Origin of the sequence: Pseudomonas sp. IT-P4 (assembly GCF_949767755.1) — a bacterium.
Lineage (GTDB): Bacteria > Pseudomonadota > Gammaproteobacteria > Pseudomonadales > Pseudomonadaceae > Aquipseudomonas > Aquipseudomonas monachiensis.
This window is the reverse complement of sequence record NZ_CATKPX010000021.1, coordinates 1-114,399: the sequence shown is the minus strand read 5'-3', so window position 1 is coordinate 114,399 and position 114,399 is coordinate 1. Positions and strand designations below refer to the sequence as shown.

Sequence of the window (114,399 nt, the reverse complement as noted above, 5' to 3'; positions counted from 1 at the left end):
CGATGCGTTTCGCTTCATTCGTCTGGGGACCTTTATCGAACGGGCGGACAACACCTTGCGCCTGCTCGATGCCCGCTACGAAATGGCCGGCGACCAGGCCGAAGCGGTCAGCGATGGCACCGCTCACGCGTATTACCAATGGAGCGCGTTGTTGCGGGCGTTGTCGTCGTTTGAGGCCTACACGGAAATCTACCGCGACGCCCCCGGCGCCCGGCATGTTGCCGAATTGCTGTTGCTGCGGGCCGATGTACCGCGATCCCTGCGCGCCTGCACCGAAGAAATCGACCAGATCCTCGCGCAATTGCCGGGGGCCAACGGTCGTCCCGCACAACGCCTGGCGGCGGAAATGGACGCACGCCTGCGCTACACCGGCATCCATGAAATTCTCGAAGAAGGCCTGCACGCCTGGCTGACCGAGTTCATCCCGCTGGTGCGCCAGTTGGGTAACGCGATTCACAGTTCTTATCTGGAGGCCGCATGAGACTTTCCATTAGCCACGAGACCACCTATCACTACGAAGACAAGGTGCGGGCGAGCATCCAGTATCTGCGCCTGACTCCCCACGACAGCGAGCGCCAGCACGTGCTCAGCTGGCAGCTCGACCTGCCGCGTCCGGTGCGGGCGCAGCTCGATCCGTTCGGCAACATCCTGCATGTGCTGACCATGGACGAGCCCCACGAGGCGATCATCATCGGCGCCCGTGGCCAGGTCGATATCGACGAATGGCGTGAGGCCGAACACGAGAGCCAGTCGGCACTGCCGTTTCTGCGCTTTACCCGTTTGACCGAAGCCGACGCCGCCCTGCGGGCGTTTGCCGAGAAGGAATGCAAGCAACGCCGCGACCGCACGGCGCTGATCGATCTGATGCACGGCCTCAACCAGCATATGACCTACACGCCGGGCTCCACGGAAGTGGATACCAGCGCGGCCCAGGCCTTTGCCGGAGGCTCCGGCGTGTGTCAGGACCACACCCACGCGTTTCTCGCCTGCACCCGCAGCCTGGGCATTCCAGCGCGGTATGTGTCGGGCTACCTGTACAGCGAGAACAGCGAACATCTGGCCAGTCACGCCTGGGCGGAAGCCTGGCTGGATGACGCCTGGTACAGCTTCGATGTGACCAACGAACTGGCGCGACCGGAGCGGCACCTGAAACTGGCGGTGGGCCTGGATTACCTGGATGCCTGCCCGGTGCGCGGGATGCGCCGGGGCGGCGGGTGTGAGCAGATGCACGCCAAGGTGCTGGTTTCACCGACGCCGGTGCCGGTGATTTCTGTGCAGCAGCAATAATCTGATGGATCACCCTTGTAGGAGCTGCCGCAGGCTGCGATCTTTTGATTTTCATAATAAAGATCAAAAGATCGCAGCCTGCGGCAGCTCCTACGAGGACGTGTGTCAGGGCTTAACCTTGCGCCCAACCATATGCTGCAAATACCCCACCAGCATCCCCAGATCCCCATCCGGCAACACCTCGGCCGGGAACCCGGGCATCTTCGCCTGCGGCCACTGACGCAAACTTTGTGGATCGCGAATGTAGCGCTTGAGGAAGTCCGCGCCGAAGTACTCGGTCGGGTTGTACGGAATATTCAGGTCCGGCCCGAATTGCGCATCCCCGGCGCCATTGAGTCGATGGCAGGCCAGGCAGTTCTTCTGGAACAACGCAAAGCCCTTGTTCACCGGATCATCCGCCTTCAATGCCGGATCGGGCAGCAGGGCAGGGAAGCGCTCGGTGACGGGCGCCAGGCGTTTGATGCTTGCCACCTGGAACGGCCATTGTTCGGGGCTGATATTGCCTGCCTGCGGATTGCTCCAGACCAGATAGAACGGTCCGGCGCCCGGCTTGCCTTCCGATAGCGGTGGCCAGGGTTTGGCTGGGTCTTCAATCGCCAGCCACGCCTGTGCACCCTGGGTTTTGAGCAACGGCGCGGCTGTCATTTCGGCGGCAAAGCCATCCAGCGCCACGGCCTGCAGGTGGTCTTCAGGCTTGATGCCGTCCAGCAGTGCGGACAGCGGCACGGCGCGGTAACTCATGTCCCGCTTGTAGGAAACGTCGTTGCTGATGTTGATGGTTTGGACCTGAGGATGCTTGAGCAATTGCTCGGTCTGCCAGGTGCGACTGTTCGCGCCCAGCTCCAGGTTCAGTTGTGCGGCATACAGGGGCGAGCCGAACAGCGTGGCCCCAAGCAGAATGAGCATTTTCAAGTGATCGCCGTCCATGTCGTGCAGGTGCCGCAAAGATTGGCACAGCCACGCTGGCCCGGGTAGCGGGCCAGTCACATTTTGAGAGTGGCAATTCAAAAACTGTGACGCCGTATCTTTTAGACGCGACTAGCCGATGACCTTGGTCAGGTTCGGCAATATCAACAACAGCGTGGTGGCGAAAAGGATGAGCCCGGCTTGACGAACTTTCGATTGTTTGAACATGGCTTGACCGCCTTTTTTGTTATTTCCTGATGCCTGCCCGCATAGCTCCATGATGGCAGCGCGTTGCACTTCCTGTAGTGACGAGCGCCTCGGCAAAACCCGACGACAACTTCGTACAAGTTCACCTTAGAGCCCGCGTTAAGCTTGGCTTAGATCCATTTCGTATGGTGTTCTTGCGATTCGCTTTTAAAAAGGCATGAGGCATATTGCCAGCTTCTTTGGCGCCCGTTGGCTAGACAGCTTGGTGTCCTGAATGGTAGCTGACTACCGTTCGTCTGAGCGTGAGCGTCAACGTCTGTGAGCGCTGCGGTCATTGAATCAAACGCGGCTCGGGCCAAGAGTGGGCACTCGGTATTTACCCACCTGCACTGCGGTTCGAGGACGTCATGACCCAAGCATTGATTTTCGACGCGTTACGCACGCCCCGTGGCAAAGGCAAGGCTGATGGCGCCTTGCACAGCGTCAAACCGGTGAACCTGGTGGCCGGTTTGCTCACCGCACTGCAGCAGCGCACGGCACTGGACACCAGTCAGGTCGATGACGTGGTGCTCGGCTGCGTGACACCGGTTGGCGATCAAGGTTCCGACATCGCCAAGACCGCCGCTCAAGTGGCCGATTGGGATGTCAGCGTGGCGGGGGTACAGATCAACCGGTTCTGTGCTTCGGGGCTGGAGGCTGTGAACCTCGGCGCGATGAAAGTGCGTTCAGGCTTCGAAGACCTGGTGGTGGTCGGTGGTGTCGAGTCGATGTCCCGGGTGCCGATGGGCAGCGATGGCGGGGCCTGGGCGCTGGACCCGGCGACCAACCTGCACAGTCACTTCACGCCACAGGGCGTGGGTGCCGACCTGATCGCCACCCTTGAAGGCTTCAGCCGTCAGGATGTCGATGCCTATGCGCTGCATTCCCAGCAGAAGGCCGCGCGGGCGCGAGCCGACGGTTCGTTCAACAAATCGCTGGTGCCGGTGCAGGACCAGAACGGCATCATCCTGCTCGATCACGATGAGTTCATCCGCGCCGATTCGACCCTGGAAGGCCTGGGCAAGCTCAAGCCGAGTTTCGAGATGATGGGGCAGATGGGCTTCGATGCCACCGCGCTGCGGGTCTACAGCCATGTCGAGCGGATCAACCATGTTCACACCCCCGGCAACAGCTCCGGGATTGTCGATGGTGCGGCGCTGATGCTCATCGGCTCCGAAGCCAAGGGGCGGGCTCTGGGCTTGCAGCCCCGGGCGCGGATTGTCGCCACGGCAGTCACCAGCACCGATCCGACCATCATGCTTACCGGCCCCGCGCCAGCGACCCGCAAGGCGTTGGCCAAGGCCGGGCTGCGGGTCGAAGACATCGATCTGTTCGAGGTCAACGAGGCGTTCGCGTCGGTGGTGTTGAAATTCATCAAGGACATGGCCGTCGATCCGGACAAGGTCAATGTCAATGGCGGTTCAATCGCCATGGGCCACCCGCTGGGCGCCACCGGTTGCGCCATTCTCGGCACGCTGCTCGATGAACTGGAAGCCCGACGCCTGCGCTATGGCCTCGCGACCCTGTGTGTCGGCGGCGGCATGGGCATTGCCACCATCATTGAACGCCTCTGAGCCCGGACTTCAAGGAATCCAGTTATGAACGAAGCTATTCGTTACGAAAAAGGCCAGGACCAGATCGTCGTCCTGACCATCGACATGCCGGGCCAGAGCGCCAATACCATGAACGCGGTGTACCGCGAGGCCATGGCGGACTGCGTTGCGCGCCTGGTGGCCGACAAAGACAGCATCGCCGGTGTGATCATCACCTCGGCCAAGAAGACGTTTTTCGCTGGCGGCGACCTCAACGAACTGATCAAGGTCGGCAAACCCCAGGCCAAGGCCTTCTACGACATGGTGCTGAACCTCAAGGGCCAGTTGCGCGCCCTGGAAACCCTAGGCAAGCCCGTGGTCGCCGCGATCAATGGCGCTGCATTGGGCGGCGGCTGGGAAATCTGCCTGGCCTGTCATCACCGTGTGGCGCTGGACAACCCGTCGGTGCAACTCGGCCTGCCGGAAGTCACCCTCGGTCTGCTGCCGGGCGGCGGAGGCGTGGTGCGCATGGTGCGCATGCTCGGCCTGGAAAAAGCCCTGCCTTATCTGCTGGAAGGCAAGAAGGTGCGGCCACAACAGGCATTGCAGGCGGGGTTGATCGATGCGCTGGCAAGCGATCACGAAGACCTGTTGGCCAAGGCGCGGGAATGGATTCTGGCCAATCCGGCGGCAGTGCAGCGCTGGGACGTGAAGGGCTACCAGATTCCGGGCGGCACACCGTCAAACCCGAAAGTCGCCCAGATGCTGGCGATTGCACCCTCGATCCTGCGCAGCAAAACCCAGGGCACGATGCCCGCGCCAGAGAAAGTCCTCTGCGCGGCGGTCGAGGGCGCCCAGGTGGATTTCGATACGGCGCACCTGATCGAAACCCGCTACTTCACCGAACTGACCACCGGCCAGGTCTCGAAGAACCTGATCGGCACATTCTGGTTCCAGCTCAACGAAATCAATGCTGGCGGCTCGCGACCTCAAGGTTTTGCGCCTTATATCACCCGCAAGGTCGGCGTGCTCGGTTCCGGGATGATGGGCGCCGGTATCGCGTTTGTCAGTGCATCGGCGGGAATCGAGGTGGTACTCAAGGACATCAGCCTCGCGGCGGCTGAGAAGGGCAAGGCGCATTCGGCGGCGCTGCTGGACAAGAAGGTCGCTCGCGGACAAATGAGCATCGAGCAACGCGACACCGTTCTGTCACGCATTCAAACCAGCGAAAGCGATGCCGACCTGGCCGGTTGCGACCTGATCATCGAGGCCGTGTTCGAGGATCGAGATTTGAAAGCCAAGGTCTCGTTGGCCGCGCAGAAGGTCGTCGGCGCGGACGCGGTGATCGCCTCCAATACCTCGACCTTGCCGATCAGCGGCCTGGCGTGTGCCGTGCCCGACCAGAGCAAGTTTATCGGCCTGCATTTTTTCAGCCCCGTGGAAAAAATGCCGCTGGTGGAAATCATCAAGGGCGCCAATACCAGCGACGAAACCCTGGCACGCGGCTTCGATTACGTCCTGCAAATCAGGAAAACCCCGATTGTGGTCAACGACAGCCGCGGTTTCTTCACCTCAAGGGTGTTCGGCACCTTCACCAATGAAGGCATCGCCATGCTGGGCGAGGGCGTGAGCGCGGCGATGATCGAGACTGAAGCGCGCAAGGCCGGCATGCCGGTAGGGCCGCTGGCGATCTCTGACGAAGTGTCCCTCAGCCTGATGAACCATATCCGCCTGCAAACCGCCAAGGACCTGCAAGCAGAAGGCAAACCGCTGACAGAACACCCGGCATTTTCCGTGATTGACTTGCTGCTCAATGAATTCAAGCGTCCGGGCAAGGCTGGCGGCGGAGGTTTCTACGAGTATCCGGCGGGCGGCCAGAAACACCTGTGGCCTGAATTGAAAACCCGCTTCGAGAAAGCCGACGGGCAGATTTCGCCCAAGGACGTGCGTGATCGCCTGCTGTTCGTGCAAGCCATCGAAACCGTACGCTGTGTGGAGGAGGGGGTGTTGACCTCGACGGCGGATGCCAACGTTGGCTCGATCTTCGGCATCGGTTTCGCCGCCTGGACCGGCGGTGCGCTGCAGTTCATCAACCAGTACGGCGTGCAGGACTTTGTGGCCCGCGCCCAGTATCTGGCCACGCAGTATGGCGAGCGGTTCGCGCCACCCGCCTTGCTGCTGGAGAAGGCCGCCAAAGGGGAGGCGTTCTAAGGGGGAGATGATGCATTTCTGGGCTTGCCTTGTCACAGCGTTTCAAGGCAGGCTCTGGGGTGTGCATTATTCCCATCACGTGTCAGGTATTTTTTATGTCGTTACGCATCTGCATTCTGGAAACCGACCACCTGCGTCCGGAATTGGTTGACCAATATCAGGGCTACGGGCAGATGTTCAAACACCTGTTTTCGCAGCAACCGATTGCCGCCGAGTTCACCGTCTACAACGTGGTGCAGGGTGAATACCCAAGCGACGACCTGACGTTCGACGCCTACCTGGTGACGGGCAGCAAGGCCGACTCCTTCGGCACCGACCCGTGGATCGAAACCCTCAAGAAATATCTGCTGACCCGCTACGAGCGCGGCGACAAGTTGCTGGGCGTCTGCTTCGGTCACCAGTTGCTGGCGTTGCTGCTCGGCGGCAAGAGCGAGCGTGCGACCCAAGGCTGGGGCGTCGGCACTCACAACTACAAGTTGGCCGCCAAGGCGCCATGGATGAGCCCTGTGCGCGAAGAGCTGACGCTGCTGATCAGCCACCAGGACCAGGTCACGTCGTTGCCGGAGAACGCCACGGTCATCGCTTCCAGCGATTTCTGCCCGTTTGCCGCCTACCACATCAACGACCAGGTGCTGTGCTTCCAGGGGCATCCGGAGTTCATCCACGACTACTCCCGCGCCCTGCTTGAAATTCGCCAGCAGGCACTGGGTGAGCAGGTCTATTCCAAAGGTATCGCGAGTCTGGAACAGGAACACCATGGCACCACGGTTGCCGAGTGGATGATGCGGTTTGTCGCGCACAAGCCAGCAGCCAAAGCGTTATAAAAGCTAAAAGCTTCGCGAGCAAGCCCGCTCCCACAGTGGTTCTTTGGTGTTGCAGAGATCCAATGTGGGAGCGGGCTTGCTCGCGAATGGGTCCCCCCGGTTTTCAATGTAGACACACAGCCCTACAGCCACCCCGATTTCTTGAAACTCGCCCACAACCCCAGACAACCCACCGTAATAAACCCCAGCACCCCGAAATACCCGTAGTGCCAGGTCAACTCCGGCATGTTCTGGAAGTTCATCCCGTAGATCCCCGCCACCGCCGTCGGGAAGGCCAGGATCGCCGCCCAGGCCGCAAACTTGCGTTGCACCACGCTCTGGCGCGAGGCTTCCAGCAGCACCCCGATTTCAATCGTCTGGCTGGCAATATCCGCCAGCGTCGTCAGGTCTTCCATCTGCCGCGTTACATGAATCTGCACATCGCGAAAATACGGGCGCATGTTCTTGTCGATGAACGGGAAGCTCAGTCTCTGAAGTTCCTCTCCTATCTCGATCATCGGGGCCACATAACGACGCAAGCGCAACACATCGCGGCGCAGGCCATGCAGCCTCTGGATGTCGTAGTCATTCAGCGAGCCGCACAACACATTGCCTTCCAGCTCATCGATCTCCGCGTGAATGGCTTCGCCCATCGGCTGGTAGTTTTCGATCACGAAATCGAGGATGGCATAGAGTACGAAATCTTCCCCGTGCTCAAGCAATAGCGGACGCGCCTCACAGCGTTGACGGACATGGGCGTAGGATGCCGAGTGACCGTTGCGCGCAGTAATGATGTAGCCATTGCCGGCAAAGATATGCGTCTCGATGAACTTGAGTTTGCCTTCATCCCGGATGGGCGAATACGTCACGATGAACAGCGCATCGCCGAAGGTTTCCAGTTTCGGTCGGCTGTGTTTTTCCAGGGCGTCTTCAATCGCCAGTTCGTGCAGGTTGAACTGGCGTTGCAGGTTGTAGAGTTCCTCGGCGTTCGGCTCCTCAAGGCCGATCCAGACAAAATGCCCGGGCTTTGCCGCCCAGGCGGCGCCTTCGTCAAGGGTGATATTGGTAACTCTCTTACCGGCGCTATAAACCGCAGCAGCAACAACTCTACCCATGATGGTGGTTCACTTCTTATGGCAGCTTTCAATTGGCAGCAAATGCAATGGCAGTGTGGATCAGCTTAGCCTCGCAGTGTTTGAGAGTCAGTTAAATCTGCCGAGTTCTGGGCAAAGATGCGCAGGCAAAAGAAAACCCGCACCAGGCGGGTTTTGTTTTTCAGGCGGCTTGCAGTTGCCGGTCCATCGATTCGATGCATTCACGCATCTGCTCGCGGCACTGGGCGATCAGCAGGGGCATGTCGTCCAGGCTCAAACCGGCGGTGGGGATCGCCGGCAACGAGCGAATCAGGATTTTCCCGCTGCGCCAGCGGTTCAATTGCATGTGTTTGACGTAACTGCTGACACACACCGGGACAATCGGCACCCCGGCGGCAATGGCCATCTGAAAGGCGCCTTTCTTGAAGGGCAGCAAGTCCTCACCCAGGTTGCGCGTGCCTTCCGGGAAAACCCAGATCGAGGTGTCTTTGTTTTGCAGGGTGTGGGTGGTGGTCAGCATCGACTGGCGCGCCTTGTGCGCATTGCCACGGTCGATCAGTACATTGCCGGCCAGCCAGAACAACTGCCCGAACAACGGTACCCACTTCAGGCTCTTTTTGCCGATGCACACGGTACGGCGCGGCACCACGTTGCCGAACACAAACAGGTCATAGTTGGACTGGTGATTGGCGATGATCACGCAACTGTCGGGTTTATCCATCAACGGCCCGACTTCGGCCTTCACCCGCAAACGCAAAATACACATGGCCGGCCATGCGTACAGGCGTGCGCACAGGCGGCTGTTATCCGGATTGAATGGTCGACACAGGCCGAGAATCACTCCCAGCACGCCCGCCACGATAAAGTGCAGGCCCATCAATGACATACGGAACAAAAACAGCATCTACAGGCCCCACCGGGACAAAAGGTGGCGCAGTGTACGGATGTGCACTGTATTCGGCAATTGCTCCCAGGAAAGTGGGAGGTGGCCGATGTTTGAGCTGATGTTTCCGACTATTTGGTCAGATGCGGTCTAGAGCGTTTACAGACGTTTAACACGGACATGTATGAAAAAGCCCGACACGACGGTCGGGTTTTTCGTTGCAGCAGATCCGGGCTTAACCCAAATGTTCCTGGTCCTGGATGATCGCGTTGTCCAGGGCCTCCAGAAGCGCTTTGCGCACTTTCAGTTTGGTGTTCTTGTGCGCAGTCATGTTGATCTTCTTCAACTGACGAGCCGCCGCCAATGCCGCGCCTTGCAGTTCTTCAGGCGAAACCACGACATCAAGGAAACCGGCCGCCACGGCGCCTTGTGGATTGAACATCTCGCCGTTGACCACCGAGCGCTGCAACGCCACTTTGTTCAGGCGGTCACGGGCAATCTCGATGCCCGCGTGGTGCATGGTCATGCCAATCTGCACTTCGTTCAGGCCAATGCTGAACGCGCCTTCTACGCCGATGCGATAGTCGGCCGACAACAGCAGGAACGCGCCCTTGGCCACCGCATGCCCCGGGCACGCCACGATCACCGGGAAGGGGTGCGACAGCAGGCGGCGGGCCAGGGTCGAGCCGGCGGTCACCAGTGCCACGGCTTCCCTGGGGCCGGCCGTCATCACCTTCAGGTCATAGCCGCCAGAGAGAATGCCCGGCTGGCCGGTAATGATCACCACCGCACGATCGGTCACGGCCCGATCCAGCGCAGCGTTGAACTCGGCAATCACATCCGGGGAGATGGCATTGACCTTGCCATTGCTCAGGGTCAGGGTCGCGATACCGTCTTCGAGATGGTAGGAAATCAACTCACTCATGACGCTATTCCTTTCAATTAAGTTGGGCAGACGTTACCCACCGCCGCAGGCCAGGTAAAGCGCCGTGACTGACCCGCCAGTCACCCTTTGCCCGCCCGCCAGGCGTAGCCCGCCGTGCCTGCTGCGCATTCCCCTCTATATAGAAGAGGGCATGAAGCCGGAGATTGGCCGGTTTGCCATGGCCCGGAACGACCGGAAACGCTGAATCGCGTTAACCGCATGAAAATTCTGAAAAAAATGTTTGCCATCGGAAATGCTTTCGACTACATTAGCGCGCCTCGACAGACAGAACTTGTTTGAAGAGATACGGTGAAGTGTCCGAGTGGCTTAAGGAGCACGCCTGGAAAGTGTGTATACAGGAAACTGTATCGAGAGTTCGAATCTCTCCTTCACCGCCAAATTCTGTAAACACAAACCCCCGACTTTCCTGGAGAAAGTCGGGGGTTTGTGGTTTTTGGCGTCTGAAAAAGAGCGATAGGGAAATGCTGCCGGATCATGTTCCCGTTCGTATGCCCCATCTACTCCGCAATCCGGCCCCAAATACATCATCGCGCCGATATCCAAGCCAAAACGAAGCAAGCGTAAGGTCCTTCGCAACTCGCGGAGCTCTCCTACAGCCAGAGCGAGGGCGCCTCGATATGCTGCTTCCTATGCATGACACAGTTTTTGAATAGGGTTTTGCGCAAGAATGAGCATTGAAATAAAGAGCATGATCAAGGCTGCCGTGTTGATTTTTGCGGTGTGGCTTGCGCAGTTTCTCGAGCACGAGACTCTGACGGCTTTAATTTTTACGACTGTATTTTCATGTGGTGGGTATTTTGCTTTTTGCAACCGCAAGAATATCAGTGCTTTTGCAAAGAAATGGCCAAGCTCCCTAGCCTACACAGCAATCGTTTTTTACATTTGTAAAATCGTAGCGGAGAAAACCATCAACGCTACCACTGGAATTGAAGTCGAAAATATCAGGTACGCCTCGACAATCGGTGGTGTCATTTTATCTGTACCCATTTCACTGCTGTTGATCAGCATTTGCATGCTCGTCTGTTGGCAGATGAAGGCGTTGTTTGGTGTGCCGATTGGCGCGTCTGCCGAAGAACGCGTTCCAGGGTTGAAGATCTTCTTCATCGGGACCCTGATGGGAGCCGGCATGCTCGCTTCATCACAAGTTGATCCTTTAATCCGGTATGCGGTTCTCGCTGACGCGTCCAAGGTCACGACCTGCGGGCCAGTGGAAAATGACGTTGTCTACATCCGAAAAAACCCGGATACCTGTTCCAGGATCCACGTGAATCTTTTTAAGGGCATCTATGACTTCAGCGATGTACCGGCGAAATCCAACTGAAAGTTCAGAGGAGGGCGGGGTGTTCATGGCGCGTGGTGTCCATGGACAGCGCATCTACGTCGACCCGAAGGCCGAGAGGGGTCATCGTCCGCTACGCATCCCACCCGGTGGCCAGCAACTCGGCCAACGATCCCGTTACCTTGCCGGCGTTTGATGCGTTGGCTGAATATCTGAACAGGAAGGAGCATCAATGATCATCACCACGACCCACGCCATCGAAGGCCGGCAAATTACCGCCTACCTGGACATTGTCAGCGCCGAGTCGGTGCAAGGGATCAACGTTGTCCGTGACGTGTTTGCCGGGATGCGCGACTTTTTCGGCGGGCGCTCCCAGACACTGGAGCGAGCATTGAAAGAAGCACGCATTCAGGCCACCGACGAGATCAAGGAGCGGGCGCTGGCGATTCAGGCGGACGCGGTGGTCGGGCTTGATTATGAGATCAGCATGCCGGCCGGCAAGGGCGGGATGGTCGTGGTGTTTGTGACCGGGACGGCGGTCAAGTTGCGGTGAAAGGTCAGAAGCCATTCGTCGGTCACGGGAAAATCAGAACGGCAGGTCCGTTAGTGACCGGCTAGTCTGAAAAACCTTGGCGATTGATATTCTTTCAGGCAAACGGCTTGCCGGTGTCGATCGCGCGTTTTGAAAGGGGTGAAGAGATGGCTGATCCATATATCGAGGACGATGGCGCAGAATTTCCGATCAACAACTCCGTGCGGTGTGGTCAGACCCAGTATGTGGCCAGTTTCGGCGAGGACCAGACTGAGATCGACAAAATCAAGACCAGGGCGTGCCGGGTACTGAAGGGCAAATTTTTACCCAAGGTGACAGCACCGGTCCGGAAGTAATCGAGCGTGAGGCAGACCCCGTCAAAGAGCGGGGTTTTTCATGCCTGATAAGTTTTATGACATTTTTTTGAAGGGGGTGATTTTTCACAAACTTTTCACAGTGCCCTCCTTAATCTCGACTCATCCGTTAGAAAGCAACACCTGGCCCGTTTCCCCAGCGGGCTTTTTTTTGTCCGCGATAAAACCTTTTCGGTAAACGCTGTCCAACCGTCGCCAATCGCGAAGTTGGACCGGCGTGCTGGACTTTATCCGCGCAAAAGCATTCAATCTCGCCCCCCTTTTTGTATACCCCTATTTTTTGAGGTTTATGTCATGCGTTTAACACTGCCCGCTCTGGTTCTGGGGCTTCTGGTTGCTCAAGGTGCAATGGCTGGCGACGGCACTGCCGCGCTGGGCGGCGGCTTGGGCGGCGCATTGGGTAATGTGGTCGGCCAGAAGATGGGCGGCAGCACTGGCGCTGCGATTGGTGCGGGTGTCGCTGGTGCGGCGGGCAGCGCAGTTGCCGCCAAAAAAGGCCATCGCACCAGCGCTGCCATCGGTGGCGGTGTCGGCGCGGCCGGTGGTTCGGTGATCGGCAATAGCCTTGGCGGCAAGTCCGGTGCCACCATCGGTGCAGGCCTGGGCGGTGCATTGGGCGGCGGCGTAGGCAGCAACCTGGCCAATGGTCACAAGCGCCACTGATCCTGATACGGATTTGAAAAGAGCCCGGCTTGATGCCGGGCTTTTTCTTTTATGAACGTTTCTCGCAGCAGCAACTCAAATCTTCCATACCCTGGAAGAATGCGAGGCGTGCCATGAACCCGGAAACCAACGGCAAAAAAAACGGAAGCCTGAATGCTCGGCTATTGATGGTGCCTGCGATTGTTTTTGGATTGCTGGTCTCTCAGGTGGCGCTGGCGGGAGGTAATGGAGATGCCGCGGTAGGCGGTGGTCTTGGTGGGGTGTTGGGCAACGTTGTCGGTGGCCAGGTGGGCGGCAGTACGGGTGCAGCGATTGGTGCAGGTGTCGGCGGAGCGGCCGGCAGTGCGATTGCCGCGCCCAAACGCAGTCGCACCGAAGCGGCGGTAGGCGGTGGTTTGGGCGCGGCGGGTGGATCGGTGGTCGGCAACAGTCTTGGCGGCTCGACCGGATCGGCCATCGGCGCAGGCCTCGGTGGTGCAGCCGGTGGTGCGGTCGGCAATGATCTGGGGAGTGACAGCGGTCATTCCCATTCCGGTAACGGTTATAAACACTCGAACAAGCACCACAAAAAGCATCACTAGTTAAGCGAGGCATCCCATGACTGCGAAAAGCGAAGGCAAGGAAGAAAAGGGCCCGAGCGGACTGCCGTCTATCAACGATCCCGGCAATGAAGATCCGGGGTCGCTGATGGATGATGCGACGGTGCCGCTTAACGATGCTGATGATTTGGGCGATGTGGGAAATATCGAGTTTGACGATGAGGAAGAGGACGAAGATTGATCGAGCCGTGCTGGCTGATTAACCGGTTGTCCAGCTGAACGAACACGTCCGTCGCCCGTTCCTCGCCAAGTCGTGGCCTGCATTTCAGGTCACACGAGAGGTGAGCTATGAAGACTGATCGAAAAGTCCCCGACGTTGATGAAACACCGGAGTATCCGCTGCCGTCGCCTACCGACTCCTTGAGCCGCGACCAACGACCGCCGGACGATGATGATGCAGGTGTGGAGCAGGTTCCGAGCGACGATGATGACGATGATATAGAGGCCGACCCAGAAGAACGGGACGATGGCGCGGGTGAGCCAGCCATTACGAAGCGACAGTGAGCCAGCCCGGGGCCGATTGCTTCGTTAAGGCGTCGGTCCGAGGGATTCAAACCCGGTTGAAAACATTTCCCGGAGCTCCCGTGAGTCTCCGTGAAGCACGTATTTATTTGAACGTTCTGGAGAGGGCGCATCAGGCTCTCCCTCATCAACTTTTACCCCTCCTTCCTCATACGGCGCCGAGCATCCTGGCTTGTACGCCCGCGGACAATTCCCGCCCAGCCCCAGTGGGTCCAACCACCCCGTCGGGTTCCGGGTGTACCGATAGGGGTTCAACCCACCGGCCAGCTTGACCGGATCCTGCGTCAGATAGCGACCGATGTCGGGATGGTAGTAGCGATGGCGGTTGTAGTGAAGGCCGCTCTCTGCGTCGAAGTATTGCCCCTGGAACCGTAGCGGTTGTTCGAGTCGCTCGCCGTCGCTCACTTCGCGGAGTTTGCCGTGGGCGGTGTATTTCGTCGACCAGACGATGGCGCCATCGTAGCTGGTCAGTTCCTGCGGGGTGCCGAGATGGTCGAGTTGGTAGTAGAACGGGCGGACGTCTGCCTGGCCCTTGCCGTCGAGCAGCGCCAGCGGGCGGAAGCTGCCGGGTTCGTAAACGTAGCTGCGGTAGTGCCAGGGAGCGCTTTCGGCGATGAGCTGGTCGCCTTGCCAGAAGAGTTGCGTGGTCTGGCCGTCGACGGTTTTGCGGATGCGCCGACCGAAGGCGTCGTAGCGGTAGCTGACACTTTTACCGTCCGGGGTGTTGACGCCAATCAGGCGGTGCTGGCTGTCGTAGGTGTATTGGGTGACCTGGGGCGGCATACCGCGGCGTTCACGGATCAGGTTGCCGAAGGCGTCGTAGACGTAGTGGCTGTCGCAATGGCGGTGCAGGCGGTTGCCCTGGAGCACGAACGGGCCCGGACGGCCGTGGATCAGCAGGTTGTCGGCCGGGTCATGGGTGAAATTCTCGGCGAACTGGTCGCGGGCGTGGCGTACGCCGGTCAGGCGGTCGAGCGAATCGTATTGATAGTGGCGTTGGCCCTGACGGCTGTCGGCAATCTGCAGCAGATTACCCTTGGCGCTGTAGGCATACTCGCGGTGGTACAGCGGTCGTTGCTTTTGGCTGACCGTATGGACCTGCAAGCGGCCCTGCTCGTCGTAGGCGTAATCGCTGAGCAGCAGACCCTGTTGGCGTTGCTGTTCGCGCCCGCGGACAAAGCGGTGGCTGGTCAGGCGCGTGCCATTGAGATCGATGGCAGTGAGGACGCCCCCCTTGGCGTGGTGGTAAACAAGGACACAGTCGTCCGGCAGGCGCAGCCGCTTGAGCCGGCCGCAGGCATCGTAGCCGTAATGCAGGGTGCCCCAACCCTGATGCTCGGTGATCAGCCGGCCCTGGCGGTCGTACTCGAACGCCAGCGGATGGTCCTGACCGTCATCGACGCCAACCAGTCGCCCACAGTTGTCGTGGTGGTACTCGACCTTGATCCCGTCGGGCAGGGTCTTTAGCAATAAGCGCCCGGTGCTGTCACGTTGGTACTGTGTGACGAGTTGCGAACCGTCGTCGCCGAACTCGGTTTTTTCCAGCAACCGGCCATTACCGTCATACGCATACGCGGTACGACGGCCATCGAAGCCGGTTTCCTGTCGGATCAATCCGCCGGGCGTGTAGTCCAGCCGATAGGTGTCGCCGACCTCGTTTTCGATCTCGGTGAGCAACAGTTGCGCATGGTCGTAGCCGTACTTCAGTGCGCTGCCGTCGGGATTGATCCGACGGCTGACCAAGTGCAGGTCGTCGGCGTATTCGTAACGGGTTACCCGTCCCAGTTCGTCGGTTTCGGCGGTGACCTGGCCATAGGCGTTGTAGCGATAGGCTCGGCAGGCACCGGTGGGCAGCGTGGTCCTGATCAGTCGTCCCGCGGCGTCTGACTCATAGCCGGTGACGGTACCGTGTTCGTCCTGCCGGGTAATCCGCCGGCCCAGCACATCGTAGGAAAAGGATCGCAGGGCACCGTCCGGCAAGATCTCCTCCAACAGTTGCCCCAAGGCGTTCCAGACAAACCGGTGACCGCTCTGGTCGGGGAATCGAATTGTCAGCAAGCGCCCCTGCGGGTCGTAGATATAGCGAGTGATCTGCCCGTCGGGATCGGAGACGGCAGTGATGTCACCCCGGGCATTGCGCTGACAGGTCCACGTCGCCTGACCACGGGTGAGTGTGCGCAGGAAACCGTGGCGATAGTCACAGGACATGGGCGTCTCATCGGGCGCAAGCTGCGCGACCAACCGGCCGACTTCGTCATACTGGTATTCGGTGACGGCACCGAGGGCGTCCTGCTCGGCGATCAGGTGGCCCTGATCGTCGTAGGCCTTGTGCAGCTCTGCGCCGTCGGGCCCGACCTGGCGCACCAACCGTGCGCGATCGTCATGAACGTAAATCTCTTCGCTGCCGTCGGCGTTGTTCACCGTCACGCCGCCTTGATCGTCCCAGGCGTAACGCGCCTCCATCTGCATAAACGACGCCCAATGATGGATGCAGCGGACTGCTTTGCCGGAGCGTTCCCACGCCCAGAAGAAGCTCGCACCGCCGGCCAGTTGCCGTTGCAGGATGACGTGCCGTTCGTCGTAGTCATAGCGTTCGCTTTCACCTGCGGCGTTGGTTGCCTCGATCAAGCGCTGGCGGGCGTCGTAGCGGTAACTGACCAGGGTCTGTTCGGTGCGCCAGGTGTTCACCTCGGGGTCGCCGCGCTGAAGCACCTGGTAGTCGACGGCCACCAGGTGCTTGAGGTCGTAACGCAGCAATAAGGCGCGGTCGGCGCCGTTGTCCAGGCGCTGGATCCGGTCACAGCGGTCCCGTTGCACCGTCAGGCGGTTGCCGTAGGCGTCGCTGATCGCGCTGAGCCGGCCGTCATGAAAGTGGTAGAACCGCGCGCGGTCGCCGGCCAGGGCGAGGATCAGTTCGTCCGGCTTCCCCCCGAGGTAAATCGTCGCCCGCGACAGGCTGTTGTGGATCACCGGGCGCACCGTCGTTGGTCGTGGAAACGGCGTGCGACGGTTTTCGGGGTCGATCCACAGCACTTGCTCGCCGTGGAGTTCCAGGTGCTGGGACAGCGAATTGCTCCAGCCAAAACCGAGGCCGTTGTCGATTTCGACGGCACTGGTGCGGTAGAGGCGGGTGAAATCGAAGGGTAGGATCCCGTCGAGGGTGCCGTCGGTCAGGGGCAGCAGTCCTTCGCCGGTAACCATCGACACTGTGCCGTTGTGGGTGGCAGTGCGCTCGATGGTGTCGGCGCTGTCGCCGTTGGGGTTTTTCGCCTGTCTGGAGGCGTCCTCGTGGCGTTCATGCCTGCCGGAGCCAAGTGTCAGGGAGCCGCTGGCGGGGCATGCCAATACCTCTTGGGGATCGAACATCTGCTGTCTTTCGCTTGGCGGAGTGTGGAGCGCGAAACTCTGCGGGGGATCGGCAAGGAAAGAAGTCGGGAAAGGTGGCGCTTGCTGTAGGGCGATTCGCTTAATCGCGGAGGACCATTGGGCGTCGAACGGGATTTGATCATTGCCCTGGACCGGCGGCGCTCGCTATGCTGCTGAATCCTTTAATCCATAGGGCATCGGCCGTACCTGAGCTGCCCCGGATGCCTTAGAAAACGGATCAGATGCGATGAATGCACCACTGAAAGCATTCGGCCCGATCAGGGCCGTGATTTTCGATATGGACGGTCTGTTGCTGGATACAGAGGGCATCTACACCGAAGTCACGTCCATCATTGCCGCGCGTTACGGCCGGACGTTCGACTGGAGCATCAAACAGAACATCATTGGCCGGGGCGCGGGCGATCTGGCGCGCTATGTGGTTCAAGCGCTGGACTTGCCGATCACGGCGCAAGAGTTCCTGGTGATCCGCGAGCCGCTGATGCGCGAGCGTTTTCCTACAGCACAGGCAATGCCCGGCGCACAGGAGCTGGTACGGCATTTGAAAGCCAACAATATTCCCATTGCCGTGGGCACCAGTTCCTCGAGCCAGTCGTTTGGCCAGAAAACTACCTTGCATCGCGACTGGTTCGCCTTGTTCGACTTCATTGTCACCGCCGATGACCCCGAGGTAGGCGCGGCCAAACCGGCACCGGATATTTTCCTGACGGCGGCGCGGCGCCTGGGTGTTGCACCGCAAGATTGCCTGGTATTCGAGGATTCGCCCTTTGGTGTCACTGCGGCGAAAGCGGCGGGGATGACGGCGATTGCGATTCCGGATGCGGCAATGGCCGACGTCAGGTACGCACATGCCGATGGCATTCTTCGTACGCTGAAGGCGTTTGTGCCGGATGCATTTGGTTTGCCGGCGCTTGAATGGGCCTAGCTAAAAAAAGACGGGTCGACACTGGCAAATGTGGGAGCGGGCTTGCTCGCGAAGGCGGTGTGCCAGGCAATATTGATGTCGTCTGATTCACCGCTTTCGCGAGCAAGTCGGATCGCCGCACCGCCGCTCCCACATTGGGTTTGCGTTTAACGCTTCAGGCGCCGAAACCACCGTCGATGGTCAGGCTGGCCCCGGTGATGTAACCGGCTTCAGGGCTGACGAGGTAGGCGACGAAGCTGGCAATCTCTTCGGCCTTGCCGTAACGGCCCACGGCCATCAACGGGATCAGGCTTTCCGCAAAGTCACCCTCGGCCGGGTTCATGTCGGTGTCGACCGGGCCCGGTTGGACGTTATTGATGGTGATACCTTGCGGGCCGAGATCACGGGCCAGGCCTTTGGTCAGGCCGACCAGTGCCGATTTGCTCATGGCGTACGGGCCGCCACCGGCGAAGGGCATGCGGTCGGCGTTGGTGCTGCCGATGTTGATGATGCGACCACCCTCGGTCATGTGCCGGGCGGCGGCCTGGGTGGCGATGAACACGCTGCGCACGTTGATGGCCAAGGTCTGGTCGAAGTCTTCGAGTTTGAACTCGGCCAGTGGTGCTACCGCCAGTACGCCGGCATTGTTGACCAGGATATCCAGGCGACCGAAGGCTTCTACCGTGGCGGACACGGCACCGCGGATGGCGTCGGCGTCGGCGCTGTCGGCCTTGATGGCCAGGGCCTTGCCGCCCTTGGTGGTGATGCTGTCTTGCAGTTCTTCGGCCTTGGCCGTGGAACTGACATAAGTGAAGGCAACGGTCGCGCCTTCAGCGGCCAGGCGCTTGACGATGGCGGCGCCGATACCGCGGGAACCACCTTGAATCAATGCCACTTTGCCGCTGAGGTTCTGAGTAGTCATGTCGATCTCCAAATCCCGAGGCGAGATGTCCCGGTTGATGGAGCCTAGTATCGATTCAGGATTACCTGCTGTGTAGACCATAATTGCGATAGTCTGTATAAACCAAAGGTTTATAGTGGCGCCTATGGAAACCTTCAGCAGTATCGAATGCTTTGTGCGCAGTGCCGAGGTCGGCAGCTTTGCTGAAGCGGCGCGTCGCTTGAGCCTGACACCGGCGGCGGTGGGCAAGAGCGTTGCCAAACTCGAGGCGCGCCTGGGTGTCAGATTGTTCCAGCGCAGTACTCGCAGCCTGACCCTGACGGAAGCCGGTCAGTTGTTTCTTGGTGAAGTCAGCGGCAGCCTGCACACGATCCAGAATGCCGTGGCCAATCTCGCCAGCGCCGGAGGGCAGCCGGCGGGCACCCTGAAAGTCAGCATGGGGACGGTATTCGGCTGCCTGTACATTGTGCCGATGCTCGGCGAGTTTCTGCGACGATTCCCGGCGATCAACCCGGACTGGCACTTCGACAATCGCCAGGTCGATCTGATCGGGCAGGGTTTCGACGCGGCAATCGGCGGTGGCTTCGAATTACCCCAGGGCGTGGTTGCACGCCGACTGAGTCCGGCGCATCGGGTGTTGGTGGCTACGCAGGACTACCTGGCGACACATGCGGCGATCAGCGAGCCAGATGACCTCAAGCACCATGACGGGATTCTGATTCGTTCGCCGCAAACCGGTCGAGTGCGCTCCTGGCAGTTGACCCATCGCAATCAGCAACACAGTCCGTTGACGCTCAAGGCGCGGATGACCATGAGCGATTCCGAGGCCGCCTGCGCCACGGCCGCGCAGGGTCTGGGCATTGCGCTGGTGAGCATGCCGTTTGCCGCGGGCTATCTGGAGTCGGGCAGGTTGCAGCGGGTGTTGCCGGACTGGTACATCGACGACGGCTACACCTCCATCTATTACGCCGAACACAAACTGCTGCCCGGCAAGACCCGGGCGTTTGTCGAATTCGTCATTGAGCAGTTTGCCGAGCGGGGGTTGGGGCAGAGGTTTAGTGCTGTTTGAGCCAGTCTTGAAACCGGGGAGCGGCCATCGCGAGCAGGCTCGCTCCCACAGAGGGGGATTTCACAAGGCTTGGGATCAGGCTTTTGACTTGCTGATGATATTCCCCGCATGCAGCCCGCATTCCTTCTGCGTCGCTTCCTCCCACCACCAGCGGCCTTCGCGCTCATGCTGGTTCGGCAGTACCGGGCGGGTGCAGGGTTCGCAGCCGATGCTGATGAAACCGCGTTCGTGCAGGCTGTTGTACGGCAGTTCCAGCATGCGGATGTAGCCCCAGATCTCTTCGCTGGTCATTTGTGCCAGCGGGTTGAACTTGTACAGGGTGCGTTCCGGTGTGGAGAACGCGGTGTCGATTTCCATCACCGCGACGGCGCTGCGAGTACCGGGGCTCTGATCCCGACGCTGGCCGGTGGCCCAGGCCGTCACGCCGGACAGCTTGCGGCGCAGCGGTTCGATCTTGCGGATGCCGCAGCATTCACCATGGCCATCCTTATAGAAACTGAACAGGCCTTTCTCCTTCACGAAGGGTTCAAGTTTCGTGTAGTCCGGCGACACCAGTTCGATGTCGATCTTGTAGTGCTCGCGCACCTGATCGATGAAGCGGTAGGTCTCGGGGTGCAGGCGGCCGGTGTCGAGGCTGAACACCTTGACGTTCTTGTTCAGCTTCCAGGCCATGTCCACCAGCACCACATCCTCGGCGCCGCTGAAAGATATCCACAGGTCATCGCCGAACTCGGCAAATGCGAGTTTCAGAATGTCCTGGGCGGACTTGTTGGCATAGGTCGTGGCGAGTTCCACGACGTCGAACGTTGGGCTCATCAGGGCGGCTTCCTACAGGTCAGTGGCGCTGGGCGCTCTATATGGGGTCGATGGTAACAAAAAGCTGCGCGGGCCGGGGCATCCTCTGCGTTGCGCAGGCAGGCCCGAGTCGCTAGAGTTCGGCAATCTTTTTGCTCGCTCGACTCAATAATCAATACAAATGGGAGTGTCTTGTGGAAATTGCCTGTCTGGATCTTGAAGGTGTGCTGGTTCCGGAAATCTGGATCGCCTTCGCCGAAAAAACCGGGATCGAATCCCTCAGGGCCACCACCCGGGACATTCCCGACTACGACGTGCTGATGAAGCAGCGCCTGCGGATTCTCGACGAGCACGGTCTGAAGCTCTCCGACATCCAGGAAGTGATCGCCACGCTCAAGCCGCTGGACGGCGCCATCGAGTTCGTCGACTGGCTGCGCGAGCGCTTCCAGGTGGTGATCCTGTCGGACACCTTCTATGAGTTCTCCCAGCCGCTGATGCGCCAACTGGGCTTCCCGACCTTGCTCTGCCATCGCCTGATTACTGACGACACCGGGCGAGTCACTGACTATCAACTGCGTCAAAAAGATCCCAAGCGTCAGTCGGTCCTGGCCTTCAAGAGCCTCTACTACCGGGTTATCGCGGCGGGGGATTCCTACAACGACACCACCATGCTGGGCGAGGCCGATGCCGGGATTCTGTTCCATGCGCCGGACAACGTGATTGCACAGTTCCCGCAGTTCCCGGCGGTGCATACGTTCGAAGCGCTGAAGCAGGAGTTCATCAAGGCTTCGAACCGCTTGTAGGAGCTGCCGCAGGCTGCGATCTTTTGATCTTGATCTTAAAAAATCGAAAGATCGCAGCCTCGTTTCACTCGACAGCTCCTACAGGGGTAGGGTTTCAGAGGTTCTGCAGAGTTTCGAGCAACACCTTCACCTTGGTGATCGACTCCTGATACTCAGCCTGCCACTCCGAGTCCGCGACAATCCCGCCACCGCCCCAGCAACACACCTGCCCGTCCTTGACCAGCAAACTGCGGATGGCGATGGAGCTGTCCATCTCGCCGCGCACATCGAGATACAACAACGAACCGCAATACAGTCCGCGCCGGGTCGGCTCAAGTTCGTCGATGATCTGCATGGCGCGAATCTTTGGCGCGCCGGTAATCGAGCCGCCAGGGAAGCTGCCGGCGATCAGGTCCAGAGCGTCGCGCTCATCCGCCAGTTCACCGGTGACGCTGCTCACCAGGTGATGCACGTTCGGATAGCTTTCCAGGCTGAACAGTTCCGGCACCCGTACCGAGCCGGTGCGGCAGGTGCGACCGAGGTCATTGCGCAGCAGATCGACAATCATCAGGTTTTCCGCGCGGTCCTTGGGGCTGGCCAGCAATTCGGCGGCGTTCGCGGCATCTTGCCCGGGCGTCAGGCCCCGCGGGCGAGTGCCCTTGATCGGGCGGGTTTCCACGTGGCCCTGGCTGATTTTGACGAAGCGCTCCGGCGACAGGCTGAGTACGGCATTGCCATCAGGCAAGCTCTGGAAGCCGGAAAACGGCGTCGGGCAAGCAGCGCGCAGCGCGCAGTAAGCGGCCCACGAATCACCCTGGCAGGGTGCGCGAAACCGTTGGGCGAAATTGACCTGGTAACAGTCGCCGGCCTGAATGTACTGCTGGATGTGCTCGATGGCCTGTTGATACTCATCGGCGCTCAAGTCGGCAGTCATCGGGGTGAGCAGTTTGAAGGGCGCGACCTCTTGCGGTGCAGGCTGGTTGAACAGCTCGATCAGGCGCTGACACTCGCTGTCGGGCAGGGTCGGGTGGAACACCAATTGACTGGTCAGCGACAGGTGGTCGCTGATCAATGCCCAGCCGTACAAACCGAAACGCGCGTCAGGCAGTTGCAGGTCGTCACGGGCCTGGCTCGGCAGGCGCTCCAGATGTCGGCCGAAGTCGTAACTCAGGTAGCCGATCAATCCACCGGCAAACGGCAACTCGTAAGGTGCTGGCAGAGTGGCTTCGCCCAGGCGTGTCAGGTTATCGCGCAGGCGTTGCAGGAAAGCGTCGCCACTTTCGTCGGGCGATACCGTCAGTTGTTCCAGTGGCCAGGCGCTGAGCAGGTCATAGCGACCGCGGTCGGCGCTGGGGCGGCCACTGTCGAGCAGGACGGCGCCAGGGGCATGGCGAATCGCCGCGAAATATTCGGCGGGGTTGGCGCGATAGGGCAGCGGGTGTACGGAGCAGGTCAACATGGGCGGGGGAAGTCAGCCATCGAGGCGGGGTGGCGATTGTAGACCTCTGTAGGATTTGGTCCTAGAGGGATGTCGGAAAGAGGCATATTGGTAACGGCCGAAATGTAACTCTGTGGCGAGGGAGCTTGCTCCCTCGCCACAGGGATCAGCCTTCGACCGCGGGAATATGCCCAAACATCTCCTGCACAAACGCCACGCGTTCTTCGACCGTTTCGGTCACGCCACGGGCCTTCAGGTCTTCCAGCCGCGCCTCGACCGCATGCGTACGCAGCGTCAGGCCGCAGTCATTGGCAATCTGGATATTCAGCCCCGGACGGGCGTTGAGCTCCAGAATCAGCGGGCCTTTTTCCTGGTCCAGGACCATGTCGACACCGATATAGCCCAGCCCGCACAACTCATGACAACCGGCGGCGAGCTTCATGAAACCGTCCCAGTAGGGCAGTTGCACGCCATCCACTGCATTGGTGGTGTCCGGGTGTTTGTTGATGATGTTGTTCAGCCAGGTGCCGCGCAGGGTCAGGCCGGTGGCCAGGTCCACGCCGACACCGATGGCGCCCTGGTGCAGGTTGGCCTTGCCGTTGGACTGGCGCGTCGGCAGGCGCAACATGGCCATCACCGGGTAGCCCATCAAGACAATGATGCGGATGTCCGGCACGCCTTCATAGCTGATGCTCTTGAAGATCTGATCCGGAATCACCCGGTATTCGATCAGCGCCCGGTCGCGGTGACCGCCCAGGGAGTACAGGCCGGTCAGGATGCTGGAAACCTGGTGCTCGATTTCCTCATGGCTGATGATCCGGCCGGACACCGTGCGATAACGCCCTTCAAAGCGGTCGGCGATCACCAGGATGCCATCACCGCCAGCGCCCTGGGCCGGCTTGATCACGAAGTCACTGCGTGCGCCGATGATCTCTTCGAGATTGTCGATTTCCTTCTCGGTGGAAATCACCCCATAGAGTTCCGGCACATGAATGCCGGCGGCGATGGCGCGTTCCTTGGTGATGATCTTGTCATCGACGATCGGGTACAGGCTGCGCTTGTTGTACTTGAGCACGTAGTCTGCGTTGCGCCGATTGATCCCCATGATGCCCCGGGCTTCCAGGGCCTTCCAGGTCTTCCAGAGGCCGAACATCAGGCGTCAGCCTTTTTCAGGAAGGCCTTGAAACGCACGAGTTCAGTCAGGCGATAACCGCGATAACGACCCATGGCCAGCATGAAGCCCACCAGGATCAGCAGGATCGCCGGGAAAGTGAACACGAAGTACACCAGTTCCGGCACGGTCATGATCAGGTGCGCCAGGGATGCGGCGAACAGGGTGCCGATCGCCACTTTCATGGCATGGCCACCGCCGCGTTCTTCCCAGGTGATCGACAGGCGTTCGATGGTCATGGTCAGGATCACCATCGGGAACAGCGCCACCGACAAGCCGCGTTCCAGGCCGAGTTTATGGCTGAACAGGCTGATGGCCGCAATCAGCACCACCACGAACGTCAGCACCACCGACAACCTGGGCAGCATTTGCAGTTTCAGGTGTTCGAGGTAGGAGCGCAGCGACAGGCCCAGCGCCGTGATGATGGTAAACAGCATGATACCGAAGCCGAGCTGGGTTTCGCGGAAGGCCAGGGCGATCAGCACCGGGGTGAAGGTGCCCAGGGTCTGGATGCCGATCAGGTTGCGCAGGATCAGGATCACCAGCACGCCGATCGGGATCATCACCATGATCATGAAGGTCTGCTGGGTTTGCAGTGGCAGGCCGTACAGCGAGTACTCGAGGAAGTTGGCGTCGGTGTTTTCGTCGGTCAGCTTGGCCAGGCGAATGGCGTTCATTTCGCTGTTGTTCAGGCTGAAGGTCACGTTGGCTTTCTTGCCGCCATCGACGGTGATCAGGTTTTCGTCGCCGCTCCACCACAGCAGGCGGTCGGTCGGCAGGCCCTGTTCACCGGTTTCCGGGTTGAAGTACAGCCAGTCGGTGCCGTTGAAGCTGCGCAGCCACAGTTCCGGCATTTGCGGCTGGTCGGCCACCAGGCGGATGGTGTGGACCTTCTCGATTGGCACGTGGGCGATGGACAGCAGCAACTCGACGATTTTTGCCTTGTGCGCAGCGGAAGGATCACCGGCCAGCAGCAGTTTCACGTTGTCGTCGTTGGGGTTGTTGACGCGCTTGATGGCTTCGCCGACGAAGGTTTCGACGTCGGCCGAGTGCTGGCGAATCGGTGCGAGCAGGGCTTCGGCGGCGATTTTTTCCGGGCCTTCGATGGTCATGCTGTCGCGAAAGGTCGGGCCTTTGATCTTGGCTTTTTCACCGGAATAACGCTTGGTCAGCACCAGGCGGTAATACAGCGTCTGGTTGCCTTTGGCCCGGCGTGCCGACCAGGTGACCTTGCGGTTGCCATCGACCCGGTTCACCGCCACGCCGTAGTTGTTGGAGATGAAGCTCTCGTTGAGGCTCACGAAGTCGCGGCTCAGCGGAGGCACGAACATCTGGATCTTGACCGGGTCCTTGGCGCTGGCGACGAACTCGACCTTGGCGTCGATGTTCCACAGGTCGTCGGTGGCGTCTTCGGTCACCGGGATGCCCAGCACGAAGATCTGATAGGCCGTAACTGAAATGCCCAGCACCACCAGGATGGCGATCAGCAGTTTCAGGTGAAGGGTAAGAGAGCGCATTTGAATTACTCGGCGGTATGAGCGTCGGTGGTGCAGGCAGGTTTGCCGGCAGCATATTTAAGGCTGGGGTCGACCAGTGCATCGAAGCGCTTGAGCGCTTCGGAGCCAATCAGTAGCGGGTATTGGAAAGCGCTGCGGTCGGTCAGGTTCACTTCGATGCTGCGCAGGGCCGAGCCCATGCAGATATCCAGTTCGATCACCGGGCGGGCGGTGTACTTCTTGCCTTCCTCCGGGTCGTAGTCGCCGGCCCGGCGCTTGATCTTGCTGACACGGGCCAGCGGGCGTTCGATCGGGTGCGAATGGGCGGCGTCGATGGCCAGGTAAAAGCGCACCCATGATTCGCCATTGCGTTTGAAACGTTTGATGTCCCGGGCGCTCAGGGAAGCGGTTTTCGCCCCGGTGTCGAGTTTGGCCGCCACTTCCAGGTCGATGCCATTGAGCGATGCGTACTCATTGAGGCCATACACGGTCTTTTCCCCGCCCATTGCGAAGCCGGGCAGGCAAAGTAAATAAAGGAAGCTTGGGAAGGGCTTGAGTCTCATAAATCCTGGTGCGCAGCGGTCCGACTTGATTCAAGGCCCTGGCATCGCTGCGCAAGCTCCCTCGTATGCCTGGCAGGGTTTTATGACAGGCAGTGCAGATGTGACAAACAAATGCGGGCGGCATTCTAGCACGGTGGTTTGGTGGCGCCAGCGCTGGCCGGTGGCTATAAATAGACGGGTTGCTTCGTTGTGGTGCAACCGGTTATCAGAAGATTGTCGACAATATCTATTTATCCTTTGACTGATTCGCCTGTATTCGTTAGTTTTTACGGCATTGGCTTTCAAGGTGTCGACAATATGCTGGATCAACTCGATCCCCCGGTTTCTACGCAAGACGATACGGAGACGCTTTCCGAGAACGTCTTCCGACGCATTCAGGCGGCTATCGTCAAAGGCGATATCGCGCCGGGCAGCAAAATTTCCGAACCGGAACTGGCGCGTACCTACGGCATCAGCCGTGGCCCGTTGCGCGAGGCCATCCACCGTCTGGAAGGCCAGCGCCTGCTGGTTCGCGTGCCGCATGTCGGCGCACGGGTGGTGTCGCTCAACCACGCCGAACTGATTGAGCTATACGAAATCCGCGAATCCCTGGAAGGCATGGCCTGCCGCCTGGCCGCCGAGCGCATGAGTCTCGAAGAAATCGACGAACTGCGTCGGGTCCTGGAAACCCACGAGCGCGATGAGGCGTTTCAGGCCGGGAGAGGCTACTACCAGCAGGAAGGCGATTTCGACTTCCACTACCGGATTATCCAGGGCAGCGGTAACCGCACCCTGACGCAAATGCTCTGCGGCGAGCTGTATCAACTGGTGCGTATGTACCGCATGAAGTTTTCCAGCACGCCCAATCGCCCACACCAGGCGTTCGCCGAGCACCACCGAATTCTCGACGCCATCGCCGACCGTGACGGTGAACTGGCCGAGTTGTTGATGCGCCGTCACATCGGCGCCTCCAAACGCAACATCGCCCGTCATTACCAGGACGGCGCCAACCCGACAGCCAAACGAGGTGAGTCATGAGTTTGAACAAGAGCACTCCAGGCCAGCGTTTCCGCGATGCGGTCGCCAGCGAGCATCCATTGCAAGTGGTCGGCGCGATCAACGCCAACCACGCGCTGCTGGCCAAGCGCGCCGGTTTCAAGGCGATCTACCTGTCGGGTGGCGGGGTGGCTGCCGGCTCCCTCGGCCTGCCGGACCTGGGCATCACCGGTCTGGATGACGTGCTGACCGACGTGCGCCGCATCACCGACGTCTGCGACCTGCCGCTGCTGGTGGACGTGGACACCGGTTTCGGTTCCTCGGCCTTCAACGTGGCCCGTACCGTGAAGTCGATGATCAAGTTCGGCGCGGCGGCGATTCACATCGAGGACCAGGTCGGCGCCAAGCGTTGCGGCCACCGTCCTAATAAAGAGATCGTGACCCAGCAGGAAATGGTCGATCGCATCAAGGCGGCGGTCGATGCCCGTACCGACGACAGCTTCGTGATCATGGCCCGTACCGACGCCCTGGCGGTGGAAGGCCTGGAATCTGCCCTGGATCGCGCCGCTGCCTGCATCGAAGCCGGCGCCGACATGATTTTCCCGGAAGCCATCACCGAACTGGACATGTACAAGCTGTTCGCCAGCCGCGTGAAAGCGCCAATCCTGGCCAACATCACCGAATTCGGCGCGACGCCGCTGTACACCACCGAGCAACTCGCCGCTGTCGACGTGTCGCTGGTGCTGTACCCGCTGTCGGCCTTCCGCGCCATGAACAAGGCCGCGGAAAACGTCTACACCGCGCTGCGCCGCGATGGCACGCAGGCGAATGTCATCGACACCATGCAGACGCGCATGGAGCTTTACGATCGCATCGACTACCACACCTTCGAGCAGAAGCTCGATGCGTTGTTCGCCGCGAAGAAGTAAGTCGAATAACTCCCTAATAAATTCAAGAAACTGGAGGCAGAAATGGCCGAAGCAAAAGTACTCAGTGGCGCCGGGCTCCGTGGCCAGGTTGCCGGGCAAACCGCACTGTCCACCGTGGGCCAGTCGGGTGCCGGTCTGACCTATCGTGGTTATGACGTTCGTGAACTGGCGGCTGACGCACAGTTCGAAGAAGTGGCCTACCTGCTGCTGTACGGCGAACTGCCGAGCAAGGCGCAACTGAACGCCTACATCACCAAGCTGAGCAAGCTGCGTGACCTGCCGCAGGCGCTCAAGGAAGTGCTGGAGCGCATCCCCGCCGACGCCCACCCGATGGACGTGATGCGCACCGGTTGCTCGTTCCTGGGCAACCTGGAGCCGGAGAACGACTTCTCCGAGCAACACGACAAGACTGACCGCCTGCTGGCTGCATTCCCGGCGATCATGACCTACTGGTACCGCTTCAGCCACGAAGGCAAGCGCATCGATTGCGTGAGCGACGAGCAGTCCATCGGCGGCCACTTCCTGCACCTGCTGCACGGCAAGAAGCCGAGTGAACTGCACGTCAAGGTGATGAACGTTTCACTGATCCTCTACGCAGAGCACGAATTCAACGCGTCGACCTTCACCGCGCGTGTTTGCGCATCGACCCTGTCCGATCTTTACTCTTGCATCACCGCGGCCATCGGCTCGCTGCGCGGTCCGCTGCACGGCGGCGCCAACGAAGCGGCGATGGAAATGATCGAGCGCTTCTCGTCGCCGGAAGACGCGATCAAGGGCACCCTCGGCATGCTCGAGCGCAAGGACAAGATCATGGGCTTCGGCCACGCGATCTATAAGGACAACGATCCGCGCAACGAAGTGATCAAGGGCTGGTCGAAAAAACTCGCTGACGAAGTGGGCGACAAGGTGTTGTTCCCGGTGTCCGAGGCCATCGACAAGACCATGTGGGAGCAGAAGAAACTGTTCCCGAACGCCGACTTCTACCATGCCTCGGCGTACCACTTCATGGGCATCCCGACCAAGTTGTTCACACCGATCTTCGTCTGCTCGCGCCTGACCGGCTGGGCCGCACACGTGTACGAACAACGAGCCAACAACCGCATCATCCGTCCAAGCGCCGAGTACACCGGCGTTGAACAGCGCAAGTTCGTACCAATCGAACAACGCTGAATGGTGGGAATGCCTGCACAGGTCACTGAATGAACCGGTGACCCTGTAGGAGCTGCCGCAGGCTGCGATCTTTTGATATTGCTTTTTGAAGATCAAAAGATCGCAGCCTGCGGCAGCTCCTACAGGCGATCGAAGTCAGCTCAGGAACTGTGCCAGGCCCACCTTTTGAAACTACCGTGACCCGAGTCCTGACCGATGAACACTGAATTCCGCAAATCGCTGCCCGGCAGCCACCTGGATTACTTCGACGTCCGCGCGGCAGTCGAGGCGATCCAGCCTGGCGCCTACGACACCCTGCCGTACACCTCCCGTGTGCTGGCGGAAAACCTTGTGCGTCGCTGCGACCCGGCCACGCTCACCGAATCCCTGAAGCAATTCATCGAGCGCAAGCGCGACCTCGACTTCCCGTGGTTCCCGGCCCGCGTGGTGTGCCACGACATTCTCGGCCAGACCGCTTTAGTCGACCTTGCCGGCCTGCGTGACGCCATCGCCCTGCAAGGCGGCGATCCTGCGCAAGTCAACCCGGTGGTGCCGACCCAACTGATCGTCGACCACTCCCTGGCCGTCGAGCGCGGTGGCTTCGATCCGGAAGCGTTCGAGAAGAACCGCGCCATCGAAGACCGTCGAAACGAAGACCGTTTCCACTTCATCAACTGGACCAAGAAGGCGTTCAAGAACGTCGACGTGATCCCGCCAGGCAACGGCATCATGCACCAGATCAACCTGGAGAAAATGTCTCCGGTGATCCAGGTGCGTGACGGCGTGGCGTTCCCTGACACCTGCGTCGGCACCGACAGCCACACCCCGCACGTCGATGCGCTGGGCGTGATCGCCATTGGTGTCGGTGGCCTGGAAGCCGAAAGCGTGATGCTCGGCCGCGCCTCGTGGATGCGTCTGCCAGAAAGCGTTGGCGTCGAGCTGACCGGCAAGCTGCAACCGGGCATCACCGCCACCGACATGGTGCTGGCGTTGACCGAATTCCTGCGCAAGCAAAAAGTGGTTGGCGCATGGCTGGAGTTCTTCGGCGAAGGCGCGTCAAGGTTGACCCTTGGCGACCGCGCGACCATCTCCAACATGGCTCCGGAATACGGCGCCACCGCGGCGATGTTCTACATCGACCAGCAGACCATCGACTACCTCAAGCTCACCGGCCGTGAAGACGAGCAGGTGCAGTTGGTCGAGAACTACGCCAAGACCACAGGCCTGTGGGCCGACAGCCTGAAGGGCGCGCAATACGAGCGCGGCCTGACCTTCGACCTGTCCTCGGTGGTGCGCAACATGGCTGGCCCAAGCAACCCGCACGCCCGTGTCGCGGTTTCGGATCTGGCGGCCAAAGGCATCTCCGGCCAATGGGAAGACGTGCCTGGCCAGATGCCGGATGGCGCGGTGATCATTGCCGCCATCACCAGCTGCACCAACACCAGCAACCCGCGCAACGTGATCGCCGCCGGCCTGCTGGCGCGCAACGCCAACAAGCTCGGCCTGACCCGCAAGCCATGGGTCAAATCGTCCCTGGCACCGGGTTCGAAAACCGTCGCGCTGTACCTCGACGAAGCCGGCCTGACCGATGAGCTGGACAAGCTCGGCTTCGGCGTCGTGGCCTTTGCCTGCACCACCTGCAACGGCATGTCCGGCGCACTGGACCCGGTGATCCAGCAAGAGATCATCGACCGCGACCTGTACGCCACTGCCGTGTTGTCCGGCAACCGTAACTTCGACGGCCGGATTCATCCGTACGCCAAGCAAGCGTTCCTCGCTTCGCCGCCACTGGTGGTCGCTTACGCCATCGCCGGCACCATCCGTTTCGACATCGAAAAAGACGTGCTGGGCGTGGTCGACGGCAAGGAAATCCGCCTGAAAGACATCTGGCCGAGCGACGAAGAAATCGACTCGGTGGTGAAGGCCTCGGTCAAACCTGAGCAGTTCCGCCAGGTCTACATCCCGATGTTCGCCATCCACGAAGACACCGGCCCGAAAGTCGCGCCGCTGTACGACTGGCGTGAAATGAGCACCTACATCCGCCGTCCGCCGTACTGGGAAGGCGCGCTGGCCGGCGCTCGTCCGCTCAAGGGCATGCGCCCGCTGGCGGTACTGCCGGACAACATCACCACCGATCACCTGTCGCCATCCAACGCCATCATGCTCGACAGCGCCGCCGGCGAATACCTGGCGAAAATGGGCCTGCCGGAAGAGGACTTCAACTCTTACGCGACTCACCGTGGTGACCACCTGACCGCGCAGCGTGCGACCTTCGCCAACCCGAAACTGTTCAACGAAATGGTTCAGGAAGACGGCAAGGTCAAGCAAGGTTCGCTGGCCCGCGTCGAGCCGGAAGGTAAAGTGATGCGCATGTGGGAAGCCATCGAGACCTACATGGATCGCAAGCAGCCGCTGATCATCATTGCCGGTGCCGACTACGGTCAGGGTTCGTCCCGCGACTGGGCAGCAAAAGGCGTGCGTCTGGCCGGTGTCGAAGCGATTGCCGCCGAAGGCTTCGAACGCATTCACCGCACCAACCTGGTGGGCATGGGCGTCTTGCCGCTGGAGTTCAAACCAGGCACCAACCGCCATACCCTGGCGATTGATGGCAGTGAAACCTACGACGTCATCGGTGAGCGCACCCCGCGTGCCGAGCTGACGCTGGTGATCCATCGCAAGAACGGCGAGCGCGTCGATGTGCCGGTGACCTGCCGCCTCGACACCGCTGAAGAAGTGTCGATCTACGAGGCCGGCGGCGTGTTGCAACGCTTCGCCCAGGACTTCCTCGAAGAATCGGCGGTTGCCGTCTAAAACGCTGCACAGGCATGGGACTTTGAGTCCCATGTCTGTTTCTGGATTAGGAGTAACGAGCACCATGGCTCACGCACCGCAGATCAAAATTCCCGCCACCTACATGCGCGGCGGCACCAGCAAAGGCGTGTTTTTCAGTCTCAAGGATTTGCCTGAAGCGGCCCAGGTTCCAGGCCCGGCCCGCGATGCCTTGTTGCTGCGCGTGATCGGCAGCCCCGATCCGTACGACAAGCAAATCGACGGCATGGGCGGCGCGACCTCCAGCACCAGCAAAACCGTGATCCTGTCGAAAAGCACCCAGGCTGATCACGACGTCGATTACCTGTTCGGCCAGGTTTCCATCGACAAGCCTTTCGTGGACTGGAGTGGCAACTGCGGCAACCTGACCGCGGCAGTCGGTTCGTTCGCCGTCAGCAACGGTCTGGTCGATGCCAGCCGCATCCCGCACAACGGCGTGGCCGTGGTTCGCGTGTGGCAGGCCAACATCAGCAAGACCATCATCGCCCACGTGCCGATCACCAACGGTGAAGTGCAGGAAACCGGTGACTTCGAACTCGACGGCGTAACCTTTCCGGCCGCCGAAGTACAGGTTGAATTCCTCGATCCGGCAGCGGATGAAGAGGGCGGTGGCGGTTCGATGTTCCCGACCGGCAACCTCGTGGATGACCTCGAAGTACCTGGCGTCGGCACCTTCAAGGCGACCCTGATCAACGCCGGCATCCCGACGATTTTCGTCAATGCCGAAGACATCGGCTACAAAGGCACTGAGCTGCAAGGCGCCATCAACGGCGATCCGAAAGCCCTGCTGATGTTCGAAACCATCCGCGCTTACGGCGCGCTGCGCATGGGCCTGATCTCGAACGTCGACGAAGCGGCCAAGCGGCAGCACACGCCGAAGGTGGCCTTCGTCGCCAAACCAGCGGATTACGTATCGTCCAGTGGCAAAGCCATTGCGGCGGGTGATGTCGACCTGCTGGTGCGTGCGCTGTCGATGGGCAAGTTGCACCACGCGATGATGGGGACTGCGGCGGTGGCAATCGGCACGGCGGCAGCGATCACCGGCACGCTGGTTAACCTCGCGGCAGGCGGTATCGAACGCAACGCGGTGCGCTTCGGCCATCCGTCCGGCACTTTGCGCGTCGGCGCCGAGGCCAGCCAGGTCAATGGCGAATGGACCGTGAACAAGGCGATCATGAGCCGCAGTGCGCGGGTGTTGATGGAAGGGTACGTTCGTGTACCGGGTGATTCTTTCTAACCAACACAAACCCTGTAGGAGCTGCCGAAGGCTGCGATCTTTTGATCTTGATTCTAAAAAACAAAGTCAAAAGATCGCAGCCTTCGGCAGCTCCTACAGTTGATCTGATTTCAAAACAAGAAAGCAGTGATACACCGAGATTCCTGAGCCGAGGTCCCATCAACGACCCACTTCATGGAGTGAATCGAACATGAGTGCCAACGTCGACCTGAACAACCGCCCCGACTACGACAAGGTCCTGCAGGACATTGCCGATTACGTCCTCAACTACAGGATCGAGTCAATTGAGGCGCTGGATACCGCGCGCAACTGCCTGATCGATACCTTGGGTTGCGGCCTGCTGGCCCTGCGTTTTCCCGAGTGCACCAAGCATTTGGGGCCAGTGGTAGAAGGCACTGTCGTGCCGTTTGGCGCCCGGGTGCCTGGGACCAGTTATCGACTCGATCCGGTGAAGGCGGCGTGGGACATCGGCTGCATCGTGCGCTGGCTCGACTACAACGACACATGGCTCGCGGCGGAGTGGGGGCATCCGTCGGACAACCTCGGCGGTATTCTCGCGGTAGCCGACCATTTATCACAAAAGCACCTGGCGAATGGCGTAGCACCGCTGACCATGCGTACAGTGCTTGAAGCGATGATCATGGCCCACGAGATTCAAGGCGTGATTGCCCTGGAAAACTCGTTCAACCGTGTCGGCCTCGATCACGTCATTCTGGTGAAAGTGGCCTCGGCCGCAGTCACCGCCAAGCTGATGGGGGCCAATCGCGAGCAGTTGTTGTCGGCGTTGTCTCACGCCTTTGCTGACGGTCAGGCATTGCGCACGTATCGGCATGCACCGAATGCCGGTTCGCGTAAATCCTGGGCGGCGGGGGATGCGTCCAGTCGTGGCGTGCGTTTGGCGGACATGGCGATGCGCGGCGAAATGGGTATTCCCGGTGTGTTGAGTGCCAGGCAGTGGGGGTTTTACGACGTATTGTTCAGCCACACCAACAATGATCTGGCGCTCAAGCCTGAAGACAAACGAGCGTTCAGTTTCTCGCGACCGTACGGCAGTTATGTGATGGAAAACGTGTTGTTCAAGATCAGTTTTCCGGCCGAGTTCCATGCACAAACGGCCTGTGAGGCGGCGGTGATCCTGCACCCGCAGGTGCGCAATCGCCTGCATGAAATCGACAGGATCGTCATCACCACTCACGAGTCAGCGATTCGCATTATTTCCAAGGTCGGCCCACTGGCCAATGCTGCTGATCGCGATCACTGCATCCAGTACATGACTGCTGTACCGCTGGCTTTCGGCAATCTGGTTGCCGAGTACTACGAAGATGATTTTCACAAGGCGCATCCGATCATCGATGTGCTGCGCGACAAAATGGTGATTGTTGAGGAGTCGCGGTTCACCCGTGAGTATCTGGAGCCCGATAAACGCTCGATTGCCAACGCGGTACAGGTGTTTTTCAAGGACGGTTCGAGCACGGAAAACGTCGTCGTGGAATACCCGATTGGGCATCGTCGGCGTCGGGCTGAAGGTATTCCGTTGCTGGAGGAGAAATTCAGGGCGAACTTGCTGACACGATTCGCGGGGCAGCGCAGCGAGGAGATTTTCGCGCTGTGCAAGGATCAGCAGAGGCTTGAAGCGACAGCGGTGAACCGGTTTGTGGATTTGTTTGTGATCTAGGAGACCGCGTTATCGTTCTTCGCGAGCAAGCCCGCTCCCACAGGGGATCTGCTGTGAACACAAAATTTGTGTATGACAGAAATCCAATGTGGGAGCGGGCTTGCTCGCGAAAGCAGTAGATCAGGCGCCGGAGAGCTACTTGAACCGCCGCTCCACACCTTTCTCCACGAGAATCTTCGCGGAGATTTCTTCCACGGAAAAATGCGTGGAGTTGATGTGCGGGATGTTTGCGCGGCGGAACAGGTTCTCGACCTCACGCACTTCGAACTCGCACTGGGCGTAGCTCGAATAGCGGCTGTTGGGCTTGCGCTCGTTGCGGATCGCGGTGAGGCGGTCGGGGTCGATGGTCAGGCCGAACAGCTTGTGCTGGTGGGCGCGCAGGGCGGAAGGCAGTTGCAGGCGTTCCATGTCGTCTTCGGTCAGCGGGTAGTTGGCTGCGCGGATGCCGAACTGCATCGCCATGTACAGGCACGTCGGCGTCTTACCGCATCGCGACACGCCCACTAGTATCAGGTCGGCCTTATCGTAATAGTGCGTGCGGGCGCCGTCGTCGTTATCGAGGGCGAAGTTAACGGCCTCGATACGCTCCATGTAATTGGTGTTGGCGCCGATGGAGTGGGACTTGCCCACGGTGTAGGAAGAATGCTCGGTCAGTTCCTGTTCAAGCGGCGCCAGGAACGTCGAGAAAATGTCGATCATGAAACCATTCGAGGTTGCGAGAATCTCACGAATGTCCTGATTGACGATGGTGTCGAAGATAATCGGACGGAAGCCGTCGGTTTCGGCGGCTTTGTTGATTTGTTGTACCATGGCCCGCGCTTTGTCCACGTTGTCGATGTACGGCCGCGTGACTTTGCTGAAGGTAATGTTTTCGAACTGCGCCAGAAGGCTTTGACCCAGGGTTTCGGCGGTAATGCCGGTACCATCGGAGATAAAGAAAGCAGATCGTTTCATTTGCACCTTGGGCCTTAAGCTAGTGACGAATCTTGGATATGATAGGCGCGATTTGCCGGCCGCCATTGGCCCGCATTCTCACTTATTTTCCAGGTCCAGGCCATATAACCGGCAAATGCTCACTTAAGCAGCCGGTTTCTGAGCTTTTCCAACACAGTTAGTGGAGAGATCACCTTGGTAGAGTACGTAGTTTCCCTCGATAAGCTCGGCGTCCATGATGTAGAGCATGTGGGGGGCAAGAACGCATCCCTGGGCGAGATGATCAGCAACCTTGCAGGTGCCGGTGTATCGGTGCCCGGCGGCTTCGCCACAACCGCTCAGGCTTATCGTGATTTCCTGGAACTGAGCGGCCTGAATCAGCAGATTCACGATGCGCTCGATGCCCTGGACGTCGATGACGTGAATGCCCTGGCCAAGACCGGTGCCCAGATCCGCAAATGGATCATGGAAGCCGAGTTCCCTGAAAAATTGAATGCCGAAATCCGTACCGCGTTCGCCACGCTGTCCGCCGGCAACTCTGAGATGGCCGTGGCCGTGCGTTCTTCCGCCACCGCCGAAGACTTGCCGGACGCATCCTTTGCCGGCCAGCAGGAAACCTTCCTGAACATCCGTGGTGTCGAAAACGTCATTCGCGCCGCCAAAGAGGTGTTCGCCTCGCTGTTTAACGACCGTGCCATTTCCTATCGCGTGCATCAGGGCTTCGACCACAAGCTGGTGGCCCTGTCCGCTGGCGTGCAGCGCATGGTCCGCTCCGAAACCGGCACCGCCGGCGTGATGTTCACCCTCGATACCGAATCGGGCTTCCGTGACGTGGTGTTCATCACCGGCGCCTACGGCCTGGGTGAAACCGTCGTACAAGGCGCGGTGAACCCGGATGAGTTCTACGTCCACAAGGGCACGCTGGCTGCCGGTCGTCCGGCCATCCTGCGCCGCAACCTGGGCAGCAAGGCCATCAAGATGATCTACGGCGACGAGGCCAAGGCCGGTCGTTCGGTCAAGACCGTCGACGTGGACAAGGCTGAACGCGCACGTTTCTGCCTGACCGACGCCGAAGTCAGCGAGTTGGCCAAGCAGGCGATGATCATCGAGAAGCACTACAAGTGCCCGATGGACATCGAGTGGGCCAAGGACGGTGACGACGGCAAGCTGTACATCGTGCAGGCCCGTCCGGAAACCGTGAAGAGCCGCACCCAGGCCAACGTCATGGAACGCTACCTGTTGAAAGAGACGGGTACCGTGCTGGTGGAAGGCCGTGCCATTGGCCAGCGCATCGGCGCCGGCAAGGTCCGCATCATCAAGGACGTGTCCGAGATGGACAAGGTCCAGCCAGGCGACGTACTGGTTTCCGACATGACCGACCCGGATTGGGAACCGGTCATGAAGCGCGCCAGCGCGATCGTCACCAACCGTGGTGGCCGTACCTGCCACGCGGCGATCATCGCCCGTGAGCTGGGTATTCCTGCGGTAGTGGGTTGCGGCAACGCCACCCAGCTGTTGAAAGACGGCCAGGGCGTGACCGTTTCCTGCGCTGAAGGCGACACCGGTTTCATCTTCGAAGGCGAATTGGGCTTCGACATCAAGAAGAACTCCGTGGACGCTATGCCGGAGCTGCCGTTCAAGATCATGATGAACGTCGGCAACCCGGACCGCGCCTTCGACTTCGCGCAGCTGCCGAACGCCGGTGTGGGCCTGGCCCGCCTGGAGTTCATCATCAACCGCATGATCGGCGTGCACCCCAAGGCATTGCTGAACTACGACGGCCTGCCGCAGGACATCAAGGACAGCGTCGACAAGCGCATCGCCGGTTACGACGATCCGGTCGGCTTCTATGTCGAGAAACTGGTTGAAGGCATCAGCACCCTGGCGGCTGCGTTCTGGCCGAAAAAGGTCATCGTGCGCCTGTCGGACTTCAAGTCCAACGAATACGCCAACCTGATCGGCGGCAAGCTGTACGAGCCGGAAGAAGAGAACCCGATGCTGGGCTTCCGCGGCGCCTCGCGTTACATCAGCGAATCGTTCCGCGACTGCTTCGAGCTCGAATGCCGCGCTCTGAAGCGTGTGCGCAACGAGATGGGCCTGACCAACGTCGAAATCATGGTGCCGTTCGTCCGTACCCTGGGTGAAGCGAGCCAGGTGGTCGATCTGCTGGCGCAAAACGGTCTGGCCCGTGGCCAGAACGGCCTGCGTGTGATCATGATGTGCGAACTGCCGTCCAACGCCATCCTGGCTGAAGAGTTCCTCGAGTTCTTCGACGGTTTCTCCATCGGTTCCAACGACCTGACCCAGCTGACCCTGGGCCTGGACCGTGACTCCGGCATCATCGCCCACCTGTTCGACGAGCGTAATCCGGCGGTGAAGAAGCTGTTGGCCAATGCCATTGCCGCGTGCAACAAGGCCGGCAAATACATCGGCATCTGCGGTCAGGGTCCTTCGGACCACCCGGACCTGGCCAAGTGGCTGATGGAGCAGGGCATTGAAAGCGTATCGTTGAACCCGGACTCCGTACTGGAAACCTGGTTCTTCCTGGCAGAGGGTCAGGCGCAGGCTTGATCCTGTAGGAGCGACGGTGCGGCGTTCCGACCTGCTCGCGATGGACTGCAGAACAGCGCGTTTTTTCAGCATGAACGCGTTATCGTTGGCGACCATCGCGAGCAGGCTCGCTCCTGCAATGATTGGCAGTGTGGTCGGTGAACGCTGCCTTTGAGATTCAAGCAGGGCGGGCTCCATCTGGATGCCGCCCTTTTTTGTGCAAGAGATTATGCAAAGCAGCAGCAACCTATTTCCTGTCGCCCTGATCAGCGCCGAACGGCGCGGTGATCTGAGCGAAGATGTCTATCGATTGAAACCCGGTAACAGCCCCGACTTCACTGTCGAACTGGCTGTGACACGCCTTGGCATGGCCGATGAGTCGTCCTCCCGTGGTGTGCCGGTGATCCTGCTGCATGGCAGCTTTTCCAATCGCCGGTTCTGGTTCTCTCCCAAGGGCCTGGGATTGGGCGCTTACCTGGCTCGCCTGGGGTTCGACGTCTGGATTCCGGAAATGCGCGGTCACGGCCTGTCCCAGCGTAACCACGACTACCGCAAGAACCGTGTCGCCGACTACGCGCGCTATGACCTGCCGGCCATTGGCGCGTTCGTGCGCGAACAGAACGGGCAGGTGCCGCACTGGATCGGTCACTCGCTGGGCGGTACTACACTGGCCGCAGCGCTGGGTGGCGAGTACATCGGTGAGCCGGTCGTGGCCTCGGCGGCGTTTTTCGGTACACAAGTCAGCCGCACCTACTGGCCATTGAAGATTCCGCCGGTGGAGTGGAGTGGTCGCTTCATTCTCAAGCGCTTTGCCCAGTTGTCCGGCTCAAGGCTCAAGCGCGGTCCGGAGGACGAGCCTATCGGCCTGGCCCTGGAAAGCATGCGCTGGTTTGGTCTGTTCGGGCGCTTCGGTGATGCCGACAAGGACTGGTGGGCAGGCTTGGCCGAGGTCAAGTTGCCCGTGCTGGCGGTCAGTGCCGCGGGTGATCATCAGGACCCGGCGTGGGCGTGTCGCAAATTGTTCGAGCAGTTCGGCTCCGAGCACAAGCAATTCATCAACCTGGGGCGCGAGCAGGGCTTCGGCGACAATTTCGGTCACGTGGAAATGCTCGTCAGCAAGGCAGCCCAGGCTGAAGTCTGGCCTTTGGTGACGCGCTGGTTGGCTGATCAGCAGACACCTTTGCCGGGCGCGCAACAGGATTTGGTCGCGGCAATCTGAGCCTGACGCTCTAACAAGGGCATTTCGCTCCGGTCGGCTTGCGGCTAAGATATGACGCATTGAGCTGTTCCGGTCACAATGCGTGACTGAGCCATCACCGATGTTCGTGCTGTCTTCCTCTTCACAGGAGTTTCTCGATGATCCATTACCTCACGCCTGACCTGTGCGATGCCTATCCGGAACTGGTGCAGGTGCTGGAACCGATGTTCAGCAATTTCGGCGGCCGTGATTCCTTTGGTGGCGAAATCGTGACCATCAAGTGCTTCGAAGACAACTCGCGGGTCAAGGAGCAAGTCGAGCTCAAGGGGAATGGCAAAGTGCTGGTGGTAGACGGTGGCGGTTCCCTGCGTCATGCGTTGCTGGGTGACATGCTGGCCGAGAAAGCCGCGAAAAACGGTTGGGAAGGGCTGGTGATCTACGGTTGCATCCGTGACGTCGATATCATCGCACAGACCGATCTGGGCGTTCAGGCCCTCGCCAGCCACCCGAGGAAATCCGACAGGCGCGGGCTCGGCGATCTCAACGTTGCCGTGACCTTCGCCGGCGTGACTTTCCACCCGGGCCATTACATCTATGCGGACAACAACGGCGTGATCATCTCGCCGAGCCCGCTGCAAATGCCTGAATAAAGCGCTGGTCGACCAAAGGAGTGCGGATGTTCGAGGAAGAAAACGCGCAATGGGGGCTGGTGCATGCCCTGGTGCTGGACGGTAAAGGCGGCGCGCGTTCGATTGCCCGGACTGAACTCGATGACTTGCAGCTGCAGGCCCATGAAAGCCTGTGGCTGCACTGGGATCGCAGTCATCCGCAAACCCGGACCTGGTTGCGCAAATCCAGCGGTCTGAGCGAATTCAGCTGTGACCTGTTACTCGAAGAAAACACTCGTCCGCGACTTTTACAGCTTTCCGACAGCGAACTGCTGCTATTTTTGCGCGGGGTCAATCTGAACCCCGGTGCCGAGCCGGAAGACATGGTGTCGGTGCGGATCTTCGGCTCTGCCCAGCGTGTCATTTCCCTGCGTTTGCGTCCGTTGCGTGCCACTGACGAGTTGTTGGTGCAACTGTCCGAGGGCAAGGGGCCGAAAACTGCCTCCGAACTCATCCTTTGCATGGCGCAGTACCTCACCAACAAGGTGCAGGATCTGGTCAGCTGTCTCTCGGAAGTGGTCGATGAGGAAGAAGAAAAGCTGGATGCCGACGAACGGTATACTCCTGAGCACGGATCGGTTTTGCAGATTCGTCGCCGGGCGGCTGCGTTGAAGCGCTTTCTTGCTCCGCAGCGGGATATTTTCGGTCAACTGACGCGGATCAAGTTGCCCTGGTTCGTCGAGGACGATGGCGATTACTGGAACGAATTGAACAACAGCCTGACTCGTTATCTTGAAGAGCTGGAATTGACCCGGGAGCGGGTGGGGCTGGTCCTGGAGGCTGAGGACCGTCGCTTGAACGTGCGTATGAACCGCACGATGTACCGCTTCGGGATCATCACCGGGATCTTTTTGCCGATGAGTTTTCTGACCGGGCTGTTGGGGATCAATGTCGGTGGAATTCCTTTCTCTGCCAGCCCCTACGGTTTTCTGATCGCCTGCCTGATGATGGTCTCGGTGGCACTGGGGCAGTGGTGGTTGTTCCGACGTTTGCGCTGGGTCTGAGGGAAGCCATGTGACCAGACCAACTCTGACCGCGTCTCCCACAGACATCACGAGAGGTGCGTATGCACGATCCGTTTGAACAGTCTTTGCGCGACATGCTCAACGCCTCACCGTCTACCCGGGACGACGATGCGTGCCTGGGGCGTGTGCTGAAAACCGCCAACCGCCAGGTCGGCGCCGGTGATTTGTTCAGTCTGCTGGGGCGCTGGTTGCCCGCACTGATGATCGCCCTCAATAACGGATCGGCCCATGTCGCGCCGGTATCCCGTCTTCGTAAACCTGCTGCCCGCACTGCTGATAAGGCTGATTGAATATGGAACTTGATCTCTGGACTCAGAGCCTCGTCACTGCAATGACTGCGTTGTGGACCAAGGTTGCGAACTTCATTCCGAACCTGTTCGGCGCACTGGTCGTGCTGCTGTTGGGTTTCGTCGTGGCCAAGCTGCTCGACACCCTGCTGTCGAAATTGCTCGCCAAATTGGGCCTTGATCGCTTGATGGGTGGCACCGGCCTGACCAAGTTGCTGTCCCGCGCAGGGTTGCAAGTTCCTATTTCGACCCTGATCGGCAAGATCGTCTATTGGTTCGTTCTGCTTATTTTTCTGGTTTCTGCCGCAGAATCCCTTGGCCTTGAGCGAGTTTCAGCTACGCTGGACATGCTTGCGTTGTATTTGCCGAAGGTGTTTGGCGCGGCGCTGGTGTTGCTGGTAGGTGTCTTGCTGGCGCAACTGGCCAACGGTCTGGTGCGTGGAGCGGCAGAAGGCGTGGGTCTGGACTATGCTTCAGGGCTTGGGCGGATTGCCCAGGGCCTGGTGATCATAATCAGTATTTCGGTTGCGATCAGCCAGTTGGAGGTCAAGACTGACCTGCTGAACCATGTGATTGTGATTGTGTTGATAACCGTTGGTCTGGCGGTAGCGCTGGCCATGGGGTTGGGAAGCCGGGAAATTGCCGGCCAGATTCTTGCGGGAATCTACGTGCGTGAGCTGTACCAGGTTGGGCAACAAGTGCGTGTTGGCGAGGTCGAAGGCCAGATCGAAGAGATCGGCACGGTTAAAACCACATTGCTGACCGATGAGGGTGAGCTAGTCTCTCTTTCCAATCGGATCCTCCTTGAGCAGCATGTGAGTAGCCGCTAACCCGGCAAACCCTGCTAATGTATGCCGCCGCAAAATGCCTGCTCACGCTGGCTGCGGCGGACATTGACCTGACTGTCGGCCCGACTTGTTTTGAATAAAGCCCAATCGTTATCCATGCGCTACGACCCCCGCGAGCTCTCTGATGAGGAGTTGGTCGCGCGCTCGCATACCGAGCTGTTTCACGTAACGCGTGCCTATGAAGAACTGATGCGGCGTTACCAGCGAACATTATTTAACGTGTGTGCACGATATCTTGGGAACGATCGCGACGCAGACGATGTCTGTCAGGAGGTCATGTTGAAGGTGCTGTATGGCCTGAAGAACTTCGAAGGTAAATCGAAGTTCAAGACGTGGCTATATAGCATCACGTACAACGAGTGCATCACACAGTATCGAAAGGAACGGCGAAAGCGTCGCTTGATGGACGCATTGAGTCTTGACCCCCTCGAGGAAGCGTCCGAAGAAAAGACGCCGAAACCTGAGGAAAAAGGTGGACTTGATCGCTGGCTGGTGTATGTGAACCCGATTGACCGTGAAATTCTGGTGCTACGATTTGTCGCAGAGCTGGAGTTTCAGGAGATCGCAGACATCATGCATATGGGTTTGAGTGCAACAAAAATGCGGTACAAACGCGCTCTAGATAAATTGCGTGAGAAATTTGCAGGCATTGCTGAAACTTAGTTCAGCGCAAATATCTCTTACGCGTAGGCAAGTTCTGTTAGACTTGCCGCCGAGTTGTCCCCCGGTTTGCGGGACTGCTTCACAATCACCAGATGGGGATTTAACGGATGAAACTGAAAAACACCTTGGGCTTGGCCATTGGTACTCTTATTGCCGCTACTTCGTTCGGCGCATTGGCACAAGGCCAAGGCGCAGTTGAAGGCGAGCTCAACTACGGGAAGAAGTACAACGACAGCGTTAACAACGTTGAAGACGGCTACACTCCTGGCGCCTCCATCGGTTACTTCTTGACCGACGACGTATCGTTGAACTTTACCTACAACAACGACGACTACACCCGTTCGAACAACGGTACTGGCAATCAGAAAATCGAAGGCGACCAGTTTGGTCTGAACGCTCAGTACCACTTCAACAACGCTGGCGACGCTCTGCGTCCTTACGTTCAAGGTGGTGTTAAGCACGGCAGCATGACCAACGTAGCCGCTGACGGCCACACCGGTCGTGACCAGTCGACTTTCCTGACTGCTGGCGCTGGCCTGAAGTACTACTTCCTGGAAAACGTCTACGCTCGTGCTGGCGTAGAAGCTGACTACAAGCTGGACAACGGCCGTTGGGACTACATCCCGTCCGTAGGTCTGGGTGTTAACTTCGGTGGCGGCAACAAGCCTGTCGCTGCTGCTCCAGCTCCAGAAGTTTGCTCCGACAGCGACAACGACGGCGTTTGCGACAACGTTGACAAGTGCCCGGACACCCCGGCCAACGTAACTGTTGACGCTGATGGCTGCCCAGCTGTTGCTGAAGTCGTTCGTGTAGAGCTGGACGTGAAGTTCGACTTCGACAAGTCGGTAGTCAAGCCAAACAGCTACGGCGACATCAAGAACCTGGCTGACTTCATGAAGCAGTACCCATCCACCACCACTACTGTTGAAGGTCACACTGACTCCGTCGGTCCTGACGCTTACAACCAGAAACTGTCCGAGCGTCGTGCAAACGCCGTTAAGCAAGTTCTGACCAACCAGTACGGTGTTGAGTCGTCCCGCGTTCAGTCCGTTGGCTACGGCGAATCCCGCCCAGTTGCTGACAACAAAACTGAAGCTGGTCGCGCTGTTAACCGTCGCGTAGAAGCGCAGGTTGAAGCTCAAGCTAAGTAATTAGCTCGCAGCTCTGAAAAGCCCGGCTCAGGCCGGGCTTTTCTTTGTCTGCGATTTGGTGGAGCGGGTGAAACTACGCTGACTGATCTGCCGTCATCACAGGCAAATCATGCTGCCACAGGGATTGAGTTGCACTGGCTGCCACTGCACCGATCACCATTATGGCAGGGCTTTTCAGTTGGAATCTGTAGGCAGCTTCATCCATGTCTGTGAGAGTGCTCCGACATTCCCGTTGATGGGGCAAGGAGGCGTTTTCAATCATGGCCACGGGCGTATCCGTCGCCATGCCGCCGGCCAATAGCTGTTCCCGGATTTCACCGAGCTTGGCCACTCCCATGTAAATCACCAGCGTCGTTCCGCCTTGGGCCAGTGCCTGCCAGTTCAATTGGCTGTCGTCCTGGGTGTGTGCGGTGACCAGCGTGACACCACGGGCGACGCCGCGCAAAGTCAACGGAATATCGCATTGCGTTGCCCCCGCCAGCCCGGCAGTGATGCCGTTGACCAACTCGGCTTCGACCCCACGCTCACGCAACCACTGCGCTTCTTCTCCACCGCGACCGAAAATGCATGGATCGCCGCCCTTGAGCCGTGCCACGCATTTACCCTGCCGGGCATAACGAAGCATCAGGCGATGGATGAACGCTTGCGGGGTGGAGCGGCAGCCGCCGCGCTTGCCCACCGGGATGATCCGCGCCCCGGGGCAATGCTCGAGTACCGCGACATTGACCAGGTCATCGATCAGCACCACATCTGCCTCGCGCAAGGCGCGTACCGCTTTCAATGTGAGCAACTCCGGATCACCCGGGCCCGCACCTACCAGCCAGACTTTTGCACTCATAGTGTTTTCCTCACGAGAAGACGGTGACTGGCTGCGCCGTGGCAGCCAGCAGGCGTTTGATTTCCGGAACGCAGGACCCGCATTGCGTGCCGCAACCCAGTTCTTGCTTGAGTCCCTGCAAGTCCAGGCCACGGCTGATGCCGGCGCAGATCGCGTTCTTGCCGACGTTCTTGCAATTGCACAGGATCTTGTTCGCGTTGACGGGCGCGTCGAGGTTGCCCGGTGGTGCGCTCAGCGGCGCAAGCAGCCAGCGCCGCAGTTGCTGGTCCGCGCGACCTTCGAGCCACAACCCCTGCAACCAGTGCTGGGCAAGGGTTTCCCCGGCCAGTCGAATGGCAGTGATCCGGCCATTTTCGATTCGCACGCGCTTGCCAATGGCCCGCCGAGGATCGTCGTAAGCCAGCACCGGGCCGTCATCGAGTGCCAGGTTTTTATCGATTTCGCTTAGCAGCTCTGCCGCAGGCGCTGAAGTATTGGCCGCCCTTATAAGCAGGGCCGGGCGCTCACGACCAACCAGGCTGAGGCTGACGTAGGAAAACGCCTCACAAAGCGGCCGTAGGGTCTCAAAATGCCGTTGAACATCACCCTCGATCAGTGCGAACAGTTTCCAGGGCAGATCCACCGGATCCAGGCGAATGCCGCTGTGTTTAAGTTCGGGCTGTTTCGACAAAGGATCGAATGCGGGCAGGGTGAGGCTGTTCACCCCGCCCTTGAGAAAACGGTCGCCCCAATGCATCGGTAAAAAGGCCTGGCCCGGACGCACGCTGTCATCGCTGGCAACTGCGACGATGACTGCGCCACGCCGACTTTTCAGGCTGACCAGATCCCCCGGCTGCAGGCGATGGCGACGCAGTTCGTCCGGGTGCAGGCTCAACTCCGCTTCGTTGACATGGCCGAACAACTGCGCGGCGGTGCCGGTGCGGCTCATGCCGTGCCATTGATCGCGCAGGCGGCCGGTGATCAGGGTCAGCGGGAAGCGTGCATCCCGTTGTTCTTTGGCGGCGCGGTAGGCATCGGCCACGAACTGCGCGCGCCCATTGGCAGTGGCAAATACCCCGTCGACGTACAGCCGGGCCGTGCCTTCAACGGCACCCGCAGGGAAGGGCCACTGCTGTGGGCCGAGACGATCGAGCAGTGCATGGCTGATACCGGACAGATCCAGGTCGCGACCTCGAGTCAGTTGTTTGTATTCGTCAAAGACCTGAGCGGGATTATTAAATTCAAACAGGCTGGTTTGGCCGGGGCGCAGATGTTTTTCCAGGCGTTGTGCGAAATCTACGGTGATTGCCCAGTCCGGCCGCGCCTCACCCGGTGCGACGATTGCCTGGCGTACGTGGGAAATGCGCCGCTCGGAGTTGGTCACGCAACCTTCCTTTTCCCCCCAACTGGCGGCGGGCAGCAGAAGGTCGGCGAACTTCGCGGTTTCAGTGGTGCTGAAGGCTTCCTGCAACACCACGAACGGGCAGGCTTGCAGGGCTTCGCGCACGGCTGTCTGGTCCGGCATGGATTGCGCGGGGTTGGTACAGGCGATCCACAACGCCTTGATCTTGCCATTGCGCACTTGCTCGAACAGTTCGATCGCGCTGAGCCCGGGATTTTCCGGTAGTTGCTCGACGCCCCAGTAGGACGCCACTTGCTCACGGTGTTGTGCATTGGCGGCGTCACGGTGGCCGGGCAGCAGGTTGGACAAACTGCCGGTTTCCCGCCCGCCCATGGCATTTGGCTGACCAGTGAGGGAGAAAGGTCCGGTGCCGGGACGACCGATCTGCCCGGTGGCCAGGTGCAGGTTGATCAGTGCACTGTTTTTCGCGCTGCCGGCGGTGGACTGGTTAAGCCCCATGCACCACAGCGACAGAAAGCTCGGTGACGTGCCGATCCACTCGGCACATTGCTGCAATTGCCCGAGGCTGATTCCGCAGAGCTGCGAAACCATTTGCGGCGTGTAGTCACGCACCAGGTTTTTCAGCTCGGCCAGGCCTTCGGTGTGGTCGCGGATGAAGTCACGATCGATCCAGTCTTCCCACAGCAGCAGATGCAAAATCCCATGGAACAGGGCGACATCAGTGCCAGGCAAGATCGCCAGGTGCAGGTCAGCCAGATCGCAGGTATCTGTACGACGTGGGTCAATGACGATGACCTTCATCTGCGGCCGGCGGGATTTGGCGGCTTCCAGCCGGCGAAACAGCACCGGGTGGGCATAGGCCATGTTGCTGCCGACGATCATCACGCAATCGCTCAGCTCCAGGTCTTCGTAGCTGCACGGCGGGGCGTCGGCACCCAGGCTGCGCTTGTAGCCGACGACTGCCGAGGACATGCACAGGCGCGAATTGCTGTCGATGTTGTTGGTGCCTACCAGGGCACGTGCCAGCTTGTTGAAGGCGTAGTAGTCCTCGGTCAACAGCTGCCCGGAAATGTAGAACGCCACGCTGTCCGGGCCATGCTCGGCAATGGTTGCGGCAAATACACTGGTGGCATGATCGAGGGCGGTATCCCAATCGGTGCGGTGACGGGCCAGGCCTTTACCGAGGCGCAGTTCGGGGTACAGCGCCCGCGCCGTCAAGTCGCCGGTCAGGTGCAGGGTCGAGCCCTTGCTGCACAGTTTGCCGAAATTGGCCGGGTGCGCCGGGTCGCCGCTGACGCCGAGGATGCGCTCGCCGTCGTGCTCGATCAGCACGCCGCAGCCGACCCCGCAGTAACAGCAGGTGGATGCAGTGATCTGGCGGTCCATCAGCCTGCATCCCGCAGGGCCAGCATCACCCGGCCATTTTCCACCCGGGCGAGATGGTGATGGGCACAGCCGATGTCCGGGGCCAGGGCTTCGCCGCTTTCCAGGTCGATTTGCCAGTTGTGCAACGGGCAGGCCACCCGCTTGCCGTAGACCAGGCCTTGGGACAACGGGCCGCCCTTATGCGGGCAGCGGTCGTCAAGGGCGAACACTTCGTCGTCGCTGGTACGAAAAATCGCGATGTCTCCCTTTGGCCCGGCGATGATCCGCGAGCCCAGGGCATTGATCTCTTCCAGTGCGCAGATATCCAGCCAGTTCATGCCAGCACCTCCAGGTTTTTCACGGGGATGACGTCGAATTCTTTTTTCAGCTGGGGCTGTTCCAGGCGCTCCTTCCACGGGTCCTGTTCGAACGACAGGGAGAATTGCAGGCGATCATTGAGCGCCTTGCGCCGCTCCGGATCTTCCAGCACGGCTTTCTTGATGTGTTCCATGCCGACCCGTTGCAGGTAGTGCACGGTGCGTTCGAGGTAGAAAGCTTCTTCGCGATAGAGCTGCAGGAATGCACCGTTGTATTCGCGCACTTCTTCGGCGGTCTTGAGCTTGACGAAGAACTCCGCGACCTCGGTCTTGATCCCGCCGTTGCCACCGATGTACATCTCCCAGCCGGAGTCCACACCGATAATTCCCACATCCTTGATACCGGCTTCCGAACAGTTGCGCGGGCAACCGGAGACAGCCAGCTTCACCTTGTGCGGCGACCACATGTTGAACAGGTCGTGTTCCAGTTCAATGCCAAGTTGTGTGGAGTTCTGGGTACCAAAGCGGCAGAACTCGCTGCCGACGCAGGTTTTCACCGTGCGGATGGATTTGCCGTAGGCGTGGCCGGACGGCATGTCCAGGTCTTTCCAAACCCCTGGCAGGTCTTGTTTGCGAATGCCCAGCAAGTCGATGCGCTGGCCACCGGTGACCTTGACCATCGGCACGTTGTACTTGTCGGCGACGTCGGCAATGCGCCGCAGCTCTGAAGGATTGGTCACACCGCCCCACATCCGCGGGACTACCGAATAGGTGCCGTCTTTCTGAATGTTGGCGTGGGCGCGTTCGTTGATCAGGCGCGATTGCGGATCGTCCCTGGCTTCCCCTGGCCAGGTGGAAATCAGGTAGTAGTTGAGCGCCGGGCGGCAGGTGGCGCAGCCGTTGGGTGTGCGCCAGTTCAGGTAGCCCAGGGTGCCGGCGATGGTCAGCAGGTGCTGCTCGCGGATGGCCTGGCGGATTTGCCCGTGATTGAGATCGCTGCAGCCGCAGATGGCCTTTTCGCTTTTCGGCTTGACGTCCGCCGCGCCGCCCACGGTATTGATCAGGATCTGTTCGACGAGCCCGGCGCAGGAGCCGCAGGAGCTGGCAGCCTTGGTGTGTTTCTTGACGTCGTCGACACTGAACAGCCCGTGTTCCTGAATGGCCTTGACGATGGTGCCCTTGCACACACCGTTGCAGCCGCAGACTTCGGCGGTGTCGGCCATGCTCATGGCTTTGTCCTGGCCCTGATGTCCTACGTCACCAATTGCATTTTCACCGAACATCAAGTGATCGCGGATCTCGCCGATGACGTGATTCTCACGGATCTGCCGGAAATACCAGCCGCCGTCTGCCGTATCGCCGTACAGGCAGGCGCCGACCAGCACGTCATCCTTGATCACCAGTTTTTTGTAGACCCCGCCGATCGGGTCCGAGAGGGTGATGGTCTCGGTGCCTTCACCGCCCATGAAGTCGCCGGCGGAGAACAGGTCGATACCGGTGACCTTCAATTTGGTCGAGGTCACCGACCCCTTGTAGGTGGCAAAACCGAGTTGGGCGAGGTGGTTGGCGCAGACCTTGGCCTGTTCGAACAGCGGCGCCACCAAGCCATAGGCGATGCCGCGGTGGCTGGCACACTCGCCGATGGCATAGATCCGTGGATCGTAGGTTTGCAGTGTGTCGTTGACCAGAATCCCGCGGCTGCACGGAATGCCGGATTTCTCCGCCAGTTCGGTATTGGGGCGGATGCCGGCGGCCATCACCACCAGGTCGGCGGGGATGATGTCGCCGTTCTTGAATTGCACCGAACCGACCCGGCCGTTGCCCGCGTCGTGCAAGGCCTGGGTCTGCTCGCACAGGCGAAAATGCAGGCCGCGAGATTCCAGCGCGGATTGCAGCAACTGGCCGCTGGTCTTGTCCAGTTGCCGTTCCAGCAACCACTCGCCGATATGCACCACGGTCACGTGCATGCCCCGCAGCATCAGGCCGTTGGCGGCTTCCAGGCCGAGCAGGCCGCCACCGATCACCACGGCGTGCCGATGGGTTTTCGCGGCGTCGATCATGGCCTGGGTGTCGGCGATATCGCGGTAGCCGATCACGCCGTCAAGGGTGTTGCCGGGAATGGGCAGGATGAAAGGTGTCGAGCCGGTGGCGATCAGCAGGCGATCGTATTCGGCTTCGCTGCCGTCTTCGGCAATGACCCGGCGCTTGACCCGGTCGATCTCCACCACCTTGCGGTTGAGCAGCAGCTTGATGTTGTTTTCCAGGTACCAGTCCAGGTCGTTGAGCACGATCTCTTCGAAGGTTTGTTCGCCCGCCAGCACCGGAGACAACAGGATGCGATTGTAGTTGGTGTGCGGTTCAGCACCGAAGACCGTGATGTCGTACAGCTCAGTGCTCAGTTTGAGCAGCTCTTCCAGGGTCCGGACCCCGGCCATGCCGTTGCCGATCATCACCAGTTTTAGTTTTTTCATCAGGTTCTCCGGGGAGCTCAGGCCTGCCTCATCAGGGTTCAGGCCATGCTCGACAAATTTTGCGCAAACAAAAAAAGGCGTCCCGCTAGTTGCCTAGCGAGGACGCCTTTGTCCTGGTCCCGTTCTCTCGGGAAGTGCAACCTTCGTCGTTGAAGCCTGCGCTGTATGTCTGTTGCAAGAGGTAATGCAGCGGTTATGCCAAGTCGCTCAAAACCCGTGTTTGTTGGCTTTTTCCCCGTTCACAAGGGCGGATACCTGAGGGAATGCACCGATTCAAGGCGCTTTGCCCGCTAATGGAGCGCAACCACCAGCAGCACCAGGTTCAGCAGCAAGGACACCAGCGCCAATGTCCGCCAGACTTTCAGTGGCTCGCGTTCCAGCAAGGGCTTGGGACGCACGCTCAAGCTGCGGCGTTCGCCCTGTTCCATCAGCAGCAGCCATTCTTCCGCCGTTTCGAAACGCTGGTCGGGGGCCGCCGCCACGGCGCGTTCCAGGCTATGGGCGATCCAGTCCGGCAGGTCGGGCCGGTAGCGGCTGGCGTTGACCGGGAGGCCAAACCTGGGGCGTTGGAACGCTTCGATTTCGCCATAGGGATAGTGCCCGGTGAGCAGGAAATACAGGGTCACACCGACGGCGTACAAGTCCTGCCGTGGCGTCGGTGCTTCGCCGCGAAAGGCTTCGGGTGCAATGTAACTGGGTGTACCCGGCAGCGCCCAGGGCAGGTCTTGCGAGAGACCGGGGCAGTAGGCCAGGCCGAAATCCAGCAGGCGCAACTCGCCATCGTCCCCCAGCAGCAGGTTCTCCGGCTTGATATCGCGATGCAGGATCTGCCGCCGGTGCAACAGGCCGACCGCTCGCAGCAAGCGTTCGGCGATGTCTTGCCACTGGGGCAACGGCAAGGGGCCGCTTTGCTCATGCCGTTGGGCCAGGGTAGCGCCCGAATATTCTCGCATCACGTAGTACAAATGCTGACGCTGACTGGCGGCATGGACTTCAGGAAAGTGTCGACCGGCCACGCGTTTGAGAAACCATTCCTCCGACAGTAATGCTTGCCCGGCCTGGTGATCGTCGTGCAGGCGCCCGGGCAGGGTTTTCAGCAGCCAGGGTTGTTGCTGGCTGTCGCGAACGCGATAAAGCAGCGATTGCTGGCTCTGTGCGACGATCCCCTCGACCTGCCAGCCCTCGAACGCCTGACCCGGTTTCAGGGCGGGCGGCAGTGGCCATTGCTGCAAGTGCATCAATGCATCGCCAATGCTCGCTTCGCCCAAGGCATCGACCCGTACCAGCAAGGCGCTGGCGTTGTCCTGGCTGCCCGCCAGGTGCGCGGCATTGACCAGGGTTTGCGCAGCGCTGTGCAAGTCCGGTTGGTCCCGCAGGATCGCGGCAATGGCGGTATCGCCCAGGACGGCCCAGACGCCGTCGCTGAGCAGGACGAAGCTTTCATCGGGGCGCAACTCACCGTCGAGAAAATCCAGCACCAGGTGTTGATCGAGCCCCAGTGCCCGTTTCAGCACATGCTGCATGCCCGGCTGGTCCCAGACGTGATCCTCACTGATTCGCTGCAATTGGTCGGCGTGCCAGCGATACACCCGGCAATCGCCGACATGGGCCAGGGTAAAACGCCGGCCACGCAGGACCAGCGCACTGAGGGTGGTCAGCAGCGGTTGTCCGCCGCCATTGGCCTGCAACCAGCGGTTCTGCGCCAGCAACAGACGATCGAGCGCCTGTGCGACGCTCCAGGTTTCCGGCGTGGCGTAGTAATCCAGCGCCAGGGCCTGCAGCGTCGAACGGGCGGCCAGACCGCCATCGACGCACTGGCTGACACCGTCGGCAATCGCGAACAGGTAACCCTTGCTCGCGGCCAGCGCCGGAGCCGGCGTGACCAGGCGCAGGGCATCCTGGTTTTCCTCGCGGGGACCGATGGCACTGGCTTCGGCGAAACTCAGTTGCAGGCTCATCGAGGCCTCAGACCCGCGCAGCCGTCACGGCGGCCGAACCCCAGGTGGTTCTCCAGCGACGTTTCACGCCGTGCAGACCGAACCAGGCCAGGACGCCGAGGCTGGCGAACAACCACAGCGCCAGTTGATAGCTGCCGGTGCTTTGCTTGATCGCGCCCATGCCGGCCGCGAGGGCAAACCCGCCGATGCCGCCGGCCATGCCGATCAGGCCGGTCATCACGCCGATTTCCCGGCGAAAACGCTGGGGCACCAACTGGAATACCGCGCCATTGCCTGCGCCCAGACCGAGCATGGTGCAGACGAAAAGTGCCAGGGCGGCGTAGGAACTCGGCAGGTTGAAGCCGACCACGGCAATGCAGGTCGCCGCGACGGTGTACATCGCCAACAGGGTCCGAATGCCGCCGAACCGGTCAGCCAATGCACCACCCAGGGGGCGCATCAGGCTGCCGCCGAACACGCAGGCAGCGGTGTAGTAGCCGGCAGTCACCGGGTTCAGGCCGTACTGGTCGTTGAAATAGCCGGGCAGGGCGCTGGCCAGGCCGATGAAACCGCCGAACGTCACGCTGTAGAAAAACATGAACCACCAGCTGTCACGATCACCCAAGGCCTTGAAGTAGTCGGCCATGGATTTGGCTTTTGGCCGCTCGGGGGCATTGCGGGCCAGCCAGGCGAAGACGACCAGGGTCAGGATCAACGGAATCAGGGCAAAGCCGAACACGTTGCTCCAGCCAAACGCCGCCGCCAGCACCGGGGCGATCAATGCCGCGAGGACCGTGCCCGAGTTACCCGCGCCGGCGATGCCCATGGCCTTGCCTTGATGCTGCGGCGGATACCACTGGGAGGCCAGGGGGAGGGCGACGGCGAACGAAGCGCCGGCCATGCCGAGGAACAGGCCCAGCAGCAAGGCTTGCTCGTAGCTGTGGATCCCGAGTTTCCAGGCGCCGAACAGGGCGCAGATCACGATGACCTGGCCGATCAGGCCGGCGGTTTTTGGCGACAGGCGATCAGCCAGCATCCCCATCACGAAGCGCAACACCGCCCCGGCCAGAATCGGCGTGGCGACCACCAGCCCCCGTTGCTGTGTCGTCAGCTGCAGGTCGGCGGCGATCTGCACCGCCAAAGGACCGAGCAGGTACCAGACCATGAAACTCAGGTCGAAATAGAGGAACGCTGCGAACAATGTGGGTGTATGGCCGGATTTCCAGAAGCTTGAATTCATTGCGCACCTCAGCTGTGAAGAGTCTCGAAAGGAGTCATGAGCTTGCAGGTGGGGCGCCGATACGGCCGCACCACCGGCCCCGTGCTCTGGGGCCAAAACGAAAAAACGCCGCCACCCGATCCGCCAAGGGCAAATGAGGTGAGCGACGTCTTTGTCGTAGGTGGGGCAACCGCCGTTGGTTACCTGTAGTGATTACCTAGCCAGATCTGTGCCATATCGGAAATTTGTGTAAAGCAAAAAGATCGCAGCCTTCGGCAGCTCCTACAGGGGAATCTGTGCACCCCGTAGGAGCTGCCGAAGGCTGCGATCTTTTGTTGTTCAACCCAATAATTCACTCATGGCAATAATCTGCTCCGCCACTTGAATCAGCTTCTGCTGGCGGCTCATCGCCTGGCGGCGCATCAATGTGTAGGCCTCTTCCTCGTTGCAGTCCTTCATTTTCATCAGCAGCCCCTTGGCCAGTTCGATGCGCTTGCGCTCGGCCAATTGCTGGTCGCGGGCATGCAACTGGGCGCGCAAGGCCTGGTCACTCTCGAAGCGTGCCATGGCCACATCGAGAATCGGCTGCAGGCGTTGTGCGTGAATGCCTTCGACGATGTAGGCACTGACCCCGGACTTGATCGCCTGGCGCATCACATCGGGGTCGTGTTCGTCCGTGAACATCACAATCGGGCGTGGCTGGTCGCGCGTCACCAGCACCACTTGTTCCATGACATCGCGGCCCGGTGACTCGGTATCGATCAGAATTACATCCGGACGCACCGTTTCGACGCGTTCGGGCAAGTCGATGGTCAGGCCGGATTCATCGATCACTTCGAATCCGGCTTCGGTCAGGGCGGCCTTCAGGCGTCCGACTTTTTTGGCGGTGTCGTTGATCAGCAGGATACGCAGCATGTTCGTGGTCTCCTGTCAGCGGCTGGCGGATCGGTGCGAGCTGTCGCTCATTGCATGCAGTTTGAAACTGCGGGCATAACCGGCCGGGTCCGAGCCGTCCCAGATTTTGCCGTCGATCAACTGACTGCTGCGCATTTCCCCGGCTGACGAAGCGACGCCGACGGCACGGGCGGCTTCACGGTAGAGGTCCAGTTGCTGGACCTGCCGGGCCACCGCGAGATAGTCCGGGTCATCGCGCAACAAGCCCCAGCGGCGGAACTGGGTCATGAACCACATGCCGTCGGACAGGTACGGCAGGTTGACCTCACCGTCCCCGTGCAGGTGCAGCGCGTGCGGGTCTTGCCAGCGGTGGCCAAGGCCGTCGGCGTATTCGCCCAGAAGGCGCGGTTCGATGCAGTCCAGTGGTGCGTCAAGGTACTGCGCGGCACTGAGCAGTTGTGCGGTGCTGCGGCGATTCTCGGTGCTTTCTTCGATGAAGCGGCTGGCTTCCAGAATCGCCATCACCAACACCCGGGCGGTATTGGGGTATTGCTCGACGAACGCACGGGTGCAGCCCAGGACCTTTTCCGGATGATCGGGCCAGATGGTCTGGGTCGTGGCCAGGGTGAAACCGAGGTCCTGCTGCACGGCGCTGGCGGACCAGGGTTCGCCGACGCAGAACCCGTCGATACGCCCGGCCCGCAGGTGCGCGACCATTTGCGGTGGCGGTACCACCACGCTGTCGACATCCAGCAGTGGGTGAATGCCCTGGCTGGCGAGCCAGTAATACAACCACATGGCGTGGGTGCCGGTGGGAAACGTCTGGGCGAAGGTGAGTTTTGAGCGAGTTTGGTGCACGTGCCGATCCAGTGCTTCAGGACTGGTCACTCCAAGCGCCTGCAGGCCGTGGGACAGATTGATGCTCTGACCGTTCCGGTTCAGGCCCATCAACACGGCCATGTCGGTCGCGGCCACGCCACCGATGCCCAGGTGAACCGCGTAAATCAGGCCATAGAGGCTGTGGGCGGCATCGAGTTCGCCGCTGACCAGTTTGTCCCGCAGGTTGGCCCAGGACGATTGCCGCTTGAGGTTCAGGGTCAAACCGTGGGGCTGGGCGAAGCCCTGTGTGGCGGCGACAACCACCGAGGCGCAGTCGCTCAGGGCCATGAAGCCGAGATTGATTTCGGTTTTTTCCGGGGCATCGCTGCCATTGACCCAAGCCAGGGGGCCGGCTGACGGTTCGTTCATCGCGTGTTCACCTTGCAAAAAAAACGTCGTCCCGAGTTCTTGCTTGAGCAGGCCGGGGACGACGCCATTGTCTTTGCACACATTCGGTCGTTGGCATGGGTGCTGGTGCCCAGAGTGGTGCAAGGCATATGCCATTATCCGTTGATTTGCTCACGCGCCTCGCTTGCCACCCCGTTGCCCGGCTATAATCGCCGCCTCAATTCGCCGCCAATCGAGTCAAATCCGCCCATGTACACCCTGGCCCGTCAGCTGTTGTTCAAACTCTCCCCGGAAACCTCCCACGATCTGTCCCTGGACCTGATCGGCGCGGGCGGGCGTCTTGGGCTCAACGGCTTGCTGTGCAAGGCCCCGGCGAAGCTGCCGGTGAATGTCATGGGCCTGGATTTCCCGAATCCGGTAGGTCTGGCCGCCGGCCTGGACAAGAACGGCGCAGCCATCGATGGTTTCGCCCAGCTGGGTTTCGGTTTTGTCGAAATCGGCACCATCACGCCGCGTCCGCAGCCGGGTAACCCGAAGCCACGTCTGTTCCGCTTGCCGGAAGCCGAGGCGATCATCAACCGCATGGGTTTCAACAACCTCGGTGTCGATCACCTGCTGGCCCGCGTGGCGGCGGCCAAGTACAAAGGCGTGCTGGGCATCAACATCGGCAAGAACTTCGATACGCCGGTCGAGCGTGCCGTGGACGACTACCTGATCTGCCTGGACAAGGTCTATGCCCACGCCAGCTATGTGACGGTCAACGTCAGTTCGCCGAACACGCCGGGCCTGCGCAGCCTGCAATTCGGTGACTCGCTCAAGCAGTTGCTGGCCGATCTGGCCGAGCGCCGCGCGGAACTGGCATTGCGTCATGGCAAGCATGTACCGCTGGCGATCAAGATCGCGCCGGACATGAGCGACGAAGAAACCGCACAAGTTGCGCAAGCGCTGATCGAAACCGGGATGGATGCCGTCATCGCCACCAACACCACCCTGAGCCGCGCAGGCGTCGAAGGCATGGAGCATGGCGAAGAAGCCGGTGGCCTGTCCGGCGCACCGGTTCGTGACAAGAGCACCCACACCGTGCAAGTGCTGGCGTCGGAGCTGGGTGGGCGTTTGCCGATCATTGCGGCGGGCGGCATTACCGAAGGCAAGCACGCGGCCGAGAAAATCGCAGCGGGCGCGAGCCTGGTGCAGATCTATTCGGGCTTCATCTACAAAGGCCCGGCGCTGATTCGTGAGTCGGTAGACGCAATCGCAGCGCTACGCTGAACCCCTACAAGGTAATGGGGTATATGGGACAGGCATAAAAAAGGGCTCCTTGAAGGAGCCCCTGGGCCGGAGCCCGCCGTCCGGATGGGACGTGCGTGGTTAATTCAGTACAAAGTCAGATTGTCGTGTCGGAGTGTTGTGCCCTGTAATTAGCCGACGGCGTGAAGTTCGTTGAGTCTGTGGATTCCCGCAGTGCCGGTCATACCGTCCCAGTTGTCGCCGCGTCCTTCTCGCCAGCCGTTGATCCAGGCTTGACGTACCGACGGTAGAGTAAATGGGCAAAGCTCACGGGATTTACCACCAACGCCATATTGATATCCGCGCAAAAATGCTCTTTCCAACGGATCACGCTTAAGTCTTCTCATAGGGTGTTGCCCTCACTTGTTGACTGTATTTATCGCGTCGACCTCTATTGAGGTCTGGCAGAAAAACTCTGCCGTTGGGGGCTCGTTGCCGGCGTGACGAGCCAAGGTGTTGGCGTCATTGCGGCGCCAACCTGTATTGAGTTCTAACCAATGCGTCACATCGAGGGAATGATCGTTTTGTCATAAGGACGTAACCGTTCATGTGCTAACGCCATAAGTAACAGAGCAGTTGTAGCGTATTTATTGGCCAAACCCCGGTATGATCGGCTCTGCGCTGGATGATGGGCTTAATCCTTTACTGAGAATGGCTCCCGTTGCCGGGAAGCACTATTCGACGAAGGGTCGACTTATGACATTTTGTTGCATCAACTTTTTTATCTGTCCTTGCATCTAAGCTCATTTAACCCGGGCAGCAGGGGTGGAACGGCACACCTTCGTGCCACGCGGGCGTTCTTCGAGAAAAGCGCCTGATTGAAAACCGGACCGGCAATGCGTTGCCCGGTCACTCAGCTAAAGGTTCTGGAATTCCCATGTCCGATCGTTTCGAACTCTTCCTCACTTGCCCAAAAGGCCTTGAAGGCCTGCTCATCGAGGAAGCCGTCGGGCTTGGCCTTGAGGAAGCGCGGGAGCACACCTCTGCCGTGCGTGGCATGGCCACCATGGAAACCGCTTATCGCCTGTGCCTGTGGTCGCGCCTGGCCAACCGCGTGCTGCTGGTGCTCAAGCGCTTCCCGATGAAGGACGCCGAAGACCTGTACCACGGCGTGCTGGACATCGAGTGGCAAGACCACATGCTCAATGACGGCACCCTGGCCGTCGAATTCAGCGGCCATGGCTCGGGTATCGACAACACCCACTTCGGCGCGCTGAAGGTCAAGGACGCCATCGTCGACAAACTGCGCACCCCGCAAGGCGACCGTCCGTCCATCGACAAGCTCAACCCGGACCTGCGTATTCACCTGCGCCTGGACCGTGGCGAAGCCATTCTGTCCCTCGACCTGTCGGGTCACAGCCTGCACCAGCGCGGCTATCGCCTGCAGCAAGGTGCGGCACCGCTCAAGGAAAACCTCGCGGCCGCCATCCTGATCCGTTCCGGCTGGCCACGTATCTCGGCCGAAGGCGGCGCACTGGCTGACCCGATGTGCGGTGTCGGCACCTTCCTGGTGGAAGCGGCGATGATCGCTGCCGACATCGCGCCGAACCTGCGTCGCGAGCAGTGGGGCTTCACCGCCTGGCTCGGTCACGTCCCGGCGCTGTGGAAAAAATTGCATGAAGAAGCTTCTGAGCGCGCAGCGGCCGGCCTGGCCAAGACACCGTTGTGGATCCGCGGCTACGAAGCTGATCCGCGACTGATTCAACCGGGTCGCAACAACGTCGAGCGTGCCGGCCTGAGCGAGTGGATCAAGATCTACCAGGGCGAAGTCGCAACTTTCGAGCCGCGTCCGGACCAGAACCAGAAAGGCCTGGTGATCTGCAACCCTCCGTACGGCGAGCGTCTGGGCGATGAGGCGAGCCTGCTCTACCTCTACCAGAACCTCGGCGAGCGCCTGCGTCAGGCCTGCCTGAACTGGGAAGCAGCGGTGTTCACCGGTGCGCCGGACCTGGGCAAGCGCATGGGCATCCGCAGCCACAAGCAGTATTCGTTCTGGAACGGCGCCTTGCCGTGCAAGCTGCTGCTGATCAAGGTGTTGCCGGACCAGTTCGTCACCGGCGAGCGTCGTACTCCGGAACAGCGCCAGGTCGAGCGCGAGCAAGCCGCCTATGATCAGGCGCCGAACGAACCGCAAGAACGCAAGTTCAACAAAAATGGCAACCCGATCAAACCGACGCCGGCACCGGCTCCGGTGGTCGAGCAGCCGCGCCTGAGCGAAGGCGGGCAGATGTTCGCCAACCGCCTGCAAAAGAACCTCAAGGCCCTGGGCAAGTGGGTCAAGCGTGAAGGCATCGACTGCTACCGCGTCTACGATGCCGACATGCCGGAATACTCCATGGCCATCGACCTGTATCACGATTGGGTCCACGTCCAGGAATACGCCGCGCCGAAATCCATCGATCCGGAAAAGGCCTCGGCGCGCATGTTCGATGCCCTGGCGGCGATTCCGCAGGCGTTGAACATCGACAAGAGCCGTGTGGTGGTCAAGCGCCGCGAGCGTCAGAGCGGCACCAAGCAGTACGAGCGTCAAGCCGCTCAGGGCAAGTTCGTCGAAGTGAATGAAGGCGGCGTGAAGCTGTTGGTCAACCTCACCGATTACCTGGACACCGGGTTGTTCCTCGATCACCGGCCGATGCGCATGCGGATTCAGAAAGAGGCCGCTGGCAAGCGCTTCCTCAACCTGTACTGCTACACCGCCACCGCCAGTGTTCATGCGGCCAAGGGCGGAGCGCGCAGCACCACCAGCGTCGACCTGTCGAAAACCTACCTGGACTGGGCGCGTCGCAACCTTTCGCTGAACGGTTTCTCCGACAAGAATCGTCTGGAGCAAAGCGATGTGATGGTATGGCTCGACGCCTGTCGTGACGAGTTTGACCTGATCTTCATCGACCCGCCGACCTTCTCCAACTCCAAGCGCATGGAAGGTGTCTTCGACGTGCAGCGCGACCAGGTGCAACTGATCGACCTGGCCATGGCGCGCTTGGCGCCTGGCGGTGTGTTGTACTTCTCCAACAACTTCCGCAAGTTCGAACTGGAAGCCAATCTCGGCGAGCGCTATGCGGTCGAGGAGATCACCGCGCAGACCATCGATCCGGATTTTTCCCGTAATGCCAAGATCCATCGCGCCTGGAAAATCACGGCGCGTTGACACTTGATTTGATTGGATCCACAGAGCCTTGATTTTCAAAGGCTCCTGGATCCCATCAGTGCTGGTCAAGTTAGTGGCTAATGGCTATAACTCAACTCACGACCAAAGGGCTTTCCCGCACCTGGCGTTTTGAGTTGCGTTCTATGTCGTTGCATGCCGTGCGCCCCAGGATCCTGGGTTTTATCAGCGAAGATGCCTCGGCCTGGTTGGTCGCGCTGCTGGTATTGCTGGTCGGCGGGGTGCTCACCGGGTTGCTGGCGTGGTCGACACTTAATCTGTTTCACCATCAATTGCGGCAACGCTTCCAACTGCTGGCCAGTGAACGTTACAGCCGTATCGAAGAGCGTTTCGAAGATCAGGAGCAGCGCCTCGACGGCCTGCGCCGGTTTTTCGCCAATTCCGATTCGGTGTCCCGAGCGGAGTTCGATGGTTACACCCAACCTTTGCTGCTGCGAACCCAGGCGTATTCCTTTGCCCAACGGGTCACTCGTGATGAGCGGGCGGCGTTCGAGCGTCGGGTGCGTGACGAAGGCTTGAGCGGCTTCACCCTGAGAGAACTCAACGCCGCCGGCCAATTGCAACTGGCCGGCGAGCGAGATGAGTACGTAGCGGTGCTGTATAGCCAGACGCAAAGCAAACTCGGAGCGCCCCTCGGTTACGACTTGCTGGCCCAGCCGCTACGGCGTGCCACGCTCGATCGGGCCGATCAACATGGCGCCATGGCGGTGTCGCAACCGATGCATCTGGTGAGTATCGAGCCGGCTTATGCGCGTGGTGTGCTGCTGGTCGCACCGGTCATGCAGCGCAACAGTCAGGGCCACAGCGCCATGAAGCCCTTCGGTTATGTCATGGCGGTGATCAGCATGCGCCAGTTGCTGGCGGATGGACTGCCGGAAGCGGGCCGTGACTATCTCTCGGTGCGCATCCTCGACTTGTCGATCGACGAGCAGCACGAGGTGCTGTTCGAGTCGCCCAACCCGCCGCCCATCAGCGACCTGTCGTCCACGCGCCTGTTGCGCATGGCCGACCATGACTATCAAGTCGATATCCAGCCCAGCGCCGCGTTCGTCAAGGCCAACCATTCCTCCGTCACCAGTGTGGTGGTGTTGGGTGGGTTGCTCAGCGTGATGCTCAGTGCCTTGCTGTATGTGTTGGTCAGCCAGCGGCAGCGGGCGTTGAAACTGGTCGAGCAACGCACCCAGGAACTGCGCGACCGAGAGCAGGAACTGCGTGGCACCCATGGTCAGTTGCGTGGCGTGCTGAATGCCGCCACCCAGGTCGCGATCATCGCCACCGACCTGCGCGGCGTCATCAGCACTTTCAATGCGGGTGCCGAGCAGATGCTTGGCTACTCCAGCGCCGAGGTGGTGGGGCATATGACCCTGGAGAGTCTGCACCTGCCCCGGGAACTGGTTGCTCGCTCGGCAGAGTTGAGTGCGCGCTATGGCAAGCCGGTGCCGACCTGCCAGGCGATGCTGGTCGAAGGCGACGCGCAGGGCGACCATGAGGCGCGGGAATGGACGCTGGTGCGCGGCGATGGCAGCCATTTGATGGTCAACATGCTCGCCACGCCGATGCTCGATGAACAAGGCCTGTGGGTCGGGCACCTGGCGGTGTGCATCGACATCACCGAACGCAAACGGGTCCATGAGGCGCTCGCGGCGCGGGATCTGTTGTTGAAGAAACTCAGCGCCCACGTCCCCGGCGGGATCTACCAATTCAAGATGGAGTTCGACGGGCGTTTCAGCGTGATCTATGCCAGCGACGGCATTCGCGAGATCTACGAGCTCGAACCCGACGTGCTGCTGCTCAATGCCGAAGCGATCTTCACCCGGATTCACCCCAAGGACACCACCCGTGTCCGCGCCTCGATCCGGGCCTCGGCCGACACCCTCAGCCCCTGGCGCGAGGAGTACCGCGTGCAATTGCCACAACGGGGTCTGCGTTGGGTACGTGGCGAGGCCACGCCGGAGGAACTGCCCGGTGGCGGTGTGCTGTGGCACGGCTACATCTCGGACATTTCCGATATGAAGCGGGTGGAAGAAGAGTTGCGCGCGCTGTCGGTCACCGACTCGCTGACCGGTATTCACAACCGGCGTTATTTCCAGGAACGCTTGACCACCGAAATGGCCCGGGTCGAGCGCGGCGGTGGGGATCTGTCGGTGATCATGCTCGATATCGACCATTTCAAGCGCATCAATGACCTGCATGGCCATGCCGTCGGTGATCGGGTGTTGCAGGCCGTGTGCCAACGGATCGGCCACCGGCTGCGTCGCACCGATGTGTTCTGCCGCCTGGGCGGAGAGGAGTTCATGGTGTTGTGCCCGGATAGCGGCGGCGAACATGCCTATATGTTGGCCCAGCAATTGTGGCAAGGCTTGCGCAGCTCACCGATTGAAGGTGTCGGTACGGTCACCGCCAGTTTCGGGATTGCCAGTTGGCGGGTCGGGGAGGGCGCCGATGCCTTGCTGTTGCGCGCGGATTCGGGGGTCTATGCGGCGAAGCAGGCGGGAAGGGATAGGGTTGAGGGGGAGATGAATTAACCTGCGGTGAGCTGAAAAGATCGCAGCCTTCGGCAGCTCCTACAAGGTTATGTGTATACCTGTAGGAGCTGCCGAAGGCTGCGATCTTTTGATTTGACGGGTTACAACACCGAAGCCGTTTGTGGCACTTTCGGTTGGCGGTACAGGTCCAGCAGCACCTGATCGAGCACCGAAGATGCGCCGAACGGAGCCTTGTCGTTGAGGATCGCCACCACCGCCCAGGTGTTGCCATTGACGTCGCGACTGAAACCGGCAATCGCCCGCACGGTGTTCAGGGTGCCGGTCTTGACGTGGGCTTCACCGCGCATGGCAGTGGTCTTCAGGCGTTTGCGCATGGTGCCGTCGGTGCCGGCGATCGGCATCGAACTGATGTATTCGGCGGAATACGGGCTGTGCCAGGCCGCTTCGAGCATCGAGGCCATTTCCCGGGCGCTGACACGCTCGGCACGGGACAGGCCGGAGCCGTTCTCCATCACCAGGTGCGGTGCGGTGATGCCCTTTTTCGCCAGCCACTGACGCACGACACGCTGGGCGGCCTTGGCGTCGTCACCATCGGCATCGGTACGGAAGCGTTGGCCGAGGCTCAGGAACAACTGCTGGGCCATGGTGTTGTTACTGTACTTGTTGATGTCGCGGATGATTTCCGCCAGGTCCGGCGAGAACGCCCGGGCCAGGACCTTGGCGTCTTTCGGGGTTGGCGCCAGCACATCCCTGCCCTGAATGCTGCCACCCAGCTCTTTCCAGATCGCGCGGACGGCGCCGGCGGTGTAGGTCGCGTGGTCGAGCAGCGACAGGTAAGTCTGCGAGCTGCAGCCTTCACCCAGTTGACCGCCGACCGTCACGGTCACACTGCCGTCGGCCTGTGCCACCGGGTTGTAACGCACGCCACCGGTGCATTGCCTGGAGTTGAGGGCCTTGACCTGGTTGTCGATGCGGATGCTCGCAATCGGCGGCTCCACCGAGACCAGCACCTTGCCCGAGTCATTGCGTGCGACGAAGCGCAGCGCCTTGAGGTTGACCAGCAGCGAGTCGGGTTTGACCAGAAACGGCTTGTTCTCGTCGTTGCCGTCGTCATTGAACTCCGGCAGTTGCGGTTGCACGAAGAAGGTTTTATCCAGCACCAGGTCGCCGGTGACCTGGGTGACGCCGTTGGCACGCAGGTCGCGCATCAGCAGCCAGAGTTTTTCCATGTTCAGCTTCGGATCGCCGCCACCCTTGAGGTAGAGGTTGCCGTTGAGAATGCCGCCGCTCAAGGTGCCGTCGGTGTAGAACTCGGTTTTCCACTGGTGGTTCGGGCCGAGCATTTCCAGCGCCGCGTAGGTGGTGACCAGTTTCATGGTCGACGCCGGGTTGACCGACACGTCGGCGTTGAACACCGTCGGGGTGCCGGGGCCGGTGAGCGGGATCATTACCAGCGACAGGGCGTTGTCCTGCAACTTGCTGGCTTTCAGGGCTTTTTCAACGTTGGGCGACAACGCGGTATTGACGGGAGCGGCGCAAACGGGAAGGGCCAGGGGGAGAAGAAAACCGGCCAACAGCAATGGACGCAAAGATTTGATCATCTGAAATAAAACCCTACAGCCGAGGGGAAAAAAGATGAGGGCATGGAGATAAATTCCCTCAATGGTCATGAAAGTGTCGGCATTATGCCCCAAGGTGTCACAGCTTGTGCCGTGCGCAGGCATTCTGATCGGCTATTTTTTTACCGACGGTAGGCGTGGTGGCCCAGAGAGTCAGGCAATCGGCGGCTTAAACTGCTAAAGTGCCGCCCGTTATTACTTAAGAGGATTGTTCCAATGGCGACTAACCGTTCCCAGCGTCTGCGCAAAAAACTGTGCGTCGATGAATTTCAAGAGCTGGGTTTCGAACTGAACCTGGATTTCAAAGAAGATTTGGCTGATGAAGCCATTGATGCTTTCCTCGACGCGTTCCTCAAAGAAGCCATGGAAGCCAACGGCCTGGGTTATGTTGGCGGCGACGACTACGGTCTGGTTTGCCTGCAGAAGCGTGGCTCGGTCAGCGCTGAACAGCGCGCTGCCGTTGAAGCCTGGCTCAAAGGCCGCACCGAGCTGACCAGCGTTGAAGTCAGCCCGCTGCTGGACGTCTGGTACCCGGAAAAGCCGATCAATCCGGTAGCTTGATGTTCCAGTAAAAACGGCGACCCAAGGGTCGCCGTTTTTTTTGGCCCGGTTTTGTGTATTTCAGGCCTTGCGCCAGTTCAGAATCACCAGCGTCACCACCCCGGCGACAATCCCCCAGAACGCCGAGCCGATGGAAAACAGCGTCAGCCCCGATGCCGTGACCATGAAGGTGATCAGCGCCGCTTCACGTTCCTTCACTTCGCTCATGGCGATGCTCAAGCCGTTGATGATCGAGCCGAACAGCGCCAGCGCCGCAATCGACAACACCAGTTCCTTGGGCAGCGCGGCAAACAACGCCGCGAGCGTCGCACCGAACACGCCGGCGATCCCGTAGAAAATCCCGCACCAGACCGCAGCGGTATAGCGCTTGTTGCGATCCTCATGGGCGTGCGGTCCGGTGCAGATCGCTGCGCTGATCGCCGCCAGGTTGATCCCGTGGGAGCCGAACGGTGCCAGCAGCAAACTGGCGATGCCGGTGGTGGTGATCAGAGGCGAGGCGGGCACCGTGTAACCATCGGCGCGCAATACGGCGATACCGGGCATGTTTTGTGAGGTCATGGCGACGACAAACAACGGGATGCCGATGCTGATGGTTGCCGCCAGGGAGAAGTGCGGCGTGGTCCAGACCGGCGTGGCCACTTCCAGGTGGAAATCGCTGAAGTCCAGCAGCCCCATGAAGCCTGACAATGCCGTGCCGATCAGCAATGCCGCCAGCACCGCATAGCGCGGCGACAGGCGCTTGACCACCAGATAAGTGACGAACATCCCCAGTACCAGGGCAGTGCGGTGTTGTGCCGCGACGAAAATCTCGCTGCCGATCTTGAACAAAATCCCCGCCAGCAGGGCGGCGGCCAGGGAGGCCGGAATCTTTTTCACCAGTCGTTCGAAGCTGCCGGTCATCCCGCAAATCGTCACCAGCACCGCGGAGGTGATGTAGGCGCCAATGGCCTCGCCGTAAGACACGCCGCCGAGACTGGTGATCAGCAGTGCGGCGCCGGGGGTCGACCAGGCAATGGTGATCGGCGTGCGATAGCGCAGTGACAGGCCGATGGAGCACACCGCCATGCCGATCGAGATGGCCCAGATCCACGAAGAAATCTGCCCGCTGCTGAGGCCCGCGGCTTGCCCGGCCTGGAACATCAGCACCAGGGAGCTGGTGTAGCCGGTCATCATGGCGATGAAGCCGGCGACGATGGCCGAGGGCGAGGTGTCGGCCAGCGGGCGGATTTGCGTGTGGGTGGCGTCGTTCATGACGGGTGTTGTTCCTTGTCTATAAAAGCAGTGAATCCAGCAGGTATTTGTGGCTGACCCAAATGTGTGGCGAGGGAGCTTGCTCCCGCTGGGCTGCGAAGCAGCCCCAATCAAGGCACTGCAGTGTGTCCAATGGAATGCGTCGGCTGATTTTACGACTGCTGCGCAGTCGAGCGGGAGCAAGCTCCCTCGCCACAAAAATGTCTCTCGACAAAAGTTTTGTGTTTTAAGCCTAAACTCAAAAGTAATCAGGCGTTGCGATACAGCCGAGGCAACATTCAGCCGTACAGTCGTGTTGCCACCTTCCATTGTGTACAATCGCAGTGTTTTTTACGCGATACTTGCCAGCGACCCACTGTGCCGTATTACAGTCGCGGTCAATTCGCCGCAGTTCTTCCGACTCGAGTGCCCATGAACGAACAGTTGCAACCCCTAAAGAAACAACCGCGAGCAGGCAAAGCCGGCCGCAGCGGTACCCAGGACGATATTGTCTACGCGCATATCTTCGAGGCCATCCTCGAACAGCGTCTGGCGCCCGGCACCAAGTTGAGCGAAGAAGCGCTGGGGGAAATTTTCGGGGTCAGCCGCACCATCATTCGCCGTGCCTTGTCGCGCCTGGCCCATGAAGGCGTGGTGCTGCTTCGTCCGAATCGTGGCGCCGTGGTCGCCAGCCCGAGCGTCGAAGAAGCCCGCCAGGTGTTCATGGCCCGGCGTCTGGTGGAGCGAGCGATCACTGAGCTGGCCGTTCAGCACGCGACCGCCGAGCAGATTGCCGAATTGCGCCAGATGGTCAACGACGAACGCGACAGCTTCTCCCGTGGCGATCGTGGCGCCGGCATCCGCCTGTCGGGTGAGTTCCACCTGAAACTGGCCGAAGCTGCGAAAAACGCGCCGCTGATCAGTTTCCAGCGCAGCCTGGTGTCCCAGACGTCGCTGATCATTGCCCAGTACGAAAGCGGCAACCGTTCCCATTGCTCCTACGACGAGCACACCCAGTTGATCGACGCTATCGAAAAGCGCGACTGTGAACTGGCGGTGAACCTGATGATGCATCATATGGATCATATCGACAGCAAGCTCAACCTCGACGAGGAAAGTGCTTCGGATGATCTGCATGCGGTGTTCTCGCATTTGTTGCAGACCAAGAAGCCTGGGCGCTCGCCGGCCAAGCTCTGAAAAATCGCAGCCTCGTTTCACTCGACAGCTCCTACAGAAGAATGCGCTCCATGTAGGAGCTGCCGCAGGCTGCGATCTTTTGATCTTTCTGACAGGCAATAAAAATCCCCCGGACTGAAAAGTGCGGGGGATTTTTTATGCCCGAAGGAAACTAGCGCTGATGCACCAGATTTCCCGCCGCATACGTCTGCTGCACAGTCCGGTCATCGCCCAGCGTCATCAGCACAAACAACGTCTCGGCGATGTTGTTGGCCTGCTTCAAGCGATAACTCAGCAGCGGCGTGGCGTTGTAGTCCAGCACCAGGAAGTCGGCGTCGGTGCCCGGTTGCAGGGTGCCGATCCTGTCCTCCAGGCGCAGTGCGCGGGCGCCGCCGAGGGTGGCCAGGTACAGCGACTTGAACGGGCTCAGGCGTGCACCTTGCAGTTGCATCACTTTGTAGGCTTCGTTGAGGGTTTGCAGCAGCGAGAAACTGGTGCCGCCGCCCACATCGGTACCGATGCCGACATTGAGCTTGTGCTTCTCGGCCATCGGCAGGTTGAACAGGCCGCTGCCGAGGAAGAAGTTCGAGGTCGGGCAGAACGAGATGGCCGAGCCGGTTTCCGCCAGGCGCGCGCACTCGTCATCGCACAGGTGCACACCGTGGGCGAATACCGAGCGCTCGCCGAGCAACTGGTAGTGGTCGTAGACGTCCAGGTAGCCCTTGCGCTCCGGGAACAGCTCCTTGACCCACTCGATTTCCTTGAGGTTTTCGCTGATGTGGGTCTGCATGTACAGATCCGGGTATTCGGTCAGTAACTGGCCGGCCAGGGTCAGCTGTTCCGGGGTGCTGGTCGGTGCGAAGCGCGGGGTGACCGCGTAGTGCAGGCGACCCTTGCCGTGCCAGCGTTCGATCAGCGCCTTGCTTTCGACGTAGCTGGATTCGGCGGTGTCGGTCAGGTAGTCCGGGGCGTTGCGGTCCATCATCACTTTGCCGGCGATCATCCGCAGGTCAAGCTGCTCGGCGGCTTCGAAGAACGAGTTCACCGATTGCGGGTGCACGCTGCCGAATACCAGCGCAGTGGTGGTGCCGTTGCGCAGCAGTTCCTTGATGAAAATGTCCGCGACCTGGTCGGCGTGGGCCTTGTCGGCGAACTGGCTTTCGCACGGGAAGGTGTAGGTGTTGAGCCAGTCCAGCAATTGCTCGCCGTAGGCGCCGACCATGCCGGTTTGCGGCAGGTGGATGTGGGTGTCGATGAAGCCGGGGGTGATCAGTGCGTCCTGATAGTGGGTGATTTCGACGTCAGCCGGCAGGGTCGGCAGCAGTTCGCTGGCGTGGCCCAGGGCGCTGATCTGGCCGTTATCCACAACCAGCAAGCCGTCTTCGAAATACTCGTAGGAGGCTTCGATGCCCACGACGGCTGGGTCGGCGATGCTGTGCAGGATGGCGGCGCGGTAAGCTTTGCGAGTCAAAGGCATGAGATTCTCAATTCGAGGCTTTCAAGTTTGCGGTTTGGCTGCGGCGTGACGCGGGCAGCAGTTTGGCAATCGGTTCGGCGCTGGACGTCTGCTGGCCGAAGTTCGCGTTATAGGTGGCGATGATTTCGCCGGCGATGGAGATGGCGATTTCCACAGGCAACTTGCCTTTGACTTCGCCGATGCCCATCGGGCAGCGCATGCGTTGCACGACGCTGTTGTCGAAACCGCGGTCGCGCAGGCGATGTTCGAACTTCACCCGTTTGGTCTTCGAACCGATCAGGCCGAAGTAGGCGAAGTCGTTGCGCTTGAGGATCGCAGCGGTCAGTTCGAGGTCGAGTTGATGGTTGTGGGTCATCACGATGCAGTAGCTGCCGGCCGGCAGGTCATCGATTTCATCCACCGGTTCTTCGCTGACGATCTTGCGCACGCCATGGGGGATCTGCTCGGGGAACTCATCTTCCCGCGAATCGATCCAGCGAACCCGGCAGGGCAGGCTGGCCAACAGTGGCACCAGGGCGCGGCCAACGTGGCCGGCACCGAACACGGCGATCTGCGCTTGAACCTGGCCCATCGGTTCGAACAGCAAAACGGTTGCACCACCGCAGCATTGGCCAAGGCTGGCACCGAGGCTGAAGCGCTCCAGATGGGTGTCCTGCTTGCCGCTGGCGAGCATCTCGCGGGCGATCTTCATGGCCTTGTATTCCAGGTGCCCGCCACCGACGGTGTCGAAGCTCTGGTTCGCACTGATGACCATCTTCGAGCCAGCGTTGCGCGGCGTCGAGCCGAGCTCTTCGATGATGGTGACCAGCACGCAGGGCTCACCCCGGTTTTGCAGGTCGGCGAGGGCGTCGATCCAGTTGTACATGTTTCACCTCAACATCTCTGTTGTCTGTACCGGCCACTTCGCGAGCAAGCCCGCTCCCACAGGGGAATGCATTCCAAATGTGGGAGCGGGCTTGCTCGCGAAGGCCGCACCTAGGTCTTAGAGCGAAGCCAACTCGGTCTCAGCCTCGACAGCCTTCGCCGCCTTCAACTGGCGCATCTGCTCACAGCCCCACAACACTCGCTCCGGGGTTGCCGGGGCGTCGATTTTCGGTTGATGTCTGTAATCGCCCAGGCTCGCCACGGCGTCCTTGATCGCACACCACGAGGCGATACCGAGCATGAACGGCGGCTCGCCCACGGCCTTGGAGTGGAACACCGTGTCTTCCGGGTTCTTGCGGTTCTCTACCAGCTTGACCCGCAGGTCCAGCGGCATGTCCGCCACGGCCGGGATCTTGTAGCTGGCCGGGCCGTTGGTCATCAGCTTGCCCTTGTTGTTCCACACCAGCTCTTCCATGGTCAGCCAGCCCATGCCCTGGATGAAACCGCCCTCGACCTGACCGATGTCGATGGCCGGGTTCAGCGAGGCGCCGACGTCGTGGAGGATGTCGGTGCGCAGCATCTTGTATTCGCCGGTCAGGGTGTCGACCAGCACTTCGCAGCACGCGGCGCCAAAGGCGAAGTAGTAGAACGGACGGCCGCGCGCCTGGCTGCGGTCGTAATAGATTTTCGGGGTCTTGTAGAAGCCGGTGCTCGACAGCGACACCTGGGCAAAGTACGCCTGCTGGATCAGTGCTTCGAAGGTCAGGATGTGATCGCGGACCCGTACGTGGCCGTTGTGGAATTCCACGTCTTCTTCGCTGACTTTGTACTGGCGCGCCGCGAATTCCACCAGCCGTTGCTTGATGGTTTCGGCAGCGTTCTGCGCGGCCTTGCCGTTCAGGTCGGCACCGCTGGAAGCAGCGGTTGGCGAAGTGTTCGGCACTTTGTCAGTGTTGGTCGCGGTGATCTGCACGCGGTCCATTTCCACCTGAAACACTTCGGCCACGACCTGCGCGACCTTGGTGTTCAGGCCCTGGCCCATTTCGGTGCCGCCGTGGTTGAGGTGGATGCTGCCGTCGGTGTAGACGTGCACCAGGGCACCGGCCTGGTTGAGGAAGCTGGCGGTGAAGGAAATACCGAATTTCACCGGGGTCAGCGCCAGGCCTTTTTTCAGGATCGGGCTGTTGGCGTTGTAGCGACGAATCGCTTCGCGACGCTCGGCGTACTGGCTGCTTTCTTCCAGTTCGGCGGTCATCTCTTCGAGCATGTTGTGCTCGACGGTCTGGTAGTAGTGGGTGACGTTGCGCTCGGTCTTGCCGTAGTAGTTGGCCTTGCGCACGGCCAAAGGATCCAGGGCCAGATGGCGAGAAATGGCGTCCATCACTTCTTCGATGGCGACCATGCCTTGCGGGCCGCCGAAACCACGGTAGGCAGTATTCGACGCGGTGTTGGTCTTGCAGCGGTGACCGTTGATGGTCGCATCGCCCAGGTAGTACGAGTTGTCCGAGTGGAACATCGCCCGGTCGACGATCGACGCCGACAGGTCAGGCGAGCAACCGCAGTTGCCGGCCAGCTCCAGGTTGATGCCGTGCAGGCGGCCGGTGCTGTCGAAGCCCACGTCGTACTCGACATAGAACGGGTGACGCTTGCCGGTCATCAGCATGTCTTCGACCCGTGGCAGGCGCATCTTGGTCGGCTGGCCGGTGAGGTGCGCGATCACCGCGCACAGGCACGCCGGGCTGGCCGCCTGGGTTTCCTTGCCGCCGAAACCGCCGCCCATGCGACGCATGTCGACGACGATCTTGTTCATCGATACGTCCAGCACTTCGGCCACCAACTTCTGCACTTCGGTGGGGTTTTGCGTGGAGCAGTAGACGATCATGCCGCCGTCTTCGGTCGGCATCACCGAAGAGATCTGGGTTTCCAGGTAGAAGTGCTCCTGGCCGCCGATGTGCAGCGTGCCCTGGATGCGATGTTCGGCAGTGGCCAGCGCCGTGGCCGAATCGCCGCGTTGATGGGTGTGGCTGTCGAGTACGAAGTGGCGCTTGCGCAGGGCTTCGACCACGTCCAGCACAGGTTCCAGGTCTTCGTATTCGATGATCGCGGCCATGGCCGCCTTGCGCGCGGTTTCCAGGTCTTTCGCCGCCACGGCGATCACCGGTTGTCCGACGAACTGCACAGTGTCGATGGCCAGCAGCGGATCGCCCGGTAGCAACGGGCCGATGTCTTTCAGGCCCGGTACGTCTTCGTGGGTGATGGCGATGCGCACGCCTTCGAAGGCGTAGCAGGGCGAGGTGTCGATGCTGATGATCCGGGCGTGGGCGCGGTCCGACATGCGCGCATAGACGTGCAACTGGTTCGCAAACTCCAGGCGGTCGTCGATGTATTGCGCTTCACCGGCCACATGCTTGGCGGCGCTGTCGTGCTTGACGCTGCGGCCGACACCGGTGGTCAGGTCCTTGGCGAACAGTTCAGCCAATTCGGCTTGGGTCTTCTCTACGGCGTGATGATTAGACATAAGCGGTCACCCGGGTCTCGATGTGCGGTGTTTGCAGTTCGATGAAGTATTTGCGCAGCAGGTTCTGCGCGCTGAGCAGGCGATATTCCTTGCTGGCGCGGAAGTCCGAGAGCGGCGTGAAGTCTTCGGCCAGGGCAGCGCAGGCGCGTTCGACAGTGGCGTTATTGAATGGCGAGCCGAGCAACGCGGCTTCGCAGGCAGCGGCGCGTTTCGGGATGGCCGCCATGCCGCCGAAGGCGACGCGGGCTTGAGCGACGATGCCGTTTTCCAGGCGAATGTTGAAGGCGGCGCAGACTGCCGAGATATCGTCGTCCAGGCGCTTGGAAACCTTGTAGGCGCGGAACAGTTTATCGACGCTGGCGCGGGGCACGATGATCTTCTCGATGAACTCGCTTTCCTGGCGCGCCGTGACGCGGTAATCGATGAAGTAATCTTCCAGCGCCAAGGTGCGGCGGGTCTCGCCTTTGCACAGCACGATCTGCGCACCGAGGGCGATCAGCAGGGGCGGCGAGTCACCAATCGGCGAGGCGTTGCCGATGTTGCCGCCCAGGGTGCCCTGGTTGCGGATCTGCAAGGACGCGAAGCGGTGCAGCAATTCACCGAAGTCCGGGTACTCGGCATTCAAGGCCTCGTAGCAATCGGACAGGGACGTGGCGGCGCCGATTTCCAGGCGATCGTCAAAACGGTCGATGCGCTTCATCTCGGCGACGTTGCCGACATAGATCATCACCGGCAGGGTGCGGTGGAACTGCGTGACTTCCAGCGCCAGGTCAGTGCCGCCGGCCAGCAGGCGGGCCTGTGGATAAGCGTCGTAGAGATCGGCCAGGTCGGCCACGGTCAGCGGCACCAGGCAGCGTTTGTCGCCGCTGTTGAGTTCGCCGATATCGGTCGGGGCAATGGCTTTGAGGCGTGCGATGGTGTCGGCCTCGCGGGCGTCGAACTGGTCCGGTTGCTTGGCGCAGCAGGACTGCTCGGCGGCTTCCAGGATCGGCCGGTAGCCGGTGCAACGGCAGAGGTTGCCGGCCAGTGCTTCGTGGGCCTTGGCATGATCCGGTGCATCGCTGTTCTTTTGCAGGGCAAACAGCGACATCACGAAGCCGGGGGTGCAGAAGCCGCATTGCGAGCCGTGGCACTCGACCATGGCTTTCTGCACGCTGTGCAATTCACCCTTGTGCTTGAGGTCTTCGACGCTGATCAGTTGTTTGCCGTGCAGGGACGACACGAAGGTCAGGCACGAGTTGAGGCTGCGATAGCGAATGTGTTCGCGGCCGTCATCATCGGTCTGCAATTCGCCGATCACCACGGTGCAGGCGCCGCAGTCACCGCTGGCGCAGCCTTCTTTGGTGCCGGGCTTGCCGACATGGTCGCGCAGATAATTGAGCACGGTCAGGTTCGGGTCCAGGGCGTGCTCGCTACGGAGTTCCTGGTTTAGTAAAAACTGGATCACGGAAGGCCTCGCAGACTCATTATTGTTGTTAACCGATAGGAACTGAATTTAGCAGGTCTGACTTTTCGGTCAATGGTTTTCTGACTTAAAGGTCAGGAAATTACAATTTGTCGATCAACCACCTGTTCCTTAATTATTGTCGCTGGTTCGATAGCCTGCCTTTTTGCTTGAATTTGCTTGAATCGTGCCAAAAACCTCCGGGCAGGCACTCCGCCCTGACGCAGCAATTGCGCTACACTGCGCCGCTTGTACAGATCAAAGAGTTTGAAGGACAACCATGACGTTCAAGGCGCCGGACAGCCTCGCCGAGCAAATCGCTCACCACCTCGCCGAACGCATCATTCGCGGCGAAATGAAGCCCGGGGAGCGCATCCAGGAACAGAAGGTCACGCTGGCCCTCAATGTCAGTCGTGGTTCGGTCCGCGAGGCCTTGCTGATCCTCGAGCGTCGCCATTTGATCGCGATCCTGCCGCGACGCGGTGCCCACGTTACCGAGCTCACGCCACACAAGGTGCAGAGCCTGTGCACGCTGATGAGCGAGCTCTATATCCTGCTCGGCAACTCAGTGGCCAGCGGCTGGAAAACCCAGGCCGACATGGCGCCTTTCGTACAGATCCAGCAACGCCTGACGGCCAGCTACGAGCGTCAGGACATCCGCACGTTCGTCGACGACAGCTTCAATGTGATGCGCGCCGCGTACCCGTTCGCCAACAACCCGTACTTGCAGGAGACCGTCGAGAATCTGCAGCCGGCCATGAGCCGTGCGTATTTCCTCGCGCTGGACCTGCGCAAAGCGTCGATGAGCGAATTCCTCGAGCTGTTCGAACGCTTGCTCGCTGCTGTGCTGGCCCGTGACTTTGTGCAGATTCGTGAAGTGCTGACGGCTTACGCCCAGCGCAGTTGCGATCTGGTGATCTCAGCACTGACGGACGCCTGAGGGTGCGGCTCAAGTGCATCAAGCTGGCGGGGTTCAAGTCCTTCGTCGACCCGACCACGGTGAACTTCCCCAGTAACATGGCGGCGGTGGTCGGGCCCAATGGCTGCGGCAAGTCGAACATCATCGACGCCGTACGCTGGGTGATGGGCGAGAGTTCGGCGAAGAACCTGCGCGGCGAGTCGATGACCGACGTCATCTTCAACGGCTCCACCAGCCGCAAGCCGGTGAGCCAGGCGAGCATCGAACTGGTGTTCGACAACTCCGACGGCACCTTGCTCGGGGAGTACGCCGCCTACGCGGAAATCTCCATTCGCCGCAAAGTGACCCGCGACAGCCAGACCACTTATTACCTCAACGGCACCAAATGCCGGCGCCGCGACATCACCGACATCTTCCTCGGCACCGGGCTTGGCCCGCGCAGCTACTCGATCATCGAGCAGGGGATGATCTCCAAGCTGATCGAGTCCAAGCCCGAAGACCTGCGCAACTTCATCGAAGAAGCCGCGGGCATCTCCAAGTACAAGGAACGCCGGCGCGAGACGGAAAACCGCATCCGCCGCACCCACGAAAACCTCGAGCGCCTGACCGACCTGCGCGAAGAGCTTGAGCGTCAGCTCGAACGCTTGCACCGCCAGGCCGAGGCCGCCAAGAAGTATCAGGAATTCAAGGGTGAGGAGCGTCAGCTCAAGGCCCAGCTGTCGGCCCTGCGCTGGCAGGCGCTGAATGATCAGGTCGGCCAGCGTGAAGCGATCATCGGCAACCAGGAAGTTTCTTTCGAAGCCCTTGTGGCCGAACAGCGCAATGCCGATGCGAGCATCGAGCGCCTGCGTGACGGGCACCACGACCTCTCGGAGCGCTTCAACCTGGTGCAGGGGCGCTTCTACTCGGTCGGCGGCGACATCGCCCGGGTCGAGCAGAGCATCCAGCACGGTCAGCAGCGTTTGCGCCAGTTGCAGGATGACCTGAAAGAGGCCGAGCGCGCGCGCCTGGAAACCGAATCGCACCTGGGTCACGACCGCACGTTGCTGCTGACCCTCGGCGAAGAGCTGGACATGCTCACCCCGGAGCAGGAAGTCACCAGCGCCGCCGCCGAAGAGGCCGCCGCCGCGCTGGAAGAGTCCGAAACCACCATGCACGGCTGGCAGGAGCAGTGGGATACGTTCAACCTCACCGCCGCCGAGCCGCGCCGTCAGGCCGAAGTGCAGCAGTCGCGGATCCAGCAGCTGGAAACCAGCCTCGAGCGCCTGGCCGACCGCCAGAAGCGTTTAGGCGAAGAGCGCGCCTTGCTCTCGGCGGACCCGGAAGACGCGGCGATCATGGCGCTCAGCGAGCAGCTCGCCGAATCCGAAGCGACCCTTGAGGATTTGCAGACCAGCGAAGAAGCCCAGGTCGAAAAGCTCGAGCAGTTACGTCAGGAGTTGCAGCAGGCGCTGACCGCGCAGCAGCAGGCACAAGGCGATTTACAGCGCCTCAACGGTCGGCTGGCCTCCCTCGAAGCCTTGCAGCAAGCCGCGCTCGATCCGGGCACCGGCACCGCCGAATGGCTGCGCGAGCAGAATCTTGCGAATCGCCCACGCCTGGCCGAAGGCCTGAAGGTTGAGGCCGGTTGGGAGCTGGCGGTGGAAACCGTGCTCGGCGCCGACCTGCAAGCGGTGCTGGTGGATGATTTCAACGATTTCGATCTGTCGGGCTTTGCCCAGGGCGATCTGCGTTTGCTCAGCCCGGCCAGCGATGGCGTCCGGATGCCGGGCAGCTTGCTGGACAAGGTCGAGGCGCAACTCGATCTGTCGCCATGGCTGGGGCAGGTCAAGCCGGTCGACAGTCTGGAACAGGCCTTGGCCTTGCGGGGGCAATTGGCTGCCGGGCAGAGCCTGATCAGTCGTGACGGTTACTGGGTCGGACGGCATTTTCTGCGGGTGCGTCGGGCCAGTGAGGCGGAAAGCGGCGTGCTCGCCCGGGGGCAGGAAATCCAGCAACTGGGCCTTGAGCGTGAAGAGCGCGAAGCCGCTGTCGAAACCCTGGAAACCCGACTGCAGAATCTCAGGGCGCAGCAGCGTCAGCAGGAAAACGGTCGCGAACATTTGCGCCGTTTGCTGCAGGACGAAGCGCGTCAGCAAGGTGAATTGAAGGCGCAATTGTCCGCCGGCAAAGCCAAGGCCGAACAATTGACCCTGCGCCGTACCCGTCTCGACGAAGAGCTTGTCGAACTCGATGAGCAGCGCGCGCTGGAACACGAAAACATCGGTGAGGCGCGCCTGCAATTGCAGGAAGCCCTCGACAGCATGGCGCAGGACACCGAGCAGCGTGAGTTGCTGCTGGCCCAGCGCGACAGCCTGCGCGAGCGCCTGGATCGTGTGCGTCAGGAAGCGCGGCAGCACAAGGATCACGCCCACCAGCTGGCGGTGCGCCTGGGTTCGCTCAAGGCGCAGCATGATTCGACACGCCAGGCGCTGGAACGTCTGGAGATGCAGTCCGAACGCCTGACTGAAAAGCGCGAGCAACTGAGCCTCAATCTGGAGGAGGGCGAAGCACCGCTGGAAGAGCTGCGCCTGAAGCTCGAGGAGTTGCTCGACAAGCGCATGACCGTCGACGAAGAACTCAAGACCGCGCAGATCGCCCTTGAAGACGCCGACCGCGAATTGCGCGACGCCGAGAAGCGCCGTAGCCAGGCTGAACAGCAATCGCAGTTGATTCGCAGCCAGCTCGAAACCCAGCGCATGGAATGGCAAGCCCTGACCGTGCGCCGCAAGACCTTGCAGGACCAATTGCTGGAAGACGGCTACGATCTCCACGGCGTACTCGAGACCTTGACGGCCGAGGCCAGCGAGAAGGATGCCGAGGAAGAGCTCGAGCGCATCGCCGCCAGGATCCAGCGTCTGGGCGCGATCAACCTGGCGGCCATCGATGAGTACCAGCAACAGTCGGAGCGTAAACGTTATCTGGATGCCCAGAACGACGATCTGGTGGAAGCCCTTGAAACCCTTGAGAACGTGATTCGCAAGATCGACAAGGAAACCCGCAACCGTTTCAAGGATACCTTTGATCAGATCAATGGCGGTTTACAGGCGCTTTTCCCAAAAGTTTTCGGTGGCGGCCGCGCATATTTGGAACTGACGGGCGAAGATTTACTCGATACAGGGGTAACAATCATGGCGCAGCCGCCCGGAAAGAAGAACAGCACCATCCATTTGCTCTCCGGCGGCGAAAAAGCCCTGACCGCATTGGCCCTGGTTTTTGCGATCTTCAAATTGAACCCGGCGCCGTTCTGCATGCTCGATGAGGTTGACGCGCCACTGGATGACGCTAACGTTGGACGCTACGCGCGATTGGTAAAAGAGATGTCACAGACAGTGCAGTTCATCTATATCACCCACAACAAGATCGCCATGGAAATGGCCGAGCAACTGATGGGGGTGACGATGCACGAACCCGGTTGTTCACGCCTGGTGGCGGTGGATGTCGAGGAGGCGATGGCGATGGTGGACGCCTGAGTCGTAGTTGTAGGAAAGAGGCTTTATGGTGTGTAGGGCTCTTTTCCTGGCTTCGACTTGCTGGCCAATCGACATATTCGCGTCAGCCAAGGCGGTAGACGGTGTAAAGTTGCCTTTGGTCGTGCTAGTTTAATGTCAATTTTTCGTATACGTGGGCAAAACGCCTGTCAGAACATAGAGTTGGCGCCACGTTTTAAAGCGGTTTGCAGGTTGTAAACCCCTTATTTTTCAGCATTTTTTATAGAGGCACGGGATTACATGGAAATCGGTCTGCGCGAGTGGCTGATCGTCATCGGCATTATTGTCATTGCCGGTATTCTTTTCGATGGCTGGCGCCGTATGCGCGGCGGCAAGGGAAAACTGAAGTTCCGTCTTGATCGAAATCTGTCCAATCTGCCGGACGAGGACAGCAGCGCCGAGTTGCTGGGCCCGCCGCGCGTGCTGGATGCACATAAAGAGCCGCAACTGGATGAGCAGGACCTGCCTTCGGTGAGCATGCCGGCCCGCGAGCCTCGCGAGTCGGGCTCCAAGCGCGGCAAGCGTGGCCACAGCGAGCCTTCCCAGGGCGACATGAACCTCAGCCTGGATCTGGACGGTGGCCCGAGCTTCAGCAGCCGCGACGACGATTTCCCGGACGATACCAAGTCCGCGCCAGCGGTCAACGACAAGGATCAGCCGCAAGCCGAAGAAGTGCTGGTGATCAGCGTGATCTGCCGCGACGCTGCCGGCTTCAAGGGCCCGGCGCTGTTGCAGAACATTCTGGAGAGCGGGTTGCGTTTCGGCGAGATGGACATTTTCCATCGTCACGAAAGCATGGCCGGCAACGGCGAAGTGCTGTTCTCCATGGCCAACGCCGTCAAGCCTGGCGTATTCGACCTGGACGACATCGACCACTTCAGCACCCCGGCGGTGAGCTTCTTCCTGGGTCTGCCAGGTCCTCGCCATCCGAAGCAAGCCTTCGACGTGATGGTGGCTGCGGCACGTAAATTGTCCCAGGAGCTCAACGGCGAACTGAAGGACGACCAGCGCAGCGTACTGACCGCCCAGACGATCGAGCACTATCGTCAACGCATCGTGGAATTCGAACGCCGCGCCCTGACCCAGAAACGTTGACTGAAATGGTTATTCCCGCGCGGTGCGCGGGATAATCGGCAAAACAGATTGAGCAGCCTCGGCTGCTCTTTTGCTTTATGAGAGAACACCGATGACCGCCGCCAAGAACCGTATTTTAGAGCTGCGCGCTGAGCTGGATCAGCACAACTATCGTTACCACGTGCTCGACGAGCCGAGCATTCCGGACGCCGAATACGACCGCTTGTTCAACGAGCTCAAGGCTCTGGAAGCGGCCAATCCCGAACTGATCACCAGCGACTCGCCAACCCAGCGAGTGGGCAGCGAGGCGCTGTCGGCGTTTACCCAGGTGCGTCACGAAGTGCCGATGCTCAGCCTCGGCAACGCCTTCGAAGAAACCGACATGCGTGAGTTCGACCGCCGGGTGAGCGAAGGCCTGGACCTGCCGGCCGGCGATCTGTTCGGTGGCGGCGCAACCGTCGAGTACAGTTGTGAGCCCAAGCTCGATGGCCTGGCCGTCAGCCTGCTGTATCAGGATGGTATCCTGGTGCGCGGCGCCACCCGTGGCGACGGCACCACCGGCGAAGACATCAGCGTCAACGTGCGCACCGTACGCAACATCCCGCTCAAGCTGCACGGTACTGGCTGGCCGGCGATCCTGGAAGTGCGCGGCGAAGTGTTCATGTCCAAGGCCGGTTTCGAGCGGCTCAACGCCACGCAACTGGAAGTCGGCGGCAAGACCTTCGCCAACCCGCGTAACGCGGCGGCAGGCAGTTTGCGCCAGCTGGATTCGAAGATCACCGCCAATCGCCCGCTGGAGTTCTGCTGCTACGGCATTGGCCAGGTGTCGGCGGACATTGCCGATACGCACATCGGCAATTTGCAGCAGCTCCAGGCCTGGGGCATGCCGATCAGTCATGAGTTGAAGCTGGCGCACGGTATCGCCGAGTGCCTGGATTACTACCGCGACATCGGTGAGCGTCGCAGCGCGCTGCCGTATGAAATCGACGGCGTGGTGTTCAAGGTCAACAGCATTGCCTCCCAGCGCGAACTGGGCTTTCGCGCCCGTGAGCCGCGCTGGGCCATCGCCCATAAATTCCCGGCGATGGAAGAACTCACCGAGTTGCTCGATGTGGAATTCCAGGTCGGCCGAACCGGGGCGGTGACGCCGGTGGCGCGTCTGAAACCGGTCAAGGTCGCGGGCGTCACGGTGGCCAACGCCACGTTGCACAACATGGACGAAGTCGCGCGCCTGGGCCTGATGATCGGCGACACGGTGATCATCCGCCGCGCCGGTGACGTGATTCCGCAAGTGGTGCAAGTGGTCGTGGAGCGCCGTCCGGAAAATGCCCGGCCGGTGCAGATTCCCGAGCAGTGCCCGGTGTGCGGCTCCCATGTCGAGCGCACGCAACTGATCAAGCGCAGCAAGGGTCGCGAGACGGTCAGCGAAGGCGCGGTGTATCGCTGCGTCGGTCGACTGGCCTGCGGCGCGCAACTCAAGCAGGCGATCATTCACTTCGTTTCCCGTCGCGCCATGGACATCGAAGGCCTGGGTGAGAAGAGCGTCGAGCAACTGGTCGACGAAGGCCTGGTCAGCTCGCCGGCCGATCTGTACGCCCTGACCTTTGAGCAGATCGTCGATCTGGAAGGCTTTGCCGAACTGTCGAGCAAGAACCTGCTCGGCGCCATCGAAGACAGCAAGAAGCCGGGCCTGGCGCGGTTCATCTACGCCCTCGGGATTCCCGATGTCGGCGAAGAGACGGCCAAGGTCCTGGCGCGCTCCCTGGGTTCGCTGGAGCGGGTGCAGCAGGCCTTGCCGCAGGTACTGACGTACTTGCCGGATGTTGGCCTGGAAGTCGCGCACGAGATCCACAGCTTCTTCGAGGACGCGCATAACCGGCAGGTGATCGCTGATTTGCTCAAGCATGGCCTGCAGATTCAGGATCAGGGTGAGTTGGGTGCCGAGTTTTCGGCGAGCACCACCCTCGGTGGTTTCCTCGACAAGCTGCATATCCCCCTGGTCGGGCCGGGCGGGGCGCAGAAACTGGCGGACAAGTTCGGTTCGTTGCAGGCGGTGATTGGCGCGGATTGGCTGGATATGCGCCAGGCGCTGCCGGAGAAACAGGCCAATTCGGTGCGCGAGTTTTTTGCGGTCGAGGACAATCGCCAGCTGGCCGAAGCGGCGGAGAAGCAACTTGCCGATTTCGGCATGCATTGGCAGAGCGAGAAGAAAGTCGTCGAAGGCTTGCCGCTGGCCGGGCAGACCTGGGTGCTGACCGGCTCGCTGGAGCTGATGAGCCGCGATATCGCCAAGGACAAACTCGAAAGCCTCGGCGCCAAGGTAGCCGGCTCGGTGTCGGCCAAGACCCATTGCGTGGTTGCAGGGCCGGGTGCTGGTTCGAAGTTGACCAAGGCCAATGAGCTGGGGTTGAAGGTGCTGGATGAAGAGGCGTTTGTGGTGTTCTTGAAAGGTCACGGTATTCAGGTTTGACACCCAAGATCGCAGCCTGCGGCAGCTCCTACAGGAGAACGCATTTCTCTGTAGGAGCTGCCGCAGGCTGCGATCTATTGATTTTTCCCACAAAAAGCATGGGAACGATCATCTCTCGGGAATGATCTAGTCTCTGCAAGCCTCAGGGAGAGATCGCCATGTACCCGTTCTTCGAGCAGCTCAGCTCGCGCATCGCCGCGCCGTTCACGGTCGAAAATTCGCGCAACAGCAAGGTCTGGTCCTGTCGTTGCGGGCAGTCGCTGTTCTTTCGCAACAGCCAGTGCCTGGCCTGTTCGGCGGCATTGGGTTATCAGCCGGAGCGCAGTCGCCTGTCTGCGCTGCAACCGGGTGTGCAGGCGGACACCTGGCTGCTGGATGCCGATCCCGGGGCTGGCCTGTTTCGCCGCTGTGCCAACCTCGACTCCCCGGCGGCCTGTAATTGGTTGCTGCCGGCCAATGACCATGACGTCTTGTGCATTGCCTGCAGCCTCAATCGCACCATTCCTGATCTGTCGATAACCGACAACCACGAGCGCTGGCGCAAGGTGGAAACCGCCAAGCGACGTCTGGTCGCGCAACTGCTCAGCCTGGGGTTGCAGGTGACTCCCAAAACCGTCGATGAAGACACGGGCCTTGCCTTCGACTTCATCGGCGTGGACCTCGAAGGCAAACCGCCTACCACCGGACACGCCAATGGCCTGGTCACCCTGGATATCAAGGAAGCCGACGATGCCCACCGCGAACAGGTGCGAGTGCAAATGCACGAACCCTATCGCACGCTGCTCGGGCATTTTCGTCACGAAGTCGGGCACTACTACTGGGATCGATTGATCGCCAATGGCCAATGGCTTGAGCCTTTTCGCGGAGTGTTCGGCGATGAGCGCGCCAGCTATGCCGAAGCCCTCGAGCGCCATTATCGGCAGGGCGCACCGCTCGACTGGCAGCAGCACTACGTCAGCGCCTACGCCACCATGCACCCGTGGGAAGACTGGGCCGAAACCTGGGCGCATTACCTGCACATGATGGACGCAGTGGATACCGCGCTGGGGTTTGGCATGAGCGCCCGGGAAATGGACTTCGACTATCAGCCGTTTCCGCTGGATACCCTCTACGATCCGCGGCATCCCGACGGCGCGGCGTTCCTGTCGTTCGTCAATGCCTGGATAGAACTGGCGGGCATGCTCAACGAATTGTCACGCAGCATGGGGCAGCCGGATTTCTATCCGTTCGTCCTGCCGCCAGCGGTCATTGCCAAGCTGCACTTTATTCACCTGGTGATTCAGCAGGAGGGCGGCCGGGCGGATGAGGTGTTGGCGCAATAGGATCAAAAGATCGCAGCCTGCGGCAGCTCCTACAGGTGTACGCCGATCCATGTAGGAGCTGCCGCAGGCTGCGATCTTTTAAGGCCAGCGCATGTCCTTGAAGCAGCTCATATTTTTTAATATCCCCGAACGGTTGTAACTTCGTCTCAGATAGGTACAATGGCGCGGCTCGCCGACAGGTGAGCGTCGTTATGGTGACCCCATCGGTCCCCCCGCAACGATTACCCGTGAACCTGGTCAGAGCCGGAAGGCAGCAGCCACAGCGGGAACATTGTGTGCCGGGGTGTGGCTGGTGGGGTTACCACCTTAACGCCACGCGAGTGTTCTCTCGCGTTATCTTTCTGAAATCAGACTTTCGCTAGCTGCCAGGATCTTGTCCGGGGCGGTTTTTTGTCGTTTGCGGTTTATCCACAGCCGCAGGCTCGCCACCGATATACAGCCGAACAATCGCATCGATCTCCCCGGACATCTTCATCCGCCCCAGGGTGCGCAGGATGCTCTGCACCGGGATCTTCGGGTCGTTGCGAACGTAGCAACCGATATGGTTTTCCTGCAGCACTGCCACACCCTGCAGTTGCTGCTCCGGCAACAGGCGGTGATTGAACCAGTCCAGGCTCCATTGATTGCTGACGGCATAGTGATTGCGGCCGGCCAGGAGCTTTTCCAGCACTTGTTCCTGATTGCGTGCGTCGTCGCGCTGCAGTTGGCCGGTGTCGAACAGCGGCTGCAGGGTCGGGTAGTTGTAGCCCAGCACGGTGCCAATGGACTGTTGCGGCAAGTCGGCGGGTTTGACCGCGCCGGGCGGCGCATGCAGGGTGATCAACACGTCCGGTTGAGTGAAGAGCGGGATGCTCCAGAGATAATCATCAGGCTGATCGGGCAGCCACGATTGCGTGACATAACAGCGGACATCGACCTCGCCTTGCTCCATGGCACTTTGTATGCGCCGGCGCGGCAATACATGGAATTCGGCCGGTACGCCGACCTGGGTCGCGAGGCTGAGCATCATGTCATACAGGATGCCCTGGGTCGGTTTACCCCGTTCAAGCTGCACCATGGGCATGCTCCAGCTGTCGGGTATCACGAAGCGCAGCGGTGCTTGCGCAGCCACGCCGTCCAGGCTGATCAACAGCAATGCCCCCAAGGCCAGCCGCATAAACACTCCGTTAATAGCCCCCGATGTGCAGCTTAGCCACAATACACGAGCGCACCGGATGCAATTTGTCCCTTGCTCCGCTAGCATTAGCCGCTTCTGCTTCCTTCGCTGCGACGGTTTTCGATGAGTTATCAGGTTCTTGCACGTAAATGGCGCCCGCGCTCGTTCCGCGAAATGGTCGGCCAGACCCATGTGCTCAAGGCTCTGATCAATGCCTTGGACAGCCAGCGGCTGCACCACGCCTACCTCTTCACCGGTACCCGTGGGGTCGGCAAGACCACCATCGCGCGGATCATTGCCAAATGCCTTAACTGCGAGACAGGTATCACTTCAACCCCCTGTGGCGAGTGTTCGGTGTGTCGCGAAATCGACGAAGGCCGCTTTGTCGACCTGATCGAGATCGACGCCGCGAGCCGCACCAAGGTCGAAGATACCCGCGAATTGCTCGACAACGTGCAGTACGCCCCGAGCCGTGGGCGCTTCAAGGTCTACCTGATCGACGAAGTGCATATGCTCTCGAGCCATTCCTTCAACGCCCTGCTCAAAACCCTTGAAGAGCCGCCCCCCTACGTCAAGTTCATCCTGGCGACCACTGACCCGCAGAAACTTCCTGCAACGATTCTGTCGCGGTGCCTGCAGTTCTCCCTGAAGAACATGACGCCGGAACGCGTGGTCGAGCATTTGACCCACGTACTGGGCGTCGAGAACGTGCCGTTCGAAGACGATGCGCTGTGGTTGCTGGGCCGTGCCGCCGACGGGTCGATGCGTGATGCCATGAGCCTGACCGACCAGGCGATTGCCTTCGGTGAAGGCAAGGTCATGGCCGCCGACGTGCGTGCGATGCTCGGGACCCTCGATCACGGGCAGGTCTACGACGTGCTGCATGCGTTGATCGAAGGCGATGCCAAGGCGTTGCTCGAAGCCGTCCGCCACCTGGCCGAGCAAGGTCCGGACTGGAACGGCGTGCTTTCGGAAATTCTCAATGTGCTGCACCGCGTTGCCATCGCCCAGGCCCTGCCGGAAGGTGTCGACAACGGTCATGGCGACCGTGACCGGGTGTTGGCACTGGCCCAGGCGTTGCCGGCCGAAGACGTGCAGTTCTACTACCAGATGGGCCTGATCGGTCGCCGCGACCTGCCGCTGGCGCCGGATCCCCGGGGTGGTTTTGAAATGGTGTTGCTGCGGATGCTGGCGTTCCGGCCCGCAGACACCGCGGATGCCCCGAGGCAACCGCTAAAGCCAGTGGGGATCAGCCAGGCCACAGTTGATTCCGCAAACTCAGTGGCTGCCGCGCCGGTTGTTGCGCCGGTAGTCGCTGCGGCCGTTGCGCCTGTAGCGGCTGCGCCAGTGGCAGCCCCAGCGCCTGCACCGGAACCGGAACCGGAACCGGTTGTGCCGGTCGTTGTGCCAGAACCTGCGCCGGAACCTGCGCCTGTGGTTGAAGCGGCCGTGGTCGAAGAGGTGGTCGATCTGCCGTGGAATGACCCGGTCGAGCCGGCGCCCATTCAGCAACCGGCGGTGGAGCCGGTGCTGGAAACCGCCAGCGAACAACCCGAATTGCCGCCAATGCCGTTGCCGACGCCGGACAGTGTGGTGCCGGACGCCCCGGAATGGGCCGCCGCGCCGATCCCGGAACCCTCGGTGGCCGCCGTCGATGCCGCGACGCCGGGCATGGACCTGGATGACGAGCCGCCGCTGGACGAGGACTACATCGAGCCGGACATGGATTCGGCCTACAGCTACCTCGACGAACTGGCCAGCGAGCACGCCGCCGACCCGGCTCCGGAGCCCGAACCCGAGCCCGCGGCAATGCCGGCCACCGGCCTGGCCCTGCAATGGCTGGAGCTGTTCCCGAAATTGCCGATTTCCGGCATGACCGGCAGCATCGCCGCCAACTGCACGCTGATCGCGGTCGATGGCGACAATTGGCTGATGCACCTGGACCCGGCCCACAGTGCCTTGTTCAACGCCACGCAACAGCGTCGCCTCAACGATGCGCTGAACCAGTATCACCAGCGCACCCTGACCCTGAGCATCGAGCTGATCAAGCCCGAGCAGGAAACCCCGGCACAAGCGGCTTCGCGCCGCCGCGCCAACCGTCAGCGCGAGGCGGAGGAATCGATCCACGGTGATCCGTTCATCCAGCAAATGATGCAGCAGTTCGGTGCGGTGGTCCGTAACGATACTATTGAACCTGTCGACGCCCTGGTCACTCAGGGCTAATAACTGAAGGCGCCCGGCCGCATGGGCCGGGCGCTGTTTTAATCCAAGTACTTTTGAGGTGATTACCATGATGAAAGGTGGCATGGCCGGCCTGATGAAGCAGGCGCAGCAGATGCAGGAAAAAATGGCCAAGATGCAGGAAGAACTGGCCAACGCCGAAGTCACCGGTAAGGCCGGTGGCGATATGGTCACCGTGGTGATGACCGGTCGTCATGACGTCAAGAGCGTGACCATCGACCCGAGCCTGGTCGAAGGCATGAGCGAAGACGACAAGGAAATGCTCGAAGCGGTCATCGCCTCCGCGGTCAACGATGCCGTGCGCAAGATCGAAGCCAACAGCCAGGACAAGATGGGCAGCATGACTGCCGGCATGCAGCTGCCGCCGGGCATGAAACTGCCATTCTGATTCGCCTTCAGGCGGCAGATGAGTTACAAAAATGCCAGGCATAGCGCCTGGCATTTTTGTTTTTGGCTGACAGATATGTGTGGCTGACATTCCGCCATCGCGGGCAAGCCCGCTCCCACAGGTTTTGTGAACGCCGCAAATCTTGTGGGAGCGGGCTTGCCCGCGAAGAAGTCGCCTCGGTTCACCTGAATAAACATCGAACGCCATACCGCCACAAAGGTCTGCTCCCTATATCACTGAACCTCATCGATCACAGGAGACGCTGCCATGTCCGACCCCATGACCCTCAATCAACGTATTGTCCTGGCCTCTCGCCCGGTGGGCGCGCCAACGCCGGAAAACTTCCGCATGGAACGGGTGGCACTGCCGGACCTGGCCGATGGTCAGGTGCTGCTCAAGACCATTTTCCTGTCGCTGGACCCGTATATGCGCGGACGTATGAGTGACGCGCCTTCCTACGCCGCGCCGGTGGAAATCGGCGAAGTCATGACCGGGGGCGCTGTCAGCCGGGTCGAGCGCTCGCTCAATCCGAAGTTTCAGGAAGGTGATCTGGTGGTCGGTGCCACCGGCTGGCAAAGCCACAGCATCAATGACGGTCGCAGCATCATTCCTATTCCCGCGCTGCCAAGCCCTTCGATGGCCCTTGGGGTACTGGGTATGCCGGGCATGACCGCGTACATGGGTCTGATGGACATCGGCCAGCCGAAGGCCGGCGAAACCCTGGTGGTTGCAGCGGCGTCCGGCGCGGTGGGCTCGGTGGTCGGCCAAGTGGCGAAGATCAAGGGGCTGCGCGTGGTGGGTGTGGCGGGTGGGGCGGACAAGTGCCGTTATGTGGTCGACGAGCTGGGCTTCGACGCCTGCATCGACCACAAGAGCGCGGACTTTGCCGACGAACTGGCGCAAGCCTGTCCCAAGGGCATCGACATTTATTATGAAAACGTCGGCGGCAAGGTATTCGACGCCGTGGTGCCGTTGCTCAATCCCAAGGCACGGATTCCGCTGTGTGGCTTGATCGCTTCCTATAACGCCCATGAGGCGCCGAGCGGCCCGGATCGCCTGCCACTGTTGCAGCGCACACTATTGACCAAGCGAGTGCGCATCCAGGGCTTCATCGTGTTCGATGACTATGGTGATCGCCAGCCGGAATTCCTCAGTGCCATGGCGCCCTGGGTACGCGATGGCAAGGTGAAGTTCCGCGAAGATGTGGTCGATGGCCTGGAACAGGCGCCCGATGCGTTCATCGGCCTGCTGGAAGGGCGCAACTTCGGCAAACTGGTGGTCCGGGTTTCCCGGGACTGAGTAATTCACGCTGCAATTTGACGCTCAACCGAGGCGCGGGTATAAACCGCGTCTCGTTGTTTTGTCGGACTTTTCCACCATGAGCTTCAGCCCTTTGATTCGCCAACTGATCGACGCCCTGCGAATTTTGCCAGGCGTGGGTCAGAAAACCGCCCAGCGCATGGCGTTGCAGTTGCTCGAGCGTGATCGCAGCGGCGGCTCGCGCCTGGCGCTGGCCCTGAGCCAGGCCATGGAAGGGGTCGGTCACTGCCGCTTGTGCCGTACGCTGACGGAAGATGACCTGTGCCCGCAATGCGCCGATACCCGTCGCGACGACACCTTGCTCTGCGTGGTGGAAGGGCCGATGGACGTCTATGCCGTGGAGCAGACCGGTTTTCGCGGACGCTATTTCGTGCTCAAGGGCCATCTGTCGCCGCTCGACGGCTTGGGGCCGGAAGCCATCGGCATTCCCCAGTTGATGGCGCGGATCGAAGAGGCCGGCACGTTCGCCGAAGTCATCCTGGCCACCAACCCGACCGTGGAAGGTGAAGCCACGGCGCACTACATCGCCCAATTGCTCAGCAGCAAAGGCCTGATCGCCTCGCGCATCGCCCATGGCGTTCCGCTGGGTGGCGAGCTGGAACTGGTGGATGGCGGGACGCTGGCGCATTCGTTTGCGGGGCGTAAGCCGATTTCGTTGTAATCGCATCAAGCCGAAAAGATCGCAGCCTGCGGCAGCTCCTACAGAAAGACTCCGATCCCCTGTAGGAGCTGCCGCAGGCTGCGATCTTTTGATCTTCTATCTGTCTCTTGTAAACCAAGCAAGCGCTCGGTTAACTTCACTGACCCCTTCAGTGGAGCTCGCCGATGCCTGCCTTTCAGGAATACTTCGACCCCAGCCACCAATTGGTCCGCGACAGCGTCAGACGTTTCGTCGAACGCGAGATCCTTCCTGATATCGAACAGTGGGAAGAAGCCGAAAGCTTTCCTCGCGAGCTCTACCTCAAGGCCGGCGCCGCGGGGATTCTCGGCATTGGCTACCCGGAGGCTTACGGAGGCAGCCACGAAGGAGATCTGTTCGCCAAGGTTGCCGCCAGTGAAGAGTTGATGCGCTGTGGCTCTGGCGGGCTGGTTGCCGGCCTGGGGTCGCTGGATATCGGCTTGCCGCCCATCCTCAAGTGGGCCCGGCCCGATGTACGGGATCGTGTGCTGCCCCAGGTGCTGTCGGGAGAGAAGATCAGCGCCCTGGCAATCACCGAGCCCGGGGGCGGTTCCGACGTCGCCAACCTGCAAACCCGCGCCGTGCGCGATGGCGATTTCTACCGGGTCAGTGGCAGCAAGACTTTTATCACCAGCGGTGTGCGTGCGGATTTCTATACGGTTGCGGTGCGAACGGGCGAGCCAGGTTTCGGTGGCATCAGCCTGTTGCTGATCGAGAAGGGCACGCCAGGTTTCACCGTAGGACGGCAGCTGAAGAAAATGGGCTGGTGGGCGTCAGACACCGCTGAGTTGTTCTTCGATGATTGCCGAGTGCCTGTAGGAAACCTGATCGGTGCCGAGAACATGGGCTTTGCCTGCATCATGGGCAATTTCCAGAGCGAACGCCTGGCCCTGGCGTTGATGGCCAACATGACCGCACAACTGGCGCTGGAAGAGAGCCTGAAGTGGGCGCGCCAGCGCGAAGCCTTTGGCAAACCGATCGGCAAGTTTCAGGTGATCAAGCATCGCCTGGCCGAGATGGCGACCGCGCTGGAAGTGTCCCGGGAATTCACCTACCGCCAGGCCGCGAAAATGGCGGCGGGGCAGGGCGTGATCAAGGAGATTTCCATGGCCAAGAATTTTGCGACGGATACCGCAGACCGGATCGTCAACGATGCGGTGCAGATTTTGGGTGGGCTGGGTTATATGCGCGAGAGTCTGGTGGAGCGGCTGTACCGCGACAACCGGATCCTGTCGATTGGCGGCGGGACGCGGGAAGTGATGAACGAAATCATCAGCAAGCAGATGGGGCTGTAATGCAAAAGATCGCAGCCTTCGGCAGCTCCTACAGGATCAAAGCCATCCCAATGTAGGAGCTGCCGAAGGCTGCGATCTTTTGATCTTTGTTACTTATCAGTCAACGCAAACTGCGTCAGGCAGAACGTAGGAATGCCCATGTCTTCCAGACGCTGCGAGCCACCCAGTTCTGGCAGATCGATGATCGCCGCCGCTTCATGCACCCGGGCGCCCATTCGGCGGATCAGGTTGGCGGCGGCGATCAGGGTGCCGCCGGTGGCGATCAGGTCATCGAACATCACCACCGAATCCCCTTCGCACAGGCTGTCGGCATGCACTTCCAGGAAGGCTTCGCCGTATTCGGTCGCATAGCCCTCGGCCAGTACGTCAGCTGGCAACTTGCCTTGCTTGCGGAACAGCACCAACGGCTTGTTCAACTGATACGCCAGTACCGAACCGATCAGGAAGCCACGGGCGTCCATCGCGCCGATGTGGGTGAAGTCAGCCTCGACGTAACGGTGGGCGAAGCTGTCCATCACCAGGCGCAGGGCCGTGGGCGACTGGAACAGCGGGGTGATGTCGCGAAAGATCACACCCGGTTTCGGGAAGTCGATGACAGGGCGGATGAGGGATTTGATGTCGAAGGAGTCGAAGACCATCGTGGTGTCCTGGCAGGGCTGCAAACGGCGAAGTATAACGGCGGCTGAACCCTTTCGCTCAGCCGCAACGTTTTGTTTCAGCCTTCCAGTGAACCACCGGCCAGGGCGCACAGCTGGATCGGGTCGATAATCCGGATTTCCTTGCCTTCTGCCGCAATCAGTTCGTTTTGCTGGAAACGGGTAAAGACCCGGGACACGGTTTCCACTGCCAGGCCCAGGTAGTTGCCGATTTCGTTGCGCGACATGCTCAGGCGGAACTGATTGGCGGAAAAACCCCGGGCGCGGAAACGTGCCGAGAGGTTGACCAGGAAGGTGGCGATGCGTTCGTCGGCGGTCTTTTTCGACAACAGCAGCATCATCTGCTGGTCGTCACGGATCTCGCGACTCATCACCCGCATCAGCTGACGGCGCAACTGCGGCAATTGCAGGGCCAGTTCGTCGAGGCGTTCGAAAGGGATTTCACACACCGAGGTGGTTTCCAGGGCTTGTGCCGATACCGGGTGCTTTTCGGTGTCCATGCCCGACAGGCCGACCAGTTCGCTGGGCAGGTGGAAGCCGGTGAGCTGTTCTTCACCACTGTCGCTCAGGCTGAAGGTCTTGAGGGCGCCAGAACGGACTGCGTAGACAGAATCGAAGGTATCGCCCTGGCGAAAGAGAAACTCGCCTTTTTTCAGCGGCCGGCCGCGTTTGACGATTTCGTCCAGCGCATCCATGTCTTCCAGATTCAGCGAAAGTGGCAGGCAAAGAGGGGCCAGGCTGCAATCCTTGCAATGGGCTTGATTATGAGCGCGCAGTTTTACTGGCTCGGACATTTCTTCAATCCTTGTGGGAAATCACACATAAGACGTAAGGGTAACTCACCATAGGATATCGAGGCCAGTCTGAGGCGCTTGCTTGCAGAATTAGATTACCCGCGAAAAGCGCTGGCGGCTGTGTTGTTCCAGATACGCGTCGAACACCATGCACACCGAGCGCACCAACAGTCGCCCGGCGGGCAGGATGGTGATCCGGTCGCGATCGAGTTCGATCAGCCCGTCTTTGGCCATGTCTTGCAATTGCGGCCAAAGATCGCCGAAGTAGCCTTGGAAATCGATGTTGAAGGCCTGTTCGATCGCGGAAAATTCCAGGCTGAAATTGCAGATCAGTTGCTGGATGACCGCACGCCGCAGCCGGTCATCGGCATTGCACAGCAGGCCGCGGCTGGTGGCCAGTTGTGACGTGGCAAGGACGTTCTGATACTCGGTCAGGTCGCTGCTGTTCTGGCAGTACAGGTCACCAATCTGGCTGATCGCCGACACGCCGAGGCCGATCAGATCGCAATGACCGTGGGTGGTGTAGCCCTGGAAATTGCGTTGCAGGGTCGATTCTTCCTGGGCAATCGCCAGTTCATCGTCGGGCAGGGCGAAGTGGTCCATGCCGATGTAGCGATAGCCGGCGCCGGTCAGTTGCTCGATGGTGCGCTGCAGCATTTCCAGTTTCTGCGCGGGTGTCGGCAGTTCATTGCTGTTGATGCGCCGTTGGGGCATGAAGCGTTCCGGCAAGTGGGCGTAGTTGAACACCGATAACCGGTCCGGTTGCAGGTTGATGACCTCTTCGACGGTGCGGGCGAAATTCTCCGGTGTCTGTCTCGGCAGGCCGTAGATCAGGTCGATATTGATCGAACGAAACTGTAAGGTACGGGCGGCATCGATCACCGCGCGGGTTTCTTCCAGGCTTTGCAGGCGATTGACTGCGCGTTGCACCGCCGGGTCGAGGTCTTGCAGGCCGATGCTGACCCGGTTGAAACCCAGTTCGCGCAGCAGGCCCATGGTCGACCAGTCGGCCTCGCGCGGGTCGATCTCGATGCCGTAGTCGCCGGAGTCGTCGTCCAGCAAATTGAAGTGTTTGCGCAAATGCGCCATCAACTGCCGCAGTTCATCGTGGCTGAGAAAGGTCGGCGTGCCGCCACCGAAGTGCAGCTGCTCGACTTTCTGCGTGGGGTCGAGGTGGCAGGCGATCAACTGGATTTCCTGTTCCAGGCGCTGCAAATACGGCTGCGCCCGCCCGCGATCCTTGGTGATCACCTTGTTGCAGGCGCAGTAATAGCAAATGTTCGCGCAGAACGGCACGTGCACGTACAGCGACAACGGGCGTTGGGCCTTGCGGCTGTCGCGCAGGGCATGGAACAGGTCGAAGGTGCCGACCTGGCTGCTGAATTGCACGGCGGTCGGATACGAGGTGTAGCGTGGTCCCGCCAGGTCATAACGGCGGATCAGATCGGTGTCCCAACGAATGGCGTCGAGCATCATGCGGGCATTCCCCCCGGATAGGCTGGCAGTGTCAGCCACTTTATGCGAGGGCGGGGTGGGGCATCTTGATTTACATCAAGATCAAAAGATCGCAGCCTGCGGCAGCTCCTACATGGATCGCGTACACCTGTAGGAGCTGCCGAAGGCTGCGATCTTTTGCTTCTAGTGCCCCATCAACCAATGCTGATGCGGCCCCGGCAAGGTCCAGATGCCGAACAGCATCACCAGCAATCCGCCCGCCATCCGCACACTGCGCTTGCGCAACACTGCGGTGACGCGCTCTGCAGCCAGGCCGGTCGCCAGCAAAACCGGCCAGGTGCCGAGCCCGAACGCGAGCATCAACAAGGCACTGTCCAGTGCGTTGCCCTGGCTGGCCGACCATAGCAAAGTGCTGTAGACCAGACCGCACGGCAGCCAGCCCCAGAGCGCGCCCAACAACAACGCACGGGGAACGTTCGACACCGGAAGCAAGCGGTTGGCGACTGGCTGGATATGCCGCCACAGGCCGCGACCGAGGCTTTCGATACGGGTCAGGCCGCTCCACCAGCCGGCCAGGTACAGGCCCATGGCAATCAGCAGCAACCCGGCGAGAATACGCAGGAACATCGCCGCCGGGCTGTTGGCCACGGCCCATCCGGCCAGACCGATCAACAGTCCGGCGCAGGCATAGCTCAGGATCCGTCCCAGGTTGTAGGCCAGCAGCAGGCGGAAGCGCCGGCTGCGTTGTTCCTTGGGAATCGCCAGGGTCAGCGCGCCCATCAAGCCGCCGCACATGCCCAGGCAATGGCCGCCGCCGAGCAAGCCGAGGATCACCGCAGACACCAGCAGAGGCGCCAATTCAAGCATGGGGCGGGGCCTTGTCGTCCGTTTTGGCCGGTTGGCCGCTGGCCTCATCGACGGCGGCGGTGTGGTTCGGGTCCTGGTCGTCGAACAGGATGCTGTGGGCCGGGCCGTCGAGGTCGTCGTACTGACCGCTGTCCACCGCCCAGAAGAAGATATAGACGGCGATGGCCACGATCAGCAATGCAGCGGGGATCATCACGTATAGAGCAGGCATCTGGACTCCATGCCCGCGCGGCTCAGGCCGGCAGCGGGCGGGTTTCTGGCGTGGTGCTGGCGGCGGGCGCGCTCGGCATGCGAGTCAGGCGCAGCGCGTTCAACACCACGGTCAACGAACTGATCGACATGCCCACCGCCGCCCATACCGGCGTGATCCAGCCGAGGGCGGCGAAGGGCAACATGAGGCCATTGTACAGCCCGGCCCACAACAGGTTCTCGATAATGACCCGACGGGTGCGCCGCGCCAGGCTGAAGGCTTGTACCAGCGCGTCGAGGCGGTTGGACAGCAACACGGCATCGGCACTGGTTTTCGCCAGGTCGGTGGCCGAGCCCATGGCGACGCTGATATCCGCAGCCGCCAGCACCGGCACGTCATTGACCCCGTCCCCGAGCATCAACACCTTGCGACCTTCCTTGTGCAGTTGTTGCAGGACCTGCAGTTTATCGTCCGGACGCAAGCCGCCACGGGCTTCATCGATACCGAGTTCCGCCGCCACGCTGGCGACCATCGGCGAGCTGTCGCCGGACAACAACAGCGTGCGCCAGCCCCGCGCCTTGCACGCGGCCAACAGCGCGGGCGCATCGGCCCGCAAGCGATCATCGAGGACCAGCCAGGCCAGCGGTCCCTGGCTGTCGCCAAGCAGCAGCCATTGGCCGGCTTCTTCGGGCATCGACGGCACCACTGCACCGCTGAGTTCGCAGACGAAACGCGGTTGGCCGATGCGCAGGCGGCGCCCGTCAACCAGCCCCTCCAGGCCAAGGCCCGGTGTGCCGTGGACTTCTTCGGCAGCCATCGGCGCACGACCGAAAGCGCGGGCAATCGGGTGCTCGGAGCGGTTTTCCAGGGCGGCGGCGAGGCCCAGGCATTGATCGCTGTCGAGCGCTCCGAGGGGGCGGATCGAGCGTAACGCCAGGCGACCTTCGGTGAGGGTGCCGGTCTTGTCGAAAATCACTGTGTCGATCTGGTTCAGGCCTTCCAGCACATGACCACGGGTCAGCAACAGACCGAGTTTGTGCAGTGTGCCGGTGGCAGCGGTGAGGGCGGTCGGCGTGGCCAGCGACAAGGCGCACGGGCAGGTCGCCACGAGCATCGCCAGCACGATCCAGAAGGCCCGCGATGGGTCCAGTTGCCACCACAACAGGCCAATCGCGGCAGCTGCGATCAGCGACAACAGCAGGAACCATTGCGCGGCGCGGTCGGCGATTTCCGCCAGGCGCGGCTTTTCGGCCTGGGCACGCTCGAGCAGGCGAACGATGGCCGAGAGGCGAGTGTCCTGGCCCAGGGCCTGGACCTCGACGGTCAGTGCGCCTTCGACGTTCATTGTGCCAGCGGTGACCGCGTCGCCCAGGGTACGGGGTTGCGGCAGGTATTCGCCGGTCAGCAGCGACTCGTCGACACTCGACTGGCCGTCGAGGATCTTGCCGTCAGCCGGGAGAATGGCGCCCGGATGAACCAGCACCTGATCGCCAATACGCAATTCACTGAGCAGAATGCGTTCGCTCTGGCCATCGGCTGTCAATCGCAGGCACGAGGCGGGCAGCAGATTAACAAGCTGTGCGGTGGCGGCGGCGGTGCGTTCGCGGGCGCGGCGTTCCAGATAACGCCCGGCCAGCAGGAACAGGGCAAACATGCCGACGGCATCGAAATACAGTTCGCCGACCCCGGTGATCGAGGTCCAGATCCCGGCAATGTAGGCGCTGCCGATGGCCAGCGACACCGAAACGTCCATGGTCAGGTGACGGGTGCGCAGATCGCGCATGGCGCCTTTGAAGAACGGCGCGCAGCTGTAGAACACAATCGGGGTGGTGAGGAACAGCGCGACCCAACGCAGGATAGTGTGCAGTTCCGGGCTGAGGTCGATGTTGAATTCAGGCCAGGTGGCCATGGTTGCCATCATCGCCTGGAACCACAGCAACCCGGCCACGCCGAGCTGGCGCAGGGCCAGGCGGTTTTCGCTGGCCAGTTGTACGCAGGCTTGGTCGGCCTGATACGGGTGTGCGGCGTAACCGATGTGGCGCAGCTCGCTGAGGATCTGGCTCAGCGGCAATTGCCCGTCGGCCCAGCGCACGTGCAGGCGATGGTTGGACAGGTTCAGGCGCGCTTCGTCCACCGCCGGCAAGGTGCGCAGGTGTTTTTCGATCAGCCAGCCGCAAGCCGCGCAACTGATGCCTTCCATCAATAGTGTGGTTTCGGCGAGTTCACCGTCGTGGCGAACGAAGGGTTGCTGGACATCGGCACGGTCGTACAGCGCCAGTTCGTCCACCAGTTGCACCGGCAACGCTTCGGGGTTGGCCGAAGCTTCGCTGCGGTGCTGGTAATAGCTTTCCAGGCCGCCGGCAACAATGGCCTCGGCCACGGCCTGGCAACCCGGGCAGCAGAATTCGCGGGTTTGCCCCAGGACCGCAGCGGTGAAGCGGCTGCCGGCCGGGACGGGGAGCGCGCAGTGGTAGCAGGGGGTTGGGTTGGTCATTTCTGTAGCCATGAAAGCCTTTGTGGCGAGGGAGCTTGTCGGATCGCCGCATCGTCCCGCTCGGCTGCGAAGCAGTCGTCGTGCTGCGGACTCGCTGTACCTGAAGGAACTGAGTTGCAGATTCAGGGGTGCTTCGCACCCCAGCGGGAGCAAGCTCCCTCGCCACATTCGATGGCATTTTTACTTCTTCAGGTCTTCGGCACCTTGCAGCGGTTCGTCACCCAGCAGCAGGTCCTTGTCATGGCTGACCATTTCTTCTTCGAACATGCGCCAGATGTGCTCGTCCTGGGTGCCGAGCAATTCGACAAAACGCCGGCCTTCGACCTTGTCGCCCAACTGGCCGATGTAGCGGCCCTGTTCGGTTTCGCTGCGGGTCAGGGTGATCTTGCGATCCTTTTCCGGCTGGGTCGGCGAGATCAGGTTCAGCTCCAGGGTGCCGGGCTGACTGTCACCGCTCAGGCGCAGGTCAACCTCGCCGGTCATGCCGTCGAGATGAACGCTGGCGCGCATTTTCAGGGTCTGGGCCAGCAGCTCGCGGTCGAGGGAGCGGTTGATGCCTTTGCCGGCCTCGTAGTAGTTGTCGTTGACCAGGTTGTCCGGGTTCTTCACCGCGATGGTCACCATGGACAAGGTCAGGGTCACCGAGCAGGCCAGGATCCCGATGATGATCCACGGCCAGAGGTGCTTGTACCAGGGACTTGCGGCAGTTGCTGCGGGCATGTTCAGTTCTCTCAACGATTCTGTGGGCCGATGAACCGGCTCTTGGCTTCAATGCGGACGCTGTCGTCATCGGCGTCCTTGAGGATGAATTTCACCTCGTTGGTGCTCGACGGCAGTTTTTCCGGTGCGACGGACAGTTCGGCAGGCTGGCTGACGATCTCGCCGGCCGCGACCTTGATCTCGCGTCGACCCTGCAATTTGAGATCCGGCAGGCCGGAGGCTTCGAGCAGGTAGGTATGGTCGCGCTGGTCCTTGTTCATGATTTTCAGGCTGTAGACGTTTTCGATCCGCCCTTCGGCGTTCTCGCGGTACAGCACGCGGTCCTTGCTGACATCGAAGCCCACCAGCGCACGCATGAAGAATGCCGTCACCAGCAAGCTGATCATCGCCAGCAGCACAATGGCATAGCCAATCAGGCGCGGACGCAGTTTATGGGTTTTCTGCCCGGACAGGTTGTGCTCGGTGGTGTAGCTGATCAGCCCGCGCGGGTAATCCATCTTGTCCATGATGGCGTCGCAGGCATCGATGCAGGCGGCGCAACCGATGCATTCGATTTGCAGGCCGTCGCGGATATCGATACCCGTCGGGCAGACCTGGACGCACATGGTGCAATCGATGCAGTCACCCAGGCCCTGGGCCTTGTAGTCGATGCCTTTTTTACGCGGGCCACGGCCTTCGCCACGGCGCGGGTCGTAGGAAACGATCAGGGTGTCCTTGTCGAACATCACGCTCTGGAAGCGTGCGTACGGGCACATGTAGATGCACACCTGTTCGCGCAACCAGCCGGCGTTGCCGTAAGTGGCGAGAGTGAAGAACCCGACCCAGAAGTACGACCAGCCATCCGCCTGGCCGGTGAAGAATTCGAACACCAGTTCGCGGATCGGCGAGAAGTAGCCGACGAAGGTCATGCCGGTGACGAAACCGATCAACAGCCACATGGTGTGCTTGCTGAGTTTGCGCAGGAGCTTGTTGGCGCTCATGGGCGCCTTGTCGAGCTTGATGCGTTGGTTGCGGTCACCTTCGGTGACTTTTTCGCACCACATGAAGATCCAGGTCCAGACGCTTTGCGGGCAGGTATAACCGCACCAGACCCGTCCGGCGTACACGGTAATGAAGAACAGGCCGAAGGCGGCGATGATCAACATGCCGGACAGCAGAATGAAGTCCTGGGGCCAGAAGGTGGCGCCGAAAATGAAGAACTTGCGCTCCGGCAGGTTCCACCACACGGCCTGGTGACCGCCCCAGTCCAGCCATACAGTGCCGAAATACAGCAGGAACAACAGGGCTCCGCCGGTCATCCGCAGGTTGCGAAACAGGCCGGTGAAGGCGCGGGTGTAGATTTTTTCCCTGGAGGCGTAGAGGTCGACGCTATTGTTCGCATTCTTTGTGGGTGGAGTGACGTCGTGTACCGGAATCTGGTTGCTCATCATTGCATCCCACGGCAGTGGAAAAATGCCTCGGTCAGTACGTGCCGACCGCGGTCAAAAAGGAGTGTTGCAGTGGCGCAATGATACGCCTCTCGCTCTAGCCTGCGGGTGCGACCTTTGGTCACGTTTGGCAAAATCATTTGATGGTGTAATGACTTGAATCAATTGACTTGAGAATTATGGACGGTTTTGCGCATGTCGCCGGTCATTCGGTCCGCGGGTAGAAGCGTTACTACTGTGTGCGGCGATCGACAACCTCGAAGTAGGTGCCGGGCATTACCATTGGTCGAAACCATTGGACACTGCCGAACAAACAAAAGGGCCCCGCCAGTTCACATTGGCGGGGCCCTTTTTTGTTGCTTCAAGCGTTTGCCTTACTCGGCGTCCGCTGCCTTCTCGCCGTGAGACAGGCTGTAGACGTAAGCGGCCAGCAGGTGAACCTTGTCGTTACCTTGCAGCTGCTCTTGTGCAGGCATCTGGCCCTGACGGCCGTAACGGATGGTCTGCTGCAGTTGAGCGAAGCTCGAACCGTAGATGAACGCTGCCGGGTGAGTCAGGTTAGGTGCGCCCATCGCCGGGGTGCCTTTGCCTTCCGGACCGTGGCACGCCACGCAGTTGGTAGCGAACAGTTTCTGCCCGGCAACCGGGTCGGCCTTGGCGCCTTCCGGCAGCTTGCGGCCATCGAGGTTGGTCAGGACAAACGCGGCCACGTCGGCCACGCCTTGCTCGCCAATCACTTCAGCCCACGCAGGCATCACCGCGTGACGGCCGCCCATGATGGTGGTCTTGATGGTTTCCGGCTCGCCGCCCCAGCGCCAGTCGGCGTCGGTCAGGTTCGGGAAGCCATAGGCGCCCTTGGCGTCGGAACCGTGGCAAACCGAGCAGTTGGAGGCGAACAGGCGGCCACCCATCTTCAGGGCTTGCGGGTCCTTGGCCACTTCTTCGATTGGCATGGCCGCGAACTTGGCGAAGATCGGACCGAACTTGGCGTCCGACCTGGCCATTTCCTTTTCCCACTCGTGAACGCCGGTCCAGCCGGTCTGGCCGTTGGCGAACGCGGTCTGCTTCTCGTTATCGAGGTAGTTGTAACCCGGCAGCAGGCCTTTCCAGTTGCCCAGGCCCGGGTACAGCACCAGGTAGCCGAGGGCGAAGATGATGGTGCCCACGAACAGCATGAACCACCATTTCGGCAACGGGTTGTCGTACTCCTCGATCCCGTCGAAGGAGTGACCAACCGTCTCGTCGGTTTGCTCGGCGCGCTGACCCTTGCGGGTGGACAGCAGCAGCCAGGTCAGGGCGAAGATGGTGCCGAGACTGAGGACTGTGACGTACAGACTCCAGAATGTAGTCATTCTTTGTTACTCCTAGAAGCTTGCTCGACGTGCTTGATGGCTTCGGGATCATCCGCGAAAGGCAGCAAGGTAGCGTCTTCAAACTCCGACTTGCGCTTGGGACTGAACACCCACAGTGCCAGTCCGATGAAGGCCACCATCACGACAACGGTGCCCAGGCCACGAATCATCCCGATATCCATCCAGATCACCGTTTGCTTTTGATGATGGTGCCCAGGCCCTGCAGATAGGCCACCAGCGCGTCCATTTCGGTTTTGCCCTTCACAGCATCCTTGGCGCCGGCGATGTCTTCGTCGGTGTAAGGGACGCCGAGCGTGCGCAAGACTTCCATTTTCCTGGCGGTGTCTTTGCCGTCGAGCTTGTTTTCCACGAGGAACGGGTAGGCCGGCATTTTCGACTCGGGCACTACGTTGCGCGGGTTGTACAGGTGCGCACGCTGCCAGTCATCGGAGTAACGACCGCCGACACGGGCCAGGTCCGGACCGGTCCGCTTGGAACCCCACAGGAACGGGTGGTCCCAGACGCTTTCACCGGCGACCGAGTAGTGGCCGTAGCGTTCGGTTTCAGCACGGAACGGACGGATCATCTGCGAGTGGCAGCCGACACAACCGTTGGCGATATAAACGTCCCGGCCTTCCAGTTCAAGGGCGGTGCGGGGCTTCATGCCCTCGACCGGCTTGTTGGTGACATCCTGGAAAAACAGCGGAACGATCTGGGTCAGGCCGCCGATGCTGACGGCGATGACCATGAAGAAGGCCAGCAGGCCAATATTCTTCTCGACTGCTTCATGCTTCATCAGTGAGCTCCAACTACGGCAATCTGTTCGGCGGCTTTGGCTTCAGCCGGGTTCGAGGCGCGTACGGTACGGAATACGTTGTAGGCCATGAACAGCATGCCGGTGGCGAAGAACGCACCGCCCAGGGCACGGACGATGAAGCCCGGGTGGCTGGCTTGCAGCGCTTCAACGAACGAGTAGGTGAGGGTGCCGTCATCGTTGATTGCACGCCACATCAGGCCCTGGGTGATGCCGTTGACCCACATCGAAGCGATGTAGAGCACGGTACCGATGGTTGCGAGCCAGAAGTGGGTGTTGATCAGGCCGGTGCTGTGCATCTGCGCACGACCGAACAGTTTCGGGATCATGTGGTAGACCGCGCCGATCGAGATCATTGCAACCCAGCCCAACGCGCCGGCGTGTACGTGGCCGATGGTCCAGTCGGTGTAGTGCGACAGGGAGTTCACGGTCTTGATCGCCATCATCGGACCTTCGAAGGTCGACATGCCGTAGAACGCCAGGGAGACGACCAGGAAGCGCAGGATCGGGTCGGTGCGCAGCTTATGCCAGGCGCCCGACAGGGTCATCATGCCGTTGATCATGCCGCCCCAGCTTGGCGCCAGCAGGATGATCGACATCGCCATGCCCAGGGACTGAGCCCAGTCCGGCAGTGCGGTGTAGTGCAGGTGGTGCGGACCTGCCCAGATGTACAGGGTGATCAGCGCCCAGAAGTGCACGATCGACAGGCGATAGGAGTAGATCGGGCGTTCGGCCTGTTTCGGCACGAAGTAGTACATCATGCCCAGGAAGCCGGTGGTCAGGAAGAAACCCACGGCGTTGTGGCCGTACCACCACTGGATCATCGCGTCCGTCGCACCCGAGTAGGCCGAGTAGGACTTGAACAGGCTGACCGGCAGCGACATGTGGTTGACGATGTGCAGCATCGCGGTCACGACGATGAACGCGCCGTAGAACCAGTTACCCACATAAATGTGCTTGGTCTTGCGCTTGACGATGGTGCCGAAGAACACCAGGCCGTAGGTGACCCAGACAATGGCCAGCAGAATAGCCAGGGGCCATTCCAGTTCCGCGTATTCCTTGGTGGTAGTGAAACCCATCGGCAAGGTAATGATCGCGCCGACGATCACCGCTTGCCATCCCCAGAAGGTGAAGGCGGCGAGGCTGTCGGAAATCAGTCGCGTTTGGCAGGTTCGCTGCACGACGTAATAAGAAGTGGCAAACAGTGCACATCCACCGAAGGCGAAAATCACCAGGTTGGTGTGCAGCGGGCGCAGGCGTCCAAAGCTCGTCCATGCCAGACCGAAGTTCAACTCCGGCCAGACCAGTTGCGAGGCAATGAAGACACCGAGCCCCATGCCAAGGATCCCCCAGACCACCGTCATGATGGCGAACTGGCGGACTACCTTATAGTTATAAGCAGTCGGACTGATTGCTGTGCTCATTCTAAGGTTCCACGGTTTGGGTGTTTTATTAGGATTAAAAATCGGCCGCAAGTATGGAGAAAGCAAGGGGTCATTGCAACGCGCCATGACCTGGGTCAATGCTTTCAAAAGCTGATTCTGCGGCCTTTCCATGCGCCGCGTAAGGACAAATTTGCCCGCGGGCAAAACGTCCCGGCGGACTGATCAGGCGAGGGGGTCAGGTCGGATGTAACGGGGTGTGTTCAAACGCAACGTTTGGCTGACCGGAGGCAACTGGCGCGACAGCCGGTATCTACCAGCCTTTGCGGCCTGTTCATCGGGCAGATTCGTCGAACACATCGTTCAGGGTCGACCTGGAACCGGCACCGGCCAGTCCGCATCGGGGGAAGCTTAGACCCGAATCCGGTGATCCGAAAGAAAGTCTGCGGGAGGGTGCGACAATGGGTCGCAAAGGGGCAGGGAACTGCCGCATCCGGGAGAATGCGGCAGCAGAGCGGTCGGGATTTATTTGCGGTTGTCTTCAGCCTGCAGGCGCTCGGTATTCAAACCGTGGGACAGGCTGTACACATACGCGGCCAGCAATTGCACCTTGTCATTGCCCAGCAGTTCGTTCTGCGCCGGCATATGGCCCTGGCGACCATGCCGAATCGTCTGCTCAAGCTGCGTCAGGCTTGTACCGTAAATGAAGCCGGCCGGGTGCGTCAGGTTCGGCGCGCCCATGGCTTCAGTGCCCTGGCCGTTGGCGCCATGGCAGGCGACGCAGGTGGTGCTGAAGGCTTGCTGTCCGGCTTGCAGGTCGACTTTGCTGTCGGCGGGCAGCGGCAGGCCGGCCAGATCATGGCGCACATAAGCGGCGACGTTTTTCACACCTTCCTCACCCAGGACTTCACCCCAGGCCGGCATCATCGCCATCCGGCCACCCATGATGGTGGTCTTGATGGTTTCTGCGCTGGCGCCCCAGCGCCAGTCGCTGTCGGCCAGGTTGGGGAAGCCGAATGCACCCTTGGCGTCCGAGCCGTGGCACACCGAACAGTTGGAGGCAAACAGGCGGCCGCCCATTTTCAGTGCCTGCGGGTCCTTGGCCACTTCTTCCACGGGCATCGCCGCGAATTTGGCGAAAATCGGCCCGAACTTCGTGTCAGCCTTGGCCATTTCCTTTTCCCATTCATGCACCCCGGTCCAGCCGTTTTCGTAGCCGGGGAGGATGCCTTTCCAGTTGCCCAGGCCGGGATAAAGGATCAGGTAGCCGACGGCAAACACCAGGGTGCCAACGAACAGCATGAACCACCATTGCGGCAGCGGGTTGTCGTACTCCTCGATGCCGTCGAAGCTGTGGCCCATGGTCTGGTCGACACTGCCCTTGGTTTCGCCCTTGCGGGTGCTGAACAGCAACCAGGTCAGGCCGATCAGGCTGCCGATGGTCAGTACGCAGATCCACGTACTCCAGAAGGTGGTCATGGCCGGGTACTCCTTGTTGCTGATTCTTCAGTGATGTCGGGTTGTGGCTCGTCGGCGAAGGGCAGCAGGCGCGCTTCGGCGAATGCCGGGCCGCGCTTGCCGTTGAATACCCACAACGTCAGGCCGACGAAGGCCACGAACACCACGACGGTGCCGAGGCCGCGGATCATTCCAGTGCTCAATTCAAACATTGCTCACCTCTTGCTCTTGATGGCAGTGCCGAGCACTTGCAGGTAGGCGACCAGTGCATCCATCTCGCTCTTGCCCTTGAGGGAAGCGACGGCGCCGGTAATGTCCTCGTCGGTGTACGGCACGCCCAGGGTGCGCATGGCCTTGATCTTGGTTTCGGTATGACTGCTGTCGAGCTGATTGGCCACCAGCCACGGGTAGGCCGGCATCTTTGACTCCGGCACGACATTGCGCGGGTTGTACAAGTGCGCGCGGTGCCAGTCATCCGAGTAGCGCGCGCCGACCCGCGCCAGGTCCGGTCCGGTGCGTTTAGAGCCCCACAGGAAGGGGTGATCCCACACGCTTTCACCGGCCACCGAGTAGTGACCGTAGCGTTCGGTCTCGGCGCGGAACGGCCGGATCATCTGTGAGTGGCAGCCGACGCAGCCTTCGCGGATGTAGATGTCGCGACCTTCCAGTTGCAGTGCGGTGTAGGGCTTCATGCCTTCCACCGGTTTGTTGGTTACGTCCTGGAAGAACAGCGGGACGATCTGGGTCAGGCCGCCGATGCTCACCGCCAGGATCATCAGCAGCAGCAACAGGCCGACGTTTTTCTCGATAGTTTCGTGTTTCATGGCGGACTCCTCAGGCCATCTGCGCGGCAGCGGCGACTTCGGCAGGCTGCGAGGCCCGCACGGTGCGCCAGGTGTTGTAGGCCATCAGGAACATGCCGCTGAGGAAGATCGCGCCGCCCACCAACCGCACGACGAAGCCTGGGTGGCTGGCCACCAGGGTTTCGACGAAGGAGTAGGTCAGCGTGCCGTCTTCGTTCACCGCACGCCACATCAGGCCCTGGGCGATGCCGTTGACCCACATCGAGGCGATGTAGAGCACGGTGCCGATGGTGGCGAGCCAGAAGTGCGCGTTGATCAGGCCGATGCTGTGCATCTGCTCGCGGCCGAAGACTTTCGGGATCATGTGGTACAGCGCGCCGATGGAGATCATCGCCACCCAGCCCAAGGCACCCGCGTGTACGTGGCCGATGGTCCAGTCGGTGTAGTGGGAGAGGGCGTTGACCGTCTTGATCGCCATCATCGGCCCTTCGAAGGTCGACATGCCGTAGAACGCCAGCGACACCACAAGGAAGCGCAGGACCGGGTCGCTGCGCAACTTATGCCAGGCGCCCGACAGGGTCATCATGCCGTTGATCATCCCGCCCCAGCTCGGCGCCAGCAGGATCAGCGACATCACCATGCCCAGCGACTGCGCCCAGTCCGGCAGCGCGGTGTAGTGCAAGTGGTGGGGGCCTGCCCAGATGTACAGGGTGATCAGCGCCCAGAAGTGCACGATCGACAGGCGATAGGAGTACACCGGACGCTCGGCCTGTTTCGGCACGAAGTAGTACATCATCCCGAGGAAACCGGCGGTGAGGAAAAAGCCTACGGCGTTGTGCCCGTACCACCATTGCACCATCGCGTCGGTGGCACCGGAGTACAGCGAGTAGGACTTGGTGAAGCTGACCGGCAATTCCATGTTGTTGACGATGTGCAGGATCGCCACGGTGATGATGAACGCACCGAAGAACCAGTTACCGACATAGATGTGCTTGGTCTTGCGCTGCATGATCGTGCCGAAGAACACGATGGCGTAGGCGACCCAGACAATGGTGATCAGGATGTCGATCGGCCATTCCAGTTCGGCGTATTCCTTGGAACTGGTGTAGCCCAGCGGCAGGCTGATGGCCGCCAACAGAATCACCAACTGCCAGCCCCAGAAACAGAACGCGGCGATTTTCGGTGCGAACAGCCGGGTCTGGCAGGTACGTTGTACTGAATAAAACGAACTGGCGAACAGTGCGCAGCCGCCGAAGGCGAAGATCACCGCGTTGGTGTGCAGCGGGCGCAAGCGGCCGAAGCTGGTCCACGGCAAATTGAAGTTGAGTTCGGGCCAGACCAACTGGGCAGCGAGAAAAACCCCGAGCCCCATGCCGACGATGCCCCACACCACCGTCATAATGGCGAATTGGCGGACCACCTTGTAGTTGTAGGCGGTACTGATAGAAGTGTTCATGGTTCCCCATCCACGGTTCAGCCGAAGTGAGCGCACTCGCGCAAGGCAGCGCACCCTTCGGCCGGAGTTATAGGCAGACTAAAAGCGAGGCAAGCATGGACAAAGGGCACAATGCCGGTATTGACGGGGATCAATGGGCGCAGTGCGTGCGGGATCATGGATGGTTGTGGAACGCCGCCGCTGGCAAGGCTGCCGCGACGCTGATCCTCGCCCATGGCGCCGGCGCACCGATGGACAGCGACTGGATGAGCGACATGGCTGCACGCCTCGCCGCGCAAGGCCTCAACGTGTTGCGCTTCGAGTTTCCCTATATGGCGCAGCGGCGCCTCGATGGCGGCAAACGCCCGCCGAACCCGGCGCCGAAACTGCTGGAGTGCTGGCGCGGGGTGTATGCCCAGGTGCGACGTCATGTCACTGGGCCGCTGGCCATCGGCGGCAAGTCCATGGGCGGTCGCATGGCCAGTTTGCTGGCTGATGAGTTGGGCGCGGATGCGCTGGTGTGCCTGGGGTATCCGTTTTATGCCGTGGGTAAACCGGAGAAGCCGCGGGTTGAGCATTTGGCCGGACTGAAGACGCGAACCTTGATCGTGCAAGGTGAACGCGATGCATTGGGCAATCGGGAGGCGGTCGAGGGGTACGCGCTATCGCCGGGTATCGAGGTGTTCTGGCTGGTGGCGGGGGATCATGACTTGAAGCCGTTGAAGGCTTCGGGGTTTAGCCATGAGCAGCATTTGGCGGCTGCGGCGGGGAAGGTGGTTTCATTCCTTCAGTGAAAGATGTGGTGTTGCAAATGGCCTCTTCGCGAGCAAGCCCGCTCCCACAGGGTTTTGCACTGTACATAAATTCAAGCCACACCAAAGATCACTGTGGGAGCGGGCTTGCTCGCGAAGAGGCCTGTCCAGGCGATATACATTTCAGACTGGCAATAAAAAACCCGGAAGTGTTCACTGTCCGGGTTTTTATCATTCCAGCGGCAATCAGCGGTTAAACCGCTCCACCAACGAATACTGTGTATTGGCAGTCTTGGTCAGCTCTTCACTCAACAACGCCGAGTTCTGTGCCTGTTCCGAGGTCTGGTCTGCCAGTTGCGAAATGTTGCTGATGTTGCGGCTGATCTCTTCGGCCACGGCGCTTTGCTCTTCGGTCGCGGCGGCGATCTGGGTGGTCATGTCGGTGATGTTGGCCACCGCTTCACTGATCCCCACCAGTGCCTGGTCCGCTTCCAGTACCCGCGCCACGCCTTCTTCAGCTTGACGGTGCCCGGCCTCCATGGTTTGCACGGCCGTGCTGGCGGTTTGCTGGAGCTTGGCGATCAGCGCATGAATCTGCCCGGTGGACTCGCTGGTGCGTTGCGCCAGTTGACGGACTTCGTCGGCCACCACGGCAAAACCACGACCCATCTCGCCGGCACGGGCCGCTTCGATGGCTGCGTTCAGCGCCAGCAGGTTGGTCTGGTCGGCGATGCCTTTGATCACATCGACCACGCCGCCGATTTCGTTGCTGTCCTTGGCCAGTTGGGTCACGGTCACGCCGGTTTCACCGACCACCACCGACAGGCGCTGGATGGCTTCGCGGGTTTCCCCGGCGATGTCACGACCGCGACCGGTCAGGCGATTGGCTTCCTGGGTGGCGTCGGCGGTGCGTTGCACGTGGCTGGCGACTTCCTGGGTGGTGGCGGCCATCTGGTTGACCGCGGTGGCCACCTGTTCGGTTTCGACCCGTTGACGTTCCAGGCCGCTGGAGCTGTTGTGCGCCAGGGCGTCGGACTGTCTGGCCTGATCGGTCAGGTGTTCGGCCGTGTCCTGCAGACGCGTCAGGCAGGTTTTCAGGCGTGCTTCCTGGCTCAGGATGGACATTTCCAGGCGCGCCTGGGCGCCGCGACTGTCGGTGTACATCTGTGCGATCAACGGATCGGAGGTGGTTTGCTCGGCCAGGCGCAGCAAACGCTTGAGGCCTCGCTGTTGCCACTGGAGGCCCATCAGGCCCAGCGGCACCGAAAGACCGGCAGCCAGGGCAAACCCCCAATGGGAGTTCAGCGATGCACCGATCATGAAGCTCAATTGGCTGACCAGGATGAACGGCAGCCAGTCCTGCAGGATCGGCAGCCATTTATCCGAGGAGGGAATGGCCGACTTGCCCTGGTTGATGCGTTGGTAGAGCGCTTCGGCGCGGCGGATCTGTTCGGCGGTGGGCTTGACCCGTACCGACTCGTAACCGATCACCTGTTTGCCTTCGAAAACCGGTGTCACATAGGCGTTCACCCAGTAATGATCACCGGTCTTGCAGCGATTCTTGACAATACCCATCCATGGCAAGCCTTGTTTCAGCGTGTCCCACATGTGGGCGAACACCGCGGCCGGGACGTCGGGGTGACGGACCAGATTGTGCGGTGCACGGATCAGTTCCTCTCGCGAAAACCCGCTGATCTCGACGAAAGCGTCGTTACAGTAGGTGATCATGCCCTTGGCATCGGTGGTGGAAATCAACCGTTGCTGAGCCGGGAAGGTCCGCTCGCGTTGTGTAATTGGCTGGTTGTTACGCATGGCTTTTTTAATCCGCAAGGCTTTCAAGTGCTGTATCGGCGAAGCCGGCGGATTGTTGAGCTTATTTTTCGATAATCAGCGATGCGTCGCAAAATGACCCTTGCGTCAGCCGGCGAGCATCGGATAGGTGAACAGGCCGAAATGCAGCAGGTTCAAGCCAAAGTGACTGGCAATGGCGGCGCCCAGCCCGCCGAACCGGTAGGCCAGGCCATAGCCGACCCCGGCCAGCGTTGCCAGCAATACCCACTGCCATCCTGCGCCGATATGGGCCAGGCCGAAGACCAATGACGCCAGCAGCAGGGCGAGAAGTTCACCGTAGGGCCGGTCTTTGAGGTGTCGGCTCAGGCCGCCCTGAATGTAGCCACGGAACAGCGCTTCTTCGACCAGCGTCACTAGCAGCAGATTGTTCAGCAACCACAGCCAGGCTTGATCCGGCCATTTCGGCGACCAGGCGATGACCCCCAACAAGAGCGCGCCGCCCAATGCCAGCATGGCGCTCAAGGTCAGGGCCAGTGCGGTGGCATACAGCGACAACCGAAGTGAACGGCGACCGACAATCCACGGACAAACCAGTAACAGCCAGAAGCCGATCAGCGGTTTGTCCAGGTTCAGGTGCATGGCGAATGACACGGCATCGTCGGTAAAACGCTGGGGATCGATAACGCGACCGTTATAGAAGCCGGGTAGCCAATGCGTCGCCAATGCCAGGACCAGGACGATGAACAGGCCGTGGCCGAGGTAGCGGGCAAAAGGGATGTCGCGTTGGCGGACGGCGACACCTGCGACCAGCAACAGGAACACCGAAATTGCCGAGAGCCAGCCGAGATGGCCGTAGGTCAGCGCCAGGCCGTAGCCGAAGGAAAGCAGGGCCAGAAACGTCCATGGCAGGGCAATCATTTGAAGTCCTTAGAGATGAATAGCTTTTGTGGCGAGGGAGCTTGCTCCCGCTGGGCTGCGAAGCGGCCCCAATAACAATCAACCCGGTGTGCCAGATGAAATGCATCTGCAGGGCTGGCGACTGCTTCGCAGTCGAGCGGGAGCAAGCTCCCTCGCCACAGATGGGGGGTGTCCTGAGGGCTGCGATTATAAGCGCAGCCCAAATACAAACACCGCCCGAAGGCGGTGTTTGTGTCGGTCGTCCGTTACGAAGCGATCAACTGCCGCAACACATAATGCAAAATCCCCCCCGACTTGAAGTACTCCACCTCATTGAGCGTATCGATGCGGCACAACACCTCGATCTTCTCGCTGCTGCCGTCTTCGCGGGTGATGACCAGCGTCAGGTTCATCCGTGGCGTCAGCTCGACGCCGGTCAAGCCGAGGATGTCCAGGGTCTCGCTGCCACCCAGGTTCAGGCTCTTGCGGTTCTGATCCAGCTTGAACTGCAATGGCAGCACGCCCATGCCCACCAGGTTGGAGCGGTGAATTCGTTCGAAGCTTTCGGCGACGACCGCTTTCACCCCTAGCAGGTTAGTGCCCTTGGCGGCCCAGTCGCGACTCGAGCCGGTGCCGTATTCCTGGCCGGCGATCACCACCAGCGGTGTACCTGAAGCCTGATAGCGCATGGCGGCGTCGTAGATCGACATTTTTTCGCCGGTGGGAATGTAGCGGGTGTTGCCACCTTCTTCGCCGCCGAGCATTTCGTTGCGTATGCGGATGTTGGCGAAGGTGCCGCGCATCATCACTTCATGGTTGCCACGCCGCGAGCCATAGGAGTTGAAGTCTCGCGGTTCCACGCCTTTGTCGCGCAGGTATTGCCCTGCCGGGCTGTCGACCTTGATGTTGCCGGCCGGGGAGATGTGGTCGGTGGTCACCGAGTCGCCCAGCAGTGCGAGGATCCTGGCGCCGCTGACATCCTTGACCACGGGCGGCGGGCCGCCGATGTCGTCGAAGAACGGCGGATGCTGGATGTAGGTCGAGTCGTCCTGCCAGACATAGGTCGCCGCCTGCGGAACCTTGATCGCCTGCCATTGCGCGTCGCCGGCAAACACTTCGGCGTATTCCTTGTGGAACATGGCGGTGTTCACCTGATTCACGGCGTCGGCAATTTCCTTGCTGCTTGGCCAGATGTCCCGCAGGTAAACCGGGTTGCCATCCTTGTCATCGCCTAGCGGCTCGCGGGTGAGGTCGGTGCGCACCGTGCCGGCCAGCGCGTAGGCGACCACCAGCGGCGGGGAGGCCAGCCAGTTGGTTTTCACCAGCGGATGCACCCGGCCTTCGAAGTTGCGATTGCCCGAGAGTACGGAGGCCACGGTGAGGTCGGCTTGCTGGATGGCTTTCTCAATGGGCTCCGACAGCGGCCCGGAGTTGCCGATGCAGGTGGTGCAGCCATAGCCGACCAGGGCAAAGCCCAATTCATCGAGGTATTGGGTCAGGCCGGCCGCCTTATAGTAGTCGGTCACCACTTTCGAGCCGGGGGCCAGCGAGCTCTTCACCCAGGGTTTGCGTTTCAGGCCTTTTTCCACAGCCTTCTTCGCCACCAGCCCGGCCGCCATCATCACGCTGGGGTTGGAGGTGTTGGTGCAGGAGGTGATCGCGGCGATGACCACGGCGCCGTTTTTCAGGCGATAGGTCTGGCCTTCGTAATCGTAATCCGCTTCGCCGGCCATATCGGCATTGCCGACGGCAACACCGCCACCGCCTTCGCTTTCCAGGCGGCCTTCTTCCTTGCTGGTGGGCTTGAATTGCAGGTCGGTGAAGTCGCTGAATGCTTGCGCGACGTTGGGCAGCGACACCCGGTCCTGTGGACGTTTTGGTCCGGCGAGGCTGGCTTCAACGCTGGCCATGTCCAGCGCCAGGCTGTCGGTGAAGGCGGGTTCCTGGCCGGGCAGGCGCCACAGGCCCTGGGCCTTGCTGTAGGCCTCCACCAGTTGCACCGTTTCCAGGGGCCGGCCGGACAGGCGCAGGTATTCCAGCGTAATGTCGTCCACCGGGAAGAAACCGCAGGTGGCGCCGTATTCCGGGGCCATGTTGGCGATGGTCGCGCGGTCGGCCAGGGGCAGGTCGGCAAGGCCATCGCCGTAGAATTCGACGAATTTGCCCACCACGCCTTTCTTGCGCAGCATCTGGGTCACAGTCAGCACCAGGTCGGTGGCGGTGATGCCTTCCTTGAGCCTGCCGGTGAGTTTGAAACCGATGACTTCGGGAATCAGCATCGACACGGGTTGCCCGAGCATCGCCGCTTCCGCCTCGATACCGCCGACGCCCCAGCCAAGCACGCCGAGGCCGTTGATCATGGTGGTGTGGGAATCGGTGCCCACCAGGGTGTCGGGGAAGGCATAGGTGCGGCCGTCCTCGTCCTTGGTCCAGACGGTGCGGGCGAGGTATTCAAGATTCACCTGGTGGCAGATCCCGGTGCCCGGCGGCACTACGCTGAAATTGTCGAAGGCACTCTGACCCCAGCGCAGGAACGCATAACGTTCGCCATTGCGTTGCATTTCAATGTCGACGTTCTGCTCGAAGGCGCTGCTGCTGGCGAACTTGTCGACCATCACCGAGTGGTCGATCACCAGGTCCACCGGCGACAGCGGGTTGATCCGCTGCGGATTGCCGCCGGCCTTGGCCATCGCCGCACGCATGGCGGCCAGGTCGACCACCGCCGGTACACCGGTGAAGTCCTGCATCAGCACCCGCGCCGGGCGGTACTGGATTTCGCGGTCGGAGCGACGCTCCTTGAGCCACGCGGCCAGTGCCTTGAGGTCGGCGCCGGTGACGGTTTTTTCGTCCTCCCAGCGCAGCAGGTTTTCCAGCAGGACTTTCAACGACATCGGCAGCTTGTCCAGGTCGCCCAGGCTTTTGGCGGCATCGGGCAGGCTGAAGTAGTGGTAGGTCTTGTTGCCGACTTGCAGGGTCTTGAGCGTATTCAGGCTATCGAGGGACGGCATTGCGATCACTCCTTTGAGTCCGCACGGCTACGGACAGAGGGGACGGGCAGAGGACTAAACCTAGTCCTCTTTGCTGCTTAAGGCTAATAACTGGACTCTATCGCTGAGTCCGGGGTTCCGAAGTCGGCTATCATGCGCGGGTTTTCGTGACAGGCTTTGCTTCAACGCAAGCCTGGGCATCGCGCAGTGGCCGAAATTCCTCGCCATTGCCCAGGAGTAAGAATGAACACCCTCTTTATGCATTGCCGGCCGGGCTTCGAAGGCGAAGTCTGTTCCGAGATTTCCGACCTCGCCGCGCGCTTGAACGTGGCCGGATATGCCAAGGCCAAGGCGGCAACTGCCTGCGCCGAGTTTGTCTGCACCGAAGAAGACGGCGCCGAGCGCCTGATGCGCGGGCAGCGTTTCGCCGAGCTGATCTTCCCGCGCCAGTGGGCTCGGGGGATCTTCATCGATCTGCCGGAAACCGACCGCATCAGTGTGATCCTTGCGCATATGGCGGACTTTCCGCTGTGCGGCAGCCTGTGGCTGGAAATGGTCGACACCAACGACGGCAAGGAACTGTCGAACTTCTGCAAGAAATTCGAAGTGCATCTGCGCAAGGCACTGATGGCGGCCGGCAAGCTGGTGGAAGATGCCCACAAACCGCGTTTGCTGTTGACGTTCAAGAGCGGCCGCGAAGTGTTCATGGGCCTGGCGGAGTCGAACAACTCGGCGATGTGGCCGATGGGCATTCCCCGTTTGAAGTTCCCCCGCGAGGCCCCGAGCCGCTCGACGCTGAAGCTGGAAGAGGCCTGGCACCACTTCATCCCGCGCGATCAGTGGGACGAACGCCTGCATGGCGACATGACCGGCGTTGACCTGGGTGCCGCCCCCGGTGGCTGGACCTGGCAACTGGTCAACCGCGGTATGCTGGTGACCGCCATCGACAACGGCCCGATGGCCGAAAGCCTGATGGACACCGGTCTGGTGCAGCACTTGATGGCTGACGGTTTCACCTTCAAGCCCAAGCAACCGGTGGACTGGATGGTCTGCGACATCGTCGAGAAGCCGGCGCGCAACGCCGCGATGCTGGAAGAGTGGATCGGCGACGGCCACTGCCGCGAGGCGGTGGTCAACCTCAAGCTGCCGATGAAACAGCGCTATGCCGAAGTGAAGCGCTTGCTCGAGCGCATTGCCGATGGCTTCAAGGCCCGGGGCATCAAGGTGGAGATTGGCTGCAAGCAGCTGTACCACGACCGCGAAGAAGTGACTTGCCACTTGCGCCGGCTGGATGTGAAGAAGCCCAAGTCCCGCTGATTTCCATCCATGGCTTTTGTGGCGAGGGAGCTTGCTCCCACTCGGCGGCGAAGCCGTCGAAAAACCTGTGTATGTGGTGTGTCAGGCACAACCAATAGCTGATAGCTGACTTTAGGGCTGCTTCGCAGCCCAGCGGGAGCAAGCTCCCTCGCCACAAACCGGGTAATGCGCGACAATGCCGGCCAGTTTCAGGAGTGAATCATGAGTGAAATGCTTGATACGCCGGTAGACGGCACCCTCGACGCCACCGGCCTCAACTGCCCCGAGCCGGTGATGATGCTGCACCAGCACATCCGTGACCTGGTGCCCGGCGGTCTGCTCAAAGTAATCGCCACCGACCCCTCGACCCGTCGCGACATTCCCAAGTTCTGCGTGTTTCTCGACCATGAACTGGTGGCGCAGCACGAAGATGAGGGCACCTACCTCTACTGGATTCGCAAGAAGTCTGTTTAACGGTAGCCAAAAAAAGACCTGCAAAA

General features: G+C 60.6%; 94 protein-coding genes, 1 tRNA gene, 1 other RNA gene and 1 pseudogene (1 of these 97 only partly in view). 50 read left to right on the top strand and 47 right to left on the bottom strand.

Annotated elements, in window-relative coordinates:
* Together ACM6IT_RS05915 and ACM6IT_RS05910 are read left to right on the top strand one after the other, a co-directional pair.
* Positions 1-481, top strand: partial view of an alpha-E domain-containing protein gene (locus tag ACM6IT_RS05915; RefSeq protein ID WP_007971901.1) — the 3' portion only. It extends 470 nt beyond the left edge of the window; only the last 481 of its 951 coding nucleotides appear in the window; the start codon falls outside the window, past its left edge; it ends in the stop codon at positions 479-481.
* Positions 478-1,287 carry a transglutaminase family protein gene (locus ACM6IT_RS05910; protein ID WP_056721851.1) on the top strand — a complete coding sequence of 270 codons (810 nt, stop codon included), beginning with the start codon at positions 478-480 and terminating at the stop codon, positions 1,285-1,287. Before ACM6IT_RS05915 ends, ACM6IT_RS05910 begins: the two co-directional genes overlap by 4 nt.
* A gap of 105 nt (positions 1,288-1,392) precedes the next feature.
* Here ACM6IT_RS05910 and ACM6IT_RS05905 read toward each other — a convergent pair whose 3' ends face one another.
* Positions 1,393-2,214: a c-type cytochrome gene (locus ACM6IT_RS05905; RefSeq protein ID WP_056721853.1), complete on the bottom strand. Its 822-nt coding sequence runs from the start codon at positions 2,212-2,214 to the stop codon at positions 1,393-1,395.
* Positions 2,215-2,807: 593 nt separating this feature from the next.
* On the opposite strand from ACM6IT_RS05905, the gene ACM6IT_RS05900 reads away from it, so the two are divergent.
* The 3 genes from ACM6IT_RS05900 (at position 2,808) to ACM6IT_RS05890 (ending at position 7,006) form a co-directional block, all read left to right on the top strand.
* Positions 2,808-4,013, top strand: coding sequence for an acetyl-CoA C-acetyltransferase (locus ACM6IT_RS05900; RefSeq protein WP_056721855.1), 1,206 nt, complete (start codon positions 2,808-2,810; stop codon positions 4,011-4,013).
* 24 nt (positions 4,014-4,037) lie between these two features.
* Complete coding sequence (locus ACM6IT_RS05895; protein ID WP_414917688.1) at positions 4,038-6,182, top strand: 3-hydroxyacyl-CoA dehydrogenase NAD-binding domain-containing protein; 2,145 nt, start codon at positions 4,038-4,040, stop codon at positions 6,180-6,182.
* A gap of 95 nt (positions 6,183-6,277) precedes the next feature.
* Positions 6,278-7,006, top strand: coding sequence for an amidotransferase (locus ACM6IT_RS05890; RefSeq protein WP_414914668.1), 729 nt, complete (start codon positions 6,278-6,280; stop codon positions 7,004-7,006).
* Between the two features lie 122 nt (positions 7,007-7,128).
* On the opposite strand, the gene ACM6IT_RS05885 is transcribed toward ACM6IT_RS05890, so the two are convergent.
* The 3 genes from ACM6IT_RS05885 to ACM6IT_RS05875 form a co-directional block, all read right to left on the bottom strand.
* Complete coding sequence (locus ACM6IT_RS05885) at positions 7,129-8,100, bottom strand: magnesium and cobalt transport protein CorA (protein ID WP_056721861.1); 972 nt, start codon at positions 8,098-8,100, stop codon at positions 7,129-7,131.
* A 160-nt stretch (positions 8,101-8,260) separates the two neighbouring features.
* Positions 8,261-8,983 carry a lysophospholipid acyltransferase family protein gene (locus tag ACM6IT_RS05880; RefSeq protein ID WP_056721863.1) on the bottom strand — a complete coding sequence of 241 codons (723 nt, stop codon included), beginning with the start codon at positions 8,981-8,983 and terminating at the stop codon, positions 8,261-8,263.
* A 214-nt stretch (positions 8,984-9,197) separates the two neighbouring features.
* Positions 9,198-9,887, bottom strand: coding sequence for a crotonase/enoyl-CoA hydratase family protein (locus tag ACM6IT_RS05875; protein ID WP_008048453.1), 690 nt, complete (start codon positions 9,885-9,887; stop codon positions 9,198-9,200).
* Between the two features lie 308 nt (positions 9,888-10,195).
* Here ACM6IT_RS05875 and ACM6IT_RS05870 point away from each other — a divergent pair.
* From ACM6IT_RS05870 to ACM6IT_RS05830, 9 genes and pseudogenes are all read left to right on the top strand, one after another.
* A tRNA-Ser gene (locus ACM6IT_RS05870) sits at positions 10,196-10,285 on the top strand.
* Positions 10,286-10,575: 290 nt separating this feature from the next.
* Entirely contained in the window at positions 10,576-11,229 is a 654-nt protein-coding gene (locus ACM6IT_RS05865) for a hypothetical protein (protein ID WP_156385704.1), read from the top strand.
* A gap of 16 nt (positions 11,230-11,245) precedes the next feature.
* Positions 11,246-11,423 (top strand): annotated as a pseudogene (locus ACM6IT_RS05860) (6-aminohexanoate hydrolase); the annotation flags it as partial.
* Entirely contained in the window at positions 11,420-11,740 is a 321-nt protein-coding gene (locus tag ACM6IT_RS05855) for a YbjQ family protein (RefSeq protein WP_414914670.1), read from the top strand. The pseudogene ACM6IT_RS05860 and the gene ACM6IT_RS05855, both read left to right, overlap by 4 nt.
* Positions 11,741-11,886: 146 nt before the next feature.
* The gene (locus tag ACM6IT_RS05850) at positions 11,887-12,075 is read left to right on the top strand and encodes a hypothetical protein (protein ID WP_056722301.1); all 189 of its coding nucleotides are present in this window, start codon (positions 11,887-11,889) and stop codon (positions 12,073-12,075) included.
* A gap of 312 nt (positions 12,076-12,387) precedes the next feature.
* Positions 12,388-12,756, top strand: a complete 369-nt coding sequence (locus tag ACM6IT_RS05845; RefSeq protein ID WP_007988063.1) for a hypothetical protein — start codon at positions 12,388-12,390, stop codon at positions 12,754-12,756.
* Between the two features lie 113 nt (positions 12,757-12,869).
* A complete protein-coding gene (locus tag ACM6IT_RS05840; protein ID WP_082562897.1) occupies positions 12,870-13,337 on the top strand; it encodes a YMGG-like glycine zipper-containing protein in 468 nt (155 codons plus the stop codon).
* A gap of 16 nt (positions 13,338-13,353) precedes the next feature.
* Positions 13,354-13,536, top strand: coding sequence for a hypothetical protein (locus ACM6IT_RS05835; RefSeq protein WP_056721871.1), 183 nt, complete (start codon positions 13,354-13,356; stop codon positions 13,534-13,536).
* Between the two features lie 107 nt (positions 13,537-13,643).
* The gene (locus ACM6IT_RS05830) at positions 13,644-13,859 is read left to right on the top strand and encodes a hypothetical protein (RefSeq protein WP_056721873.1); all 216 of its coding nucleotides are present in this window, start codon (positions 13,644-13,646) and stop codon (positions 13,857-13,859) included.
* Between the two features lie 24 nt (positions 13,860-13,883).
* Here ACM6IT_RS05830 and ACM6IT_RS05825 read toward each other — a convergent pair whose 3' ends face one another.
* Positions 13,884-17,078, bottom strand: a complete 3,195-nt coding sequence (locus ACM6IT_RS05825; RefSeq protein WP_414917689.1) for an RHS repeat-associated core domain-containing protein — start codon at positions 17,076-17,078, stop codon at positions 13,884-13,886.
* A 412-nt stretch (positions 17,079-17,490) separates the two neighbouring features.
* On the opposite strand from ACM6IT_RS05825, the gene ACM6IT_RS05820 reads away from it, so the two are divergent.
* Positions 17,491-18,186 carry an HAD-IA family hydrolase gene (locus ACM6IT_RS05820; protein WP_414917687.1) on the top strand — a complete coding sequence of 232 codons (696 nt, stop codon included), beginning with the start codon at positions 17,491-17,493 and terminating at the stop codon, positions 18,184-18,186.
* Positions 18,187-18,340: 154 nt separating this feature from the next.
* Here ACM6IT_RS05820 and ACM6IT_RS05815 read toward each other — a convergent pair whose 3' ends face one another.
* Positions 18,341-19,087: a 3-oxoacyl-ACP reductase family protein gene (locus ACM6IT_RS05815; protein WP_056721876.1), complete on the bottom strand. Its 747-nt coding sequence runs from the start codon at positions 19,085-19,087 to the stop codon at positions 18,341-18,343.
* Positions 19,088-19,211: 124 nt separating this feature from the next.
* Between ACM6IT_RS05815 and ACM6IT_RS05810 the strand changes: the two genes are divergently transcribed.
* A complete protein-coding gene (locus ACM6IT_RS05810; RefSeq protein WP_414914672.1) occupies positions 19,212-20,135 on the top strand; it encodes a LysR substrate-binding domain-containing protein in 924 nt (307 codons plus the stop codon).
* Between the two features lie 75 nt (positions 20,136-20,210).
* Here ACM6IT_RS05810 and ACM6IT_RS05805 read toward each other — a convergent pair whose 3' ends face one another.
* Positions 20,211-20,951 (bottom strand): phosphoadenylyl-sulfate reductase, encoded by a 741-nt coding sequence (locus tag ACM6IT_RS05805; RefSeq protein ID WP_057715715.1) that lies wholly within the window; start codon positions 20,949-20,951, stop codon positions 20,211-20,213.
* 173 nt (positions 20,952-21,124) lie between these two features.
* On the opposite strand from ACM6IT_RS05805, the gene thrH reads away from it, so the two are divergent.
* Positions 21,125-21,733: a bifunctional phosphoserine phosphatase/homoserine phosphotransferase ThrH gene (gene thrH, locus ACM6IT_RS05800; protein ID WP_056721882.1), complete on the top strand. Its 609-nt coding sequence runs from the start codon at positions 21,125-21,127 to the stop codon at positions 21,731-21,733.
* Between the two features lie 94 nt (positions 21,734-21,827).
* Here thrH and pabB read toward each other — a convergent pair whose 3' ends face one another.
* From pabB to ACM6IT_RS05780, 4 genes are all read right to left on the bottom strand, one after another.
* Complete coding sequence (gene pabB / locus ACM6IT_RS05795; protein WP_414914673.1) at positions 21,828-23,171, bottom strand: aminodeoxychorismate synthase component I; 1,344 nt, start codon at positions 23,169-23,171, stop codon at positions 21,828-21,830.
* A gap of 145 nt (positions 23,172-23,316) precedes the next feature.
* Complete coding sequence (locus ACM6IT_RS05790; protein ID WP_056721886.1) at positions 23,317-24,303, bottom strand: alpha-L-glutamate ligase-like protein; 987 nt, start codon at positions 24,301-24,303, stop codon at positions 23,317-23,319.
* Complete coding sequence (locus ACM6IT_RS05785) at positions 24,303-25,838, bottom strand: inactive transglutaminase family protein (RefSeq protein WP_056721888.1); 1,536 nt, start codon at positions 25,836-25,838, stop codon at positions 24,303-24,305. Before ACM6IT_RS05785 ends, ACM6IT_RS05790 begins: the two co-directional genes overlap by 1 nt.
* 5 nt (positions 25,839-25,843) lie before the next feature.
* The gene (locus ACM6IT_RS05780; RefSeq protein ID WP_414914674.1) at positions 25,844-26,380 is read right to left on the bottom strand and encodes an ATP-dependent zinc protease; all 537 of its coding nucleotides are present in this window, start codon (positions 26,378-26,380) and stop codon (positions 25,844-25,846) included.
* 297 nt (positions 26,381-26,677) lie between these two features.
* Here ACM6IT_RS05780 and ACM6IT_RS05775 point away from each other — a divergent pair, with 297 nt between their 5' ends.
* From ACM6IT_RS05775 to prpD, 6 genes are all read left to right on the top strand, one after another.
* Entirely contained in the window at positions 26,678-27,397 is a 720-nt protein-coding gene (locus ACM6IT_RS05775; protein ID WP_056721891.1) for a GntR family transcriptional regulator, read from the top strand.
* On the top strand, positions 27,394-28,284 hold the full coding sequence (prpB, locus tag ACM6IT_RS05770) for a methylisocitrate lyase (protein WP_007971535.1): 891 nt from the start codon (positions 27,394-27,396) through the stop codon (positions 28,282-28,284). Before ACM6IT_RS05775 ends, prpB begins: the two co-directional genes overlap by 4 nt.
* A gap of 42 nt (positions 28,285-28,326) precedes the next feature.
* The gene (gene prpC / locus ACM6IT_RS05765; RefSeq protein WP_320402378.1) at positions 28,327-29,454 is read left to right on the top strand and encodes a 2-methylcitrate synthase; all 1,128 of its coding nucleotides are present in this window, start codon (positions 28,327-28,329) and stop codon (positions 29,452-29,454) included.
* 195 nt (positions 29,455-29,649) lie between these two features.
* Positions 29,650-32,244, top strand: coding sequence for a Fe/S-dependent 2-methylisocitrate dehydratase AcnD (acnD, locus tag ACM6IT_RS05760; RefSeq protein WP_414914675.1), 2,595 nt, complete (start codon positions 29,650-29,652; stop codon positions 32,242-32,244).
* 64 nt (positions 32,245-32,308) lie between these two features.
* Positions 32,309-33,499 (top strand): 2-methylaconitate cis-trans isomerase PrpF, encoded by a 1,191-nt coding sequence (gene prpF, locus ACM6IT_RS05755; protein ID WP_414914676.1) that lies wholly within the window; start codon positions 32,309-32,311, stop codon positions 33,497-33,499.
* A 190-nt stretch (positions 33,500-33,689) separates the two neighbouring features.
* Positions 33,690-35,174: a 2-methylcitrate dehydratase gene (prpD, locus tag ACM6IT_RS05750; protein ID WP_414917686.1), complete on the top strand. Its 1,485-nt coding sequence runs from the start codon at positions 33,690-33,692 to the stop codon at positions 35,172-35,174.
* Positions 35,175-35,309: 135 nt separating this feature from the next.
* On the opposite strand, the gene ACM6IT_RS05745 is transcribed toward prpD, so the two are convergent.
* The gene (locus ACM6IT_RS05745; protein WP_056721900.1) at positions 35,310-36,128 is read right to left on the bottom strand and encodes a pyruvate, water dikinase regulatory protein; all 819 of its coding nucleotides are present in this window, start codon (positions 36,126-36,128) and stop codon (positions 35,310-35,312) included.
* A gap of 174 nt (positions 36,129-36,302) precedes the next feature.
* Here ACM6IT_RS05745 and ppsA point away from each other — a divergent pair, with 174 nt between their 5' ends.
* The 8 genes from ppsA to ACM6IT_RS05705 all read left to right on the top strand — a co-directional run bounded on the left by ppsA (position 36,303) and on the right by ACM6IT_RS05705 (position 44,497).
* Positions 36,303-38,678 (top strand): phosphoenolpyruvate synthase, encoded by a 2,376-nt coding sequence (gene ppsA, locus ACM6IT_RS05740; RefSeq protein ID WP_414917685.1) that lies wholly within the window; start codon positions 36,303-36,305, stop codon positions 38,676-38,678.
* Between the two features lie 208 nt (positions 38,679-38,886).
* The gene (locus ACM6IT_RS05735; protein ID WP_414917684.1) at positions 38,887-39,876 is read left to right on the top strand and encodes an alpha/beta fold hydrolase; all 990 of its coding nucleotides are present in this window, start codon (positions 38,887-38,889) and stop codon (positions 39,874-39,876) included.
* Between the two features lie 140 nt (positions 39,877-40,016).
* A complete protein-coding gene (gene rraA, locus ACM6IT_RS05730; protein WP_177336456.1) occupies positions 40,017-40,505 on the top strand; it encodes a ribonuclease E activity regulator RraA in 489 nt (162 codons plus the stop codon).
* A 26-nt stretch (positions 40,506-40,531) separates the two neighbouring features.
* A complete protein-coding gene (locus tag ACM6IT_RS05725) occupies positions 40,532-41,527 on the top strand; it encodes a zinc transporter ZntB (protein WP_056721910.1) in 996 nt (331 codons plus the stop codon).
* 62 nt (positions 41,528-41,589) lie between these two features.
* Positions 41,590-41,838 carry a hypothetical protein gene (locus ACM6IT_RS05720; RefSeq protein ID WP_008048593.1) on the top strand — a complete coding sequence of 83 codons (249 nt, stop codon included), beginning with the start codon at positions 41,590-41,592 and terminating at the stop codon, positions 41,836-41,838.
* A gap of 2 nt (positions 41,839-41,840) precedes the next feature.
* Complete coding sequence (locus tag ACM6IT_RS05715) at positions 41,841-42,665, top strand: mechanosensitive ion channel family protein (RefSeq protein WP_008048604.1); 825 nt, start codon at positions 41,841-41,843, stop codon at positions 42,663-42,665.
* A 90-nt stretch (positions 42,666-42,755) separates the two neighbouring features.
* Positions 42,756-43,346 carry an RNA polymerase sigma factor SigX gene (gene sigX / locus ACM6IT_RS05710; protein WP_015096065.1) on the top strand — a complete coding sequence of 197 codons (591 nt, stop codon included), beginning with the start codon at positions 42,756-42,758 and terminating at the stop codon, positions 43,344-43,346.
* A 107-nt stretch (positions 43,347-43,453) separates the two neighbouring features.
* Positions 43,454-44,497: an OmpA family protein gene (locus ACM6IT_RS05705; protein ID WP_056721911.1), complete on the top strand. Its 1,044-nt coding sequence runs from the start codon at positions 43,454-43,456 to the stop codon at positions 44,495-44,497.
* 73 nt (positions 44,498-44,570) lie between these two features.
* Here the strand turns inward: ACM6IT_RS05705 and cobA are convergent, their stop codons facing one another.
* From cobA to ACM6IT_RS05665, 8 genes are all read right to left on the bottom strand, one after another.
* Complete coding sequence (gene cobA / locus ACM6IT_RS05700) at positions 44,571-45,335, bottom strand: uroporphyrinogen-III C-methyltransferase (RefSeq protein WP_223542331.1); 765 nt, start codon at positions 45,333-45,335, stop codon at positions 44,571-44,573.
* Between the two features lie 10 nt (positions 45,336-45,345).
* Positions 45,346-48,063, bottom strand: a complete 2,718-nt coding sequence (locus ACM6IT_RS05695; RefSeq protein ID WP_414917683.1) for a molybdopterin-dependent oxidoreductase — start codon at positions 48,061-48,063, stop codon at positions 45,346-45,348.
* Positions 48,063-48,380, bottom strand: coding sequence for a nitrite reductase small subunit NirD (gene nirD, locus ACM6IT_RS05690; protein ID WP_046042889.1), 318 nt, complete (start codon positions 48,378-48,380; stop codon positions 48,063-48,065). Before nirD ends, ACM6IT_RS05695 begins: the two co-directional genes overlap by 1 nt.
* A complete protein-coding gene (nirB, locus tag ACM6IT_RS05685; protein ID WP_414917682.1) occupies positions 48,377-50,830 on the bottom strand; it encodes a nitrite reductase large subunit NirB in 2,454 nt (817 codons plus the stop codon). Before nirB ends, nirD begins: the two co-directional genes overlap by 4 nt.
* 290 nt (positions 50,831-51,120) lie before the next feature.
* Positions 51,121-52,788: a protein kinase domain-containing protein gene (locus ACM6IT_RS05680; protein WP_414917681.1), complete on the bottom strand. Its 1,668-nt coding sequence runs from the start codon at positions 52,786-52,788 to the stop codon at positions 51,121-51,123.
* Between the two features lie 7 nt (positions 52,789-52,795).
* Positions 52,796-54,007 (bottom strand): nitrate/nitrite transporter, encoded by a 1,212-nt coding sequence (locus tag ACM6IT_RS05675; protein WP_056721919.1) that lies wholly within the window; start codon positions 54,005-54,007, stop codon positions 52,796-52,798.
* A 318-nt stretch (positions 54,008-54,325) separates the two neighbouring features.
* Positions 54,326-54,901, bottom strand: coding sequence for an ANTAR domain-containing response regulator (locus ACM6IT_RS05670; RefSeq protein WP_008048624.1), 576 nt, complete (start codon positions 54,899-54,901; stop codon positions 54,326-54,328).
* 15 nt (positions 54,902-54,916) lie between these two features.
* Complete coding sequence (locus ACM6IT_RS05665; protein ID WP_414917680.1) at positions 54,917-56,128, bottom strand: CmpA/NrtA family ABC transporter substrate-binding protein; 1,212 nt, start codon at positions 56,126-56,128, stop codon at positions 54,917-54,919.
* 228 nt (positions 56,129-56,356) lie between these two features.
* Here ACM6IT_RS05665 and ACM6IT_RS05660 point away from each other — a divergent pair, with 228 nt between their 5' ends.
* Positions 56,357-57,376, top strand: a complete 1,020-nt coding sequence (locus tag ACM6IT_RS05660; protein WP_056721922.1) for a quinone-dependent dihydroorotate dehydrogenase — start codon at positions 56,357-56,359, stop codon at positions 57,374-57,376.
* A gap of 149 nt (positions 57,377-57,525) precedes the next feature.
* On the opposite strand, the gene rmf is transcribed toward ACM6IT_RS05660, so the two are convergent.
* The gene (gene rmf / locus ACM6IT_RS05655; protein WP_003223300.1) at positions 57,526-57,741 is read right to left on the bottom strand and encodes a ribosome modulation factor; all 216 of its coding nucleotides are present in this window, start codon (positions 57,739-57,741) and stop codon (positions 57,526-57,528) included.
* A gap of 530 nt (positions 57,742-58,271) precedes the next feature.
* Here rmf and rlmKL point away from each other — a divergent pair.
* Entirely contained in the window at positions 58,272-60,542 is a 2,271-nt protein-coding gene (rlmKL, locus tag ACM6IT_RS05650) for a bifunctional 23S rRNA (guanine(2069)-N(7))-methyltransferase RlmK/23S rRNA (guanine(2445)-N(2))-methyltransferase RlmL (RefSeq protein WP_414917679.1), read from the top strand.
* A 143-nt stretch (positions 60,543-60,685) separates the two neighbouring features.
* The gene (locus ACM6IT_RS05645; protein WP_414917678.1) at positions 60,686-63,085 is read left to right on the top strand and encodes a diguanylate cyclase; all 2,400 of its coding nucleotides are present in this window, start codon (positions 60,686-60,688) and stop codon (positions 63,083-63,085) included.
* A 101-nt stretch (positions 63,086-63,186) separates the two neighbouring features.
* On the opposite strand, the gene dacB is transcribed toward ACM6IT_RS05645, so the two are convergent.
* A complete protein-coding gene (gene dacB, locus ACM6IT_RS05640; protein WP_056721926.1) occupies positions 63,187-64,647 on the bottom strand; it encodes a D-alanyl-D-alanine carboxypeptidase/D-alanyl-D-alanine-endopeptidase in 1,461 nt (486 codons plus the stop codon).
* A 234-nt stretch (positions 64,648-64,881) separates the two neighbouring features.
* Between dacB and ACM6IT_RS05635 the strand changes: the two genes are divergently transcribed.
* Positions 64,882-65,226, top strand: coding sequence for a YggL family protein (locus ACM6IT_RS05635; protein WP_007971486.1), 345 nt, complete (start codon positions 64,882-64,884; stop codon positions 65,224-65,226).
* Positions 65,227-65,286: 60 nt separating this feature from the next.
* Here ACM6IT_RS05635 and ACM6IT_RS05630 read toward each other — a convergent pair whose 3' ends face one another.
* Entirely contained in the window at positions 65,287-66,477 is a 1,191-nt protein-coding gene (locus ACM6IT_RS05630; protein ID WP_414917677.1) for a benzoate/H(+) symporter BenE family transporter, read from the bottom strand.
* A gap of 411 nt (positions 66,478-66,888) precedes the next feature.
* Here ACM6IT_RS05630 and ACM6IT_RS05625 point away from each other — a divergent pair, with 411 nt between their 5' ends.
* A complete protein-coding gene (locus ACM6IT_RS05625) occupies positions 66,889-67,653 on the top strand; it encodes a GntR family transcriptional regulator (protein WP_414914679.1) in 765 nt (254 codons plus the stop codon).
* 151 nt (positions 67,654-67,804) lie between these two features.
* On the opposite strand, the gene guaD is transcribed toward ACM6IT_RS05625, so the two are convergent.
* The 4 genes from guaD to xdhA all read right to left on the bottom strand — a co-directional run bounded on the left by guaD (position 67,805) and on the right by xdhA (position 73,938).
* Entirely contained in the window at positions 67,805-69,109 is a 1,305-nt protein-coding gene (gene guaD, locus ACM6IT_RS05620; RefSeq protein ID WP_414917676.1) for a guanine deaminase, read from the bottom strand.
* 7 nt (positions 69,110-69,116) lie between these two features.
* Positions 69,117-69,974, bottom strand: coding sequence for a xanthine dehydrogenase accessory protein XdhC (gene xdhC, locus ACM6IT_RS05615; RefSeq protein WP_414917675.1), 858 nt, complete (start codon positions 69,972-69,974; stop codon positions 69,117-69,119).
* Positions 69,975-70,091: 117 nt separating this feature from the next.
* Positions 70,092-72,491: a xanthine dehydrogenase molybdopterin binding subunit gene (xdhB, locus tag ACM6IT_RS05610; protein ID WP_414917674.1), complete on the bottom strand. Its 2,400-nt coding sequence runs from the start codon at positions 72,489-72,491 to the stop codon at positions 70,092-70,094.
* Positions 72,484-73,938 carry a xanthine dehydrogenase small subunit gene (gene xdhA / locus ACM6IT_RS05605; protein ID WP_414917673.1) on the bottom strand — a complete coding sequence of 485 codons (1,455 nt, stop codon included), beginning with the start codon at positions 73,936-73,938 and terminating at the stop codon, positions 72,484-72,486. Before xdhA ends, xdhB begins: the two co-directional genes overlap by 8 nt.
* A gap of 277 nt (positions 73,939-74,215) precedes the next feature.
* Here xdhA and ACM6IT_RS05600 point away from each other — a divergent pair, with 277 nt between their 5' ends.
* The 6 genes from ACM6IT_RS05600 to ffs all read left to right on the top strand — a co-directional run bounded on the left by ACM6IT_RS05600 (position 74,216) and on the right by ffs (position 83,548).
* Complete coding sequence (locus tag ACM6IT_RS05600; protein ID WP_056721937.1) at positions 74,216-74,875, top strand: GntR family transcriptional regulator; 660 nt, start codon at positions 74,216-74,218, stop codon at positions 74,873-74,875.
* 2 nt (positions 74,876-74,877) lie between these two features.
* Positions 74,878-78,366, top strand: a complete 3,489-nt coding sequence (smc, locus tag ACM6IT_RS05595) for a chromosome segregation protein SMC (protein ID WP_414917672.1) — start codon at positions 74,878-74,880, stop codon at positions 78,364-78,366.
* 258 nt (positions 78,367-78,624) lie between these two features.
* Positions 78,625-79,479 (top strand): cell division protein ZipA, encoded by an 855-nt coding sequence (zipA, locus tag ACM6IT_RS05590; protein WP_056721941.1) that lies wholly within the window; start codon positions 78,625-78,627, stop codon positions 79,477-79,479.
* 91 nt (positions 79,480-79,570) lie between these two features.
* Positions 79,571-81,928, top strand: a complete 2,358-nt coding sequence (gene ligA, locus ACM6IT_RS05585; protein ID WP_414917671.1) for an NAD-dependent DNA ligase LigA — start codon at positions 79,571-79,573, stop codon at positions 81,926-81,928.
* A gap of 158 nt (positions 81,929-82,086) precedes the next feature.
* Positions 82,087-83,250, top strand: coding sequence for a putative zinc-binding metallopeptidase (locus tag ACM6IT_RS05580; RefSeq protein ID WP_056721946.1), 1,164 nt, complete (start codon positions 82,087-82,089; stop codon positions 83,248-83,250).
* 201 nt (positions 83,251-83,451) lie between these two features.
* Positions 83,452-83,548, top strand: an RNA gene (gene ffs / locus ACM6IT_RS05575) — signal recognition particle sRNA small type.
* A 60-nt stretch (positions 83,549-83,608) separates the two neighbouring features.
* On the opposite strand, the gene ACM6IT_RS05570 is transcribed toward ffs, so the two are convergent.
* Positions 83,609-84,406 (bottom strand): substrate-binding periplasmic protein, encoded by a 798-nt coding sequence (locus tag ACM6IT_RS05570; protein ID WP_056721948.1) that lies wholly within the window; start codon positions 84,404-84,406, stop codon positions 83,609-83,611.
* Between the two features lie 123 nt (positions 84,407-84,529).
* Between ACM6IT_RS05570 and dnaX the strand changes: the two genes are divergently transcribed.
* From dnaX to ACM6IT_RS05545, 5 genes are all read left to right on the top strand, one after another.
* On the top strand, positions 84,530-86,629 hold the full coding sequence (gene dnaX / locus ACM6IT_RS05565; protein WP_414917670.1) for a DNA polymerase III subunit gamma/tau: 2,100 nt from the start codon (positions 84,530-84,532) through the stop codon (positions 86,627-86,629).
* A gap of 67 nt (positions 86,630-86,696) precedes the next feature.
* The gene (locus ACM6IT_RS05560) at positions 86,697-87,035 is read left to right on the top strand and encodes a YbaB/EbfC family nucleoid-associated protein (protein WP_007971455.1); all 339 of its coding nucleotides are present in this window, start codon (positions 86,697-86,699) and stop codon (positions 87,033-87,035) included.
* 267 nt (positions 87,036-87,302) lie between these two features.
* On the top strand, positions 87,303-88,334 hold the full coding sequence (locus tag ACM6IT_RS05555; RefSeq protein WP_223542342.1) for an NADP-dependent oxidoreductase: 1,032 nt from the start codon (positions 87,303-87,305) through the stop codon (positions 88,332-88,334).
* A gap of 79 nt (positions 88,335-88,413) precedes the next feature.
* Positions 88,414-89,016 (top strand): recombination mediator RecR, encoded by a 603-nt coding sequence (gene recR / locus ACM6IT_RS05550; RefSeq protein ID WP_008050204.1) that lies wholly within the window; start codon positions 88,414-88,416, stop codon positions 89,014-89,016.
* A 164-nt stretch (positions 89,017-89,180) separates the two neighbouring features.
* Complete coding sequence (locus ACM6IT_RS05545) at positions 89,181-90,329, top strand: acyl-CoA dehydrogenase family protein (RefSeq protein WP_414917669.1); 1,149 nt, start codon at positions 89,181-89,183, stop codon at positions 90,327-90,329.
* Positions 90,330-90,418: 89 nt separating this feature from the next.
* Here ACM6IT_RS05545 and ACM6IT_RS05540 read toward each other — a convergent pair whose 3' ends face one another.
* From ACM6IT_RS05540 to ccoN (ACM6IT_RS05465), 16 genes are all read right to left on the bottom strand, one after another.
* Positions 90,419-90,967, bottom strand: a complete 549-nt coding sequence (locus tag ACM6IT_RS05540) for an adenine phosphoribosyltransferase (protein ID WP_027921719.1) — start codon at positions 90,965-90,967, stop codon at positions 90,419-90,421.
* Positions 90,968-91,044: 77 nt separating this feature from the next.
* Complete coding sequence (gene fnr, locus ACM6IT_RS05535; RefSeq protein ID WP_056721956.1) at positions 91,045-91,779, bottom strand: fumarate/nitrate reduction transcriptional regulator Fnr; 735 nt, start codon at positions 91,777-91,779, stop codon at positions 91,045-91,047.
* A 90-nt stretch (positions 91,780-91,869) separates the two neighbouring features.
* Positions 91,870-93,252: an oxygen-independent coproporphyrinogen III oxidase gene (hemN, locus tag ACM6IT_RS05530; RefSeq protein WP_223542401.1), complete on the bottom strand. Its 1,383-nt coding sequence runs from the start codon at positions 93,250-93,252 to the stop codon at positions 91,870-91,872.
* Positions 93,253-93,417: 165 nt separating this feature from the next.
* Complete coding sequence (locus ACM6IT_RS05525) at positions 93,418-94,101, bottom strand: sulfite exporter TauE/SafE family protein (RefSeq protein ID WP_414917668.1); 684 nt, start codon at positions 94,099-94,101, stop codon at positions 93,418-93,420.
* Entirely contained in the window at positions 94,094-94,312 is a 219-nt protein-coding gene (ccoS, locus tag ACM6IT_RS05520) for a cbb3-type cytochrome oxidase assembly protein CcoS (protein ID WP_056721958.1), read from the bottom strand. The genes ACM6IT_RS05525 and ccoS overlap by 8 nt, the downstream gene beginning before the upstream one ends.
* Before the next feature lie 22 nt (positions 94,313-94,334).
* Positions 94,335-96,785, bottom strand: a complete 2,451-nt coding sequence (locus ACM6IT_RS05515; protein WP_414917667.1) for a heavy metal translocating P-type ATPase — start codon at positions 96,783-96,785, stop codon at positions 94,335-94,337.
* Between the two features lie 180 nt (positions 96,786-96,965).
* Positions 96,966-97,505: a FixH family protein gene (locus ACM6IT_RS05510; RefSeq protein WP_414917666.1), complete on the bottom strand. Its 540-nt coding sequence runs from the start codon at positions 97,503-97,505 to the stop codon at positions 96,966-96,968.
* An 11-nt stretch (positions 97,506-97,516) separates the two neighbouring features.
* Positions 97,517-98,932, bottom strand: a complete 1,416-nt coding sequence (gene ccoG / locus ACM6IT_RS05505) for a cytochrome c oxidase accessory protein CcoG (protein WP_056721965.1) — start codon at positions 98,930-98,932, stop codon at positions 97,517-97,519.
* A gap of 374 nt (positions 98,933-99,306) precedes the next feature.
* Positions 99,307-100,284, bottom strand: a complete 978-nt coding sequence (gene ccoP / locus ACM6IT_RS05500; protein WP_056721967.1) for a cytochrome-c oxidase, cbb3-type subunit III — start codon at positions 100,282-100,284, stop codon at positions 99,307-99,309.
* The gene (locus ACM6IT_RS05495; RefSeq protein WP_003175465.1) at positions 100,281-100,466 is read right to left on the bottom strand and encodes a CcoQ/FixQ family Cbb3-type cytochrome c oxidase assembly chaperone; all 186 of its coding nucleotides are present in this window, start codon (positions 100,464-100,466) and stop codon (positions 100,281-100,283) included. The genes ccoP (ACM6IT_RS05500) and ACM6IT_RS05495 overlap by 4 nt, the downstream gene beginning before the upstream one ends.
* 5 nt (positions 100,467-100,471) lie before the next feature.
* The gene (gene ccoO / locus ACM6IT_RS05490; RefSeq protein WP_414917665.1) at positions 100,472-101,080 is read right to left on the bottom strand and encodes a cytochrome-c oxidase, cbb3-type subunit II; all 609 of its coding nucleotides are present in this window, start codon (positions 101,078-101,080) and stop codon (positions 100,472-100,474) included.
* Positions 101,080-102,522, bottom strand: a complete 1,443-nt coding sequence (ccoN, locus tag ACM6IT_RS05485; protein WP_056721968.1) for a cytochrome-c oxidase, cbb3-type subunit I — start codon at positions 102,520-102,522, stop codon at positions 101,080-101,082. The genes ccoO (ACM6IT_RS05490) and ccoN (ACM6IT_RS05485) overlap by 1 nt, the downstream gene beginning before the upstream one ends.
* Positions 102,523-103,005: 483 nt before the next feature.
* On the bottom strand, positions 103,006-103,959 hold the full coding sequence (ccoP, locus tag ACM6IT_RS05480; RefSeq protein ID WP_414917664.1) for a cytochrome-c oxidase, cbb3-type subunit III: 954 nt from the start codon (positions 103,957-103,959) through the stop codon (positions 103,006-103,008).
* On the bottom strand, positions 103,956-104,150 hold the full coding sequence (locus ACM6IT_RS05475; protein ID WP_056721971.1) for a cbb3-type cytochrome oxidase subunit 3: 195 nt from the start codon (positions 104,148-104,150) through the stop codon (positions 103,956-103,958). The genes ccoP (ACM6IT_RS05480) and ACM6IT_RS05475 overlap by 4 nt, the downstream gene beginning before the upstream one ends.
* Positions 104,151-104,153: 3 nt before the next feature.
* On the bottom strand, positions 104,154-104,762 hold the full coding sequence (ccoO, locus tag ACM6IT_RS05470) for a cytochrome-c oxidase, cbb3-type subunit II (protein WP_008020035.1): 609 nt from the start codon (positions 104,760-104,762) through the stop codon (positions 104,154-104,156).
* A gap of 10 nt (positions 104,763-104,772) precedes the next feature.
* A complete protein-coding gene (gene ccoN, locus ACM6IT_RS05465; RefSeq protein WP_056721973.1) occupies positions 104,773-106,197 on the bottom strand; it encodes a cytochrome-c oxidase, cbb3-type subunit I in 1,425 nt (474 codons plus the stop codon).
* Positions 106,198-106,292: 95 nt separating this feature from the next.
* Between ccoN (ACM6IT_RS05465) and ACM6IT_RS05460 the strand changes: the two genes are divergently transcribed.
* Entirely contained in the window at positions 106,293-106,970 is a 678-nt protein-coding gene (locus ACM6IT_RS05460) for an alpha/beta family hydrolase (RefSeq protein ID WP_223542344.1), read from the top strand.
* A gap of 204 nt (positions 106,971-107,174) precedes the next feature.
* On the opposite strand, the gene ACM6IT_RS05455 is transcribed toward ACM6IT_RS05460, so the two are convergent.
* From ACM6IT_RS05455 to acnA, 3 genes are all read right to left on the bottom strand, one after another.
* Positions 107,175-108,740, bottom strand: coding sequence for a methyl-accepting chemotaxis protein (locus ACM6IT_RS05455; RefSeq protein WP_056721976.1), 1,566 nt, complete (start codon positions 108,738-108,740; stop codon positions 107,175-107,177).
* A gap of 105 nt (positions 108,741-108,845) precedes the next feature.
* Positions 108,846-109,637 (bottom strand): lysostaphin resistance A-like protein, encoded by a 792-nt coding sequence (locus ACM6IT_RS05450; RefSeq protein ID WP_414917663.1) that lies wholly within the window; start codon positions 109,635-109,637, stop codon positions 108,846-108,848.
* Between the two features lie 245 nt (positions 109,638-109,882).
* A complete protein-coding gene (gene acnA, locus ACM6IT_RS05445) occupies positions 109,883-112,624 on the bottom strand; it encodes an aconitate hydratase AcnA (protein WP_414914690.1) in 2,742 nt (913 codons plus the stop codon).
* A gap of 222 nt (positions 112,625-112,846) precedes the next feature.
* On the opposite strand from acnA, the gene rlmM reads away from it, so the two are divergent.
* Together rlmM and tusA are read left to right on the top strand one after the other, a co-directional pair.
* Positions 112,847-113,920 carry a 23S rRNA (cytidine(2498)-2'-O)-methyltransferase RlmM gene (rlmM, locus tag ACM6IT_RS05440; protein WP_057715663.1) on the top strand — a complete coding sequence of 358 codons (1,074 nt, stop codon included), beginning with the start codon at positions 112,847-112,849 and terminating at the stop codon, positions 113,918-113,920.
* Between the two features lie 201 nt (positions 113,921-114,121).
* Positions 114,122-114,373 carry a sulfurtransferase TusA gene (gene tusA, locus ACM6IT_RS05435; RefSeq protein WP_056721984.1) on the top strand — a complete coding sequence of 84 codons (252 nt, stop codon included), beginning with the start codon at positions 114,122-114,124 and terminating at the stop codon, positions 114,371-114,373.
* Positions 114,374-114,399 lie beyond the last annotated feature (26 nt).

What these genes read in the sequence shown, in the direction of transcription:
- ACM6IT_RS05910 (WP_056721851.1), top strand. Translation starts at nt 478, where the DNA reads ATGAGACTTTCCATTAGCCACGAGACCACCTATCACTACGAAGACAAG.
- ACM6IT_RS05905 (WP_056721853.1), bottom strand. Translation starts at nt 2,214, where the DNA reads ATGGACGGCGATCACTTGAAAATGCTCATTCTGCTTGGGGCCACGCTG.
- ACM6IT_RS05900 (WP_056721855.1), top strand. Translation starts at nt 2,808, where the DNA reads ATGACCCAAGCATTGATTTTCGACGCGTTACGCACGCCCCGTGGCAAA.
- ACM6IT_RS05895 (WP_414917688.1), top strand. Translation starts at nt 4,038, where the DNA reads ATGAACGAAGCTATTCGTTACGAAAAAGGCCAGGACCAGATCGTCGTC.
- ACM6IT_RS05890 (WP_414914668.1), top strand. Translation starts at nt 6,278, where the DNA reads ATGTCGTTACGCATCTGCATTCTGGAAACCGACCACCTGCGTCCGGAA.
- ACM6IT_RS05885 (WP_056721861.1), bottom strand. Translation starts at nt 8,100, where the DNA reads ATGGGTAGAGTTGTTGCTGCTGCGGTTTATAGCGCCGGTAAGAGAGTT.
- ACM6IT_RS05880 (WP_056721863.1), bottom strand. Translation starts at nt 8,983, where the DNA reads ATGCTGTTTTTGTTCCGTATGTCATTGATGGGCCTGCACTTTATCGTG.
- ACM6IT_RS05875 (WP_008048453.1), bottom strand. Translation starts at nt 9,887, where the DNA reads ATGAGTGAGTTGATTTCCTACCATCTCGAAGACGGTATCGCGACCCTG.
- ACM6IT_RS05865 (WP_156385704.1), top strand. Translation starts at nt 10,576, where the DNA reads ATGAGCATTGAAATAAAGAGCATGATCAAGGCTGCCGTGTTGATTTTT.
- ACM6IT_RS05855 (WP_414914670.1), top strand. Translation starts at nt 11,420, where the DNA reads ATGATCATCACCACGACCCACGCCATCGAAGGCCGGCAAATTACCGCC.
- ACM6IT_RS05850 (WP_056722301.1), top strand. Translation starts at nt 11,887, where the DNA reads ATGGCTGATCCATATATCGAGGACGATGGCGCAGAATTTCCGATCAAC.
- ACM6IT_RS05845 (WP_007988063.1), top strand. Translation starts at nt 12,388, where the DNA reads ATGCGTTTAACACTGCCCGCTCTGGTTCTGGGGCTTCTGGTTGCTCAA.
- ACM6IT_RS05840 (WP_082562897.1), top strand. Translation starts at nt 12,870, where the DNA reads ATGAACCCGGAAACCAACGGCAAAAAAAACGGAAGCCTGAATGCTCGG.
- ACM6IT_RS05835 (WP_056721871.1), top strand. Translation starts at nt 13,354, where the DNA reads ATGACTGCGAAAAGCGAAGGCAAGGAAGAAAAGGGCCCGAGCGGACTG.
- ACM6IT_RS05830 (WP_056721873.1), top strand. Translation starts at nt 13,644, where the DNA reads ATGAAGACTGATCGAAAAGTCCCCGACGTTGATGAAACACCGGAGTAT.
- ACM6IT_RS05825 (WP_414917689.1), bottom strand. Translation starts at nt 17,078, where the DNA reads ATGGTTACCGGCGAAGGACTGCTGCCCCTGACCGACGGCACCCTCGAC.
- ACM6IT_RS05820 (WP_414917687.1), top strand. Translation starts at nt 17,491, where the DNA reads ATGAATGCACCACTGAAAGCATTCGGCCCGATCAGGGCCGTGATTTTC.
- ACM6IT_RS05815 (WP_056721876.1), bottom strand. Translation starts at nt 19,087, where the DNA reads ATGACTACTCAGAACCTCAGCGGCAAAGTGGCATTGATTCAAGGTGGT.
- ACM6IT_RS05810 (WP_414914672.1), top strand. Translation starts at nt 19,212, where the DNA reads ATGGAAACCTTCAGCAGTATCGAATGCTTTGTGCGCAGTGCCGAGGTC.
- ACM6IT_RS05805 (WP_057715715.1), bottom strand. Translation starts at nt 20,951, where the DNA reads ATGAGCCCAACGTTCGACGTCGTGGAACTCGCCACGACCTATGCCAAC.
- pabB (WP_414914673.1), bottom strand. Translation starts at nt 23,171, where the DNA reads ATGTTGACCTGCTCCGTACACCCGCTGCCCTATCGCGCCAACCCCGCC.
- ACM6IT_RS05790 (WP_056721886.1), bottom strand. Translation starts at nt 24,303, where the DNA reads ATGTTCGGCCTCTGGAAGACCTGGAAGGCCCTGGAAGCCCGGGGCATC.
- ACM6IT_RS05785 (WP_056721888.1), bottom strand. Translation starts at nt 25,838, where the DNA reads ATGCGCTCTCTTACCCTTCACCTGAAACTGCTGATCGCCATCCTGGTG.
- ACM6IT_RS05780 (WP_414914674.1), bottom strand. Translation starts at nt 26,380, where the DNA reads ATGAGACTCAAGCCCTTCCCAAGCTTCCTTTATTTACTTTGCCTGCCC.
- ACM6IT_RS05775 (WP_056721891.1), top strand. Translation starts at nt 26,678, where the DNA reads ATGCTGGATCAACTCGATCCCCCGGTTTCTACGCAAGACGATACGGAG.
- prpB (WP_007971535.1), top strand. Translation starts at nt 27,394, where the DNA reads ATGAGTTTGAACAAGAGCACTCCAGGCCAGCGTTTCCGCGATGCGGTC.
- prpC (WP_320402378.1), top strand. Translation starts at nt 28,327, where the DNA reads ATGGCCGAAGCAAAAGTACTCAGTGGCGCCGGGCTCCGTGGCCAGGTT.
- acnD (WP_414914675.1), top strand. Translation starts at nt 29,650, where the DNA reads ATGAACACTGAATTCCGCAAATCGCTGCCCGGCAGCCACCTGGATTAC.
- prpF (WP_414914676.1), top strand. Translation starts at nt 32,309, where the DNA reads ATGGCTCACGCACCGCAGATCAAAATTCCCGCCACCTACATGCGCGGC.
- prpD (WP_414917686.1), top strand. Translation starts at nt 33,690, where the DNA reads ATGAGTGCCAACGTCGACCTGAACAACCGCCCCGACTACGACAAGGTC.
- ACM6IT_RS05745 (WP_056721900.1), bottom strand. Translation starts at nt 36,128, where the DNA reads ATGAAACGATCTGCTTTCTTTATCTCCGATGGTACCGGCATTACCGCC.
- ACM6IT_RS05735 (WP_414917684.1), top strand. Translation starts at nt 38,887, where the DNA reads ATGCAAAGCAGCAGCAACCTATTTCCTGTCGCCCTGATCAGCGCCGAA.
- ACM6IT_RS05725 (WP_056721910.1), top strand. Translation starts at nt 40,532, where the DNA reads ATGTTCGAGGAAGAAAACGCGCAATGGGGGCTGGTGCATGCCCTGGTG.
- ACM6IT_RS05720 (WP_008048593.1), top strand. Translation starts at nt 41,590, where the DNA reads ATGCACGATCCGTTTGAACAGTCTTTGCGCGACATGCTCAACGCCTCA.
- ACM6IT_RS05715 (WP_008048604.1), top strand. Translation starts at nt 41,841, where the DNA reads ATGGAACTTGATCTCTGGACTCAGAGCCTCGTCACTGCAATGACTGCG.
- ACM6IT_RS05705 (WP_056721911.1), top strand. Translation starts at nt 43,454, where the DNA reads ATGAAACTGAAAAACACCTTGGGCTTGGCCATTGGTACTCTTATTGCC.
- cobA (WP_223542331.1), bottom strand. Translation starts at nt 45,335, where the DNA reads ATGAGTGCAAAAGTCTGGCTGGTAGGTGCGGGCCCGGGTGATCCGGAG.
- ACM6IT_RS05695 (WP_414917683.1), bottom strand. Translation starts at nt 48,063, where the DNA reads ATGGACCGCCAGATCACTGCATCCACCTGCTGTTACTGCGGGGTCGGC.
- nirD (WP_046042889.1), bottom strand. Translation starts at nt 48,380, where the DNA reads ATGAACTGGCTGGATATCTGCGCACTGGAAGAGATCAATGCCCTGGGC.
- nirB (WP_414917682.1), bottom strand. Translation starts at nt 50,830, where the DNA reads ATGAAAAAACTAAAACTGGTGATGATCGGCAACGGCATGGCCGGGGTC.
- ACM6IT_RS05680 (WP_414917681.1), bottom strand. Translation starts at nt 52,788, where the DNA reads ATGAGCCTGCAACTGAGTTTCGCCGAAGCCAGTGCCATCGGTCCCCGC.
- ACM6IT_RS05675 (WP_056721919.1), bottom strand. Translation starts at nt 54,007, where the DNA reads ATGAATTCAAGCTTCTGGAAATCCGGCCATACACCCACATTGTTCGCA.
- ACM6IT_RS05670 (WP_008048624.1), bottom strand. Translation starts at nt 54,901, where the DNA reads ATGCTGCGTATCCTGCTGATCAACGACACCGCCAAAAAAGTCGGACGC.
- ACM6IT_RS05665 (WP_414917680.1), bottom strand. Translation starts at nt 56,128, where the DNA reads ATGAACGAACCGTCAGCCGGCCCCCTGGCTTGGGTCAATGGCAGCGAT.
- ACM6IT_RS05660 (WP_056721922.1), top strand. Translation starts at nt 56,357, where the DNA reads ATGTACACCCTGGCCCGTCAGCTGTTGTTCAAACTCTCCCCGGAAACC.
- rmf (WP_003223300.1), bottom strand. Translation starts at nt 57,741, where the DNA reads ATGAGAAGACTTAAGCGTGATCCGTTGGAAAGAGCATTTTTGCGCGGA.
- rlmKL (WP_414917679.1), top strand. Translation starts at nt 58,272, where the DNA reads ATGTCCGATCGTTTCGAACTCTTCCTCACTTGCCCAAAAGGCCTTGAA.
- ACM6IT_RS05645 (WP_414917678.1), top strand. Translation starts at nt 60,686, where the DNA reads ATGTCGTTGCATGCCGTGCGCCCCAGGATCCTGGGTTTTATCAGCGAA.
- dacB (WP_056721926.1), bottom strand. Translation starts at nt 64,647, where the DNA reads ATGATCAAATCTTTGCGTCCATTGCTGTTGGCCGGTTTTCTTCTCCCC.
- ACM6IT_RS05635 (WP_007971486.1), top strand. Translation starts at nt 64,882, where the DNA reads ATGGCGACTAACCGTTCCCAGCGTCTGCGCAAAAAACTGTGCGTCGAT.
- ACM6IT_RS05630 (WP_414917677.1), bottom strand. Translation starts at nt 66,477, where the DNA reads ATGAACGACGCCACCCACACGCAAATCCGCCCGCTGGCCGACACCTCG.
- ACM6IT_RS05625 (WP_414914679.1), top strand. Translation starts at nt 66,889, where the DNA reads ATGAACGAACAGTTGCAACCCCTAAAGAAACAACCGCGAGCAGGCAAA.
- guaD (WP_414917676.1), bottom strand. Translation starts at nt 69,109, where the DNA reads ATGCCTTTGACTCGCAAAGCTTACCGCGCCGCCATCCTGCACAGCATC.
- xdhC (WP_414917675.1), bottom strand. Translation starts at nt 69,974, where the DNA reads ATGTACAACTGGATCGACGCCCTCGCCGACCTGCAAAACCGGGGTGAG.
- xdhB (WP_414917674.1), bottom strand. Translation starts at nt 72,491, where the DNA reads ATGTCTAATCATCACGCCGTAGAGAAGACCCAAGCCGAATTGGCTGAA.
- ACM6IT_RS05600 (WP_056721937.1), top strand. Translation starts at nt 74,216, where the DNA reads ATGACGTTCAAGGCGCCGGACAGCCTCGCCGAGCAAATCGCTCACCAC.
- zipA (WP_056721941.1), top strand. Translation starts at nt 78,625, where the DNA reads ATGGAAATCGGTCTGCGCGAGTGGCTGATCGTCATCGGCATTATTGTC.
- ligA (WP_414917671.1), top strand. Translation starts at nt 79,571, where the DNA reads ATGACCGCCGCCAAGAACCGTATTTTAGAGCTGCGCGCTGAGCTGGAT.
- ACM6IT_RS05580 (WP_056721946.1), top strand. Translation starts at nt 82,087, where the DNA reads ATGTACCCGTTCTTCGAGCAGCTCAGCTCGCGCATCGCCGCGCCGTTC.
- ACM6IT_RS05570 (WP_056721948.1), bottom strand. Translation starts at nt 84,406, where the DNA reads ATGCGGCTGGCCTTGGGGGCATTGCTGTTGATCAGCCTGGACGGCGTG.
- dnaX (WP_414917670.1), top strand. Translation starts at nt 84,530, where the DNA reads ATGAGTTATCAGGTTCTTGCACGTAAATGGCGCCCGCGCTCGTTCCGC.
- ACM6IT_RS05560 (WP_007971455.1), top strand. Translation starts at nt 86,697, where the DNA reads ATGATGAAAGGTGGCATGGCCGGCCTGATGAAGCAGGCGCAGCAGATG.
- ACM6IT_RS05555 (WP_223542342.1), top strand. Translation starts at nt 87,303, where the DNA reads ATGTCCGACCCCATGACCCTCAATCAACGTATTGTCCTGGCCTCTCGC.
- recR (WP_008050204.1), top strand. Translation starts at nt 88,414, where the DNA reads ATGAGCTTCAGCCCTTTGATTCGCCAACTGATCGACGCCCTGCGAATT.
- ACM6IT_RS05545 (WP_414917669.1), top strand. Translation starts at nt 89,181, where the DNA reads ATGCCTGCCTTTCAGGAATACTTCGACCCCAGCCACCAATTGGTCCGC.
- ACM6IT_RS05540 (WP_027921719.1), bottom strand. Translation starts at nt 90,967, where the DNA reads ATGGTCTTCGACTCCTTCGACATCAAATCCCTCATCCGCCCTGTCATC.
- fnr (WP_056721956.1), bottom strand. Translation starts at nt 91,779, where the DNA reads ATGTCCGAGCCAGTAAAACTGCGCGCTCATAATCAAGCCCATTGCAAG.
- hemN (WP_223542401.1), bottom strand. Translation starts at nt 93,252, where the DNA reads ATGCTCGACGCCATTCGTTGGGACACCGATCTGATCCGCCGTTATGAC.
- ACM6IT_RS05525 (WP_414917668.1), bottom strand. Translation starts at nt 94,101, where the DNA reads ATGCTTGAATTGGCGCCTCTGCTGGTGTCTGCGGTGATCCTCGGCTTG.
- ccoS (WP_056721958.1), bottom strand. Translation starts at nt 94,312, where the DNA reads ATGCCTGCTCTATACGTGATGATCCCCGCTGCATTGCTGATCGTGGCC.
- ACM6IT_RS05515 (WP_414917667.1), bottom strand. Translation starts at nt 96,785, where the DNA reads ATGACCAACCCAACCCCCTGCTACCACTGCGCGCTCCCCGTCCCGGCC.
- ACM6IT_RS05510 (WP_414917666.1), bottom strand. Translation starts at nt 97,505, where the DNA reads ATGCCCGCAGCAACTGCCGCAAGTCCCTGGTACAAGCACCTCTGGCCG.
- ccoG (WP_056721965.1), bottom strand. Translation starts at nt 98,932, where the DNA reads ATGAGCAACCAGATTCCGGTACACGACGTCACTCCACCCACAAAGAAT.
- ccoP (WP_056721967.1), bottom strand. Translation starts at nt 100,284, where the DNA reads ATGACTACATTCTGGAGTCTGTACGTCACAGTCCTCAGTCTCGGCACC.
- ACM6IT_RS05495 (WP_003175465.1), bottom strand. Translation starts at nt 100,466, where the DNA reads ATGGATATCGGGATGATTCGTGGCCTGGGCACCGTTGTCGTGATGGTG.
- ccoO (WP_414917665.1), bottom strand. Translation starts at nt 101,080, where the DNA reads ATGAAGCATGAAGCAGTCGAGAAGAATATTGGCCTGCTGGCCTTCTTC.
- ccoN (WP_056721968.1), bottom strand. Translation starts at nt 102,522, where the DNA reads ATGAGCACAGCAATCAGTCCGACTGCTTATAACTATAAGGTAGTCCGC.
- ccoP (WP_414917664.1), bottom strand. Translation starts at nt 103,959, where the DNA reads ATGACCACCTTCTGGAGTACGTGGATCTGCGTACTGACCATCGGCAGC.
- ACM6IT_RS05475 (WP_056721971.1), bottom strand. Translation starts at nt 104,150, where the DNA reads ATGTTTGAATTGAGCACTGGAATGATCCGCGGCCTCGGCACCGTCGTG.
- ccoO (WP_008020035.1), bottom strand. Translation starts at nt 104,762, where the DNA reads ATGAAACACGAAACTATCGAGAAAAACGTCGGCCTGTTGCTGCTGCTG.
- ccoN (WP_056721973.1), bottom strand. Translation starts at nt 106,197, where the DNA reads ATGAACACTTCTATCAGTACCGCCTACAACTACAAGGTGGTCCGCCAA.
- ACM6IT_RS05460 (WP_223542344.1), top strand. Translation starts at nt 106,293, where the DNA reads ATGGACAAAGGGCACAATGCCGGTATTGACGGGGATCAATGGGCGCAG.
- ACM6IT_RS05455 (WP_056721976.1), bottom strand. Translation starts at nt 108,740, where the DNA reads ATGCGTAACAACCAGCCAATTACACAACGCGAGCGGACCTTCCCGGCT.
- ACM6IT_RS05450 (WP_414917663.1), bottom strand. Translation starts at nt 109,637, where the DNA reads ATGATTGCCCTGCCATGGACGTTTCTGGCCCTGCTTTCCTTCGGCTAC.
- acnA (WP_414914690.1), bottom strand. Translation starts at nt 112,624, where the DNA reads ATGCCGTCCCTCGATAGCCTGAATACGCTCAAGACCCTGCAAGTCGGC.
- rlmM (WP_057715663.1), top strand. Translation starts at nt 112,847, where the DNA reads ATGAACACCCTCTTTATGCATTGCCGGCCGGGCTTCGAAGGCGAAGTC.
- tusA (WP_056721984.1), top strand. Translation starts at nt 114,122, where the DNA reads ATGAGTGAAATGCTTGATACGCCGGTAGACGGCACCCTCGACGCCACC.